The sequence below is a fragment of the Sphingomonas sp. genome (assembly GCF_039594485.1).
In the GTDB taxonomy this organism is placed as follows: Bacteria; Pseudomonadota; Alphaproteobacteria; order Sphingomonadales; family Sphingomonadaceae; genus Sphingomonas.
Window position 1 is genome coordinate 1 of record NZ_JBCNNI010000011.1, and the last position, 110019, is coordinate 110019.

The window sequence follows — 110019 nt, forward strand, 5'->3', positions numbered from 1 at the left end:
GCCGCCCACGCGACACCCGCGCTGGGCTGGTTCAGACGTTTCCAGAGGCGTCCGGGCCAGGCGAAGAACTGGACGATGTGGAGTTTGCCGGCCTTCGTGCTGTTGCGCTTCCGCCCCGACCCGACTTCCGCCACGGGCCTTCGGGCCCGCGACCCGGACTGGTTTCGGCATATGGGCCGAAACGTCCCCTGAACAGGAGCTCACTTGGCCACTTCCCCCCAATCGCCGCGTCCGTCCGATCCCGAAGAGGTGGAGGCGCTGCATCGCCTGATCCTCGCTTCGCTCGACGACGACCAGGCGGTGGAGACGATTTCGATCCCGCTGGCGGGCAAGTCGTCGATCGCAGATTTCATGGTGATCGCCAGCGGTCGTTCGACCCGGCAGGTCGCCTCCATGGCAATGAAGCTCGCCGAGAAGATCAAGGCCGAGTTCGGCCGTTCGGTGCGGGTCGAAGGCCTGCCGACCGCCGACTGGGTGCTGATCGACGCGAATGACGTCATCGTCCACCTGTTCCGGCCGGAGGTGCGAACCTTCTACAATCTGGAGCGCATGTGGGCGTTCGGCGACGCGCCGACTCCGCCCGCGAGCCCCGCCGACCGCAACCTCTGACACCCTGAGGGGTCGCCCGTGCTGCTGCATATCGTCGCGCGCGGGCGAATCGGCCGTTCGCCGGAAGCCGAACTGGTCGATCGCTATATCAGGCGGATCGGCTGGCCGACCAAGCTGACCGAACTGCCCGACACCGGCGGCAGGGTTCCTCCGCTGGAGGGACAGGTGCGCCTGGTCCTCATGGACGAGAAGGGGGAGAATCTCTCCTCGATGGATTTCGCCAGACGGCTCGAACGCTGGCGTGACGATGGCGTGCGTGAATGCCGCTTCATGATCGGTGCGGCCGACGGGTTCGAGGATGCCGATCGCGCGCGCGCCGATCTGCTCATCTCCTATGGCCGCGCGACATGGCCGCACATGATGGCGCGCGCGATGCTGGCGGAACAATTGTTCCGCGCGACCAGCATCCTGGCCAATCACCCCTATCACCGCGAGGGATGAGCGGGATGGCCCGGCGGCGACGTTGGGGCGCGGCGCTGGCGGGGCTGGCGCTGCTGGGCACGACCGATGTCGTCACCGACCAGCGCCGCCTGGCCGATGCCCGCGCCGGCGCGGCGGCGGCGCAGAAGCGCGCGGCGGCGCTGGATGCCCAGGCGGGTGCCGAGCGGGGTGCCGCGGCGATCGCCCAGGCCAGGGAGCGCGCCATGGCGGCCCGTGTCGCGGCGGCCGAGGCGGAGGTCGCGGAGGCGCGGGCGCGCCTCGCGTTGGTGGCGGGATTGCTGGTCCGGCAGCAGGCGCGGCTGGCCCGGGCGCAGGCGCCGCTCGCGCATCTGCTGGCGGCGATGCAGTCCATGGCGGCGCGTCCTACCATCGCGGCGGTGGCGCAGCCGGGATCGGTCGCCGATCTGGCGCATGTCCGGGCGGTATTCGGCACCATCGCCCCCGTCATCGCCCAGCGTTCGGCGGCCGTCCGTACCGAATTGGCGCGGACCCGGCGGATGCGCGCACAGCAGGCGCTGGCGGCACGAGCGCTGTCCGCGACCATGGCCAGGCTGGAGAGCGAACGTCGCGCGCTGGCCGCGCTGGAGGCGGCGCATCGCGGCCGGGCCGAGGTGCTGGGTCAGGTGGCGGTCGACGAGTCCAACCGGGCGCTGGCGCTGGGCGAGGCGGCGCGTGATATCGTGGACCGCATGGCCGAGCGGGGCGAGGCGAAGGTGACGGCGGGCGACCTGATCGCGCTGCCCGGCCCGGTCGCCCGCCCCCTTGCGCCGGGGGTGATCGGTCCGGCGATCGCGGCGGGCACCTATCGCCTGCCCGTCAAGGGGCGGGTCGCGGGGGGCTTTGGCGAGATTTCGGATGCGGGCGTGCGCGCGCGCGGCATCACCCTGACGACGGCGGCGCGTGCCGTGGTCGTTGCTCCGGCGGGGGGCGAGGTGCGCTATGCCGCGCGGTTCCGGGGCTATGGCGGGATCGTCATCGTCAATCACGGCGCGGGCTGGACCAGCCTGATCACCGGCCTGGGCGGAATCGCCGTTCGCCCGGGCCAGCGGGTAGAGGCGGGGGCGGTGCTGGGCCAGGCCGGGCGTGGCGCGAACGGCGTGGAACCCCGCGTGACGGTGGAATTGCGTCGTGACGGGCGACCGATGGATATCGCCGCGATCGCGGGATGAAGGCGGGGTGGTGCCAACCGACGGGGCGTCGCCCGGATCGCCTCCGGCCGTTTTCCCCGCCCACCGCTCAGCCCCCGTTCAGCACGGTTGCGCTTTGATTGCGTCCGGCTTCCCGCTACACAGGCGGCTATCCTTTCTGGTCCAGGACCCTCGATGCCCAGCTCGTTCTTGGGACGTTCGCTTCCGAAACGTCCGCTTCTGACTGCTACTGCGATTGTCGGTGCGCTGGCGATGGTGCCGATCACGACCTCCGCGATGGCGGCGGTGGACAGTTCCACCGTTCGTCAGTTCGACCGTTTCCTCGACGTCTATAACCGGATCAAGGCCGATTATGTCGACAAGGTCGATGACGACACGCTGATCAAGGGGGCGATCCAGGGTATGCTGGCCGCGCTCGACCCGCATAGCAGCTATGTCGACGCGCTCGACTTCGACAATCTGAAGATCCAGACCGAAGGCAATTATGGTGGCCTGGGCCTGACCGTGTCGATGGAGGATGGCGCGATCAAGGTCATCGCGCCGCAGGAGGATACGCCGGCGGGCCGCGCTGGGGTGAAGTCGGGCGACTATATCACCCATATCGACGGCAAGCTGATCTACGGCCAGTCGCTGGACGAGGCGATCGGCCAGATGCGGGGCAAGCCGGGCACCAAGATCAACCTGACCATCGTGCGTCCCGGCCGCGACAAGCCGATCGAACTGACCCTGACCCGCGAGGTCATCGTCCAGCGCCCGGTGAAGTGGGAAGTGAGGGGCGATGTCGGCTATATCAACATCAACACCTTCTCGGAGAATACCGGCGCGGACACGCGCGCGGCGATCATGGCGATCGACAAGGCGCTGGGCCACCGGCCGCTCGGCTATGTTGTCGATCTGCGCGACAATGGCGGTGGCCTGCTGACCCAGGCGATCGCGGTTAGCGACGCCTTCCTCGACCATGGCGAGATCGTGTCGCAGCGCGGGCGCGAGAAGAACGATATCGAACGCTACTATGCGAAGCCAGGCGACGACGCGCATGGCCTGCCGGTGATCGTCCTGACCAATTCGGGCACGGCGTCGGCGTCGGAGATAGTCGCGGGCGCGCTCCAGGATCATCACCGCGCGCTGGTGATGGGCGAGCGCAGCTTCGGCAAGGGATCGGTGCAGACGCTGCTGCCGCTCGGGCCGGAGACGGCGCTGCGCCTGACCACCGCGCGCTACTACACTCCCTCGGGCCGCTCGGTGCAGGAGGGCGGGATCGAGCCCGATATCAAGGTGCCGGAGATTTCCGACCCCGATTACAAGACGCGCCCCGTCTTCCGCGAGGCCGATCTGCGTCGCCACCTGATCAATGAGGTGAAGGCCGACAACGCCATCCTCGAAGAGGATACCAAGCCCGATCCGCGCTTCGCGATGACGCCCGAGGCGCTGAAGAAACAGGGGATCGAGGATTTCCAGCTCTATTACGCGCTGAAGACCATTGCGCGCCTGGGCGGCCCTGCCCAGATCGCCGCCGCTACCAAGCCGCCGGTGAAGTAAGATGACCACAGCGCGCACCCGCAACGAATGCATGGCGAACTGGATCGCCTTCCTGCTGCCCGCTGCGCTGTTGGCGGGTGCCTGGGGCAGCCAGTTGATCGGCGGCCTTTACCCGTGCGAGATGTGCCATTGGCAGCGCTGGCCGCATTATGCCGCGCTGGTGCCCGCCTTCGCCGCCTTCTTCGTCGGCCAGCGCAGCATCCGGGGATCGCTTGTCATCCTTGCGGCGTTGTTGATTGCGGTGTCGGGGGCGATCGGTGTCGCGCATGCCGGGGTCGAATATGGCTGGTGGCAGGGCTTCACCGCCTGCACCTCGACGGTGAACCTGGACGGGTTGAGCTCGGCCGACCGGCTGAATGCGATCATGCATGCGCCGGTCATCCGCTGCGACGTGGCGCAATGGACCTTTGCCGGGATTTCGCTGGCCGGGTTCAACGCGATCCTGTCGCTTGGCGGTGCCGTGACGATCCTGGTGTTGATGAGGAAGGCGCGATGAGCCAGCTCCGCTGGATGCCGGGCGACCGGCGGGAACCGATGAAGGCGATGGTCCGGGTGGACCAGGCCGGGGAATATGGCGCGACCCGCATCTATGCCGGGCAGCTCGCGGTGCTGGGCGACCGGCATCCCTTTTCGCGCGCCATCCATCACATGGCCGAGCAGGAAGAGCGCCACCGCGCCTTTTTCGACCGGATGATCGCGGAGCGCCGCGTGCGGCCGACGCTGCTCCAGCCCTTCTGGGACAAGGCGGGCTTCGCGCTGGGCGCGATCACCGCGGCGATCAGCCCCAAGGCGGCGATGGCCTGCACCGCGGCGGTCGAAACCGAGATCGACAAACATTATCAGGCGCAGCTCGACCAGCTGGGCGACAGCGACCTCGAATTGTCGGAGGCGATCGCCGATTTCCAGGCCGAGGAGCTGGAGCATCGCGATCACGCCCTTGGCGCCGGTGCGGAGGAGGCGATCGCCTATCCGATGCTGTATGGAATGATCCGTCTGGGCTGCAAGGTCGCGATCGCCGCGGCCAAGCGGGTCTGACGCGCGGATCGACGGGAGAGAGAGGATGATCGATCGGACATGGCGCGCGGCGATACTGGCGGGTCTTGGCGTCGTGGCGGCGGCAGGCCCGGCGCTGGCGCAGCAGGTGGCCGCCCCCGGCGCGATCAGGGTCAAGCCGCCCGAGGCCCCCGGCGAGGTGTCACGCAACGCGCCGATCAACGGCGTGTTGACCCTGTTCGGCAATGAACGCTGCCCCACCGACAATAACGGCAACGAGATCGTCGTGTGCGTGCGTCGCGGTGCCGAGGAACAGTTCCGCGTCCCCAAGGAACTGCGCGAATTGCAGGTGACGCCGCAGAATGAGAGCTGGGCGGCGCGCGCGACCGGGACGCTCAACGAGGGCACCGGCGTCAACAGCATCGGCAGCTGCTCGGCGGTCGGCGCGGGCGGTGCCACCGGCTGCTTCGCCCAGCGTGCTCGCGAGAACCGAGCGATCAACGCCGACCGGCGGCGGCAGGAGGCAGCGGGCGACCGCTGACCCCGGTCCCCGATCCGGCCGTGCCCGCCCTTCGACGTCGCACGGCGCGAGCGAAGGGCGGGGCGGGGCGGGGCGCGCCGTTTTCACGTCAGTCCATCAGTCTCAACCCATGTCCCGCCCCGTCTTGGTCATGCCGCCACGGCCACTTGGCGCGGCGCGGTCGCGATGCGGTCCATTGCCACGTCGCGGGCGGCATGGTGCGGCACCGTGCCGTCGCGGGCCGCGCGGGCCAGAACCTCTTCCATGCGGAAACCGACGGCCATGACGCGGCGACGGACCTCGGCCGCCTTCCAGCCCAGATATTCGCCGGCGACATTGATGATCCCGCCCGCATTGACCAGGAAATCGGGGGCGTAGAGCACATCGCGCTCGGCCAGCCGCTCGGCCATATCCTCGGTCGCGAGCTGGTTGTTTGCCGCGCCGCACACCACCGATGCGCGCAGGCCGCGCACCGTGTCCGCGTCGAGTACGGCCCCCAGCGCGCAGGGGGCCAGCACATCGGCACGCGCCGACAGTAGCGCCCGCCCGCTCATCACCATCGCGCCGAACCGGTCGGCGGCGCGCGCCGCGATCTCGCTGCGCGGTTCTGCCACGATCAGGCGGGCGCCCATGCCGTGCAGCAATTCGCACAGCGCATAGCCGACATGGCCGAGCCCCTGCACCGCGACGGTGACGTCGGACAGTTCGGCGCCCAGCCGGTGCCGAACCGCGACGCGCATCGCCTGAACGACGCCCAGCGCGGTCCAGGGCGAGGGATCGCCTCCCGGCCCCCGGCCCCGCGCGGGCAACCCCGCGACATGATGCGTCTCGCCCGCGACGACCTCCATATCGGCGACACAGGTGCCGACATCCTCGGCGGTGACATAGCGGCCGTTCAGTTCGCGGACCGCCCGGCCCAGGCTGCGGAACAGGGCGGTGCGGTCGAACGGGCCGTCGGGCAGGCGGATCACCGCCTTGCCGCCGCCCAGCGGCAGGTCGGCCAGGGCGTTCTTCAACGCCATGCCTTCCGCCAGCCGCAGCGCGTCGACCGTCGCGGCCTGATCATCGGCATAGCGCCACAGCCGGCATCCCCCCGCCGCCGGTCCGAGTGCGGTCGAGTGAAGCGCGATCACCCCGCGCGCGCCGCTGTTCGGGTCGTGAAAGGGAACGACTTCCTCGGGCGGAAGGGCGCGGCGGTCGTGATGCTTGGGCATGGATGGACTTCCCTGAAATGGCTGACCGCAGATTAGCCGCTTCAGGGAAGGGAAACTGACCGCATTTCATGGACAAACAACAGAATTTGGGTTGAAACGACCTGGTATTGCCGAATATTCGGTGTTTCATGCCGGAAGAACTGGATATCTGGGAGCGTCGGATCCTCGCCTTGCTCCAGGAGGATGCGAGCCTGTCGACCGCCGCGATCGCCGAGGCGGTGGGGCTGTCCGCCTCGCCCTGCTGGCGGCGGATCGACCGGCTGGAGCGTGACGGGATCATCAAGCGGCGGGTGGCGCTGGTCGACAGGACCAAGGTGGGCCTCAAGGCGCAGATCTTTGCGCAGGTGAAGCTGAACGCCCATGGTCGCGCCAATCTGGACGAGTTCACCGCCGCGATTCGGGAACTGCCCGAAGTGATGGAATGCTATGTGCTGATGGGATCGGTCGACTTCCTGCTCCGCATTGTCGCCGCCGATATCGAATCCTATGAACGGCTGTTCTTCGAGCGATTGTCCAATCTGCCGGGGGTTCAGGAAATCAACTCGACCGTCGCGCTGTCGGAGATCAAGTCGACCACCTGCCTGCCGATCCTGCCCGGATAGCGCGTAAACAGACGGAAGGGGCCCCCGGCGCTCTTGCCGTGATGGCGAACCGTAACGAGGAGAGCATCGATGACCTGCGATCGGGAACTGGGGCCCGTTCGGATCGGCCTGTTCCTGCTGATCTGGTTCTCGACCGCATGGTTCGGATCATGGGAGTTCAATCCCAACAACGCGACGCGACTCTTCGCCGCGATCCGCATGGTCGAGGACGGGACGGCGACCATCGACCCCTTCGCACCGCTGACCATCGACAAGGCGCGGTTCGGTGCCCATGCCTATCTGGACAAGGCACCGGGCATGACCCTGATGGCGATCCCGGCGGTGGCGGCGGTGGATGGGGTGACCGGGGACCGGGCGGATCGCCACGCCCTGACGACCCTCGATCCGGGGTTCGTCGACTATCTGCGGTTGCGTACCCGGGTTGCCGCAGCGGCGGGCCCGGCGCTGCTGACTGCGATCGCGGCGCTGTTGCTGTTCGACCTTGGCACGGCATTGACGGGGCGGGCGGGGGCGGGCCTGTTCGCGGCGCTCGGCTATGCCCTGGGCACGCCGATCTGGGGCTATTCCACCACGCTGCTCGGCCATGCGACGGTGGCGGCGCTGTTCGTCATCGCGACGGCCGGGGTGGCGCGCGGTGGTGCGCGTGGGCTGGCCGTGGCGGGGCTCGCGCTCGGCTGGGCGGTGGTGGTCGAATATCAGGCGGTGCTGGCGGGATCGCTGATCGGACTGTGGGCGGCATGGCGGCACCGGCATGCACCACGCGCGTTGTGGCCGTTGATCGCGGCGGGGATCATCGGGCTGATGCCGCTGCTCGCCTATAATCTCTTTGCCTTCGGGACGCCGTTTCGGATCGGCTATTCGGGGGTGGTCGGGTTCGAGGGGATGAATCAGGGGCTGTTCGGCCTGACCCTTCCCAAAGCGGCGGTGCTGCGCGAAATCCTGATCGGGCCGACACGCGGGTTGATCTGGGTCGCGCCCATCATGCTGCTCGCCCCGATCGGGCTGTGGCGGCTGGCCGAGGAACGGGAGACGCGCGGGCTGGCGCTGACCGCCGTCGGGGTCGTGCTGGTCGCGCTGCTGGTCAATGCGGCCTATGTCTATTGGGACGGCGGGAACGCCACCGGGCCGCGCCATGCCATGCCGCTGGCAGGCATGGCAGCGTTGGGGCTGGCGCCGGTCTGGGCAATGGCGCGGTCGCTCTGGTGGCGCAGCGGACTGGCGCTGCTCCTGATCGGCTCGATTGCGATCAACCTGACCATCGCGTCGGCCGAAATCTTCGCGCCGCCCACCTATCGCTGGGCCTGGTGGCAGGCGGTGATCCAGCAGCGCTTCCGCATCGGCGACCTGCGCACCATCCCCTCCGAATGGTGGGGATGGACGACATGGGACGGCCTGTTCCTATGGGCCGCGGTCGCGATCCCGCTGGCCCTATGGCTGGTTCAGCGGCTGTGGCGCTTGAGCCCGCGCACCCGGTGCCAGATATAGAGGCCGATCAGCACGACCAGCACCACACCGATCACCAGGTCGGCACGGTGGAAGAATGCCTTTACGCGCGGGTCCGAATCCCACTTCTCGCCCAGTTCGCGCCCGATGATCGCCAGCACCAGGCAGAAGGGCCAACTGCCGATGAAGGTATAGAGGTGGAAGGGGACGAGCTTCATCCGCGCGACGCCGGCCGGAAAGGCGATGAAGGTACGGATGATCGGCAGCAGCCGCCCGATCAGCACCGCAATCGGGCCATAGCGCGCGAAGAAGCGGTCGGCCGCGTCCAACTCGCCCGGCCCGATCAGCAGATATTTGCCCCAGCGCTCGGCAACGGGCCGCCCGCCGCGCTTGCCGATTTCATAGGCGACGATCGAGCCCAGATTGCAGCCCAGCGCGCCCGCCGTCGCGGCGAGGTACAGGTTGAAATGGCCGGTCGACACCAGATAGCCAGCGAACGGCATGATGATCTCTGACGGGAGCGGAATGCAGGCGCTTTCGATCGCCATCAGCAGCATGACGCCCAGATAGCCGCCGGTGGAGATGACCCAGATGGCAAAGCTCGCCAGCGCGGAAAGAATATGTTCGACCATGGGCCCAGCGACTTGCGCGATCCCCGCACGGGGGTCAATCGGAACCGCATGAGGGGCCGACCGGTTTGGGACGGCATGACGATGCTGACCCTGAATGACGGACGCGGCCTGCCCCGATTGGGGCTCGGCACTTACCAAATCCCGGATTCGCAGGTCGCGCTGGTGGTGCGTCGCGGGCTCGATACCGGATACCGGCTGGTCGATACCGCCGCCATCTATGGCAATGAGCGCGGGGCAGGCGACGGCATTCGCGACGCCGACGTCTTCCTGACCACCAAGCTGTGGAACGATCGTCATCGTGACGCGGCGGCGGCGCTGGACGAGAGCCTTGCGCTGCTCGGCGTCGAGGCGGTCGACCTGTACCTGATCCACTGGCCGGTGCCCGCCGAAGACGCCTATGTCGAGGCGTGGCAGAGCCTGATCGGCTTACGCGAAGCGGGCAAGGCCCGGTCGATCGGCGTGTCGAACTTCCTGCCCGAACATCTCGACCGGATCATCGCGGCGACGGGCGTGGTGCCCGCGGTCAACCAGATCGAACTCCATCCGCGTTTCCAGCAGCGCGAGGCGCGGGCCTATCACGAAGCCCGGGGCATCGTGACGCAAAGCTGGAGCCCGCTGGGGCGGGGCGGCGCGTTGCTCACCCTGCCGGAGATCGTGCGGATCGCGGACAGGCATGGCCGCTCGGCGGCGCAGGTGGTGCTGGCCTGGCATCTCGCGCATGGCCTGTCGGTGATCCCCAAGGCCGCGGATGCAGCGCATATGGTGGACAATTTCGCGGCGACCGGGTTGACGCTGGATGACGAGGATATGGCGGCGATCGACGCACTGGATGATCCGCAGGGGCGGATCGGGCCGGACCCTCGGGAGATGTAAGGCACCTGCACGGTGTCTCGGCCCTTCGATAAAGGCGCGATCCCGTTAGCGAAGGGCTTGCCCGGCCAGCTTCAGCTCTTCCACGAAACGCGCATATTCGACCTTCTTTGCCTCGGGATCGGGCAGGCGCAGCAGATAGCTGGGATGCACGGTGATGAAGGCGGTGCCGCCATCGGGCAGCGTCAGCGCCTTGCCCCGCTCACGTCCGATGGCCATGACCTTGCCGAACAGCGACCGTGCCGCCGTCGCGCCCAGTGCGATCGTTACCTGTGGCTGGATCAGCAGGCGTTCCTGCGCGACCCACCAGCGGCATGCCTGGATTTCGCCCGCATTGGGTGAACTGTGGATGCGCCGCTTGCCGCGCGGTTCGAATTTGAAATGCTTGACCGCGTTGGTGACATAGGTCCGCGCGCGGTCGATCCCGGCCTCGGCCACGGCGCGGTCGAACACCTGTCCGGCCGGGCCGACAAAGGGATGGCCCGCCAGATCCTCCTGGTCGCCGGGCTGCTCGCCGACGAACATCAGTGCCGCGTCGACCGGGCCCTTGCCGAACACCGTCTGCGTCGCGGGCGCGTAGAGCGGGCAGCGGGTGCAGCCCATTGCTTCGTCCCGCAACGCAGCCCAGGCCGCCTGCGCATTGCGGCCACGCCCCGCGCGCATGTCCGCCCTGGCGGTATCGATCATGCCCGTCTCCCGCGCTTGCGCGCCCGCGATCAATTGCGGGACCAACGCGGTTTCCGGCATGTTTTTCCAGTATTTGCGCGGCATCTCCTTCAGCATCGCGCCGATCTTCATGCGGGCGGGGTTGAAGATGCTGGCATAATAGGTCTTCCACACCGCCTCGGTCGGGTCGCCCTCGGGCGCGTCCGCCTTGGTCGCGCCGGGGCCTTCGTTCAGCGTCTGGCCGTCCCAGTGGAGCGAGACCTCTGGCGTCAGGATCGACCAGCGCATCGTGGTGAAGCGGTTGACGAAGAACGCTGCATTGGCGCGGACGATGTGATGTTCGGGCTCGAACCACGCGACATAGCGCGGACCGTCGGCATCCTCGGTCTCGCGAAAGCGGAGAAAGGCGCGCATCTTGTGAGTGTCGCGCCGCACCGCCTTGGCCAATCGGTCGAGGCGGCGGACCAGCGGATCGGCCTGATCCTCGATCAGCCGGGGTTGCCGCCGCAGCCGATCGAGCGCGGTATGGAGCAGCGCGAAACGCTCGGGATCGTTGGCCAGGACGACGCTGCGCGCGAGGTCGAGAAAATTGCGCGAGACGGTGAAGCGCGGCGCATTGCCGGGAATGGCTTCGTCCGCGACCGCGCCGAACAGGTCGGCAGGTTGGTCGCCGACCTGCCAGACGACCTGGTCTGGCGGCACGCTGTCGGCGATCAGCCCGCGTGCCGCCTCGCGCCAGACATCGAAATCGTCGGGGGCGGAGAGGGTGATGATCCGCATTGCCCCTCATTCCTCCCCTGCAAGGGAAGGACGCCGTTCGACGTCAACCGGGTCCAGACTCAATCGCGTTCGTCCCCGCCGGGCGGGTTGGCCTTGGCCTCCTTGGCCTCGATCGGCTTGCGCTCTTCATAGATGTCGGCGAGCTTTTCCTCGGTCGCGTCGTCCAGCTCCTTCTCGGCGGCCGGGAACATCTCTTCCTCTTCCTCATCAATATGATGCTCATAGCGATGACGCATGTGGAAGAACTTCGATTCCCATTCGTCGGACGCGAAATCGAGGTCCATCATCTCGCCCAGCAGATCGTCGATTTCCTTGTGTTCGGACACCGAATGGCGGGCGTCGTCGCGCAGCTCGGGCTCTCCGAGCATGGTGGCGTAGAGCGATTCCTCCTCGGCGGCGGCGTGGCTCTGCACCTCGATGCGGAACGTCTCGAACAGCTTCTTGCGCTTGGCGCTGTCGCCCTTGAGTTCGGCGAGTTCCTTCAGCATCACGCGCTGCTTGTCGTGATCGCGCTTCAGATCGGCATAGATGTCGGCGGTGGCCATGATGCGTTCTCCTTCGCGGAGCCAAACGGCGAAGCCCGACGGGCGTTTCACCCGCGAATCACTCTCACTCAGGCGAAGAGTTCGAGCTGCCTGCCCTGCGGCTTGACCAGCGGTTTCAGGTCCGCCCGCTCGGCCAGCGCGACCGGCCGCCAATCCTCTGCGATCAGAAAGGGGCGCAGCTTGGTGATCGAGACGGTCAGCCGCCCGACATCCACCAGCCGCAGCTTGCGCCATTTGCGCGAGGCGATGATCCGGTCCACCGCCTTCACGCCGAGACCCGGCACGCGGAGCAGCATCTCGCGGGGGGCGCGGTTCACATCGACCGGGAAATGCTGGCGGAATTTCAGCGCCCAGGCCAGCTTGGGATCGATGTCGAGCGGCAGCATGCCCGTCGCCTCATCGGCCGCCGCCGCGACCTCGCGCGGTTGATAGTCGTAGAAGCGCATCAACCAGTCGGACTGGTAGAGCCGATGTTCGCGCATCAGCGGCGGGCGTTGCAACGGCAAGACGGCAGACGCATCGGGGATCGGGCTGAACGCCGAATAATAAACGCGGCGCAGCGCGAAGCGGTCATAGAGCGTCGCTGCGCGTCCGACGATGTCGCGGTCGGTCGCGGCGTCCGCGCCGACGATCATCTGGGTCGACTGCCCGGCGGGCGCGAAGCCGGGGGCGGACTTGTACCGCTTGGCCGCGTCCTGCCGATCGTCGATCGCGGTCTTCACATCGGCCATGGCGCCTTCGATCCGGGCCGAATCCTTCTCCGGCGCAAGGCGCTTCAGACCGCCGACGGTGGGCAGTTCGACGTTGATCGACACCCGGTCGGCATGAACGCCGGCCAGCCGGACCAGCGCGGGATCGGCATCGGGGATCGTCTTCAGATGGATATAGCCGCGAAAGCCATGATCCTCGCGCAGGGACCGCGCGACCTCGACGATCTGCTCCATCGTATAGTCGGACGATCGGATGATGCCCGAGGAGAGGAACAGCCCCTCGATATAATTGCGCCGGTAAAAGGCGAGGGTCAGGTTCACCACTTCCTGCGCGGTAAAGCGCGCACGGCGGACATTGGAGGATTTGCGGTTGATGCAATAATGGCAGTCGAAGATGCAGCTATTGGTCAGCAGGATCTTCAACAGCGAGATGCAGCGCCCGTCGGGCGCATAAGCGTGGCAGATGCCCATCCCCTCGGTCGAACCGATGCCCTTGCCGTCGCGGCTGTCGCGCTTGGCCGTGCCCGACGACGCGCAGGATGCGTCATATTTGGCGGCGTCCGCCAGGATCGCCAGCTTCTCACGGGTGTCGAGTTGCGCCATGTGTTCGATATATGTTCGCATTCCCGGCCGGGCAAGCGGAACTCCCGCCGGTCATGGGCCGTACAGCCTCTTCGGTTTATTCGATGGGCGATTTCGAAGGGAGACGGATGATGCGCAGGTTGACGGCCGCCCTGATATTGACCGCGATAAGTGGTCCGGCGATCGCGAGTGACGTGTCGAGCAAGGCGAAGACCGCCGATTACGAATTCAGCTATGGCTATCCCGCCGCCGCGACGCGGATCGCGGGACTGAAGAACTGGCTCGACGCCGATCGTGCCCGGCTCCAGGCCAAGACCGCGCGCGATGGCGCAGCGGCGCGGCGCGAGGCGCGCAAGGCCGGTTATCCCTATCGTCGTTATTCCTTCGACAAGAGCTGGAAGCTCGTGACGCAAACGCCGCGCTTCCTGAGCCTGTCGGGCGACAGTTACGACTATACTGGTGGCGCGCACGGCTCGCCCGCCTCCTATGGGCTGGTCTGGGACAAGCGGGCGGCGCGGCGGCTGGAGCCGAAATCGGTCTTCGGATCGGGGGCCGCGCTCCAGGCGGCCGTGCGCACCGATTATTGCGCGCGCCTCCGGGCCGAGCAGCGGCGGCGCAATCAGGGCAGCGTCTCGTCGATGAACGTCTGTCCGCCGGTCAAGGACCTGACCCTGTTGCTGGGGTCGAGCAACGGCCGCGCAATCGATCGGATCGGCCTGATCGCCGATCCTTATGTCGCAGGCTCCTATGCCGAGGGGGCGTATGAGGTGACGTTGCCGGTTACCCGGTCGATCATCGCGGCCGTGAAGCCCGAATATCGCGGAGCATTTGCCGCGCGGCGGTAACCGGCAGGCCTTTATCCCTGGCGTCGCCCACGTCCCTTGGTCATCGGATCGGGCTTCCTGGGCGGCACCCAGCCGGCCGGGCGTTCGGGACGGGACTGGCTGGTGCCCAGCCCCATTGCGCCGGGTTGCTGGCGGGTCAGGCCGCTGGTGTCGACATCGGCATCCTCCGCCCCGCCGCGCAGCAGATTGATCCGATCGCGCAGGGCGCGTGCCTCCTCGAAATCGAGGCGTTCGGCGGCCGCTTCCATCTGGCGGCGCAGCTCTTCGATGGTCGGTCCGGTCATGGCTGTCCGAACGCCTCAGGCCGCGATGCGTGCCGCCTCGGTTTCCGCGATCCAGCCGCCGCCCAGGATCCGATCGCCGTCATACAGCACCGCCGCCTGGCCGGGCGAGACGCCATATTCGGGCGCGTCGAAGACCAGTCGGTCGCCGACCATCCGCGCCGGGACCGGCCTGGCCATCGAGCGGACCTTGGCGAAGAGCGGGCCGTCGAGCGGGCCCAATATGTTCATGGCGGTGAGCCGCGCCGCCTCGACCGCCAGCGCGGTGCGCGGGCCGACGACGACGCGCTGCGTCTCGGGTTCCAGCCGGACGACATAGAGCGGCTCGGGGCTGCCGCCGATCTCCAGCCCGCGCCGCTGGCCGACCGTGTAATGGATCAGGCCGCGATGCTCGCCCAGCTTGGCGCCGGACAGGTCGACGATGTCGCCGCGCGTCTCGGCCTCGGGGCGCAGCTTGCGGACCAGTCCGGCATAGTCGCCATCGGGCACGAAGCAGATATCCTGGCTGTCGGGCTTGGCCGCGACGCTCAGGGACAGTTCGGCGGCTATCTCACGCACCCGCGACTTGGGCAGGGCGCCGAGCGGGAAGCGCAGGAAATCGAGCTGCGCCTGGGTCGTGGCGAACAGGAAATAGCTCTGGTCGCGCGCCGGATCGGCCCCGCGATGCAGTTCCGCACCGGCCGCCCCCTCGACCCGGCGGACATAATGGCCGGTCGCCAGGCAATCGGCGCCCAGATCGCGGGCGAGCGTCAGCAGGTCGGTGAATTTCGGGCCCATATTGCACTGGACGCAAGGGATCGGGGTGCGTCCCGCCAGATATTCGTCGGCGAAGCGATCCACCACCTGGGTTCGGAAACTGTCTTCGTGATCAAAGACATAATGTGCGATGCCCAGCCGGTCGCACACCGCGCGCGCGTCGCGAATGTCGCGCCCCGCACAGCAAGCCCCCGCGCGGCCCACCGCCTCGCCATGGTCGTAAAGCTGGAGCGTGACGCCGATCGTCTCGGCCCCCGTGGCATGGGCGAGCGCGGCCACGACCGAACTGTCGACGCCACCCGACATCGCCACCACGATCCGCCGCGCCCGGGGATCGCCCCCAAGCTGAAAATCCACCATCTGCTCCATGGGCTGTCCCATACGCTTTTCCGATGGAGCATGCAAAGAATGCGCCGTGACGACCCCCGCAGGGATGACGCCGGGATGAAAAAAAGGCGGAATGCTTTCCTGCCTTTACCCGGCTTTCATACCCAGTGGTTAGCAAGAGGGCTGATCAACAGAACGGATCACGCTTTTGGACCTTAGCTTTACCCGGTTCGAACGGGAAACCGAACTGACCGTGTTGCCGCCCGATCTGGCGGTGCTAATGGTCGGGGCGACAGCGCGACAGGCGGCGAGCCGGACCGCGGCGGTACAGGCGGGTTTCGCCCGTGCGCCTGTCGATCCGGTGCTGTTCGCGCCGCTGGACGGGGCGTTCAACGGCCAGGTGGCACGGGCTCTGACGCTGTGGAGCAGGATTGAATGATGCGTTAACCTTCCGGTTTTAGGCGATGTTCAAGGGCCGGTGTTACAAAGGTCCTTGAAGACGAAATGTAGACGGACATGGGGTGGGGAGCCCCGACGAGGTTGCATAATGATCGAAAACCAGAAAATCCGCCCCGCAAAGGTAATCGGGCCACTCGGCGAACCGCTGACGCTCGAAAGCCTGCCGCCGCCCAGCACGACCCGCTGGGTCGTCCGCCGCAAGGCGGAGGTGGTCGCGGCCGTCAATGGCGGCCTTTTGTCGGTGGACGAGGTGTGCGACCGCTATGGCCTGACCGTCGAGGAATTCGCGGGGTGGCAGCGCGCCATCGATCGCTCCGGCATGCCCGGCCTGCGCGTCACCCGCATCCAGCATTATCGCTCGCTCTATGAGCGCCAGCAGAAATACTGACCGATTAAATCGTTGACACAGTCAACGCTTCATCGAATCGACGGTACGGGGACGGAACAATAATCACCATTCGCACGTCTTGCCCTACGTGTCCCGCTCGCGGGCCCAACGGAGGGAAAGACAATGGGTATTATCCTGTGGCTTATCATCGGTGGTGTCATTGGCTGGCTGGCCAGCATCATCATGCGTACTGATGCCCAGCAGGGCATCTTCCTGAACATCATCGTCGGTATCATCGGCGCGTTCATCGGCGGTCTGATCTTTGCCGGCGGCTCGATCAACAATGCCGGTCTGTCGCTCTATTCGTTCCTCGTTTCGCTGCTGGGCGCCGTCGTCCTGCTCGCGATCGTGAACCTCGTTCGTCGCGGTCGGGTGCGCTAAGCATCCACTGCCACAGAGCGGACCAAAAAGGGCCGTCCGGGCGACCGGGCGGCCCTTTTTTCATGTTCCGGGTATGGTCAGGCATTGGGTCCTAGCCTGATGCCCGAGGCGACGGGTTTGCCCCCATGCCGGTCCGGCGATGGGGGCGGGGGCGTCAGTTCAACAGGAAGCGGACCGAAACATTGACCGTCACGTCTCGCTCGCCGGGGGCGATGCTGGTCTTGGGCGCGGCGTCGCGGGCCATCGCCTGGAGCATCATCGGCCGTTCCGGTCCGCCGGCATCCTGGCCATTCTCGGTGATCGATACGATCCGCGCGACGCGCATGCCCGCCGCCTTGGCATAGAGCTCGGCGCGGGCTCGGGCGCGTCGTACCGCGTCGGTCCGCGCCTCATCGAGCGCGGCATCGGGATTGTCGATCGACAGATTGGGGCCGTCGATCTGGTTCGCGCCCTGTGCCACCAGCGCGTCGAGCACCGTGCCCGACCTGGCGATGTCGCGGAAGCGGATGCTCAACGTGTTCGTCGCCTGATAGCCGGTGATCGTCGGCGGCACATTGTCGCCATAGCGATATTGCGGTTGCAACTGCACGGTCGCGGTCTGGATGTCGCGGTCCGCGACCCCGGCGCGCTTCACCGCCGCCAGTACGCGGGCCATGCGCTGCGCATTGTCCGACAGGGCGGCGGCGGCGGTCGCACCCTGGCTGACCACGCCCGCCCGGATCGTGGCGAGGTCGGGTACGCGGGTCGTGCGCCCCTCGGCCGAGACGTCGAGGACGGTACCTGCCGCAGGGACCAGCGGCTCGACCGTGGTCGGGGCGGGCAGGGCCTGGGCCAGTGCCGCGCCCGGCAGAATCGCGGGCACCACCATGGCGGCCAACATGAACTTTCTCATCATCATCTCCCTTGTGATGTTGTCGGGGCTTTGCAGTCTCGCGGCAGAACGCGCGATGAACGCGCCAGACCGAAGCCCGGCGTCAACGCATGGCCGTCATCTTGGAGCCGCCATGATCGAGATTAGGGAAAGAGTCTTGAGTGGTGTGCTATGTTCCTATAACACGGTGGCGAACAGCGCCTCCTGCGCGGAATCATGCGCACGATGGATGCGGACTGGGGATCGATGACGGACATGGATTACGAGACGGGGGCGATCGGTAGCGGCCGGCAACTGGGGCTGGAGGGGCCGAAGACCACCGGGCGGGGGCGCTGGATCGGCATCGTCGTGGTGGTCCTGGTGCTGGCGCTAACGGGATGGTGGATGTTCGGCCCGAAGAAGCATGACGATTCGGCCGCAGCCGGATCGGCGTCGCAGGTGCCCAACATCACCGTCGTCGTGCCGGGGCAGCAGGCGGTCAGCCGCGTGATCTCCGCCACCGGCACGCTGGCCGCGCGTCGCGAGATGCCCGTCGGCGTCGCGGGCGAGGGCGGCATGATCACCCGCGTCCTGGTCGAACCGGGCCAGTGGGTCCGCGCGGGACAGGTGCTGGCGACCGTCGACCGCTCGGTCCAGACGCAGACCGCCTCCGCTCTGTCGGCCCAGGTCGCCGTCGCCCAGTCTGACCAGCAGATCGCGCAGGCCGAACTCGACCGTGCGCAGCAGCTTGTCGATCGCGGTTTCATCTCCAAGGCCGATCTCCAGCGGCGGGCGGCGACCCGGGATGCCGCCGCCGCCCGCGTCCGCGCGGCGCAGGCGACCTATAAGGAAGCGCAGGCGCGCAACGGTCGCCTGGATATCCGCGCGCCCGCCGAGGGCCTGATCCTGACCCGCGCCGCCGAGCCGGGGCAGATCGTCAGTTCGGGGTCCGGCGTCCTGTTCCGCATGGCGATGGGCGGCCAGATGGAGCTGCGCGCCCAACTCGCCGAGACCGATCTAGTCGGCCTCGCCGTCGGGGCGCCCGCCACGGTCACGCCGGTCGGCGGCGACAAGAGCTTCAAGGGCGAGGTGTGGCAGGTGTCGCCGGTCATCGATCCCCAGACTCGCCAGGGCGTGGCGCGCATCGCGCTGGCCTATGACCCGGCGCTGCGTCCGGGCGGTTTCGCGTCGGCGACGATTCGCGGCGGTGCGGGCCGTGCGCCGGTCCTGCCGGACTCGGCGATCCAGAGCGACGACAAGGGCAGCTTCGTCTACATCGTCGGCGCCGACAACAAGGTGGCGCGCCGCGACATCAAGATCGGGCAGGTGTCCGACGACGGCGTGACCATCGCCTCGGGCCTGACCGGGACGGAGCGGGTGGTGCGCTCGGCGGGTGGCTTCCTGGCGGTGGGCCAGGCGGTCCACCCGATCCTCGAGGGCCGGGAGGCCAAGTGACATGAGTTTCCGCAACATCTCGGCCTGGGCGATTCGGAACCCCGTTCCGCCGATCGTGCTGTTCGTCGCGCTGACGCTGGCTGGGATCGTCAGCTTCATGCGGATGGACGTGAACAACGACCCCGATATCGACTTCCCGATCGTCGTCGTCCTCGTCAACCAGCCGGGTGCGGCCCCGACCGAACTGGAGACCCAGGTCACCCAGCGGGTCGAGGCGGCGTTGCGGAACCTCCAGGGCGTCGATCAGATCACCTCGACCGTGACCGAGGGGCAGTCGCAGACCCTGGTCCAGCTCGACATCGGCACGCCGATCGACCGCGCGGTCAGCGACGCGCGGGACGCGATCACCCAGATCCGCTCGATGCTGCCCGACGGAATCCTCGAGCCGCAGGTGATCCGCATCGATTCAACCGATAACGACCTGGCCAGCTATTCGGCGATCGCGTCCAACATGACGCCGGAGCAGTTGAGCTGGTACATAGACAACAATGTCACCAAGGAGCTGTTGTCGGTTCCCGGGCTCTCCAAGGTCATCCGCAACGGCGGCGTGACGCGCGAGATCCGCGTCATCCTCGATCCGCTGAAGTTGCAGGCGCAGGGCCTGACCGCCAGCGAGGTCAATGCCCAGCTTCGCATGACCAACCTCAACGCCGCCGGTGGCCGCGCCGAGATCGCGGGCACCGAGCAGGCGGTCCGCGTGCTGGGCAATGCGCGCAACGCCTATGACCTCGGCCAGACCCAGATCAATGTGCGCGGCGGGCGCACCGTGCGACTGGCCGACATCGCCACCGTCCGCGACCTTTATGCCGAACAGCGTTCGCAGGCGGCGGTCGACGGGCGACAGGTCATCAGCTTCGATTTCCAGCGGGCCAAGGGCGCCTCGGACGTCAGCGTCTATAACGGCGCGGTCGCCAAGCTGAAGGAGCTGGAAAAGCGCAACCCGGAGGTGAAGTTCGTCCTCCGCTCGAACAGCGTGAAATATACCGAGGCGCAATATGAGAGCGCCATCCACGCGATGATCGAGGGCGCGGTACTGGCCGTCATCGTCGTCTTCCTCTTCCTGCGCGACTGGCGCGCGACGGTGATATCGGCGCTGGCCATCCCGCTGTCGGCGATCCCCGCCTTCTGGTTCATGGATCTGCTGGGTTTCACGCTGAACCAGATGACCCTGCTCGCGCTCAGCCTGGTGGCGGGCGTGCTGGTCGATGACGCGATCGTGGAGATCGAGAATATCGTCCGCCACATGCGCATGGGCAAATCCGCCTATCAGGCGTCGATCGACGCGGCGGACGAGATCGGCCTGGCGGTGCTCGCCACCACCATGGCGATCGTCGCGGTGTTCCTGCCGGTCGCCCTCATGCCGGGCGTGCCGGGCCAGTATTTCAAGAATTTCGGCCTGACCGTCGTCGTCTCGGTGCTGATGAGCCTGGCGGTGGCACGCATGATCACGCCGATGATCGCGGCCTATTTCCTGAAGTCGGCGGGCCATGCCAGCCACGGCGAAGGGTGGCTGATGGACGCCTATATGGCGACGCTGCGCTGGTCGCTGCGCTATGACCGGCCGGCCGACGGGGTGCGGCGGGGGGGGGGCCGTCGCATCCTGGGTCGGTTCCGCGACCATCGCCTGTGGGTGATCGGCATCGGCTTCGGCGCCTTTATGCTGACCGTCGCGATGTTCGCGATCATTCCCAAGACCTTCCAGCCGCCGCAGGACAATGACCAGGCGGTCGCCAAGATCGAGATGGTGCCCGGCACCACGCTGGCCCAGACCGATCAGGTCGTCCGCCGCGTCGCCGCGTTCCTGAAGAAACAGCCCGATGTCGAATCGGTCTATTCGCGCACCAGCGTTGGCAATGGCCGGGTGGTCGCGACGCTGAAGGAGGATCGCTCGATGAAGAGCACCGACTTCGAACGCTCGCTGGCGGGCCAGTTGGCGGCGATTCCCGATGCGCGCGTGTCGTTCCAGTCGCAGTTCGGCTGGGGATCGAGCGGGCGCGACCTGACCATCACGCTGGGCGGCGACGACCCCGCGGTGCTGCGCCGGACCGCGAACCAGATCGTCGAGCAGATGGGGACGATCCCCGGCCTCGTCGCACCGCGCATCGTCGGCAATCTCGACCGGCCGGAAATCGTGATCCGCCCGCGCCTCGACCTCGCGGCCAATCTGGGCGTGACGACGCAGGCGCTGTCGAGCGCGATCCGCATCGCGACTTTGGGCGATATCGACCAGAATTCGGCGCGCTTCTCGCTGTCGGATCGTCAGGTGCCGATCCGCGTCGCGCTGGACCAGAATGCCCGCGCGCGGCTGTCGACCATCCAGAACCTGCCGGTGCAGACCCAGACCGGCGGCTCGGTGCCGCTGAGCGTCGTCGCCGATATCGGCCTGGGCGCGGGGCCGACGCAGATCGACCGTGTGAACCAGCGGCGGCAGGTGACGGTCGGCGCCGACCTGGCCAAGGGCCTGATCAGCGGCGACGCGATGAAGAAGGTCCACGACCTGCCGGTCATGAAGAACCTGCCCATGGGGGTCAGCGAGATGGTGCTGGGCCAGGCCAAGATGCAGGCGGAGATGATGAAGAACTTCTTCACCGCGATCATCTCGGCGGTCTTCCTGGTCTTCGCGGTGCTGGTGCTGCTCTATCGCCGCTTCCTGCCGCCCTTCGTCAACATGGCCTCGCTACTCCTGGCACCGCTGGGCGGATTGCTGGCGCTGTATTTCAGCGGCAACCCGCTGTCGCTGCCGGTCTATATCGGGTTGCTGATGCTTCTGGGCATCGTCGCCAAGAACTCGATCCTGCTGATCGACTTCGCGTTGGAGGAGATCGCCAAGGGCGTGCCGATCCGCGATGCGGTGCTCGATGCGGGCCACAAGCGTGCCCAGCCGATCGTGATGACCACGGTCGCGATGGTCGCGGGCATGGTCCCGACCGCGCTGTCGCTGGGCGGCGACGGATCGTGGCGCAGCCCGATGGGCGTGACGGTGATCGGCGGCCTGGCGCTGTCGACCATCCTGACCCTGCTGATCGTGCCCGCGGCGTTCAGCCTAGCGGTCGGCATCGAGCGCTGGATCGGTCCGCGCCTCGGCCGGCGCCTGCTGACCTACACGCCCGGCGACGAACGGGGGGCGGGGCCAGTGATCGAGGGGCCAGCGGGCGGCCCCGCGCTGCCCCCCGCGCCGGGAAAGCTGGGTTACGATCCGGCGGAGTGAGGGGCGTCCTTCACGGGCCTGGCGCCCGATTTCGTTACGCTCGGGAAAGATTCCTCTTGAACAAAGCCGCGGCTCGCGAATTGTCATGAATGATGGAAGTGACCGCGCGACCGGGGGGTAGCCAGCCCGTTCCGCCCGCCCTGCGCAAGATGCGGGTCGTGGCGACGGGACTGCTGCTGTGCATGGCGGCCCTGTTTCTCGTCGCCCGCGCGGCCCAGCCGATCCACCCCGCCTGGGGCTTCGTCCGCGCCTTTGCCGAGGCGGCGATGGTCGGCGGACTGGCCGACTGGTTCGCGGTCACGGCTCTGTTCCGCCACCCTCTGGGCCTGCCCATCCCGCATACCGCGATCGTGCCGCGCAACAAGGACCGGATCGGCGAGACGCTGGCCAGTTTCCTGCGCGCCAACTTCCTGATTCCACGCGTCGTCGCACGCCGGATGGTTCGGCTCGACGTGGCGGGGGCGGCGGGGCGCTGGCTGGCGCAACCGCCGCAGGAGGGCGGGCGCATCCGGCGCGGCGCGTCACGCCTGTTCGCCGAGATGCTGACTGCCTTCGACCCGCAGCGGCTGGGCGGGATGGTCAAGGCGGGCATCGGATCACGGCTGCGCGCGACCGAGGTGTCGCCGATCCTGGGCCAGCTCCTGAAGGCGACGATCGCCGAGGGACGGCATCTGCCCCTCATGGATGCGGTGCTGCGCTGGGCGGCGAAGGCGCTGGAGGCGAATGAACCCATCGTCCGTGCGATGGTGCATGAGCGGGCCGGGGCGATCCTGCGCTGGACCGGACTGGACGAGACGCTCGCCGACAAGCTGATCGACGGGCTGCACAAGCTGCTCCACGATGTCGCGGAGGATCGTGAGCATCCGCTGCGCCTGAAGATCGAGGAAGGGCTCGATCGCCTGGCCTGGGACCTGCAACACGACCGCCGCACCCGTGCGAGGGTGGAGGCAATGAAGGACGAGTTGATCGCCAATCCGGCGATGCAGCGCTGGCTCGACGGCCTATGGGAGCAGGCGCGCGAGGCGCTGCTCCGGCTGGCGCGCGACCCGGAGGCGGTGACCGCCGGGCGGCTGGGCGACACGCTGCGCCACCTGGGCCAGACATTGCAGGGCGATCCCCGGCTGGCGGCGACGATCAATCGGTTCGTCCGCCGGGCGGCGGTGGGAATTGCGGCCGATTATGGCGACGGCATCGTCCGGCTGGTGTCGGAAACGGTGCGCGGCTGGGATGCCCAGACCGTGACGTCGCGGCTGGAAAACGCGGTCGGCCGCGATCTTCAATATATCCGCATCAACGGAACGCTGGTCGGCGGCAGCGTCGGCCTGATCCTTCACATGGTGGACAGGCTGCTTTGAAAACGTCACGACCTGGTATAATTAATCTCCGGGCACGATTCGTCGTTGGAACGAAGCGCCTTGTCGATGCCCCCGCTTTCCCCCAAAGAGGCAGGTGATGAACGCCAAGGCCGATTATCAGCACGACCCGGCGGACGGTGGCGCCCTGCGTTTCACCGGCAGTCTGTCGCTGGCGACGCTGGGCGACCTGCCCGAGCGGCTGGACCGCGAGGATGGGGCCGTCCGACGCCTCGACCTGTCGCAGGTGGAACGGATCGACACGGTCGGCGCCTGGCTGATCCACCGTTTTGCCGCCCGCAACGATGCGCGGATCGAAGGGCTGAACGACGATCAGCGCCACCTGATCGACAAGGTGGTCGAGGCGGATCAGCCGGTGGCGATGCGGCCTGCGGGCGTCAGCCCCTTTGCGCGGGTGGCTGGCGAGGTGGGCGACGCGGTGGTCGCGGCGTTCCAGACGCTCTACGGCCTGCTGGGCTTCATGGGGGCGACGACGCTGGCGGCGCTGGCGGTGATTCGCCATCCACGCCGTTTCCGCTTCAATGCGGTGGTGCATGAGTTCGAGACGGTCGGCGTCACCGCGCTGGCGATCGTCGGGCTGATGAGCTTTCTGATCGGCATCGTCATCGCGCAACAGGGCGCGGTCCAGCTTCGCCAGTTCGGCGCGGAGGTGTTCACGATCAACCTCGTCGGCCGGTTGACGCTGCGCGAACTGGGCGTGCTGATGACCGCGATCATGGTCGCGGGGCGGTCGGGCTCGGCCTTCGCGGCGCAGCTCGGCACGATGAAGCTGACCGAGGAGATCGATGCGATGCGCGTCATCGGCGTTTCGCCGATGGAGGCGCTGGTGCTGCCCCGCACGCTGGCGGCGGTGACGCTGATGCCGCTGCTGGGTTTCTATTCCTCGCTGATCGCGATGATCGGCGGATGTTTCCTGGCCGCGGTGTCGCTGGGCATCCCGCCCGTCACCTTCATCGCGCGCATCCGCGAGGTGGTGCCGATCACCGACCTGTATGTCGGCCTGATCAAGGCCCCCGTGTTCGGCGCGATCATCGCGATCGCGGGCTGTTTCCAGGGGATGCAGGTCAAGTCCGACGCCGAGCAGGTCGGCCTGCGCACCACGGCGGCGGTGGTGCAGGCGATCTTCCTCGTTATCGTGCTCGACGCGTTCTTCGCGGTCTTCTTCACCTGGATCGGATGGGATTGATGGCCGAGCAGGACGATATCCTCATCCGGGTCCGGGGCCTGCGCAACAGCTTCGGCGAGCAGGTCATTCACGACGGGCTCGACCTGGACGTGCGCAAGGGCGAGATACTGGGCGTGGTCGGCGGCTCGGGCACCGGCAAGTCGGTGCTGATGCGCACGATCATCGGCCTCCAGACCCCCGATGAGGGCGACATCACCGTGTTCGGCCAGCCGACCATCGGCCGCGACGCAACCGAGGCGGTCGATGTGCGCAAGCGCTGGGGCGTGCTGTTCCAGGGCGGGGCGTTGTTCTCGACGCTGACCGTCGCCGAGAATGTCGCGGTCCCTTTGCGCGAATTCTACCGCGAGCTGCCCCCGGCGCTGATGGACGAGATCGCCTCCTACAAGGTGGTGATGACTGGCCTTCCCGCCGATGCGGGGCCCAAATACCCGGCCGAGCTGTCGGGCGGCATGAAGAAGCGCGCAGGGCTTGCCCGCGCGCTGGCGCTGGACCCGGAGCTTCTGTTCCTCGACGAACCGACTGCGGGCCTCGATCCGATCGGTGCTGCGGCCTTTGATCAGCTTATCGCGTCGCTCCAGAAGACATTGGGGCTGACCGTTTTCCTGATCACCCACGACCTCGACACGCTCTATGCCATTTGCGACCGGGTGGCGGTGCTGGCGGACAAGAAGGTGATCGCGGTCGGCACGATCGACGAACTGATCGCGCTCGATCATCCGTGGATCGAGGAATATTTCAAGGGGCCACGCGGCCGTGCCGCCATCGCCGCCAAGGACGAGGTCGCCGATGTCCGGCCCCGTTCGACCGACACGGAGGCGGCGCGCCACCCCACCGAAGTCGAAGCCCATTCCACCGGCCAGCATTCGCAGGGGAATGCGGCCGATGCCCATGCGAGAGGCGAAGCAGGGACACGCTGATGGAAACCCGTTCGAACCACGTCCTAGTCGGCTCTGTCGTGCTGATCCTGCTCGCAGTGCTGGCCATCTTCACCGTCTGGATCGCCCGGCTGGGCGGCACGTCGGAGAAGGAATATGACATCTTCTTCCGCCAGTCGGTGGACGGCCTGGCGAAGGGCTCGGCGGTCACCTATTCGGGCGTGCCGTCGGGACAGGTGAAGGAAATCGCGCTGTGGCGCCCCGATCCGCAGTTCGTGCGGGTGCGCGTCGCGGTCAACGACCAGACGCCGATCCTTCAGGGCACGACCGCATCGATCTCGGCCAGCTTCACCGGCACCAGCACCATCTCGCTGGACGGCGCACGCAAGGGCGCGCCGCCGATCGCCTGCCCGACGCCCGAGAACCGGACCGTCTGCCCCTATGACGTGCCGGTCATCCCGACCAAGCAGGGCGGCATCGGCGCGATCCTGAATTCCGCGCCGCAGTTGCTGGAGCGGCTGTCGACGCTGACCGAGCGGCTGACCGGCCTGCTGTCCGACCGCAACCAGGCGTCGATCGCGGGCATCCTCGACAACACCAACCGCCTGACCGACGCGCTGGCCGATCGCGGGCCGGAGATCGCCGCGACGCTGGCGCAGACCCGCGTGGCGATCCAGCAGGCGGGTGACGCGGCCCAGTCGATCGGGCAGTTGGCGGCGACGACGAACGGCCTGCTGGCCGAGGATGTGAAGCCGACCATGGCCAATCTGAACAAGGCGATCGCCTCGGCCCAGAAGAGCGCCGACACGCTGAACTCGGCGATCGGCGATGCGCGGCCGGGCCTGCAGACCTTCTCCAAGCAGACCGTGCCGGAGGTGGATCGTCTGGTGCGTGACCTGCGCGTGATGACCCAGTCGCTGTCGGCGGTCGCCGAAAAGGTCGACCAGCAGGGGGCCGGGTCGCTGATCGGGCAGCAGAAGCTGCCGGACTATAAGGGCAAGTGAGGAAGCCGATGAGGACCGTCATGAAGACTCCGCTGATCGTTCTGATGGCTTCGCTTCCGCTGGCGGGCTGCATCAGCTTCGGCGCGAAGCCGCCGCCCTCGTTGCTGACCTTGCAGGCGCAGTCGGCGCCGGTGGTGGGCCAGACGCAGGATTCGGGGCGTGGCAAGTCGATCACCATCCAGGTGCCGACCGTGCCGCAGGAACTGGCGACGGCCCGCGTGCCCGTGCAGGAGAATGCGACCAGCATCGCCTATGTGAAGGATGCGCAATGGGCCGAGCCGCCGTCGCGGCTGTTCGCGCGGCTGATGGCGGACACGCTGACCGCGCGGGCGGGGCGTGTCGTGCTGTCGGCGCGTGAATCGGTGACCGATCCGGGCGACCGGCTGGGCGGCGAACTGCGCCAGTTCGGCCTGGATGCGACCCGGCGCGATGCGGTGGTCCTGTATGACGCGGCATTGATCCGCGACGGCCAGACCGTCGTCGAGAAGCGCCGTTTCGAGGCGCGGGTGCCGGTCGGCAAGATCGACAGCCAGAGCGTCGGGCCCGCGCTCAACCAGGCGGCAAACCAGGTGGCGCAGCAGGTGTCGGACTGGGTGGGGCGGTAAGTCCTTAGAATTCCTCCCCTGCAAGGGGCGATCGCGGACGGCGATGCCCCTTTCTCGGGTCTGCTGCTCGCCATCTCCTCTGGCAGGGGGGAGCAGCCCGGCGGCTTCACGGGGAGGATCCCCGCGTCTTCCTGTGACGGCAATTTCCTTTGTTCGTCACAATTTGCGACATAAACGGACTGGACGTGACCGCGACCGCCGGGCAGGTTCGCGGCCATGAAGCCTCGCGCCCGCGTCCTTCTTCTGGCCTCAGCCGCCCTGTCCGGCTGTACGGTCGGTCCCGATTATCATCCCGCCGCGCCGCGGACGCTGGGAGTGCCCGACACATGGTCGGTGCCCGCCGTCAATGCGCAGGCGCAGGATCTCGGCCGCTGGTGGCGATCGTTCAACGATCCGCTGCTGGCCGAACTGGTCGAGCAGGCGGTGGTCGCCAATACGGACGTCGTGCAGGCGGTCGCCCGGCTGCGCCAGGCGCGCGAAAGCCTGGTCCAGAGCCGTTCCTCGCTGCTCCCGACCGTCTCCGGCTCGACCGGCTATCAGCGCAACGAGAATCTGCGCGGCGGCGGGCGCAGCTTTACCCTGCCCGACGGCACGGTGGTCGATACCGGCGGTGGCGGCGGCAGCAACAGCTACACCGTCGGCCTGTCGGCCAGCTATCAGCTCGGCCTGTTCGGCGAACTGCGTCGCACCGTCGAGGCGACGCGCGCGACCTATGAAGGGGCCGGGTTCACCTATGCCGCCACGCTGCTGACGGTCGAGAGCGAGCTGGCGCGCAACTATGTGCTCGCGCGGGCCTATCAGGCGCAGCTCGCCAATGCGCGGGCCAGCCTGGCGTTGCAGGACGATAATCTGGAGATTGCGGGCTTCCGGGTGCGCGCCGGCCTTGTCTCCTCGCTCGATGCCGAACAGGCGCGGGGGCAGCGTGCGCAGACCGCCGCAACCATCCCCACGATCGAGCAGCAATATAATGCCGCCGTGTCGCGCCTGGGCGTGCTGACCGCCCAGGCTCCCGGCGCGCTCAAGGCCCGGCTGGAGGTGGTCCGGCCGATCCCGCAGGGCCCCGCCGTGATCGGGGTCGGCATCCCGGCGGACATATTGCGCCGCCGCCCGGACGTACGCGCGGCCGAGCGCAACCTTGCCGCCGCGACCGCGCGGATCGGGGTGGCGCAGGCAGCCCTCTATCCCGCGCTTGCGATGTCCGGGAATATCAACACCGCGGCGACCAGTCTCGGGTCGCTCGGCGACGCGATCACCGGCAGCCTGTTCGCCGGGCTGACCCAGGCGATCTTCAACGGCGGCCGCCTGCGCAGCCAGGTCCGCAACGCACAGGCCCTCGCCGAGCAGAATTATGCCGCTTATCAGGGCACCGTGCTGACCGCGCTGGAGGATGTCGAGAACGCCATCGTCGCGCTCAACACCGCGCGCGAGCGGGAACGGCAATTCGCGATCCAGCTCGACGCCGCCCGCAACTCGGCCCTGCTGGCGCGCAGCCAGTATCGGTCGGGCCTGACCGATTTCACCACCCTGTCGCAGCAGGAGGCGGCGCTGCTCTCGGCGGAGAATGGACTGGTTCAGGCCCGCTCCGACGCGGCGACCGCGCAAGTGTCGCTATTCGCCGCGCTCGGCGGCGGATGGGACGCGAACACCATTCCCGAAGCGCCGCCGCGCGCCCCCCAAACCCCGGACAACCGCTGATGGCCGATCAGACTCTCGACGATTTCCTGGGCGTAAAGCCGCAGCCCCGCTGGCGCAAATGGGGGCAATGGGGCGTCGTCGTCCTGGGCGTCGTGCTGCTGGCGGTGCTGCTGAAAAGCTGTCTGGGCGGTTCGGACCGGACGGGCTATGCGACGGTTCCGGTCACCCGCGGCAACCTGACCGTCACCGTCTCGGCGACCGGCAAACTGGCCCCGACCAATCAGGTGACGGTCGGCTCGCAGCTTTCGGGCCTCGTGACCAAGGTCGTCGTCGATGTGAACGACCGGGTGAAGGCGGGCGAGGCGCTCGCGCTGATCGACCCCGAACAGATCGATGACCAGATCCGTGCGGCGCAGGCGACGTTGACCGCCAATCAGGCGCAGGTCGCGCAGGCGCAGGCGACCGTTTCCGAGGCCCAGGCGCAGCTTCGTCGACTGGAAGAGGTCTATAAGCTGTCGAACGGACGCGTGCCGTCGGGAACCGAGCTTCAGACCGGGCGTGCCAATGCCCAGCGCGCGGTCGCGGCGCTACGGGTGGCGGAGGCCAATGTCGCCGCCGCCCGCGCGCAGCTCGCCCAGTCGCAGACCCAGCGGCAACGCGCGATCATCCGCTCGCCCGTCTCGGGCGTGGTGCTGGCGCGGCAGGTCGATCCCGGCCAGACGGTCGCGGCGTCGTTCAACACGCCGACCCTGTTCGTCATCGCCGAAGACCTGACCAAGATGAAGCTGGAGGTCGCCATCGACGAGGCCGATGTCGGCGAGGTGAAGGTGGGGCAGAAGGCCGACTTCACCGTCGACGCCTTTCCCGGACGGACCTTCCCGGCGACAATCACGCGGGTCGATCTGGGCTCGAACCTGACGGTCAGCGCGGCGACCTCCTCCTCGTCCTCGACGGCCAGCAGCACATCGACCACGGGGCAGGTGGTCAGCTACGCCGCTGACCTGACGGTCGCCAATCCCGACCTGCAACTGCGCCCCGGCATGACTGCGACGGCGGACATCGTGACCTCGGCCAAGCAGAACGTCATGCTGATCCCCAATTCGGCTTTGCGCTTCCAGCCGTCGGACGGTGCGGGGCAGGGTGGCGGCGGCATCGCCGGATCGCTGACCTTCCGTCCGCGCCGTGATCGCGCGGCACGCACCGCGACCGTACAGCGCGGCGCGACCCAGACGGTCTATGTGAAGGGCAGCGACGGCAAGCCGCAGCCGATCCAGATCGTGACCGGCGACACCAACGGATCGATGACCGAAGTGCTGTCGGGCGGGCTGAAACCGGGCATGGAGGTGATCACCGCCCAGTTGTCGGGCGACCAGAGCGCCGCGCGCGAGCCAGGCCAGCGCCGTCAGGGCCGACAGGGCGGCGGGGGTGGTGGTGGCCGCTGACGCCCCCCTCATCCGCCTGCGCGACGTCACCAAGGTCTATGGCAGCGGCGCGACCCAGTTCCAGGCCCTGAAGGGCGTCGATCTGGACATCGCGGCGGGCGATTTCGTGGCGGTGATGGGGCCATCGGGATCGGGCAAGTCGACGACGATGAACATATTGGGCTGCCTCGACGTGCCGAGCGGCGGCAGCTTCCTGTTCCGCGGCCATCATGTCGAGACGCTCGACCGCGACCAGCGGGCGATGCTCCGGCGGCGCTATCTCGGCTTCGTGTTCCAGGGGTTCAACCTGCTGTCGCGCACCACCGCGCTGGAGAATGTCGAGCTGCCCCTGGTCTATCGGGGCGAGGACAAGAAGACGCGGCGCGAACTCGGCATGGCCGCGCTGGAGAAGGTCGGGCTCGACCAATGGTGGGACCACACCCCTGCCGAGTTGTCGGGCGGACAGCAGCAGCGTGTCGCGATCGCGCGCGCCATCGTCACCAGCCCCGACGTGCTGCTCGCCGACGAGCCGACCGGAAATCTCGATTCCGAACGCTCGGTGGAGATCATGGAGCTTCTCACCGGGCTCAACCAGGACAGCGGCATCACCGTGTTGATGGTCACGCATGAACCGGACATGGCGGCGTTCGCGCGCACCGTCATCCATTTCAAGGACGGGCTGGTCGAGCGGATCGAGGCGCAGCATCGGCCCGGCGTCGTGCCGGAAATGGATGGGCACTGATGTTCGGGACCACGCTTCTTCTCGCGATCCGGTCGATCCGGCGGCATCTGCTCCGCTCCTTCCTGACGACACTCGGCATCGTGATCGGCGTCGGCGCGGTCGTGACCATGGTGACATTGGGCAAGGCGACCACGGCGGCGGTGCAGCAGTCGATCTCATCACTGGGCACCAACATCCTCCAGGTTCGCCCCGGCCAGGGGTTCGGGCGGGGCGGTGGCGGTCCGCGTCCGCCCGACTTCAAGCCGGAGGATGTCGAGGCGATCGCCGACCAGATCGCCGGCGTGACGGCGGTCGCGCCCCAGGCGCAGACGACCGCCACCGCCATCTATGAGGGCGCGAACTGGTCGACCACCGTGACCGGCACGACGCTCGGCTATTTCACCGTGCAGCCCTGGCCGCTGGCCTCGGGGCGGCTCTGGACCCCGGCGGAGCAGGGGGCGGGCAAGGCGGTGTGCATCATTGGCAATACCGTGCGGAAGAACCTGTTCCCCAGCACCGACGCGGTCGGCAAGCGGTTCCGCATCGGCGCGATCAGTTGCGACGTGATCGGCGTGCTGACCACGCGCGGGCAGGGCGGGTTCGGCGACCAGGACGATGTGGTCCTCATGCCGATCAAGGCGGTCCAGCGCCGCTTCACTGGCAGCCGCGATATCCGCCTGATGCTGGTCGGCGTCGACCAGGCCTATTCGACGGCGGCGGTGCAGGCTTCGCTCACCGATCTCCTGCGCGAACGACGCAACATCTCGGGCGGCAAGGAAGATGATTTCAACGTTTTCGACACCAAGCAGATCAGCGACACGCTGACCAGCACGACGACGATGCTGACCCGGATCGTCGCGGCGGTTGCGGCGATCAGTCTGGTGGTCGGCGGCATCGGCATCATGAACATCATGCTGGTGTCCGTTACCGAACGGACGCGCGAGATCGGGATCCGCCTGGCGATCGGGGCGGTCGCACGCGAGGTATTGATGCAATTCCTGGTCGAGGCGGTGGTGCTGTCCTGCCTGGGCGGGATCGTCGGCCTGATCCTGGCGCAGGCGATCATCGCGGTGCTGGTGCCGGTGATGCAGGTGCCATGGACGTTCGATCCACAGATCAACATCGTCGCCTTTGCGATTTCGGCGGTGATCGGGGTGGTGTTCGGCTATTTCCCCGCGCGGCGTGCGGCGGCGCTCAATCCGATCGATGCGCTACGCCACGAGTGATCCGCTCGGGCGCGTGGACGAGCTGGCGTAGCCTTTCCAGATCCTCCGGCGTGTCGATGTCGATCAGCTCGGCGGGGGCGGTGACGACATGGCGTCCGCCGGCGACCAGCTTACGGCCGCCCTCGTCGCCCTCCAGCTTCAACAGGTCGTCGAACCGGCCCGCGCCGAAGACGCCCGGCGGGGTCGGATGCTCGCCATTGCTCGACACGACGACCGCGTCCGGTCCGTCAAAGGCGTCGAACAGGCGATAGATATGCGCTGCGGTCACGCGCGGCATGTCGGCCAGCGCGATCAGGATCGCCTTGGGCGCGGTCTTGATCGCCTCCCGGATGCCGAGATGCAGCGAGAAGGACATGCCCCGCGCGACATCGTCATTGTGGATCACACGGTAGCCGCGCGAGGCGAAGTCGAGTTGGCAGCCATCGGTCACGACGATCCGGTCGGCAAAGGGAATGCTCTCCAGCGCGGTGGTGACATGGAAGCCTACTGGCTTGCCGAGAAATTCGGCCTCCAGCTTGTTCTCCAGTCCGAAGCGGCTCGATTGTCCCGCCGCGAGCAGGACCAGAACCACATCCTCAGCGTCGATCATGAAAGGCTCCTATCATCGCCGCCGCGATCGACAGCGCGATCTCCGACGGGCCGATCGCGCCGATATCGAGGCCGACAGGGCCATCGATCCGGTCGATCGTTGACAAGGAAACGCCCATCGCCGCCAGACGCTCCCGCCGCGCGGCATGGCTGCGCCGACTCCCCAGCGCGCCGACATAGGCGGTGGGATGGGCGAGCGCAGCGACCAGGGCCGGGTCGTCGATCTTGGTATCGTGGCTCAGCGTCACCACGGCGGTCGCGGGGCCGGGGGCATAGGCGGCGACCGCCTCGTCGGGCCAGCGATCGTCCAGCGTCACGCCGGGAAAGCGTTCCGGCGTGAGGAAGCGCGCGCGCGGGTCGATCACCACCGTCTCGATGCCCAGCGTCTGCGCAAGCTGTGCCAGGCTCTGCGCGATCTGCACCGCGCCCACGATCAGCAAGCGGCGTGGCGGGTCATAGCGGTTGGCGAAGACTTCGCCCGTCTCGATCGGGCGAAGGTCCGCCTTGCCGGTGGCGAGGTCGGTGGTGACGGTCAGCGAGCGGCCCTGTTCCCGAGCGTCGGCGATCCGGTCGAACAGTTCGGGATCGAAGCCGTCCGCCGACACCGGCTGGACCATCACGGCAATCTCGCCGCCGCAGGGCAAACCGACTTCCCAGGCGGAGGCATCCGCCACGCCGTAGCGCTTTACCTGGAACGGCGCGCCCGCGATCACCTCTGCGGCGGTGTGGAGGATGTCATTCTCGACGCAGCCGCCCGAGACCGATCCCTCGAACCGGCCATCGGCATGGACCAGCATGTGGCTGCCGCGCGGACGTGGTGCCGACCCCCAGGTCGACACCACCGTCGCAATCGCCATCGGCGCACCGCGCCATTCGCGCGCGGCGGCCAGAACCCGTTCATTGTCGCTCATCAAAGCGCCGGCAGGTGCTCGAGGAGCTTGTCGAGCGTCACCGGCATCTCGCGCACCCGGATGCCGGTGGCGTTGTAGATGGCGTTGACCACGGCCGGGGCCGCGCCCGAGATGCCGAGTTCGCCGATGCCCTTGGCGTGGATCGGATTGGCATGGATGTCCCGCTCGTCGAGGAAATGGACTTCCATCTGGGGGACGTCGGCGTTCACCGGCACATGATACTCGGCCAGATCATGATTCACCAGCTTGCCGGTGCGCGGGTCGTGGATCAGTTCCTCGGTCAGCGCGGTGCCGATGCCGAAGGTCATGCCGCCCAGGCATTGCGAGCGCGCCGTCTTGGCGTTGAGCACCCGTCCCGCCGCGAACACGCCCAGCATCCGCCGCACCCGCACTTCGCCGGTGACGACATTGACGCCGACTTCGGCGAAATGCGCACCGTAACTCGCTTGGCTGAACTGCTTCTCCTGCTGGCCCGGCTTGATCTCGCCGATCGCGGACAGGCCGTCCTTGCCGACCAATTCGGTTAGCGGCACCGAGCGATTGTCGCCGATCGCCATGCCGTCCTTCAGCGTCAGGCCGTCCGCTTTGACGCCCATCGCCTTGGCCAGCTTCTCGCGCACCCGCTCGGCCGCGAGGTACACGGCGGACCCGGCCGATGCCGCACCCCAGGATCCGCCCGACCCGGCGGCGGGGGGATCGTTGGTGTCGCCCAGCGCCATCGTCACCCGCTCGACCGGCAGGCCCAGGATCTCGGCGGCGATCTGTGCCATGATCGTATAGCTGCCCGTGCCGATATCGGTCATCGCCGAGGATACCGTCGCACTGCCGTCAGGGTGGAGTTCCACCTTGGCGGCGGACTGCTGCAACTGGTTGGAGCGACAGGCAGCGGCGACGCCCATGCCGATCAGCCAGTCGCCCTCGCGCCGCTGGCCTGCCGCCTGCCGCTTGTCCCAGCCGAAATGCTTCGCGCCCTCCTCCAGCGAACGGGTCAGGTTGCGCGATGAATAGGGGACGTTCAGTTCGGGATCCTGCTCGGGATCGTTGACCTTGCGAAGGTCGATCGGATCCATGCCGATCGCCTCGGCCAGTTCGTCCATGGCGCATTCCAGGCCGACCATGCCGACCGCCTCGCCCGGCGCGCGCATCGAGCCCGAAAGCAGCAAGTTCAGCCGCGCCACGTCATGGTTGATCCGCCGATTCTCGCCCGCATAGAGGAAATGCGTGCCGATCCCGACGGGCTCGAAGAAATCCTCCTCCGGCAGGTTGGCGGTGATCGCTTCATGCCCCAGCGCCACGATCCGCCCGCCCGCTTCGGCCCCCAGCCGCATCCGCTGTTCGGTGTTGGAGCGGCGGACGGTCGCGTCGAACACCTGCTGGCGCAGCATCACTGCCTTGACCGGACGGTTCAGTCGCTTGGCGGCGATGGCGGCGGCGACGCTTTCGGGGGCGATGCCCAGCTTCGCGCCGAAGCCGCCGCCGATATAGCGTGAGATGATCCGCACTTTGGACTGCGACACGCCCAGCGCCTTGGCGAGCTGCTGCGCGTCGGAGGTCGGCATCTGATAGGCGCCGTACAGCGTCAGCGCGCCCTCTTCCCACACCGCGATCGAGGCATGGGGCTCCATCGCCGCCGCATTCTGGCTGGGGGTGGTATAGGTGACGTCGATCCTGACCGCGGCATTGTCGAACGCCTTGTCGAAATCGCCCTGGTCGTAATGGCCCTTGATCAGGCCATCGGGGGCGGGTTCCGCCTGATCCTTGTTCGCTTCGTAATCGAACACCCCGTCGAGCGGTTCATATTCGACCTTCAGCCGCTTGGCGGCGTCGCGCGCGACCTCGAAGCTCTCAGCGATGACGATCGCGATGATCTCGCCGAAATAGTCGACGGTGCGGACGCCCTGGGTCGGGGCCTCGGTCTCGCCGCCCTGCTGCGGGTTGCGGATGAAGCTGGCATAGTCGGTGATGACGTCGATCACGCCGGGGATGCTCTTCACCGCATCGGCGTCGATCGCCTTGACCTTGGCATGGCCCGTGGTCGCGCCGACCAGCACGCCGTGCGCGATATTCTCGATGGCATATTCCGCGGCATAGGTGGCGGTGCCCGTCACCTTTTTCGGCCCGTCCACCCGGTCGAGCGGTTTGGAAATCACCCCTTGCACGCCCGTATCGAGCAGGCTGTCGGGATGCGGCTGATCCATGGTCAGCGAATGCGTGTCGTCCTTGCCGAAGCCGAACATGGGATCAGCCCTCCTGAGTCAGTTCGCGGAGCGTCGCGATCAGCGTGCGGCGCGTGAGCGGAATCTTGAAGTCGTTCGAGCCATGGCCCCTGGCGTCGGCCAGCAGCGCATCGGCGGCGGCGTTGAAGGCCACGTCGGTCGGTGCCTGCCCGACCAGTGCGGCTTCCACCGCCTCGTCGCGCCACGGCATCGGACCGAGGCCGCCGAACGCCAGCCGGGCCGAGGCAATCTTGCCGCCCTCGACCGCGACGATCCCGGCGACCGACACCAGCGCAAAGGCATAGGAGGCGCGGTCGCGCACCTTGCGATAGGCCTGTCGCCCCTTGGGGGCGGGGGGCAGTTCGACATGGGTGATGAGTTCGCCCGGCTCCAGGACATTCTCGATCTCGGGCGTGCTGCCCGGCAGGCGGTAGAAGTCGCCGATCGCGATGCGGCGGCGGTCGCCATCGGGCTTCCGGGTGATGATCACCGCGTCCAGCGCACGCATCGCGACGGCCATGTCGCTGGGGTGGGTGGCGATGCACTGGTCCGAGGTGCCGAGGATGGCGAGGATGCGGTTCTCGCCGCCGATCGCCGAACATCCGCTGCCCGGCTCGCGTTTGTTGCAGGCGCAAGCGGGGTCGTAGAAATAATAGCAACGCGTCCGCTGGAGCAGATTGCCGCCGGTCGAGGCCTTGTTGCGCAACTGTCCCGAGGCGCCCGCGAGCAGCGCGCGCGACAGGACGGGATAATGCGCGATCACGCGGGGATCGGCGGCGAGATCGCTATTGGGCACCAGCGCGCCGATGGTCAGGCCACCATCCTCGCGGTCCTCGATCTCGCCGAGATCCAGGCGGCTGATGTCGATCAGCGTGTCGGGCGTCTCCACCTGCAATTTCATCAGGTCGAGCAGATTGGTGCCGCCCGCGATGAAGCGCGCCCCCGGCACCGCGCCGTCGCGGGTGGCGGTCGAAATCGAGTCGGCGCGGGCATAGTCGAAGAGCTTCATGCCGCGACCTCCCGACCCACATCTTCATTGGGATTGCGGTTGCCTTGCCCGGCCACCTCGCGGATCGCGTCGACGATGTTGGGATAGGCGGCGCAGCGGCACAAATTGCCGCTCATCCGTTCGGAAATCTCCGCCTCGGTCAGCGCGGCATGGCCGAGATCCTCGGTGACATGGCTGGGCCAGCCCTTCGCCACCTCGGCCAGCATCCCGACCGCCGAGCAGATCTGCCCGGGCGTGCAATAGCCGCACTGGAACCCGTCATGCCGCACGAACGCATCCTGCATCGGATGGAGGTTGCCCGGCTGGCCGAGCCCCTCGATGGTGGTGACCTCGTCATCCTGATGCATGACGGCGAGCGTCAGGCAGCTATTGATCCGCCGCCCGTTGACCAGCATCGTGCATGCGCCACACTGGCCATGGTCACAGCCTTTCTTGGAACCCGTCAGCCCCAGATGTTCGCGACACAGATCGAGCAGCGAGGTGCGGACATCGACCTCGATGTCATGCGATTGACCATTGATTGTGAAATGCATCGCGCCATCCCCTTGGGATTACAGTTGGATGAACAAACGCCATGATTTCCTTGCGTTTCCCGTTGCGAACCACTCTCATTGCCGCGTCGCTCATGATCGGGCAGGGTGAGGCGATGTCCGCCGGTCCGTCGAAACCGCTCTCGCCCCCGATCGTCATCGCCCATCGCGGCGCGAGCGGAGAGCGGCCCGAACACACACTCGCCGCCTATGACCTTGCGATCCGCGAGGGGGCGGACGTGATCGAGCCCGATCTCGTGCCGACGAGGGACGGGCATCTGGTCGCCCGGCACGAGAATGAGATTTCCGGCACGACCGATGTGGCGTCGCACCCCGAATTCGCCGACCGCAAGACGACGAAGACGATCGACGGGCAGAGCGAAACCGGCTGGTTCACCGAGGATTTCACGCTGGCGGAGTTGAAGACGCTGCGCGCCCGCGAACGCCTGCCGCAATTTCGTTCGACCGCCTATGACGGGCAATTCCAGATTCCGACGCTGGAAGAGATCATCGCCCTGGCCAAGGAACGGTCGAAGGAACTGGGGCGGACGATTGCCATCTATCCCGAAACCAAACACCCCACCTATTTCGCCGCGATCGGCAAGGGCACCGATGCGCCGCTCGTCGCCGCGCTGGACAAGGCGGGGTGGAAGACCGCCGATGCGCCGGTCTTCATCCAGTCGTTCGAGGTGGATAACCTGAAGCATCTGAAGACCATGACCGGCATCCGCCTGATTCAGCTCGTCGCGGGCGAGGGCGGTCCGGCGGACGGTGCCGCGCCCAGCTATGCCGCGATGATGACGCCCCAGGGGCTGAAACAGGTTGCGACCTATGCCTGGGGCATCGGGCCGGACAAGGCGATGCTGTGGAGCGGCGATGCCCCCACGACTCTGGTGGCGGATGCGCACGCGGCGGGGCTGCGCGTCCATCCCTGGACCTATCGCGCGGAGAATAAATTCGTGCGGCCCACGTTCCGCCGGGGCACCGATCCCAAGGCGCATGGCGATGTCGCGGGCGAGATCGCGGCCGCGCTGGGCCAGGGCATCGACGGATTCTTCACTGATTTTCCGCAAATCGGCGTAGAAACGCGCAACGCCGCGCTGCGCGCTCGCTGAAAGACCCTGTAACCATGCGTAAACTCGTCCTGACCCTCGCCGCCCTGACCATGCCGCTCGCCACCGGAGGCTGTGTGAAGACGGTCACCAGCGTCGTGAAGGCGCCGTTCCAGGCGGCGGGGCAAGTGGTCGACTGGACGACGACCAGCCAGGACGAGGCCGATCGCAATTACGGCCGCAAGATGCGCAAGAAGGAAGCGCGCGAGGGCCGCGAGCGGCGCGAATATGAAAAACAGTGCCGCAAGCATCCCGACCAGTGCCAGCAAGATCAGCAGGGCCAACCCGGCCAGCAAGGCTATGACGGCTATCGCGCCGCCAATGACTGATCGGTGACGGGTGGCCATCCCGCCAGGATGGCCGCCACCGCCGCCAGCACCTGCGGCCGGTGCTGCACCCACAAATGGCTGGAGCGGACTTCGATCGCCGGAGTCGCCTCGTCGCGACAGATGATCCCGGCGACCAGTCCGTCGCTGCGGCTCCAGATCGCGGCGGAGGGGCAGGGGAGCGGCCCCGCGATCGCCGCCGAACGCGCGATCACGCTGGGGTCGTCGATCCGCTCGCCGGTCAGCCGTTCGAAGGCGCGCCAGACATTGGTCGCGCGCGGCGGTCCCGCATAGGGCGAGGAGATGGTGACGACGCCCGCGATCAGATCGGGCCGCGTCTGCGCCACCATCCGCGCCATGATCCCGCCCAGGCTGATGCCGATCAGCGTGACGGGGCCACCATCCGTCGCCAGCGACTCGATCCGGGCGATCAGTCGTCCGGCGTCCGGCCCGACGCTGCGCACCCCCAGATTGCGGCCCAGGCCCCAGCCATGCGCGCGATAGCCCTTGGTCGCGAGATAGCGGCGAAGCACGACGTTCGACCGATCCGTATTGAACAGGCCGGGCAGCACCATCACCGTCCGCCCGTCTCCCGGTGGGGCGGCGGCCAGTTCGGCGCGGTGTCGCCACCAGGTCGCCCCCATCCACAAGGCCCGGGGCAGTTCGGCGGCGCAGAGTGCTTTGGAGGGCGGTGGGATCACAGCCATGGCATCACCGTCCAGGGAAAGGGTGTCCACCACCCCATTCGCAACCCCGCCGCCGCCAGCGCATCCCCGGTCCAGCCATTGCAGGTGTACAGCGCGCTGTACCGCCCCTTCGCCTCGTAAAAGGCATCATAGACGTCATAGCCGGGATAATGCGGCCCGCCTCGCCGCCAACTGGCCTGGATGAAGGCCACCATGCGGCGATAGGCTTCGGGTGACAGGCGGACCATGCGGACATCATTGCCGTTCGCGCGGGGCAGCGGGAGGTGATCGACATGGATCATCGTCCGCTCGCTGCCCAGCGCGGCGTGAAGGATCGTCCCCGCCCGGACATCGCGCCAGTGCGGCGTCTCGCGGAAGAAGCCCGCCTCGCCCCAGCCGATGGCGAGATAGGGAAAGCCCGCATAGCGCGGATCGCGCAGATCCTCCGGCCGCGCCCAGTCGCGCCAGTCCACCCCGGCGGCCTGTTTGGGCACGATGATCGCGGTATGGACCGCACTCGATTCGATGAAGATGGTGACGGCATCCGGTCCGGCGGCTGGCGCCGCGATGGTCGCGCGGGGGATCGCGCCGAACATCGAGCCCGTCGCGAAATAGCAGAGCAGCAGCAGCGCGAAGGACGCCAGCACGCCTCTTGCAACGCTGCCCACGCGTCGCCACGATGTGGTTTCATTTGTCACCATCTTCATGATAGGCTCCGCGAATGGCACAGGATACCCATGTTCTCGCGGCTCCGCCCGAAGGGGCCGGTGCCGACTGGACCATCCCGCAGGGGTGGGAGCATTATACCGCGCAAGATCATGCGACCTGGGATACGCTGTTCGCGCGTCAATCCAAGCTGCTGCCGGGTCGTGCGTCGGAGGCGTATCTGCGCGGCCTCGACGTGCTGAAGCTGTCGCGGCCCGGTATTCCCGATTTCAAGGAACTGTCGCAGCGCCTGATGAAACTGACCGGGTGGCAGGTGGTCGCGGTGCCGGGGCTGGTGCCCGACAACGTCTTCTTCGACCATATGGCCAATCGCCGCTTCGTCGCGGGCAATTTCATCCGGCGGCCGGACCAGCTCGACTATCTTCAGGAGCCGGACGTCTTTCACGACGTGTTCGGCCATGTGCCGATGCTCGCCGATCCCGTGTTCGCCGATTATCTCGCCGCCTATGGCCGGGGCGGTCAGCGGGCGCTGGGGATGGATGCGCTCAAATATCTCGGGCGGCTCTATTGGTACACGGTCGAATTCGGGCTGGTGCGCGAGGGCGGCGGCCTCCGCATCTATGGCGCGGGCATCGTGTCGAGCTATTCCGAAAGCCGTTTCGCGCTGGAGGATCCGAGCCCCAACCGGATCGGTTTCGACCTCGCCCGGGTCATGCGGACCGAGTATCGGATCGACGATTTCCAGCAAAATTATTTCGTCATCCCCAGTTACGAGGAACTGCTCCAGATCACGCTGGAGACGGACTTCGCGCCGCTTTACGCGCAGATCAAGGCGTTGCCCGATATCCCGGTGGCGGAGATCGTCACGGGGGATGAGGTGGTGACGCATGGGACGCAGGACCATGCCCGTGCAAAGGCGGTTTCCTAGGCATCGTCGCGCCGGCGCGGGCCGGGGCCTTTCTCGACGATCGGAAAGGAGCCGCCAGGGCTTCCAGTCTTGGACGGGATGATGGCGATCGGGGAACCTTCGCCCCCGCTCCCGGTTCGCTGCGTCATGCACGACCTGCCCAATAATGCGGTGAACTATCCGCTGCTCGCCCGCCCCCACATCCAGCTTTACGGCACGGTGGATGAGGTGATGTATGCCGGCTTCAAGGACCAGCTCGACGCCGCACCCGCCGAGGGGCCGCTGGTGGTGTCGATCACGACTCTGGGCGGCGATCCAGAAATGGCGCGCGCGATGGGCGACTCGATCCGGCTGCTGCGCGACTATACGGGGCGCGACACGCTGTTCCTTGGCAAGGTCGCGGTCTATTCGGCCGGGGCGACCCTGATGTCCGCCTTTCCCGTCGAGCATCGTTTCCTGACCCGCGGCACGCGCCTGATGCTGCACGAACGGCAGATGAGCGGCAGCATCGACCTGTCCGGCCCGCTGACCAACCTGCCCGTGGTGCTGAAGGCCAAGCTGAACGAGATCGAGCAGTCCGTGCGGATCCAGGAAGAGGGGTTCCGGGCCATCGTCAACGGCTCGAAGGTGACGTTCGAGACGCTTCGGGAAAAGGCGCGCAGCAACTGGTATATCGATGCCGAGGAGGCGCGCGAGCTGGGCCTCGTGCTTGATGTGATCTGAAGCCACGCCTAAATCGGTCAAGACATTTGCGACAAGCGCCCCTGTCATGTATCGGCGGGGGCGATCCTTTGCCGACATGCCTGTCGGCCCATCCAGCGGGTTTGTGACCATGGCCGAATTTGCCCTGCCGAAGAACAGCGTCATCAAGAAGGGCGAAACGCACAGCGCGACCACCTCGGGCCGCATCAAGAAGTTCAAGGTCTATCGCTACGATCCCGACTCGGGCCAGAACCCGCGTTACGACACGTTCGAGGTCGATCTGGACGAATGTGGCCCGATGGTGCTCGACGCGCTGATCAAGATGAAGGCCGAGCAGGACAGTTCGTTGACCTTCCGCCGTTCGTGCCGTGAAGGCATTTGCGGATCGTGCGCGATGAACATCGACGGCCGCAACGGCCTGGCCTGCACCACCGCGATCGAGGATGTGAAGGGCGAGGTCCGCATCACCCCGCTGCCGCACATGGACGTGGTCAAGGACCTGGTGCCCGACTTCACCCATTTCTATGCGCAATATGCGTCGATCAAGCCGTGGCTCCAGACCGTGTCGCCCGCGCCTTCGGGCAAGGAGCGGCTCCAGTCGCCGGACGACCGCGCGAAGCTCGACGGGCTGTACGAGTGCATCCTGTGTGCCTGCTGCTCGACCTCGTGCCCCAGCTATTGGTGGAATTCGGACAAGTTCCTCGGCCCGGCGATCCTGCTCCAGGCCTATCGCTGGCTGGCCGACAGCCGCGACGAGATGACCGGCGAGCGTCTGGACGAACTGGAAGATCCGTTCCGCCTGTATCGTTGCCACACGATCATGAACTGCGCGAATGTCTGCCCCAAGGGTCTGAACCCGGCCAAGGCGATCGCCGAGATCAAGAAGATGGAAGCCGAGCGGATCATCTGATTCGATCGGTTTCGATGGAAACGGGAAGGGGGTCGGAAACGGCCCCCTTTCTGTTTCTGCTCCGATCGTCAGGGCCGTCTCACCCCTCCGGCGCTTACGCGCCTCCTTCCCTCTTGCCATGGGAGAAGGAAGGGTGAGGGGGGATAGGGGTTGACGCGCGGCAGGGCAGGGCAGACATCGACGCCACAATGCCCGACATCCTCAACGCCTATCGCCGCCTGATCGAAGCCGGAGAGCTTCGCCCCGATCCCGAACAGGCCGCCGCCGCCGCCCGACTCGCGCAGCTGGCGATCGAACTCGAAACGCCGCGAAAGACCGGCTTTCTCGCGCGGCTGACCGGCAAGGGTGCGCCGTCCCCCAAGGGCGTCTATCTCTGGGGCGATGTCGGGCGCGGCAAGTCGATGCTGATGGACCTGTTCTTCGACCATGTCGCGGTCGAGGCCAAGCGCCGGGTCCATTTCGCCGAGTTCATGCTGGAGGTTCACGCCCGCATCGCCACCGAGCGCGCCAAGCAGGCGGGCGAGCCGATCGCCCCGGTCGCCGCCGCGCTGGCCGAGGAGACCCGGCTGCTGGCGTTCGACGAGATGATGGTCACCAACAGCCCCGATGCGATGATCCTGTCGCGGCTGTTCACCGCCTTGATCGAGGCGGGGGTGACGATCGTCACCACCTCCAACCGTCCGCCCAGGGACCTCTACAAGAACGGGCTCAATCGTGAGCATTTCCTGCCCTTCATCGCGCTGATCGAGGAACGGCTGGACGTGCTGGCGCTCAACGGCCCCACCGATTACCGGCGCGATCGGCTGGGGCGGCTCGATACTTGGCTGGTGCCCAATGGGCCCAAGGCGACGATGACGCTGTCGGCGGCGTTCTTCCGCCTGACCGACTATCCGGTCGAGGATGCCGCGCATGTGCCGAGCGAGGATTTGAAGGTCGGTGGCCGGGTGCTGCACGTTCCCAAGGCGCTGAAGGGCGTGGCGGTCTTCTCGTTCAAGCGGCTGTGCGGCGAGGCGCGCGGGGCGGCGGACTATCTGGCGATCGCGCGGCGCTTCCACACCGTCATTCTGGTCGGCATTCCCAAGCTGGGGCCCGAGAACCGCAACGAGGCGGCGCGCTTCGTCCAGCTGATCGACGCACTCTACGAACACAAGGTCAAGCTGCTCGCCGCAGCCGACGCCCAGCCTGCCGAACTCTATGAAACGGGGGACGGTCGGTTCGAGTTCGAACGGACGATCAGCCGCCTCGAAGAGATGCGCTCCGAGGAGTATTTGGCCCAGGGCCATGGCTCGGATGAAGGGCAGATCACGCATTAATGCACTTGCGAACTATTATCGTTTAAAATCTTAAACTCTATGGATTAACGGTTGCCCCGACGCCGCAATAGGCGTAGGCCGCGTGACCAATCACGCACGTCCACTACGGAGTAGGATTGGAATGGCTCGCAAGAAGATCGCGCTGATCGGTGCCGGTAATATCGGCGGCACGTTGGCGCACCTCGCCGCGCTCAAGGGGCTGGGCGATATCGTCCTGTTCGACGTCGTCGAGGGTGTGCCCCAGGGCAAGGCGCTCGACCTGTCGCAGTGCGGCCCGGTCGAAGGCTTCGACGCGAACATCAAGGGCTCCAACGATTACGCCGACATCGCGGGCGCCGATGTCATCATCGTGACCGCCGGTGTCGCGCGCAAGCCCGGCATGAGCCGCGACGACCTGCTCGGCATCAACCTGAAGGTGATGAAGGCGGTCGGCGAGGGCATCAAGAACAACGCCCCCGACGCATTCGTCATCTGCATCACCAACCCGCTCGACGCGATGGTGTGGGCGCTGCGCGAATTCTCGGGGCTTCCCGCGAACAAGGTCGTCGGCATGGCCGGCGTGCTCGACTCGGCGCGCTTCAGCCACTTCCTCGCCGAGGAATTCGGCGTGTCGGTGAAGGACGTGAACACCTTCGTGCTCGGCGGTCATGGCGACACCATGGTCCCGGTCCTGGAATATTCGACCGTCAGCGGCATCCCGGTCAGCGACCTGATCGAAATGGGCTTTTCGACCAAGGAAAAGGTCGACGAGATCGTCAAGCGCACCCGTGGCGGCGGCGGCGAGATCGTCGCGCTGCTGAAGACCGGCTCGGCTTTCTATGCGCCCGCCACCAGCGGCATCGCGATGGCCGAGGCGTATCTCTACGACCAGAAGCGCATACTGCCCGCCGCGGCGCACCTGTCGGGTGAATATGGCATCGACAACCTCTATGTCGGCGTGCCCGTCGTGATCGGCGCCGGCGGCGTCGAGAAGGTCGTCGAGGTCAATCTGTCGGACGAGGCGAAGGCCAACCTTCAGGTTTCGGTCGACGCGGTCAAGGAACTGCTCGTCGCCTGCAAGGGCATCGACGAGAGCCTCGCGTAATTTGAAGGAATGACACCGCCCCGGCGAAGGCCGGGGCCCAGTTGGGTTGGCCATGGTGATCGAAGCGCAAGCCTTCGTCTACATCATGGCCAGCGGTCGGAACGGGACGATCTATATCGGCTCAACGACCAATCTGCCGCGGCGCGTATGGGAACATCGCAATGACGTGGTGGCTGGGTTTACGCGGGATAACCGCTGTCATCGGCTCGTATGGTACGAGGTGCATGGCAGTTGGGAAGCGGCGCGGCAACGCGAACTGCGGATGAAGAATTGGAAGCGGCTTTGGAAGCTGCGGGAGATCGAAGGGCTCAATCCCGATTGGGACGACCTCTATGATCGCATCGCACTGCCATAATCGTATCGCAACTGGGCCCCGGCCTTCGCCGGGGCGGACAAGGACGGAACCGACGGATGAGCATCCTCGTCAACAAGAACACCAAGGTCATCACCCAGGGCATGACGGGTGAAACCGGCACGTTCCATACCCAGCAGGCGCTGGCCTATGGCACGCAGATGGTCGGCGGCGTGACGCCGGGCAAGGGCGGCACCGAGCATATCGGCCTGCCGGTCTTCAACACCGTCGCCGAAGCCAAGTCGAAGACGGGCGCCGATGCGTCGGTCATCTATGTGCCGCCGCCCTTCGCGGCCGACTCGATCCTGGAAGCGATCGACGCCGAGATTCCGCTGATCGTCGCGATCACCGAGGGCATTCCGGTGCTCGACATGGTGAAGGTGAAGCGCGCCCTGTCGGGTTCGAAGTCGCGCCTGATCGGTCCGAACTGCCCGGGCGTGCTGACGCCGGGCGAGTGCAAGATCGGCATCATGCCGGGTTCGATCTTCAAGAAGGGCTCGGTCGGCGTCGTGTCGCGCTCGGGAACCCTGACCTATGAAGCGGTGTTCCAGACCTCGAATGCGGGCCTGGGCCAGACGACCGCGGTCGGCATCGGCGGCGACCCCGTCAACGGCACCAACTTCATCGACGTGCTGGAGCTGTTCCTGGCGGACGACGAAACCCAGTCGATCATCATGATCGGCGAGATCGGTGGTTCGGCCGAGGAAGAAGCCGCGCAGTTCCTGCGCGACGAGGCCAAGCGCGGCCGTTCGAAGCCGATGGCCGGTTTCATCGCGGGTCGCACCGCGCCTCCGGGGCGTCGCATGGGCCATGCCGGTGCGATCGTGTCGGGCGGCCAGGGCGGCGCCGAGGACAAGATCGCGGCGATGGAAGCGGCCGGGATCAAGGTCGCGGCTTCGCCGTCGGAACTCGGCTCGACCCTGTTGTCGGTGCTGAACAAGTAAGGCGTATCGCGTCACCCCGGCACACCCGCCGGGGTCCGTGGCGGCAGGCGGGCCGCTCGCGGCTGCGGACCCCAGGCGGATGTGCCGGGGTGGCGATCATGAAGAAGACGAGCGGTCGAGGAAGCGTCTCATGGGCTACGAAGGCCAGGATTTCAGCGATATCGCGGCGGGCGTCAGCCCTGCCTTCATCGAAACGCTCTATGCCAAATATCAGGCCGACTCCGCGTCGGTCGACGCGGGCTGGCGGACCTTTTTCGACGGTCTGGAGCAGGGCGTGGGCGCACCGAGCTGGCAGAACAAGCGCTGGCCGCTGACCTCGACCGACGATCTGACGGCGGGCCTCGACCCAACCCAGATGGAACCGGCCCCGAAGCCCGCCAAGGGTGGCAAGCCCGCTCCGACGGCTGCGGCGGCAGCCCCCTCGACCGCCGACATCGTCAAGGCGGCGGGCGACGCGATCCGCGCGCAGATGCTGATCCGCACCTATCGGGTGCGCGGCCATCTGGCTGCGAACCTTGACCCGCTGGGCCTGTCGGGCCTGCGTGAGCTTCCCGAGGATCTGAAGACCGAATATCACGGCTTCACCGACGCCGATATCGACCGCAAGGTGTATCTCGGCGGCACGATGGGCTTCGAATGGGCGACCATTCGCGAGCTCGTGGAGACGCTGCGCAAGAATTACTGCGGCAATGTCGGCCTGGAATATATGCACATCGCGGATGTGGAGGAGCGCCGCTTCCTCCAGGACCGGATGGAAGGCCAGGACAAGGCGATCGAGTTCACCGTCGATGGCAAGAAGGCCATCCTGAACAAGGTCATCGAGGCCGAGCAGTGGGAAAAGTTTCTCGGCAAGAAATATGTCGGCACCAAGCGCTTCGGCCTGGATGGTGGCGAGTCGATGATCCCCGCGCTCGAATCGGTCATCAAGTACGGTGGCCAGATGGGCGTGCGCGAGATCGTGTTCGGCATGGCGCATCGCGGCCGCCTGAACGTGCTGGCCAACGTCATGGCCAAGCCGCTGCGCGTGATCTTCCACGAATTCGCCGGTGGCTCGGCCAACCCCGATGACATCGGCGGTTCGGGCGACGTGAAGTATCACCTCGGCACCTCGACCGACCGCGAGTTCGATGGCCACAAGGTCCATATGTCGCTGGTCGCCAACCCCTCGCACCTCGAGGCGGTGAACCCGGTCGTGCTGGGCAAGACCCGCGCGATCCAGACGATCGCGGGCGACCTGACCGATCACTCGGCCTCGGTGCCGGTGCTGATCCATGGTGACGCCGCATTCGCGGGCCAGGGCATCGTGTGGGAGTGCCTTGGCTTCTCCGGCATCCGTGGCTATAACACCGGCGGCTGCGTCCACTTCATCATCAACAACCAGGTGGGCTTCACCACCTCGCCGCAGTTCGCGCGCTCCTCGCCCTATCCGTCGGACGTGGCCAAGGGCGTCCAGGCGCCGGTCTTCCACGTCAATGGCGACGATCCCGAGGCGGTGACCTTCGCCACCAAGATGGCGATCGAGTTCCGCCAGAAGTTCCACCGCGACATCGTGATCGACATGTGGTGCTATCGCCGCTTCGGCCACAATGAGGGCGACGAGCCGGGCTTCACCCAGCCGCTGATGTACAACAAGATCCGCTCGCACCCCGGTGTCAGCGAAATCTACTCGAAGCGCCTTGTGTCCGAGGGCGTGGTGGACCAGGCCTGGGTCGACGAGAACATCAAGCAGTACACCACCCGCTGCGAAGGCGAGTTCGAGGCGGGCCAGAGCTACAAGCCCAACAAGGCCGACTGGTTCGCCGGTCGCTGGTCGGGCCTGTCCGCGCCCAAGGAAACCGATCAGGGGCGCCGCAATGTGGAGACCGGCCTCGACAAGAAGCTGTTCGATGCGATCGGCCGCACGCTGACCACGATCCCCGAAGGGTTGCAGGTCCACAAGACGCTCAACCGCGTGCTCGACGCCAAGCGCCAGATGTTCACGACCGGCGAGAATTTCGACTGGGCGACCGGCGAGGCGCTGGCCTTCGGTTCGCTGCTGTCGGAAGGTTACGGCGTCCGCCTGTCGGGTCAGGATTCGGGTCGCGGTACGTTCTCGCAGCGTCACGCGGTCTGGGTCGACCAGACCGACGAGCATAAATATGTGCCGCTCAAGACCGTCGAGCATGGCAGCTTCGAGGTGCTGGACAGCCCGCTGTCCGAATATGGCGTGCTCGGCTTCGAGTATGGCTATGCGCTCGCCGATCCGAAGACTTTGGTGCTGTGGGAGGCGCAGTTCGGCGACTTCGTCAACGGCGCGCAGATCATGATCGACCAGTTCATCACGAGCGGAGAGTCCAAGTGGCTGCGCGCCAATGGCCTGGTGATGCTGCTGCCGCATGGCTATGAAGGGCAGGGGCCGGAGCACTCCTCCGCGCGTCCCGAGCGCTTCCTCCAGTCCTGCGCGGGCGACAATATCCAGGTTGCGAACTGCACCACCCCGGCCAACTATTTCCACCTGTTGCGCCGCCAGATGCATCGCAATTTCCGCAAGCCCCTGATCATCTTCACGCCCAAGTCGCTGCTGCGTCACAAGCTGGCGGTGTCGAAGGCCGAGGATTTCCAGGGCGACAGCCACTTCCGCCGTCTGCTCTCGGACACCAACGGCGCTGCGGACGCGGAAACCACGCGCCTGGTCCTGTGCACCGGCAAGGTCGCATACGACCTGATCGAGGCCCGCGACGCGGCTGGCGACACCACGACGCAGATCGTGCGCGTCGAGCAACTCTATCCGTTCCCGAGCGATGCGCTGGCCAAGCGGATCGCGCGGATGCCCAACCTCCAGGACGTGGTCTGGGCACAGGAAGAGCCGAAGAACAACGGCTACTGGTTCTTCGTCGAGCCGCTGATCGAGGAGTCGCTGGCGGAGGCCGGTGCGAGCGTGAAGCGTGCGCGTTACGCGGGGCGTGCGGCGGCGGCGTCGCCCGCCACCGGCCTGATGAAGCGCCACACCGCCGAGCAGGGCGCGCTGGTCGCCGATGCGCTGGGCCACAATGTCCGCGAGGAAATCCGCCGGACGCGCGCCGAGGGCAGCAACACCACCGCCAAGCCGACCACGGCGGCGGCGGACTGAAACCTATCGAGTTCCCCGGTTCGCGACCGAGCCGGGGAGGGATGAAAATCTGGCGCGGGCGCTTTGCCCGCCCGCGTAAGAGCCCCGGTCGAGAGGCCGGGCGGAGGAAATGGAAATGGCGACTGAAGTTCTGGTCCCGGTACTGGGCGAATCGATCTCAGAGGCGACGCTGGGCGAATGGCTGAAGCAGCCGGGTGACGCGGTGGCGGTCGACGAGCCGATCGCGAGCCTGGAGACCGACAAGGTCTCGGTCGAGGTGCCCTCGCCGGTGGCGGGTGTCATGGGCGAACATGCCGTCAAGGTCGGCGACACCGTACAGGTCGGTGCGCTGCTCGCGACCGTCGATGCGGGTGGTTCGGCTCCGGCCAAGACCGAAGCGGCTGCTCCGGCCGTGACCGCAGCCCCGGCGGCTGCTCCTGCGCCTGCCGCTGACGAGTCGAGCGACTCGCCCGCCGCGCTGTCGCCGTCGGTGCGTCGTGCGGTCCTGGAGCATGGCCTCGACCCCGCGACCATCAAGGGCACCGGCAAGGACGGCCGCATCACCAAGGAAGATGTCGCCGCCGCCGCCGCAAGCAAGTCGAGCGCCCCGGCTCCGGCGGCTGCGCCCGCCGCGGCTGCCCCGGCCGGTTCGGCGCGCAAGGAAGAGCGCGTGAAGATGACGCGCCTGCGTCAGACGATCGCCAAGCGCCTGAAGGAAGCGCAGAACACCGCCGCGATGCTGACGACGTTCAACGACGTCGACATGACCGCGGTGATCGAGGCGCGCGCCAAGTATAAGGACCTGTTTGAGAAGAAGCATGGCGTCCGCCTGGGCTTCATGGGTTTCTTCGTGAAGGCCGCGACGATGGCGCTGAAGGACATTCCTTCGGTCAACGCCTCGATTGAGGGCGATGAGATCGTCTATCACGACTATGCCGATATCTCGGTCGCCGTCTCGGCCCCGAATGGCCTGGTCGTGCCGGTGATCCGCGACGCGCAGGACCTGACGGTCGCGGGCATCGAGAAGACGATCGGCGACTTCGGCAAGCGCGCCAAGGACGGCACGTTGAAGATGGAGGAGATGAAGGGCGGTACCTTCACCATCTCGAACGGCGGCGTGTTCGGTTCGCTGATGTCGACCCCGATCATCAACCCGCCGCAGTCGGCAGTGCTGGGCCTCCACCGTATCGAGGAGCGTCCGGTCGTCGTGGACGGTCAGATCGTGATCCGCCCGATGATGTACCTGGCACTGTCCTATGACCACCGCATCATCGACGGCCGCGAGGCGGTGACCTTCCTCGTCGCGCTGAAGAATGCGATCCAGGATCCGACCCGCATCCTGATCGACCTCTGATCGTTTCGTGACCTATACGGGCCCTCGCAACTGCGAGGGTCCGTCCGTACTGTGTAGAGGCGGGTGCGCCCGCAGGCTGGACCCCGAACGCCGGGGAACGGGAGAGACAAATGGCTGAGTATGACTATGACGTCCTGGTGATCGGCGCCGGCCCCGGCGGCTATGTCGCGGCGATCCGCGCGGCGCAGCTGGGCCTGAAGACCGCGTGCGCCGAATCGCGCGAGACGCTGGGCGGCACCTGCCTCAATGTCGGCTGCATCCCGTCCAAGGCGCTGCTCCACGCCTCCGAACTGTTCGAGGAAGCGAGCCACGGCACCTTCGCCAAGTTCGGTGTCGAGATCGCGGGCGCGACGCTCAACCTCGACCAGATGCACGCCGAAAAGGCCAAGGCGGTCGGCGAGCTGACCGGCGGCATCGAATATCTGTTCAAGAAGAACAAGGTCACCTGGCTGAAGGGCAAGGCGGCGTTCCAGGACGCGAGCACCGTCAAGGTCGGCGACCAGACCGTCACCGCGCGCGACATCGTGATCGCGACCGGATCGGTCGTCACGCCGCTGCCCGGCGTCGAGATCGACCAGAAGGTCGTGGTCGACTCGACCGGCGCGCTGGCGCTCCCCAAGGTGCCCGAGCATCTGGTCGTCATCGGCGGCGGCGTGATCGGGCTGGAGCTGGGCTCGGTCTGGCGGCGTCTGGGTGCCAAGGTGACCGTGGTCGAATATCTCGACCAGATTCTGCCGGGCTTCGACGGCGAGGTCCGCAAGGAATCGGCCAAGCTGTTCAAGAAGCAGGGCATGGAGCTGAAGACCTCGACCAAGGTGACCGGCGTCACTGTCGAGGGCGACCGCGCGACCGTGACGGTCGAACCGGCGGCGGGCGGTGCGGCGGAAACGCTGTCGGCCGATGCCGTGCTGGTCGCGATCGGCCGCAAGCCCAATATCGACGGCCTCAATCTGGACGCTGCCGGCGTGAAGCTGACCGAGCGCGGTCAGGTCGCCATCGATCATGACTTCGCGACCAATGTCGATGGCATCTGGGCGATCGGCGACGTGGCGCCCGGCCTGATGCTCGCGCACAAGGCCGAGGACGAAGGCGTCGCGGTGGCCGAGAACATCGCCGGCCAGACCGGCATCGTGAACCACGATGTCATCCCCAGCGTCGTCTACACCATGCCCGAGATCGCCGGTGTCGGTCTGTCGGAAGAAGCCGCCAAGCAGAAGGGCGAGGTCAAGGTCGGCAAATTCCCGTTCATGGCGAACAGCCGCGCCAAGACCAACCGCGACACCGACGGCTTCGTGAAGGTCATCGCCGACGCCAAGACCGACCGCGTGCTCGGCGTGTGGATCATCTCCAGCCTGGCGGGCACGATGATCGCGCAGGCCGCGCAGGCGATGGAGTTCGGCGCGACGTCGGAAGACATCGCCTATACCTGCCACGCGCACCCGACCCATTCGGAAGCGTTGAAGGAAGCCGCCATGGCGGTGCAGGGCAAGCCGATCCACATCTGATCGGCTGTCACCGGACGGACGAAGGGGGCGGGCATCGCGGGATGCTCGCCCCTTTTGCTATCGAGCGAAGCGCAAGATCGGTCGAGCAACGATCGTCCTGTCGAGGCGAAGGGCGAGCGGATCGAACGCGGCACCATCCCGGGCGGGCACCACTGCGCGGTTCTGCGGGTCGTGGGGCATAGCCATGACCTGGAGCCGGCGGCGATCCATCTCTGTCGCGATTGGCTATCCGCCAGCGGCGAGGAGGCGCGCGACTTGCCCCTTTATTGCCAGCACCTTTCGCTTTCCCCCCGACTTGCCCGCGCACGAAGCGGTCCTGGACCTGTTCCTGCCGCTCAAATGAAAAAGGGCGGCGTGCGCCTGTCGCGCCGCCGCCCCTCGTCTGTCCGCCCGGTGGCCCAGGCTGGGCATTTACACCTCGTCGCTACGGTCCCCGGCATTGGCCAGTTCGTCACCCATGATCCGGGTGACGTGCAGCACATTGGTCGATCCCGGCGTGCGGAAGGGGACGCCCGCCATCAGCACGACCTGGTTGCCGGCCTCGGCGATGCCGTGGCGTAGCGCCATGCGCTTGGACTTGGCGACCATCTCCTCGAAGGATTCGACGTCGCGGGTGTGGACCGCATGGCAGCCCCAGAGCAGGCCCAGGCGGCGCGCCGTCTCCAACTGCGGGGTCAGGACCAGAATCGGCACGGAGGGGCGCTCACGCGCGATTCGGCGGGCGGTCGATCCGCTTGAGGTGAAGCAGATGATCGCCTTGGACGACACGGTGTTGGTGATCCGCGCCGCCGCTCCGGCGAGCGCGTCGGCGGTGGTCGGGTCGGGGGTCATCGCGGTGAAATGGACGCGCTCGCCGTGACCGGGGTCGCTTTCCACCGACACGCCGATGGCATTCATCATCGCGACCGATTCGACCGGCCAGGCGCCCGCCGCCGACTCGGCCGACAGCATGATCGCGTCGGCGCCGTCATAGATGGCGGTCGCCACGTCCGACACCTCGGCCCGGGTGGGCGAGGGGCTCTGGATCATCGATTCGAGCATCTGGGTCGCGACCACGACCGGGCGGCCCATGCGGCGCGACACCTCGACGATCCGCTTCTGGAGCGGCGGCACCGCCTGGGGCGGCAGTTCGACACCCAGGTCGCCGCGCGCGACCATCACGCCGTCGCACTGCTCGACGATCTCTTCCAGCCGGTCGATCGCCTGCGGCTTCTCGATCTTGGCGAGGAGCGCGGCGCGCCCCTTGATGAGGCCGCGTGCCTCCATCAGATCCTCGGGTCGCTGCACGAAGGACAACGCGATCCAGTCCACGCCCTGCTCGACCGCGAAGGCCAGGTCCGAACGGTCCTTCTCGGTCAGCGCCGCCATGGGCAGCACCACGTCGGGGACGTTCAACCCCTTGTTGTTGGACAGCGCACCACCGACCTCGACCAGCGTGGTGATGCTCTGATCGTCATGGAAGGCGACGCGCAGCACCAGCTTGCCGTCATCGAGCAACAGGCGCGCGCCAGGCTCGATCGCGGCGAAGATTTCCTTGTGCGGCAGTTCGACGCGGGTGGCGTCGCCCGGCGTCGGATCGCGATCGAGGATGAAGGTGCTGCCGGTTTCCAGCATCACCTTGCCCTCGGCGAACTTGCCGACCCGCAACTTCGGGCCCTGAAGATCGGCGAGAATCGTGGTCGGGCGGCCGAACCGCTCCTCCAGCGCCCGGATCGCCTTGATGAGCGGGATCTTGGACTGCTGGTCGCCATGGCTCATATTGATTCGGAAGGCGTCGGCGCCAGCCTGAAACAGGGTGGCGATCGTCTCGGGATCGCTGCTGGCCGGGCCAAGCGTGGCGAGGACGCGGACTTTGCGTGAACGCGGTGGGAGGGCCTGGGTCATCTTACATCCTGCTTCTTTGCGGCCTGTGTCCTAAAGCCTAATGCGTTACGATCAACCTAGGAGCGATGAATATGGCCGATACCGTGGATGCATTGAATGCAATCGATGACAAGGCGGCCGCGGCGGCCTTCCGTCGGCTGGTGCTGCATCTGCGCCACCGGACCGATGCGCAGAATGTCGATTTGATGGGGCTGGCGGGCTTTTGCCGCAACTGCCTGTCCGACTGGGTGGGCGAGGCGGCGGGCGTCGACAAGGCGACCGCGCGCGAGGCGATCTATGGCATGCCCTATGATGCGTGGAAGGCGCAGCATCAGGGCGAGGCGACGCCAGAGCAACTGGTCCGCATGGCCGAAAGCGTGAAGAAGAACCGATAACAGCCCGCTTGAGCCCGGCCTCGTTAGCGCCTAGACCCGCCCCCGATCCCGACATCCGCGCCGGACCGACCTTGCCTTAGGCGAGGGACGTGTCGTGGCGGCGGGTTCATTGGGGCGGACAGGATTTCACAAGGGTTAGAAGAATGGCGGACGAGAATTTCGACAGCAGCGGCAATGTGACGGCCGACGAGCTGCGCCTGCTGATCGAGCGGGCCGAGCGGCTGGAAGAAGAGAAGAAGGGTATTTCGGACGACATCAAGGATGTCTTCGCCGAAGCCAAGGCACGCGGCTATGACCCCAAGGCGATCAAGAAGATCATGCAGATCCGCAAGAAGAAGCGCGAGGAATATCAGGAAGAGGAAGCCATCCTCGAAGTGTATATGAAGGCGCTGGGCATGATCTGATCCCGGTTTCGGGTTCTGGCATGCGAAGGGCGGCGGGGCTTGTGGCTCCGTCGCCTTTTTTTGTTTGGGGTGGGCGGTGGAGGTGTTCCCCTCACCCCATCTCCGCCGCCTGGGTCGTCCAGCCCAGCCGGGGAATCGTGATCGAGCGCTTGCCCGTCAGGTCCGTGCGGCACACGAACAGGTCGCGGCTCTCGATATAGGCGATCAGTCGCTTCACCCGGCCCAGCGAACTGGTGCCGTAGGTCTCGGCGATCTTGGTATCCGGCGGGCAGGGCAGGCCCTCCCGCGCCGCACGCGCGACCAGCAGGAACGCCCCCAGCATGTCGTCGGGCAGCATCGCCGCCAGTGCCAGCGCCTCCTGCCAGTCGGGATCGTTGACGTCGAAAATCCCCGCCCGCGCACAGGACAGCCGCCGGGCAAAGCCGTTCAGGTCGAGCGGCGGCCGCGCCAGCCCCGCCATCCGGCACCGCACCTGGAAATCCTGGAAGAGGACCGAGGCGGGGCGGAAGGTCGATTCGGGGTCCTCGACGATCGCGCGGAGGACCTGTTCGTAGATCGCCTCGACCTCGGCCTCGTCCATTTCGGGGGCGGGCGGGGCGGCGGTGGTCGGCAAGGGCGGACGGCCTAGATCGGCCATCAGTTCCTCGGCGGGCACCCGGCGCGGGCGCGGGTCGAAGGTCATCGGCAGGGTCGGGGCTTCCTCGACCGGCGCGAAGAGCAGCTCCTGCAGGTCCGGCGGAGGCGCGTCGGGCAGGGGGGTCAGCTTGGGGCTGCCCGACCGCGCCGAGGTCTCGACCGCGCCGATCTTCACCGTGATCGGCCGCCGCGACACCGCCGGGCCCAGCGCCAGGAAGGTGCCGCGCGCCAGGTCGCGAATCGAGTCGGCCTGCCGCCGCTCCATGCCCAGCAGATCGGCGGCACGCGCCATGTCGATGTCGAGGAAGGTGCGGCCCATCAGGAAGTTGGACGCCTCCGCCGCCACGTTCTTTGCCAGCTTGGCGAGCCGCTGGGTGGCGATCACCCCCGCCAGCCCGCGCTTGCGCCCGCGACACATCAGGTTGGTCATCGCCGACAGCGAGGCGCGACGGACTTCCTCGGACACTTCGCCGCCCGTCGTGGGGGCGAACAACTGTGCTTCGTCCACCACGACCAGCGCGGGATACCAATGCTCGCGCGGAGCATCGAACAGTGCGTTGAGGAAGGTCGCGGCGCAGCGCATCTGCCCCTCGATCTCCAGCCCCTCGAGACTCAGCACCACCGAGGCGCGGTGTTCGCGGATCCGCGTGGCGAACCGCCCGACCTCACGCTCGGCATAGTCGCCCGCCTCGATCACGACATGGCCATACGCCTTGGACAGGGTGACGAAATCGCCTTCGGGGTCGATCACCACCTGTTGCACCTGGCCTGCCGATTTCTCCAGCAACCGGCGCAGCAGATGCGACTTTCCCGACCCCGAATTGCCCTGCACGAGCAGGCGGGTCGCCAGAAGCTCTTCAAGATCGATCGGCACCGACGAGCCACGCTCATCGGTTCCCATATCCACGCGTACCGTCATGACTCTGGCGTTTGGCCGATCAACGCCCCAAGGAGCAAGGCATTTGATTCTTCCATTGGAGCCCCTTGCCCATGGCCCTGTCGACTGCCGCCGAAATCGCCCGCCGGACGCTCGGCAAACCTGCGCATGAACTGGACGAGGAAGAGACGCAGGTCATCGCCGATATCGAGTCGGGCCAGCTCAGCGCGCGCGATGCGGCCGATGTCGCGGACGAAACCTCGACCCGGGGCGAGCGGCTGGCCGACCGCGTCGCGGCGGTCGGCGGCTCCTGGGGCTTCATCATCACCTTCTCGGTGATCCTGCTGGGCTGGATGCTGCTCAACTCGGACGTGCTCAGCCATTTCGGGCTGGCCTTCGACCCTTATCCCTATATCTTCCTGAACCTGATGCTCTCGACGCTCGCGGCGATTCAGGCGCCCGTCATCATGATGAGCCAGAACCGGCAGTCGGCGAAGGACCGGCTGGCCGCCAGCCTCGACTATCGCACCAATTTGCGGGCCGAGATCGACATACTTCGGCTGCATCACAAGCTGGACAATGTGGTGGTCGAACGGCTCGACGCGCTGGAGGCGAAGATCGACGGGTTGGCAAAGGCCCTTTCGCGGTCGTAGAGAGCGCGATCATCTCAAGAGGCACCGATGGCAGGCCACAGCAAATTCAAGAACATCATGCACCGCAAGGGCGCGCAGGATAAGAAGCGCTCGGCGGCATTTTCCAAGCTCTCCCGCGAAATCACCGTCGCGGCCAAGATGGGCACGCCCGACCCGGACATGAATCCGCGCCTGCGCGCCGCCGTCAACGCGGCCAAGGCGGCGTCGATGCCCAAGGACAATATCGCGCGCGCGATCGACAAGGCCTCGCGAGGCGACGGGGAGAATTACGAGGAAATCCGCTATGAGGGCTTTGGCCCCGGCGGCGTCAGCCTCATCATCGAGGCGCTGACCGACAATCGCAACCGCACCGCGACCAATGTGCGCACCGCGGTGTCGAAGAATGGCGGCAACCTCGGCACCGCCGGTTCGGTCAGCCATGGCTTCGACCGGATGGGCCTGATCAACTATCCCGCCAGCGCGGGCGATGCCGAGAAGGTGTTCGAGGCGGCGCTGGAAGCCGGTGCCGAGGACGTGACCTCGTCGGAGGACGGGCACGAGATCTGGACCGCGCAGGCCGATCTGCACGAAGTCGCCAAGGCGCTGGAGCCCGTGCTGGGCGAGGCGGAAGGCGCCAAGCTGGCCTGGCGTCCGCAGACCATGGTCGCGGTCGACGAAGCCGCGGCGGCGACGCTCTTCAAGCTGATCGACACGCTGGACGATGACGACGACGTCCAGACCGTCTGGGGCAATTACGAAGTCTCCGACGAGGTGATGGAAAAGCTCGCCTGATCCCAAATCCTCCCCAGGCCATGCCTGGGGAGGGGGACCGTCGGGCTTGGCCCGGTGGAAGGGGGGGGCGAGCAATGTCGCCAGGATCCCCTTCGAAAGACGCGAAATGACTCTTCCCCCTGCCATCATCCTCGGCCTTGATCCCGGCCTCGGCACCACCGGCTGGGGGGTGATCGCGGCGGAGGGCAACCGGCTGCGCCACGTCGCCAACGGCCAGATCAAGACCGAGCCGTCGATGGTCCTGCCGCGTCGCCTCGCGAACCTGCATGCCGCGCTCTACGACGTGATCCGCCAGCAGCAGCCCGATGGCGCGGCGGTCGAAGAGGTGCTGGGCAACAGCAACGCCCAGTCGACGCTGAAACTGGGCCAGGCGCGCGGCATCGTCCTGCTGGCGGCGGCGCAGGCGGGGCTCGTCGTCGGTGAATATCATCCCAGCATCGTCAAGAAGGCGACGGTCGGTACCGGCGGTGCGGACAAGAAACAGGTGCAGGCGATGGTCGGCCACCTGCTTCCCGGCGTGAAGCTGGCGGGACCGGATGCGGCCGACGCGCTGGCGGTGGCGATCACCCATGCGCACCATCTGGCGAGCGCGCGCGCGATGGCGCGGCGGGCTTCGGCGATTTAGGGATTGTCGTTTCACGCGACGCTGGGGAGGGGCGTGACGAAACCCCCGTTTTGTTCTAACCCGTCGCCATGATCGCGCATCTCAAGGGACGTTTGGACTCCACCGGCATCGACCATGCGGTGATCGATGTCGGTGGCGTGGGTTATCTGGTCGGTGCGTCGGCGCGCACCCTGTCCGCCATCGGGCCGGTCGGGGAGGCGGCGATGCTGCATACCGAGATGCTGGTGTCCGAGGATTCGATCCGGCTGGTCGGCTTTGCGAGCGCGGACGAGCGCGACTGGTTCCGGCTGCTGACCGGCGTGCAGGGTGTGGGGTCGCGGGTGGCGCTGGCGATCCTGTCGGCGCTGGAGCCCGCCGACCTGATGCGCGCGATCGCCAGCGGCGACAAGGCCATGGTCGCCCGCGCGAACGGCGTCGGACCGAAGCTGGCCCAGCGGATCGTCATGGAATTGAAGGACAAGGTCGGCGGCATCGTGCTGGCCCCCGGATCGGGCGGCGGCGTGGCGGCGCCCGTCGGGGCGGCTGCGGATGCGGTGTCGGCGCTGCTCAACCTGGGCTTCCGCCCGGCCGAGGCGAGCGCGGCGGTGGCGGCGGCGGAAGAGGAACTGGGGGCGAACGCATCGCTCGATGCGCTGGTTCGGCTCGCATTGCGCAAGGCGGCGAAATAGCGCGCACCGGGCGGCGCGTCGTCGAGGCCTGGGGGGGAGGGGCCCTAACCCAGCAATCCCGGCACCGGCCGCCCCGCGAAATGCGCCTCCAGATTGGCGACGACCATCTCCGCCATCGCGGTCCGCCCCTCGCGGGTGGCGCTGCCCTGATGCGGGGCGAGCACGACATGGTTCATCCGGCGCAGCGCGTAAGGCACGTCGGGCTCTTCGGCGAACACGTCCAGCCCCGCGCCCGCGATCCGATGGGCCTCCAGCGCGGCGATCAGCGCATCCTCATCGACCAGGCTGCCCCGCGCGATGTTGACCAGAACACCCTCCGATCCCAGCCGGTCCAGTATATCCGCATTCACCAGCCCACGCGTCTCGGCCCCGCCCGGCGCGGCGAGGAACAGCACGTCGCATTCCTCCGCCAGCCTCGCCAGATCGGGGACAAAGCGCCAGCCCACCGGCTTGGGCGCTCGCGCGGTGTACAGAATCTCCCCGCCAAATGGTTCGGCCCGTCGCGCGATCGCCTGCCCGATCCGACCGAGCCCGAAAATCCCGATGCGCCGCCCGCTCGCCCGGCGACCCAGCGGCACGGTCCAGTTGCCCATCCGCATCGCCCGGTCGTTCGCGGCCACGCGCCGCTCGACCGCCAGCCACAGGGCGATCGCCTGATCGGCGACATCATCGGTCAGGATGTCGGGGGTGATCGCAATGCGGATGCCGCGCGCGGCGACGGCGTCGCGGTCGATCCCGTCATGGCCGACACCGTGCACCGCGATGATCTCCAACTCGGGCAGCCGGTCGAGCAGCGCGGCATCGACCGTCATCATCCCCCCGCCGACGATCGCGCGGGTGGTCGGCGGCGGTGTGTCCCGGTGCAGCGTGAATCGTTGGGCGAGCGCGATATCCAGCGCGGGGGGAATGGCGGTGGCCAGAAAGACATCGTGCGACATATACGCCCTATTACCGCGATTTTTCCTCCGAGTCCGCTACCCCGGTTAACATCGCGCGCGGGGCGGCTGTCCCTGGCACGCATCCGCTGCTATGTTCGCGCAATGTTCGCCCGTATCACCCCGAACCCGAAACTCGACAGCCGCCTCGCCCAGCCGCTAGGGCTCGTCGCGTGACCGACCAAGACCGCCTTTTGTCCGCCAGCCGCCGCCCCGAGGATGTGGATGCCGCGCTTCGTCCCAAGAGCCTGGACGAATTTGTCGGGCAGCAGGCGGCGCGCGACAATCTGCGCGTCTTCATCCAGGCGGCGCGCGGGCGCGGCGATGCGCTGGACCATGTGCTGTTCTTCGGCCCGCCGGGGCTGGGCAAGACGACGCTGGCGCAGATCATCGCGCGCGAAATGGGGGTGGGCTTTCGCGCGACCTCCGGCCCGGTCATCGCCAAGTCGGGCGACCTGGCCGCGCTGCTGACCAATTTGGAGGACGGCGACGTCCTGTTCATCGACGAGATCCACCGCCTGCAACCGGCGGTCGAGGAAGTCCTGTACCCGGCGATGGAGGACCGCGTCCTCGACCTGATGATCGGCGAGGGGCCGTCCGCCCGGTCGGTGCGGATCGACCTGCCGCGCTTCACGCTGGTCGGCGCGACGACGCGGCAGGGGTTGCTGACCACGCCGCTTCGCGATCGCTTCGGCATTCCGGTGCGCCTGCAATTCTACACGGTCGAGGAACTGACCCGCGTGGTGACGCGCGCCGCGCGCCTGCTCGACCTGCCCATTGCCGAGGACGGCGCGATCGAGGTGGCGCGGCGTTCGCGCGGCACGCCGCGTATCGCCGGGCGGTTGTTGCGCCGCGTGCGCGACTTCGCCAGCGTGGCGGGGCATGAGATCGTGAACGCCGCCGCCGCCGACCAGGCGCTCAACCGGCTGGAGGTCGATGCGCTGGGCCTGGACGCGATGGACCGGCGCTATCTGACGATGATCGCGGACGTCTATCGTGGTGGCCCTGTGGGCGTGGAAACGCTCGCCGCGGGCCTTTCCGAGCCGCGCGACACGATCGAGGAGGTGATCGAGCCCTATCTGATCCAGCTCGGCCTGCTCGCCCGCACCGCGCGGGGGCGGATCCTGAACGGGGGCGGGTGGAAGCATCTGGGGCTGAATCCGCCGGCGGGCTCGCAGGACGGGCTGTTCGACGGATAGGCGCGGCGTGCCCCATGAGCCGTCCTGCCCGAGCGAAGGATGGGCATCGCGACCATGCGAGGCATAGTATTATCCCTATAATACACTTGAACCGCCGCGCCATCCCCTCCACACTAGGGCCAAGGCATTTGGAGACTATGGAATGGCCACGACCGTCGAGACTGTGACCGGGGAAAAGGGGCTGACTCTGACGCCGCCCGATCCCGTGCCCACGGTCGCGCCCGCCCAGGCCGCCGGGCTGGTTCCCGTCGACGACAAGACGCGGACGCAACTTGAGCAGAAGGTCGACGGCTTCGTCGCCGAACTGATCGCGCAGGACGTCAACAGCCCCGAATTCGGCCGCCGCGTCGATGCGATCACCGCGATGGGCCAGAAGGAAATCCGCGAGGCCGCCAGCCAGTCCAACCGCTTCCTCGATCGCCCGGTCAAGGCGATGGACGGCGAGACGGGCGTGGGCAAGGACCTGACCGAGCTGCGCCGTGTGGTCGAAAGCCTCGATCCCGGCAAGCAGGGCAATCTGTCCGCGCCGCGCAAGTTGCTGGGCATCATCCCCTTCGGCAACAAGATGCGCGACTATTTCGACGGCTATCGCTCGTCGCAGACGCATATCGCCGCGATCCTGAAGAGCCTGTCCTCGGGCCGCGACGAACTGCTGATGGACAATGCCGCGATCGATACCGAGCGGGCGAACCTCTGGACCGCGATGGGGCGGCTGGAGCAGATGATCCATCTGTCCAAGACGATGGACGCCAAGCTGGAGGATACGGCGAACGAGCTGGATCACACCGATCCCGCCAAGGCCAAGGCGATCCGCGAGACCGCGCTCTTCTACACCCGCCAGCGGACGCAGGACCTGCTGACCCAGATGGCGGTCACGGTGCAGGGCTATCTGGCGCTCGATCTGGTCAAGAAGAACAATGTCGAGCTGGTGAAGGGCGTCGACCGCGCCTCCACCACCACCGTCTCGGCGCTGCGCACCGCCGTCACCGTCGCGCAGGCGCTGGCGAACCAGAAACTGGTGCTCGACCAGATCACCGCGCTCAACACCACCACCGCCAACATCATCGATTCGACCGGCAAGCTGCTCCGCAGCCAGACCGCGCAGATTCACGAACAGGCGGCCGCATCGACCATCCCGCTGGAGACGCTGCAACGCGCCTTCCAGAATATCTACGACACGATGGATGCGATCGACACCTTCAAGCTGAAGGCGCTGGATTCGATGAAGACCACGGTCACGACGCTGGGCAACGAGGTCGAGAAGTCGAAGGGCTATATCGCCCGTGCCGAGGGGGCGCAGAATCCGCAACTGACGAACGCGGCCTCCTCTTCGTCGTTCAAGCTGGAGGCATTGTAAGCCAGTGAGCACCCCCCGCTCGAACGAGGTCGATGCCCAGATCGAGCGTGCGCGCGAAGTGATGGCGCGCATCTCGCAGGATTATCGCGGGACCGCGCAACAGACGGTCAAGCGGGTCCGCCGACGGGCTCGCTCGGCGTTGCAGCGCGTGATCCTGATCGCCATCGCCAATGCCGTCATCCTGATCGCGGCGATGGTGACGGGCCTGATCCTGCCGGGCGGGATCGGCATTTTCGGCGCGCTGGCGGCGATGATGCTGATGATCGCGGTGACATTGGCCATTGCACTGGCCCCGGCCGCGCGTGCACCCAGTCCTGCCAAGCTGGCGCAGGTGGATATCAAGGCGCTGCCCGCGCAGACCGAACGCTGGCTGGAGGCGCAGCGCCCGCTGCTGCCCGCGCCCGCTGTGCAACTGGTCGACCGGATCGGCCAGCGGCTCGACACGCTGTCGCCGCAGCTTGCCGGCGTCGACAACGACACCGCCGAAGCGATGGAGGTCCGTCGCCTGATCGGCGAGCAGCTCCCCGCTTTCCTGCGCGACTATGAACGCGTGCCCGAACCGCTACGCCGGGTCGAGCGCAACGGCCGGACGCCCGACGCGCAGCTGGTCGATGGCCTCAAGCTGATCGAACAGGAGATCGGCGACATGACCCAGCGTCTGGCGCAAGCCGATCTCGACAGCCTGTCGACGCGCGGGCGCTTCCTGGAAATGAAATATCGCGAGGAAAAGGCGGATTGATCCGTCATCCCGGCACAGGTCGGGATGCTCGATCGCCGAAATAGTCGCTGAGGGCCACGGCTTCTGCCATGCCCAGAAATGAAAAGAGGCTGCCGGGGCGTCATCGCGACGACCCGGCAACCCCTAAACATGGTCAGCGGCCGGAGAGCTCCAGCCCGGGAGACCATGCGGGCCTCAGAACATCAGGCACGGCCGTTGATTGGGGGAGGATACCCCCCGCACCGCGCCTATCGATGTCAGAAGCCAGTCCCCCGAACGAACTGAACCGACCCCATTGCTGAACCATGAGACATCGGATCACCTCCTTTCGCTAGTGGATAGCCAACGCGCCCTTTCAAAGTGCGCAAATGCAATGTGCGTAGTCATCGCGCGATAAACAAGACTTGTAATGCAATCGACTTTGGCCGAACATCTTGCGCCCGCCGGATCGGCCCGGTCCGGCATTTCCGATCAGCCCCGACAATCCTCGATCACCCGTCCGATCTCGGCATAGGCGGGGATGACGAGTGGCACCTGGCCGGTCTGCTCCATGGTGAAGCGCCCTCGGCTGAACGCCATCGCGTCGAGCAGCGGGTCGGCGGCGGGCAGCAGCATCTCCGCCCCCGTGGCAACCGCGCGGGCGGTCAGGTTGCGTGTCGTGCTGGAGGTCCGAATCGTCACCGTGCCCGCGGCCGAGGCTGGACGATCGAGATGGATCTGGCGCAGGCGAGGATCGCAACGCAGCGACAGCCGGGTCGCGTCCACCGTGCCGAAGACCGCGACCGAGCCCTGTGCGGTTCGCTGATAACGCCAGTCGCCCGGCGTCAGCGGCCAGTCGCGCCAGTCCGCCCCCGTCACCGGGCGCGGCGCGGGCGGGGCGGGGCGATGGACCTGGCGTGGCACGGACGGCGGCGCTTCGGGACGCGGCGTGGCGGGAATACAGCCCGACAGAGCAAGAGCACCGATCATGGCCGGAGCAAGGGAAGCAAGGGACGGTCGACGCATCACCCTAAGCCTATGGGGAAGGGGGGCTTCCGGCTCAACCCCGTGGTGCGACGGGGCGTGCCGATGCAGCGGGCATCGGAACCGCATCTCGGCCTGACGGGTTCATCTGACCAAATGGAGGTTAAGCATGGCCGATCACGATACGCCGACCCTGATCCTGGTTCAGTCCAATGTTTCGGGCCATTTGAAGCTGGAGAGCCGCGATGGCGACGCGATCGGCGGCGTCCATGCCTTCATGGTGCATAAGCGTTCGGGCCGCGTTACCCATGCGGTGCTGGCGCTGGGCGGATTCCTGGGCATGGGCAAGAGCTTCTATCCCGTGCCGTTCAGCCTGCTTCAGTTCGATCCAGTCGGGGATCAATATGTCATCACCGTCGATCGTCGCCTGCTGGAGGGCGGGCCGAGCTGGGCCAACAATGCGCCGGTCTTCGATCAGGCTTATGCCGACCGGGTCGCGGGTTATTATGGCGTGACGACGGAGAATCTCGACCTCGGCTGACGCCCGTCATCCCGTCCCGGCGCAGGCCGGAATCTCTGGCGGCTCAAACCCCTGTGTCGCCAAAGGCCCCAGCCTTCGCTGGGGCCGCGTCTCGGGCGGGAAAGGGCTGCTCCTCAGTTCGCCTTGCGTCCGCTCGCGAACTTTTTACTCTTCCCGAACCGCGTCTTGCGCGTGCCCGGCTTGCCCTCGTTGGAGCGGCCCATGATCGGGGCCTTCTGCTCATGCACGGGCAGGCCGAGTTCCTCATTTTCCAGCTGCCGGATCTCGTCGCGCAACCGGCCCGCTTCCTCGAATTCGAGATCGGCGGCGGCCTTGCGCATCTTCTTTTCGAGTTCCTCGATATAGGCGCGCAAGTTATGGCCGACCATGTGCGGACGGGCTTCGTCGATCGGCACCGTCACCTGATCGCCCGATGCAACATGGGCGATGATGTCGCCGATCTGGCGGCGGATCGTCTGCGGTGTGATGCCGTGTTCGGTGTTATACGCCATCTGCTTCTCGCGACGCCGTGACGTCTCCGACATGGCGCGTTCCATCGATCCGGTGATCCGGTCTGCATAGAGGATCACCCGGCCATCGACGTTGCGCGCCGCGCGCCCGATCGTCTGGATCAGCGAGGTCTCGGAGCGCAGAAAGCCCTCCTTGTCCGCGTCGAGGATCGCGACCAGCCCGCATTCGGGAATATCCAACCCCTCGCGCAGCAGGTTGATGCCGATCAGCACGTCATAGACGCCCAGCCGCAGGTCGCGGATCAGTTCGATACGCTCCAGCGTCTCGACGTCGGAGTGCATGTAGCGGACCTTGATCCCTGCCTCGTGCATATATTCGGTCAAATCCTCCGCCATCCGCTTGGTCAGCGTGGTGACGAGGGTGCGATAGCCGAGTTCGGTCGTCTTGCGCGCCTCGATGATCAGGTCCTGGACTTGTTCCTCGACCGGCTTGATCTCGACCGGCGGATCGATCAGCCCCGTCGGGCGGATGACCTGTTCGACGAAGACGCCGCCGGTCTGCTCCATTTCCCAATTGCCGGGGGTGGCCGAGACGCTGACCGTCTGCGGGCGCATCGCGTCCCATTCGTTGAAGCGCAGCGGCCGGTTATCGATCGCGGAGGGCAGGCGGAAGCCGTACTCGGCCAGCGTGATCTTGCGCCGATGATCGCCGCGCGACATGCCGTTGATCTGGCCGATCGTGACATGGCTCTCGTCGACGAACAGCACCGCATTCTCGGGGAGATACTCGAACAGGGTGGGCGGCGGCTCGCCGGGCAGGCGGCCGGTCAGGAAGCGGCTATAATTCTCGATGCCGTTGCAACTGCCGGTGGCGGCGATCATCTCCAAGTCGAAATTGGTGCGCTGCTCCAACCGCTGGCGTTCCAGCAATTTGCCCTCCGCCTCCAGCTCCTTCAGCCGCTCGGTCAGCTCGAACTTGATCGCCTCGACCGCCTGTTTCATCGTCGGGCCGGGGGTCACATAGTGGCTGTTGGCGTAGATGCGCACCGAGTTGAGGCTGGCGACTTTCTTGCCGGTCAGCGGATCGAACTCGACAATCTCCTCGATCTCGTCGCCGAAGAAGGACACGCGCCACGCCGAATCCTCATAGTGCGACGGGAAGATTTCCAGATTGTCGCCCTTCACCCGGAAATTACCGCGCATGAAGGCGGCGTCGTTGCGCTTGTACTGGAGCGCGACGAGCTTGCGGATGATCTCGCGCTGGTCGACGCTCTGACCCTTTTTCAGGTCGAAGATCATCGCCGAATAGGTTTCGACCGACCCGATACCGTAGAGGCAGGATACCGAGGCGACGATGATGACGTCGTCCCGCTCCAGCAGCGCACGCGTCGCCGAATGGCGCATCCGGTCGATCGACTCGTTGATCGAGCTTTCCTTCTCAATATATGTGTCCGACCGGGGCACATAGGCCTCGGGCTGGTAATAGTCGTAATAGCTGACGAAATATTCGACCGCGTTGTTGGGGAAGAAGCTCTTGAACTCCCCGTACAACTGCGCGGCAAGAATCTTGTTGGGCGCGAGGATCAGCGCGGGCCGCTGCAATTCCTCGATGACCTTGGCCATGGTGAAGGTCTTGCCCGATCCGGTGACGCCCAGCAGCACCTGGTCCTTGTCGCCCGCGCGCGCCGCCGCGGTCAGTTCGCGGATCGCGGCGGGCTGATCGCCGCTGGCGGTGTAATCCGTGACCAGTTCGAAGCGCTTGCCCCCTTCGGCCTTTTCGGGCCGCGACGGGCGGTGGGGGACGAAGCTGACCCCGGTTTCGGGCTCGTCTAGGGTGGTGCGGATCTGAATCGCCATGGGGATGAATATGGGTATCTGTTCCCGTTTCGTCACCCGTCGATCTGGGTTAGCATCGCGGAAAAACAGCAAAAGGGGAATTCATGCGCCACGTCATCGCCATCGCCCTGTTGTCGGCTTCGCTGCTGTCCGCCACGCCCGCGCTTGCCGAGCCGGATTATGCCGCCGCCGTGAAGGCGGATTACGACCGCGACCTGGGGCGCTTGTGGGACTGGTTCCACCGCAACCCCGAGCTGTCCTTCCGCGAGGTGAAGACCAGCGCGCGCATGGCCGCCGAACTGCGCGCGGTGCCGGGCATGGTCGTGACCGAGAAGGTCGGCGGGACCGGCGTGGTCGGGGTGCTGAAGAACGGGCCGGGGCCGGTCGTCCTGCTGCGCGCCGACATGGATGGCCTGCCGGTCGAGGAGAAGTCGGGGCTCGCCAATGCCTCGACCGTGCGGCAGGTGGGTGTGGACGGCGTGGAGGCGCCGGTGATGCATGCCTGTGGCCATGACACGCACATCACCGCGATGGTGGCGACTGCGCGTCGGCTGGCGGCGCTCAAGGATCGTTGGCGGGGTACGGTGGTCTTCATCGTCCAGCCCGCCGAGGAGCGCGTCGGGGGCGCCAAGGCGATGGTGGCGGACGGGCTCTATAGCCGTTTCCCCAAGCCCGATTACGCCGTCGCCTTCCATGTCGATGCCGAGCGCGCGGCGGGCACGGTGTCGGCGTCGGAGGGCATTCAATATTCCTCCTCCGATTCGGTCGACATCACCGTGCCGGGGATCGGCGCGCATGGGGCGAGCCCGCATATGGGCAAGGACCCGGTCTATATGGCATCGCAACTGGTCGTCGCGCTCCAGGGGCTGATCAGCCGCGAGCAGCAGCCGCTGAAGCCCGGCGTCATCACGGTCGGCTCCTTCCATGCGGGGCTCAAGCACAACATCATCTCGGACGAGGCGAAGCTGCAGGTGACGGTGCGCGCCAATGACGAGGTGGAGCGTGCGCGGTTGCTCGCGGGGATCGAGCGGGTCGCGCGCGGCATCGGCGAATTGAACGGGATGCCCGAGGACAAGATGCCGGTGGTGACGGTGACGGAAGGAACGCCGACCACGATCAACGACGCCGCGCTGGCCAAAAGGCTGAACGCGGTGATGGCGGCGACCTTCGGCGCCGATCATGTCACGCCCTTCGAGCAGAAGGGGATGGGCGCGGAGGATTTCGCCTATCTGGTCCAGCCGGACAGCGGCGTGCGCGGCTATTATCTGTCGGTCGGCGGCACGCCTGCCGAAGCGCTGGCGGCGGCGAAGGCGGGCGGACCGGCCATCGCCTCGCACCACTCCCCCCAGTTCAAGATCGCGCCCGAGCCGTCGATCGTGACCGGGGCGGTGGCGACGACGGCGGCGATCCTCGACCTGCTCAAACCGGGGGCGGTGGCGGCGCTGTGAGGGCACGGGCGTCGACGGCTGCACGACGAGGATAATAAGAGGTCGATCCAGACCCTGGCCCCTCCCCTTCAGGGGAGGGGTTGGGGTGGGGCTTCTCCACAGGCTCCACGGTTCGCGGCAACGCCCTACCCCTGAAGGGGAGGGGGGAAGTTACGGTCAAATCGCTTTAGCGCAGCGCCCGAACCCGTGGTGTATTCAGGCATTTGCGCATCTCCTCATCGCTGGTCTGCCGGGGAAGCGCGACGACGGGGGGCGGAGGTTCAACGACGGGTCCGATCGTCACCGGCTCGCCCAAGCCGACCGCGGAGAATCGTGCGCCGGGCCGCGACGCCCCTGACCAAGAGCACCGCATCGCCGCATCCAGCAGCTTGGGTGGCGTATCATACGCCTCATAGGACAGGCGGAAGGTGCCCCAGTGGATGGGGATCGCGGTCGACGCGCCCAGTCGCTCGAAAATCTGCGCGGCTTGCGGCGGCCCGACATGGCTCCCCGCCGCCATCTGGCCGGGCACGAAACGGAACGCGCCGATCGGCAGCAGGGCGAGGCGGACTGGCCCCAGCTTCGCGGCTTCCTCGGGCCAGCGGCCATCTCCCATCCCGGTATCGCCCGCGAAGAAGATATTGCCACCGGGCAGCTTCACCACGAAGCTGGACCACAAGGCCCGGTTGCGGTCGGCGAACCAGCGGCTGCCCCAATGATGGTTGCGGGTTACGACCACCGACACGCCCGGCCGGATGATCCTCTCGCGCCCCCAGTCGAGCGCGGTGGCGGGCACGCCGACCTGTCCGATCACGCTGTCATTGCCCAGGCTGGTGACCACCAGCGGCCGGTCGCGCCGCCACAAGCTTTTCAGCGTCTGCTGATCGAGATGATCATAATGATTGTGGCTGATCAGGATCAGGTCGATCCGGGGCAGGTCGTCAAACGCCACGCCGGGCTTCGCCACCCGCTTGGGACCGAAGCCGAACGGCCCGGCGCGCTCGGCATAGATGGGGTCGGTCAGGATGTTGAGCCCCTGGGTCTGCACCAGCACGGTCGCATGGCCGATCCAGGTCGCGACCATGCGCTGCCCCTCGACCCGCGCCTCGGGCCGGGTCTGGCGGACGGCCACCGTCTCGGGCCAGGCCGGGCGGCCGTCATCACCGGTCAATTGCCGCCAGAGGAAGCCGCCCCGGCTGCCCCGCATCGGCATGCGCAGCGTGTCGGCGTCGCCGTCCGGGTTGAAGAAGCGCGCGCCATCATAATGGCCGCTCTCCGGTCCCTCATAATAGAGCCGGTCGAGATAATGCGGCACGATCGTCGCGGCGAGGCCGATCAGGATGAGGATCAGCGCCAGTCCCTTGGCGATCCGGCGCAGGGCGCTCATGCCCCTCCCGCTCATGCCCCTCCCACTCATGCCCCTCCCACTCATGCCCCTCCCACTCATGCCATGGTGAGTCCGCCGTCGACCCGATATTCGGAGCCGGTGACATAGGCGGCATCGTCGGACAGCAGGAAACAGGCAACGCCCGCGACATCCTCCGGCCTGCCCAGACGACCGAGCGGCACCGCTTTCGACACCTTGGCCTTATAGTCGCCGAGTTCGGCGTCGCTCATCCCGCCGCGTGTGTGGAACCGGGTTTCGGTCGCGCCGGGGGCGACGACGTTGACGCGAATCCCGCGCGGCGCGAACTGGGTGGCGAGGCTGCGTGCGGCCTGTCGCACGGCGGATTTGCTGGCGGCATAGACCAGCGCATCGGCGCGACCGCCGCCGACCGTGCCCGATCCGATCAGCAGGAACGCGGACCCGTCCTTCATCAACGGACCCAGCGCCTGCGCCTGGAGCAGCGGCGCACGGACATTCAGGTCGAAATGTTCGTCGAACGCGCCCGCATCGATCGCGTCCAGCGTGGCGAAGCGGCCGATCCCGGCATTGAGGAAGGCGCCGTCCAGCCCCTTTGGCGCGAAGTCGCGTACCGCGTCGACCAGCAGCCCGGTCGCGGCGGGATCGGCGGCGTCATGGGTGAGGATCGTCGCGCCGGGCAGGGCTTTGGTCGCCTCGGCGATATGGTCGGGGCTGCGGCCCGTGACGAGCACGCGCCCACCCTCGGCGATCAGGCGCGCCGCGGTGGCCAGGCCGATCCCGGAGCTGCCGCCGGTGACGAGGAAGGACCGGTCGGTGAAACGCATCGCGGAAACTCCTGAAATCAAAGGCCATGTCGCGCAACGCGCGCCTGCCAGAGCATAAGGAGCGGAACGACGCCCAGTTCCATCGCGAGCCCCAGCCGATGCCCCATCGACGGTGCGCCGACCATCGCCCAGGACAGCGCCCGTGCTGCGCCGCCCGCGATCACCAGCGCGCCGAGCAGCCGGAACCGCGCGCCCTTGCGCTCTATTCCGGGAATGCAGGTCGCAAAGGCCAGCCCCAGTCCCAGGAAAATGCCCGAGACATAGCGGAACTGGCTGTCCAGGTCGGTGGGAATGGAGGGCGCATGGCCCAGCCAGCCCGGCCCGGCCGCGACGCTGATCCCCCCGATCGACAGAGGCACCAGGCAGGCGATGGCGACGACCAGTTGCAGCGCCCGGCGCTCGACCGGAATGCCGGTCAATCCAGGATTTCCTTGCGGACATGGATCGCGCGCAGCGAGATGCGCACCTCGATCATGAAGGCGACCAGGCACAGGATCAGCAGGGTCACCGCCACGATGAAGGCCAGCGCGATCCAGGTGCCGATATGGAATTTGCCGAGATTGGCGATGAACAGCACCGCGATGACGATGCAGGCCATGACCGCGCTCGACACCGCCAGGAACAGCGCGGCGTTGATGATCGACATGCGCCGGTCGAGCAGCCGCAGTTCCCATTTGTGGCGCATCCGCTCGGGGCCGTCATCGATCTTGTGGATCATCATCTCCAGCCCGCGTGCGCGGTCGATGACCCGCGCCAGCCGCCCGGCCAGCACGTTCAGCAACTGCCCGATCGCCGCGAGCATGAAGACGGGCGCCAGCGACAATTGGATGGTCTGGGCGATGGTGGTGACGGCGGGCAATGTGGGCATGGTGCCGAAATGGTGGCCTGTCGGGTCGCGCCGGGCAAGCGGGAAGTGCGGCCAGGCGCGAGGCTGTGCGCGCATCGGGTCCGGGCCGAACCCCCTTCGACGATGATGTCGGCTTCCCGCTTGCTGGGCCGATAGGGCTTATGCCTTGGCCAGCATCTTCTCGGCGCTGGTCTTCACGAATTCGCCGATGGGGCCGGCCATCATCGACAGCATCATCGGAATGGCGACCGTCCCGCTGATCGCGCGGTCGGCGATGTTCATATCGGCCTTCACCGTCTGTCCCATGGCGATGATGGTCAGCATCAGCCGGTCGTCGGCGGGCCATTCGGACGTGACCTGTCCGCCGCCGGGAATCTTGGCTTCCAGCTTGGGCAGGCCCTGTTCGATGCGGCGGCGTGCCTCGGCATGACCCAGTTCATGGGGGATGTCGAAATTGACCGATGCCATGATATTGATCCTGATTGTCCGGCGAACGGGTGGGAGTGACGGCGATTGACGTTTGCGTCAAGCGGCGCAGGGACGGTTACTTATCCAGATATGGCGTCGTGCGACGAAAGGAACGGGCACGGGAATCGAACCCGCATATTCAGCTTGGTAGGCTGCTGCACTCGCAATGGGGGATTTTTGGAGCGGGTAAAGCGAACTGGCCACCAGAGTACAATCCCGTCGCGGCATCGCCTTCCGGGCGCAAGTCCATGGCGTCGGCCTGCGGGAGGCTCCCGCCAGTGGCTAGGTTGATGATCGAGGCCAATCGCCCTTCCACTTCGATAAGCACCCCACGGCCGCCCGGCGCGGGGGTTAGAATGATTCGGTCTATCAGTGCGCGAAGCGCGGGGATCGTCGCTTCCTTGGCGGCCGGGTCTTTCAGTGCGGTGTGCAGCTGCTCGACCTCGCGGCGATAGTCCGCCGCGACGGTCGGGTGCAGCGCGATCACCGGCAGGGCCTCGACCGCTGCTAGGGCCGCTCGGGCGGCGGCTCCGTCCTGTCGCGCCTGCGAAAGCGCGTCTTTCACTTCCGAGAACTCGCCCGCGCCGTTCGCGATGGCGCTGACCAAGCGGGCCACCTTCCGGTCGGCTTCCTCGATTGCGCGTTGAAAGCGGGCGGTGTCGCGACGGTTTTCGGTGGCACGGCGGGCATATTCGTCGTGATATTCCTTTACGAATATGGCGACGATTTCCGGGTCCAACAGCTTGGACTTGAGCCCGGCCAAGACGCGATCCTCATAGCGCTTGGTCGATATGGTCGCGGTGTTGCTGCACCCCAAATCGAACCGATTGGTTTTGCATCCCCACCGTTCGCCGCTGACCACATTCCACGACCCGCCACAAACGCCGCACTTGCCCAGCCCCGACAGCATCCGCTTTTTCCTTACGCGGCTATGGAGCGGCTTGGCCGCCGTGTGGTCGAATCGGCTTCGGGTGGCATCCCAATCCTCTTGCGCGATAATGCGGAGGTGGGGAACCTCTTCGGTGATCCACTCGGAGGCGGGGTTGACGCGGATTGCGACCTTGCGCGTGGCCGGGTTGACCACCTTACTGGTGCGATTGTGTATCAGGCGGCCGATATAGAGTTCGTTCCGAAGGATGCCGTTGCCGCGCGGGCCGTCGCCGTTGATCGTGGACATGCGCCAGATGTTGCCGCGTGGGCCGGGGATGCCTTCGCTGTTCAATATGCCCGAAATCGCCCTGGCGCTCTGTCCCTCGACAAACAGGCGAAAGATACGGCGGACGACTTCGGCCTGTTCCGGGTCGATTTCGCGCAGGCCCCGCACGGGGCGGCCGCTGGCGTCGATCCGGTTGGCGGTGCGATAGCCATAGGCCAGCCCGGCCGGGGAGCGGCCGGACGCGATCGTCCCTTTCTGGCCGCGCTTGATTTTCGCGCCCAGCTCCTTGCGGAACTGCGCATCCATGAGCCCTTTGAAGGTGCCCGAAATGTCGTTCACCTCGCCGTCCGACAGCGTGAACAGTCGGGCGCGAGCGAAATTCAACCGTTCCCGAATGGCGAAGCTGTCGCCTTGGTGGCGGGCGATGCGGTCGGTGGATTCGGCGAGTACCTGGTCGATGCCGCCAGCCTCGACCCGCGCCAGCATGGCCGCCAGTCCGGGGCGCTGGGCTTCGGTGATCCCGGCCGCGCCGCTGATCGCGTAATCGGTGAAAATGTCGAGGATGGTCCAGCCTTCGCGCTCGCATCGTTCGCGACAGACGGCAATCTGATCCTCGATCGAGCGGCTATTTTGAAGGTGGCTGGAGAACCGGGCGTATATGACGGTCCGCACTGTCGTTGTTCCTCTGTCGCGCCCGTTCAATGTCGCGGGCGGCGGCCTGTCTGGCGAGTGCTTTGACGAACTCGACTAGGGCCGGATCGTGATCCTTCCCCGAATCGCGAGTAATGCGCGAAGGGGCGTTCATATTGGCTCAAATCCATGCTGGATGCGAAGGGCCGTAAAGCTGATCGCGTCCATCACGCCGCCTCCCGATCGCGCTGGGCGGTATGACGGACATAGGCCGCTGCGATCCAGATATGCGGCATCGATCCGGGCATGACGGGCTCGAAATGCCATGCCAGCGCCACCGCGCAGGCGGCCATGTCCTGATCGGGGCCGGTCGCGGCGGCCTTGGCCACGGCGCGCAGGTCGATCAGGATTTCCGACCAGCTGGCCCCGTAGACACGCGGCCAGTCGATCGGCTCGATGACTTCGGCCAGGCGCTCCGCGTCCCGCCAGATGGCGACGATCGCGGTCATGACACGCTCTCGCTGGCGGGCGGCGTCGGGCGTCATGCGGCGCTTGGCAATCGAGGTCGGATCGCGTTCGCGACGGCTGGCCAGCAACTGCTGGGCCGCCTGCGCTAGCTGCGACCATTGATCGCGCAGGCGCGGGGCGTAGAGGACGCGGCGCGTTTCGCGGTCGCGAAGGACCGCTTGCCAATGGCGGCGATCGGCGGTGTCCGGCTGGGCATCGGACAAGAGGCTGAAGCCGATCATGAGCCGCCCTTGCCTTTGGGGAATGGCGGCTCGGGGAGATTGATGGCTTCTAAGACCGCTGCGATCCGTTCATCCAATACGATGATATTCGTAGCATAGAGGCGGCCCGATCCCTCTTGGGCGCGCTGTATGGCGTCGCAAGCAGCGGATACCAGCCCATCAGCTGCGGCCTCAATTTGCATCGCCCGGTCGACCCATCCTTGTGGGACTGATCGAAATTTTGCGGATCGCAGGCATTCGGTCGGATTGCCGAAGTGTCGCCACGCCGCTTTAGGGTCAGTGAAATGGGCATTGCAGTGGAAGCAGCGCCAGCCGGGCGGCGTAGGGTCGCCGACATAGCTGGTGCGGCCTTCTGAGGCGAGCCAAGAGACGCCCCCGACTGCAAAGGCCGGAGTGCTGCGATAGCTCATGCTGCGCCTCCTTCGTGCTGCTGAGGGCGCAGCAGGGGCAGTAGGCGATCCAACGACGCCATGGGGAAGATCAGCAGATTGGCGTCCTTGCTAAGGAGGACGTTCTGCACATCCTGCACGAAATCGAGCGCGGCGCAGGCCAATTCGGTGGGCTCGACCGGCGCTACTTCATCGGTCGTGAGGTCTGAAACCTCATCCCATGTCATGGCGGCATAGCCGCGCCCGTCATCCCAAAGGACGCCGATCCCGCCGCATTCATGACAGCCGCTGCCCGGCTGGCATCGAAAAAGCGGGTCATAGGGATAATCTGTGGTCGAAACGTACCCGTCCGTGCTTTCCTGACAGCCGGTGCACGGTTTCCAGAACCCGCCTTCCTCCATCAATTCGTTGATACGGTGATAGGTGTAAGCGTGGTCCAGCGCGGGAGAGACATGGGCCAGCCGGTGGCGCGCCAGCATCTGCAACCCGCCGTCGCTGTCCGGCATGTCATAGGCCATGTGGCGGGCGTAGGTGGCCGGATGCCCGGCCGAAATCAGACCCGTGTAAAGGGCGTCGCGATCGGCGGGCAGGATATCCACGGGTGCGAAGGGATTGGGGGATGGCACCCATTCGGGTTCTTCCACTCCTTTGACCGCGTGGATATCGGCCATGGCCTTCAGGACCATGGGGCGCAGCGTGCGCCAGATGCCATCGGCGGCCGCCAGATGGTGGACCGGCGGCTGATCGCGGGCGTCATGGATCGCCATGTACGTGCCGCTGGCGTTGCCCAGGGCCGTCGAGGCGGCCGAGAGGCTGACGGCCAGCTTGGCGGCGGGCGTGTCGGCCAAGCTCATATTGCGCTTGATCGCGGCAGACACGTCCTCTCCGCATTTGCGGGCGATATCGCGGGTGATGTGATCAGGTTGGGCCATATCAGCGCGACCCCCGTTCGACGCGGCATTCATCTGTCACGTCGAGCATCCATGCGCGGTGGTAGCCGTGGTCTTTCGCCCAGGCGGAAAAGGTGGCGTTCAGGCGGTCGATCAGGTCGCGGACATGATCTTCGGTCCACCATGTCGGGCCGCTTTCGCCGTCCTCGCCCAGATTCTGGCCGTTCCTGTCGTCGAAGGCCGTGGCGATCGCGCCGTCTTCCGCCGCCATGGCGGGGGTGAAGATGGACAGGTCATGCTCCATCGGCTTGCCGATGGCGGTCCAGAAGGCTTCGTCGGTCTTTGCCTGCGCGGCCATGATGGCATCGCTCCGGCTGGCGTGCGGACCGTACCATGTCTCGGCATCCTCCAGATTGGCGGCCAAGCTGTAGTAGAAGGTCGGCTGTTTCACGGTGACGCCCAGGGCCAGCGACAGCTTGCCGGTCGGGCGGTCGGTCGCGGCGGACAGCGGAAAGCCGCCTTCGGGTATCGGCTCCAGTCCGACGGCCGCGCGTGCCTCCTGAACGGGGATCGCCTTAGAATTGGGTCTGGGCCATCCCCACAGTATTGCGTGAATATCTTGACAAAGGATCAAGCAGCGCTGCCCGGCCCCTGGTAGGATATCGCAGTAGCGATCATCGATCAGATAATCGGTGCCGTCTTCAGTGGGGCGGAGCAAATCCCCGTAATTGAAGATGGAATCGATTTCGAGAATGCGCGTGCAGCCGTAGTGCTTCGCGAAACGATGCGCGTGGAGCGTCTTGCCTGTGCGGCCGGGGCCGTAAATGACGATCGTCATCAGAACCTGCCCCCCGCATAGAGGGCGCAGGCGACGCAGAAGATGACCCATGCCGCAAAGGCGGCGATGACGCCGAGCAAGGCGGGGCTAGGCTGATCGTCGCGGGGCGGGCGGGCGATCGGTTGGATTGCAGGACGTGCGGGCGGGGTCGCCGTGTGATGGCGGCGGATGATCGCGGGCAGCGCTTCAGGTGCGGCGCGCCAGCGTTGGACGCGACCGGATAGGTCGGCAGGGTGGTGATGCACGATGGCCTCCATTGCCGCTCTGTGCGGCATAGCCATCATGTGCGATTATCGCATTATCAATGTCAATCCAGAAACTGCGATTATCGCATATATTGACGCCGATCGGATTTTGTTCCTACAATGTTCCAGTTCAGGTGACGCGTTTGGGAGGACGTCAGGTGAGTCTGTTCTATCGGGTAAGCGTGTTTGGTGTTCCTAAGGGCCCTTGGCGGGCGACGGTGCCAGCAGTCCGCCGCGATGCCATAGAAGCGGGCGTGGGTGGCTTTGATGAAGATCACAGGTTCTTTTTGGACGGTGTCGCGAATATAGAAACCGTCCATGAGAATGAACTTATCCGTTCCGGCGCGGTATATCCCGGATCGTATAGGAAAAAACCCGGCCAAGAATTGTTATTGGTTCACCACCGAGCATGATGTCCTTGTGTTCATCATTGGATGAACAAGGGACCAGTCGTGCCGGATCGGCTTGAAATTCTTTGAATGTGGTCCGGCCGTCTTCAGTCTGTACGACGTATCGGCGACCGGGCCATAAAGCTTTATCGTCTGGATCAATAATAAGCGTGGTTCCGTCTGGAACGATCAAGTCCATGGAGTCGCCTTTGACCGTCAAGGCGTAGGCATGTGGCGGCGTTTCTGGATCGGAAACGGGAATCCACCGTCCTGCGCGCTGCTCAGCCTCAGTAGGACGGCCTGCGGGAACTTCACCTAAGAGCCGTATTCTACGAAGTCCCGGTTCAGACGCGGATGCGGTGGCAAATTCGCGTATGATCGCGGCCATCTCACTGGCTTTGAAATTGCGTGTGCCACCCAGCGCCTTGCCCAAATAATTCGAGTTCATGCCTATCGCCTCAGCAAGGTCGGCGATGGACATGTTTCGCGACGCAAGTTCGGCGCGGATTTGTTGGGGCGTCAACATCCCAAGACCATTCCGACGAACTGCGATAGTCGCAACTTCGATAATCGCATATTCCTATTGCGCTTCGAATGCGAATATCGCATCACGTTCGCATGACGACCGTATCGGACCGCATCATCGACGCGCTTGGCGGCACGACTGCCGTTAGCCGCAAGGCTGAAACGCCGCTGTCGACTGTCCATAGCTGGCGGAAGAACGGTATCCCGACTTCGCGCCTTGCCCATCTCAAGCTGATCGCGGCCGCTGAAGGCGTTCCGATCGACTGGGAGACGGGTGAACGGGCGGATCATGACGCAACCGATACGGTCGCTGTGGCCATGGCGTCATCCAATATGTCGCGCCAGATTATCGGACAGGTGCCAGCATGAGCGGGGCGGCGATTCCGCACGATGCGCGCATCGTGGTCATCGGAGCCGACCTGTCGAGCGTCACCGATCTGTCGGCGGAAATCGTGGCGGGCCGGGTGAGTGTGCGAGAGGTGCCGGGTAGCTGTTCAATCGCTGTCCGGCGCGTCGAGTTTCCGCGACGCAGCGGCGAAACCGGCCGCCAGTTCGGCCACCTGCGTAGCGTTGAACTCTACCGCAAGCGGTGCACCGTGGACGGTCAGAACCAGCCGGGCAAAGCGCTCGCCGTCGATCACATGGCCGCCCGACAATTCGAGGGCTTCCACTGGGAATATACAGGTTTCACGGCCCACCAAATCGGCAGTGACGGAGAGGATGCGGGCGGCGGCGGTGGCGGCGGCAGCGGGTTTCAGGAGAAACCCGTGGGCCTCGCCATCGACGGTTTCATGGATGGCTACCTTGCCATCCATGGCCATGACGCGCGGCGCGCCACCGATCAGCTGAACCAGCATGATTCGTCCTTTCCTGAAAGTGGCGAGCATGACGCCTGAGCGCCTGGCCCTCAAGCGCGCGACGGATGCGATGATTTCCGGCGTTGGCGGGCAGGTGAAGGCCGCCGGCTTCACGCGTGTCGGGCAATCGACGCTCAGCACCTATGCCTCGCCGAACCATCGTGAAGCGTTCGTGCCGATCGATATCGTCGCCGATCTGGAGCCGCTGGCGCGGGACCGGGAGGGCTTCCCGCACGTCACTCAGGCGCTGTGCGCGGTGATGGGTGGGGTGTTCGTGCCGCTGCCGGAGGCTCCGGCTTCTGTCGCGGACATGCTGACCATGATGGGGCGCCTGTCGAAGGAGGCCAGCGACGTGACGCAGACGATCTGCGGCGCGCTGGCCGATGGGCGGGTCGATCGCGTCGAAAAGACCAACATCCGGCGGGAGGTCCGCCAATTGCTGGAAATCGCGGTCGCGCTGGACGCGATCGTCGCCAACGTTTCAACCGAGGGATATCGCTGATGAAGATTTCGCTTCCGGCCGTGGTGCCGAACGAGGGCGCGCGTCGCCTTGCCTATTATCTGACCACCGACAAGCCACAGGAACTGGCGCGGTTCGCGCGCAAGATCGAAGCGAGCGAATCGACCGTCGAGCGGCTGATCCGCGGTGAAATCCGCCCCGGCGAGGAACTGGCGCGCGCCATCTATCTGGCGACCGGCGGTGCGGTCTGGTCACGCTTCTGGTCCTGCCAGCCCGAAGGCGGCTGGTTCGACCGACCCATTTCCCGCGTCGCAGCCTGAGCGGGCGAGGGGCAGGGGATCATGGGGGGGCTTGTTGCCCATTCCGGGATAGCGACGCTGGCGGCGTCGGAGGCCGCGCTTCGCGCCTGGGCCTTCGAAGCCCAGCCGGGCGCGCGCGTGGTGTTCGCGACCGGGCAGGAACCCCCGCGTGACCAGCCGGTGTGGACGGCGGCGCGGAGGCTGGTGGATATGGGGTTGATCCGCACCTTCCATCCCCGTCGGGCGGATGGGAAGGGCTTTGATTACGTCGCCCAGCGCCTGCCCAGCCCTGTCGCCATCCATGACAATGCCAGTCGGGAGGCGCGGGTGTTCGCCGAAATCGAGCGTTGCCTTTCGATCGGCGAGCCGCTGCCCACCGACCGGCAATTGGCGCTGCGGTGTGGCCTGCGCCACGCCGACGAAGCGAGCTACGCCCTGCGCAAGTTGCGGGCGCGCACGGCCGGGGATCGGCGGATCGCCATCATCAATCACGGGCCGACCGAGCATCGGCAGGCGATCGTCCTGTCCACCGGCCGGATGACCATCAGGAAGGGCTTTTGATGGCGCGGATGGCGCAGACGCTTCGGCGCGATTTCGCGCTGTATCGCGCCCATATGGAGGTCGCGCGCGATCCAGACGAACGCGAGGCCGATCGGCAGCGCGCGCGGGAGCGGGCGGCCAAGGCGCGCGGGCGTGTCGAACGCGGTATCGCGCTTATCGAGGCGGCGGGGCTGTGAGCGAGCGCGCTTATCTTCGCAAAGAGGTGATCGGCAACGCGACCCTGTATCTGGGGGATTGCCGGGACGTGCTTCCGGGGTGCGGCCGATGCGACCTGATCCTGACCGACCCGCCCTATGGCATCGGTCAGGACAAGGGCATGGGCGGCGGTGGCACCGATTCGTCAGGTCGCTGGAAGCGCCAGTCCAAGGTCTATGATGGCGATTGGGACGCCGAGCGGCCGGATGCGGACTTGCTCCACATTGTCCTTCACGCTGCGCCCGCCGCGATCATCTGGGGCGGCAATTACCTCAGCGATCTGCTGCCGCAGGGCGGCCGCTGGCTGTTTTGGGACAAGCTGAACGGGATGCCGTCTTACTCCGATGGGGAGATGGCATGGACCAGCCTGCCCGGTGTCTCGGTGAAGGCGTTGAAGCGGTGCAATAACGGCATGGCCGCGCTGCGGGACGGGCCACGATGTCATCCGACGCAGAAGCCCGTGGATGTCATGATGTGGTGCCTGTCCTTTGCGCCTGAGGCCGTACAGGTCTGTGACCCCTTTGTGGGCAGTGGCTCTACTGGCGTCGCGGCGGCCCTTTGCGGGCGGTCCTTTGTTGGCATCGAGCAAGACGCCGCCTATTTCGACATTGCTTGTCAGCGCATTGCCGATGCCCAGCGGCAAGGGCGGTTGCTGTGAAGGGTCCATCGTCCTTCCTCTGCCCTGTCCATGGCTGCGGGCTGACGCGGCGCAAGTGGCAGGCGGTGTGCGATCGCTGCTGGCCGTTGCTGCCCGGCGATTATCGGGCGGCGATCCTTTCGACGCGATCCAGTGGCGCGAAGCATCTGGAGGCGCGCGCGTCGATCGCGGCGGCAGAGTGGCTGAATGTCCATTCGCCCTGGGCGGTGGCCGCGCGGCGGGTGGGCGATGATCCGCCCTGATCGGGGGCTACGCTCCGCCATCCTTTCCGACGATCGGGCGCGGCCCGGATCGTCCTGTAATCTGATTGTTCCGGGGGATAGCCTGTGACTTCGCAAAAACCGCTTAGCCCGATGGGGCAGGCGGCGCTTCATTATGCGCGCCTTGGCTGGCCTGTTTTCCCCTGTAGCCCGCGCGATAAGCAGCCGCTGCTACCGAGGGACAAGGACGCCCAGGGCAATCCGATCCCAAAATCAGGGGGCGTGAGCAAGGCCACCACCGACGAAGCGAAAATCCGCCAGTGGTGGACCCGATGGCCGCACGCGATGATCGGCGTTGCAGTTGGCAAAGCGGGGCTGCTGCTGATCGATTTCGATCCCGGCACATATGATGTTGTCGACCGGGCTACGAAGGAAGTCACGGGGCAAGTAACGTGGACGCTGGAGGGGCTGAAAGACGAACTGGCCTCGCGGATGGACGGCGAGTACTTGCCGGATACGCTCGTGTCCGTGACGCGATCCGACGGCGAGCATCATTGGTTTCGTATGCCCGAGGGCGATCCCATCGGGAATGCTACGAGCTTGCCCGATCATATCGATGTGCGAGGGCTTGGAGGGTACGTCATCGCGCCGCCCAGCCATTTCGATGGCGACGGTGTTGAGATACCGGGCGATTATCGATGGCTGATCGATCTGGATATCAGTCGGATTGCCGCCTGCCCTGCGGCGCTGGTCGAAATCCTGCGTGCTGGCAAGGCAAAGCCGGTTCGGCCGAAAGGTAATATCGCGGGTCCGACTGTCGTCCGGGATGGGCCGGTTAACCAGGCACTTCGTGAGGATGCTGCGATCCGTAAATATGTGCTGGCGGCGCTTGACGGCGAATTGAGCGAGGTCCGGCGCGCGGGCACGGGAAAGCGCAATGAGCGACTGTTCGAGGCGGCGTTGAAGCTGTCGTCGCTGGTGGCGGCCGGGGCGCTCGATGCGACGATGGCGCGGGCCTCGCTGGAATCGGCGGCGCGGGACAATCCCGGCCGCGATGATGAGGCCCAGCTGCAAGCCACGATCAACTCCGGCTGGTCAGCCGGAAGCGATAGCCCTCGCGATCTCAGCGAGATCGCGGCCGCTGCACGAGAGAGAGCGAACCGCCGTTCCAACGCTCCACCCTCCCGCCGCGCCGTGCGCGACCCCGCCCCGGCTTCGGGGGGAGGGGCCGGACAAGACCGATCCTTCCGGGTCGGAAGGGAGGAAATCACCGGCCCCGACCTGGGCCGGGAAGGGCGGGAACGGGTGCTGCGCCTGGCCGAGGCGTGGCTGGGCCGCGCCGTCGAGCGATGCGCGCCCGTCGAGCAGGAGATCCGGCGGCTTGCCTTCGGAATCGGGCGGCGCGTGGCGGCCGGGCTGTTGTGCGAGGATCTGGCGCTGGCAGCGCTGGCGACCGTCTATGAGGGGCGGCCGGATGCCGAGGTGCTGGGCAGTGGGGTCGCGCGAGCGGTGGCGGACGGATGGGCCAAGGGGTTCGCCGTCGAACCGATGCTGACCGGGCTGGCCTGTGCGGGGTATCCCATGACGGATTTCGGGATCGCCGAGCGCTTCCGTGATCGGTGGGGGGCGGATTTCCGCTATACCACCGCCAAGGGCTGGTTGGGCTGGGACGGGCGGCGCTGGCGCGTGCTGGACCAGGACGAAAAGACGCCACCGGCCGAGGTGATCGCGGCGGTGTTCGACACGATCCGCGCGATTCAGGATGAATCGCGGATGGTGCGGGATACCGGCGTGCCTGTCGATCTGGAGGCGGAGGGCGATGCGGCGGCCGAGCGCGATGCGGTGGCGCTGGACGGTTGGATATTGGTGGGCCGCACCATGCGGCTTCGATCCTCGCTGATCGCCGAATGGGGGCGCAAGGCCGAGACGGTCGACAAACCCGCATCGGTCGCCAAGCTGGCGCGGCGGTGGTTGACGGTGCCGATCGATGCGTTCGATCACGATGCGTTCGCCGTCAATGTGCAGAACGGCACGTTGCGGTTCCGGCGAGAGGACGCGCCCGACGGGACGGTTCGGGCCGTGGTGGAGCTGGGCGATCATCGGCGGGAGGATTTGCTGACCAAGCTGTCTCCGGTCGCCTATGATCCCGATGCGACATGCCCGCTGTACGACGCGAGTTTCGAATGGGCGCAACCCGATGCCGAGATGCGGCGATACCTGCACCAGCTGGGCGGCTATTCGCTGACCGGCGATGCCAGCGAGCAAAAGCTCTGGTTCTGGTGGGGGCGCGGCCGGAACGGCAAGGGCGTCACGCTGGAAAGCTGGACCCATGTCGCCGGTGACTATGCCGATACGATTCCGATCGGGTCTTTCCTTGACCAGGGCCTGAAGAAACGCGGGGATGCGGCCTCGCCCGATCTCGCCAAGCTGGGCGGCGTGCGGATGCTGCGCGCGTCGGAGCCGGGGAAGAACGAGACGCTCGACTCCGGGCTGATCAAGCTGGTGACGGGCGGGGAGCCGCTGGCGGTGCGTATGCTGCATCGCGGGTTCTTCAACCTGATCCCGAAGTTCAAGCTGATCATCATCGGGAACAGCAAGTTCAATGTGCCCGATACCGATGACGGGATCTGGTCGCGCCTGAAGCTGATTCCGTGGCTGCGCAATATCGAGATACCGGAGCCGGGCATTCCGTGGCCAAAGAAAGACCCGCATCTGGTCCACAAGATCACGTCCAGGGAGGCATCCGGCGTCCTGAATCGATTGGTGCAGGGGTTGCTGGATTACATGGCGCATGGGCTTGTCGAGCCCGCCAGTGTCACGCAGGCGACCGAGGCCTATCGGGATCAGAGCGACCCGATCGCGCGGTTCCTGCGGCTTTGTACCGAGGCCGACCCGGCCAGTCGGGTGCAGTCGTCCAAGCTGCATGAGGTCTTTGTGGCGTGGGCCAAGGCGGCCGGTGAGCGCGAATGGTCCAACAAGGGCTTTTCGAACGCCATGTCCGATAAGGGCTATCAAAAGAAGGCGTCGGATGGGATGCAGTGGCTGGGACTGAAGCTGGTCAAACAGGTGGAGGACTTTGTCGATATCAACGGCAAGGTGCTGAAACTGGAGGACCGCGACGATGATGTCCCGCCTTCGACAGGCCAGCCACCGCCCGCCGCTGCGTCCGCGCCGCCCGAGGATGATGATGGCGATGCGCTTTAGTCGACACTGATCCTTCCGGTTGGAAGGGTGCCGGAACCTTCACCGGAAGGTAAAAAGGGCGGATTTCTGCGCCTTTGGAAGGGTTGGAAGGATTTCTGAACATTTTGTCGTAGGGTGCGGGCATATGCGCGCATGTGCGGGCACGATGAAATATCACGATTATCCTTCCTATCCTTCCAATCCTTCCGGTTGAGAATAAAAAGATAGGAAAACCAATGGCATACGATTTCAGCAATGCCGGAAGGGTTGAGAGCGAGGGTTCCGGGGCCGGAAGGTTCCTGACCTTCGAGGCGGTGGAGGCCCGTTTGGTGGACGCGGTGCGGCTTTGCTGGCGGATGCCGGGCGGCCATTGGCCGTTCGCCAGCGACGGGCCGTGGCATCTGATCCAGAAGGATTGGTGGGACTGGGACGCGCGAGATGAAAAGCCGATCCCGCGCGATCCACTGAGCCGGTTGGAGATGGAGGAGCGGGACGAGGCGGTGGCGTGGCTGCGCCTGATCCCGGACGATCGGGATCGGCGGCTGGTGGTGCTGGCGGTGACGCAGCTGGCCAAGGGCGGCGATCGGGCGCGGGTGTCGTGGGTGAAGCTGCTGCGGCCCATTGGCAAGACGCACGGGGCCGATGGGCTGCGGATGCGGTACGGGCGGGTGCTGGGGGCGCTGACGGTGCGTATCAACGCTGTGCGGGGCTGAAATGGCGGTTTTCCGCGACCGGACATGTCAACCCGGTTTAGGGCCGGACATGAAAATATCGCTGTTCGTTTCCGGGCCTCTGTGAGGGTATTTCTCGATATGTTGGTGACGGGCCTTTGACGGCGCGGCTTCCACTTCTCCCCTTAGCCTCAGGGCGGCGCGGCTTCGGCCTCGCCGCCCTTTCTGTTGGTGGTGCATGGTCAAACTGACAGGACTGAAACCGCGCCTCAACGGGTTGCGGTCGCGGATCGGTCGGGACACGCCCGCAACGCGGGTTGAGCGGGACCGGGAGCGGGACGCCCAGCCGTGGCGGCGCTGGTACAAGACGGCGCGGTGGCAGCGCCTGCGCATGGTCATCCTCGCACGCGATCTGTTCACCTGCCAATGGCCGGGGTGCGGTCGCGTCGAGCCTGACACGTCGCAGCTGGTCGCGGATCACCGCGAACCGCACCGTGGCGACGAGGCCATGTTCTGGGATCAGGACAACCTGTGGTGCCTCTGCAAGCCCTGCCACGACAGCGCGAAGCAACGGCAAGAGCATCGCGCCCGCTGACAGGTGGGGGTGGGGTCAATCTCTGGGATGGCCCGCCCCCTAGACCGCAACCGCTCTCATTCGGAGATTTTTTTCTCGTGGCCGAAGATTTGGAGGTCGACCTGTTTGGCGATCCCGTCCAGTTGGACAGGGAAGCCCGTGGACGGCCTGAGCATCGCCGGACCAAAGAGAACTCCAATAAGGTCCTTTTGGCGTTTGCGCGGGGCCTGAGCGAAAAAGAGGCCGCAACCGCGATCGGGGTTTCCGTGCCTACGTTGCGCAAACATTATTTTTCCGAGTGCGCGAAACGGAAGGATGCCCGGCTTCGCATGGAAATGACGCAGTTGGCGCGGCTGAACGACGCAGCGGCCGAGGGCAACGTCACGGCGGAAAAGGAATTGTTCAAGCGGCTGGACAAGGGCCATCTTGAACAGGTGGCCGATCGGGTCGCCAACCGAGGTACGAACGGCGCGCCGCCTAAAGCCGCCAAGCCTGGGAAAAAGGCCGCCGCCCAACAGAAGGCGGCGCAAGTCCGTGGGAAGTACGCGCCCCCGCCGCCTCCGAGGCTTATCAACTGATGGCTTTGGAGTGGTCGACCGCCTGCCCGGATTGGGAAAGGCGGATCGTCGCAGGGGAATCGCTCATTGCGATGGATCCTTTGTTTCCAGATCAGGCGGAAGCCGCACTGGAGATTTTCAAGGGCCTGCGCATCGTGGACGTTCCCGGCCAGCCGACCTTTGGCGAGGCCTGCGAGCAATTCGTGTTTGATTTCGTCGCCGCAATCTTCGGGGCCTATGATGAGGAGGCGGGCAAGCGACTGATCTGGGAGTTCATGCTCCTGATCAGCAAGAAGAACGCCAAGTCGACCATTGCGGCCGGGATCATGGTCACGGCGCTTATCCGCAATTGGCGTCATTCGGCCGAATTGCTGGTGTTAGCCCCGACCAAGGAAGTCGCGGACAATGTCTTCACCCCGGCGGCCGGTATGGTTCGTGCCGATCCCGAATTGCTCGAAATCCTTTACCCGGTCGATCACGAGCGGAAAATTCGGCATCTTGTAAACAAGTCCGAACTGAAGGTGGTGTCGGCCGATGCGGGCGTAGTCAGCGGCAAAAAGGCCGCGTTCGTACTGGTCGAAGAATTATGGCAGTTCGGGAAACAGGCAAGTGCATCCGCCATGCTTATGGAGGCCACAGGCGGGCAGGTTTCCCGGCGCGAAGGCTTTACGGTCTACCTGTCGACGCATAGCGATGAATTGCCGCGCGGCGTTTTCAAGGATCGCCTCGATCAGTTCCGCGGAGTCCGGGATGGGACGATCGTCAATAAGCGAAAGTTGGGGATGCTCTATGAGTGGCCTCAAGCGATGCTGGACGCGGAAGCCTATCTCGACCCTGACAATTTCTACATCACCAACCCGAATATCGGCCGGTCGGTTGATATTGAGTACATTGAAGAGAAGTTGGCAGAGGCCCGCGCGGGCGCGCCGGGGGATTTACAGAAGTTCCTGGCCAAGCACCTGAATGTCGAAATCGGCACCCGCCTTGCGCGGGATCGGTGGACCGGCGCGGATTTCTGGGACGCGGCGGCCGATACGGCGCTGACGCTAGATGAACTGATCCGGCGTTGCGAAGTCATCGTGGCCGGGATCGATGGCGGCGGCCTTGATGACCTTTTGGGGCTGTGCCTGATCGGCCGGGAAAAAGGCTCCAAGCGCTGGTTGGTCTGGTGCCGCGCCTGGGCCTGGTCCGTGGTCTGGAAGCGTCGAGCCGATATCGCGACCATGCTCAACCAGCTGGTCGATGAAGGTTCCCTGTTCCGTTGTGAAATGCCGGATGAAGCGGTGATCGATCTGGAAGCCGACGATGACGGCGACCATGAACTGACCGAGGATGTGCGCGGTGTCGTGGAGGTGCTGTGTACGGTGCGTGACGCCGGGCTGTTCCCGGAAACCGGCGCGATCGGGCTGGACCCGGTGGGCGTGTCGGCCATCGTAGACGAACTGGTCGCGAGGGACTTCGACCCCGACAATCAGCTGCGGTCGATCGGACAGGGCTACAAACTGAGCGCTGCCATCAAGGGCGCGGCCCGGAAGGTCGCGGCCCGGACCCTGCGCCATGAGGGCAAGGAACTGATGCGGTGGTGCGTCGGCAACGCGAAAATGGAGCCGCGTGGCGCAAGCGCGGTGGCCATCGTGAAGGCCACACCCAGCGCCAAAATCGATCCGCTGGCGGCGATGTTCAACGCCGTGATGCTGATGACCGAGAACCCGGCAGCGGCCGGTTCATACGAATATACGGGGATTTGAGCATGGGATTTATCGATCGCGCCCGGAACGCGGCGCGCGCGTTCCGGGCCGATGCGCCCCACGCCGCCCCGGCCGCGCCGATGCCTCCGGCGCAACGCGGTTGGGCCATCCGTGGCGATGCTGGGCAGGCGGGGCCGATCGCAGGTGCTGATGGGCTGAACGACCCCAAGGGCATGACTGTGCTCAACCTGTTGGGTGGTAGCCGTTCGGGTGCCCCCATGGGTGAGGCGCGGGCCATGACGGTCCCTGCGGTGCTACGCGCGCTGGAGGTGTTGTGCGGCCTCTACGCCATGACGCCCGTTCATTATTACCGGAACACGCCGGAGGGCAAAGAGCGGGTCGACGATGCGCCGCAAGCCCGGATGTTGTCGACCAGCGCCAACGCCGTTCAGCCCGCCTATCTGCTGAAAGAGCTGATGATGGGCGATTTGCTGATGCGCGGTCGCTTCGGGGCCTTCATCCACCGTGACGAACTTTACCGCCCCAATGCTCTTAGCCGCTTGGTGCCGGACGGGATCGCGCCGGTTCAGCATTGGGACCGGCAGGACGGGCTGGAGATGTTCTATGACGCGCAGCTGCCCGATGGGTCGCGCGATCGCCTGACCCGCAATGACATTTGGTTCGTACCGGGGTTCAGCCGGGACGGGCTGGTCGGCATCGATCGCTTGAAGCTGTTGGGCAACACGTTCGAATCCGCCGCGTCGACCAGCGAGTTTGCCCGGCGCTTTTGGGAGAACAACGCTCAGCCGTCGACCATTCTGACCACCAAGGCCAAGATTGACCGGCCGGGCAAAGAGGCGATCCGATCCGACTGGCAGCAGCGCTTTGCGGGTCCGCAGAACGCCGGTTCTGTCGCGGTGCTGGATCAGGAAATGGACGCCAAATTTTTGGCGCACGACAACAAGGCATCGCAATTTATCGAGTCGCGGGGCTTTGGTGTTCTGGAGGTGGCGCGGGCATTCGGTGTTGCGCCCCATGTCCTATTCGAACTGAGCCGGGCCACCTTTTCGAATATCGAGCATCAAAGCCTAGAATTGTATCTGTATTCGATGCTTGCGCACTTCGAACGCGGCGCGGCGCATATGACCCATCAATTCGCGGATGAGGGTCATTTCTTCGAGTTCATGCCCGAGGCCATGCTGAAGGGCGATATCCTGACCCGGTATCAGGCCTACGCCGTCGCGATCGACAAGGGGATCATGAACCCCAACACCGTCCGGCGGAAAGAGAACTTGAACGACCGGCCCGGCGGTGACGAATACCGCGTCGGTTCCGGTTCGCAGATTGAAGGGCAGCCCCCTGCCCAGCCACCACGGCCGCCAGCGCCGCCCCTACAGTCCGAGGAAGACGAATGAACCAGCATGTCCTGGCCGCGATCCGGTCGGAGCCGTGGGCGATCGTGCCCGCCTATCTTGACGCGATCGAGGCAATTGCCCTTCGCATGATGGATCACCCGTCGCTAATCGCGGTGGAGCGGGACGGGCATGAGGCGAGGTTCGCGGATGCGACGGCCCGAATGGGCGAGCGGGCACCGGGAACGCGCACGGCCGCCCTTCGTGATGGCGTCGGCATCGTGCCCATGTTCGGGCCAGTCTTCCCCCGTGCCGGGGGGCTGGCCACGTCAGGTGCGACGACGCTCGACGCCGTGGCGGCCGATCTGCGCGCGCTGGAGGCATCGCCGGAAGTCCGTAACGTGCTGGTGACGGTCGATAGCCCCGGTGGGGCCGTGTCTGGCGTTCATGACTTTGCGCGCTTCATCGCCAATTTTTCCAAGCCGCTGGCGGTGCATGTGTCGGGGCAATGCTGTTCGGCCGTCTACTGGATCGCCAGTCAGGCGTCGGGCGGGATCAGTCTTGATCCAACCGGCGTGGTTGGGTCGATCGGCGTTTGCATGTCCACTTCCTATCAGGAAGGGCCGGACATGTCGGGCCGTCGTTCGATCGACATCACCAGCACCAACGCCCCGAACAAGCGCCCGGACCTTTCCACCGAGGAAGGCCGGGCCGCCATGCGCACGACGCTGGACGCGATCGAGGCCGTTTTCATCAGCACCGTGGCCAAGGGTCGCGGTGTCTCTGAAGCTACCGTCCGGGCCGATTTCGGCAAGGGCGGCACCCTGACCGGGAAGGACGCCAAGGCGGCCGGGATGGTCGACCGCGTGGAGGCCGATGGCCTCGACGGGGCGATCCGACGGCTTGCCCGAACCGCCCCTCCGGCAGCGCCCCGGCGGGCCGCCGCGGCGAACCACCTGGCCTTGGCGCAAGCGCGCGCCGGGCTGTAATCCACCAAGGAGAATGACGATGCGCATTACCGCGCTACGGGCAAGTCTGGCGGCCGAAGTCCAGTCGATGGAAGCGATCCTCGACGCGGCCGCGAACGATAACAACCGCGACCTGACGGCAGAGGAACAGGGCGCGTTCGACAAGCATAAGGCGGAAGCTGATCGCCTTCAGGTGGCGGTCGGCCGCGAAGAATCGATGCTGGCACTGAAGGCGTCGGCCGCCAAGCCTATCGATATCGGCGGTGCTGGCGGAGCGGGTGCGGGCGGTCGCGTTCCGGCGGCCGTGCAGGAAAAGCTGGAACCCGGCGTCATGGTCGGCCGGATCGCACTCTCGCTGGCTGCGACCGGAGGCAATGACCAGCGGGCCATGGCGAACCATGCGCAGCAGACGTTCGGTGATCAAACCGGCCAGATTGTTGCCAACATGGAACAGTCGACCAACACCAAGGGCGGCTATCTGGTCGACACCGACTATAGCCGCGACTTCATCGACCTGCTGCGGCCGCGTGTTGTCATTCGCAATCTAGGCGCTCGGTCCGTGCCGATGCCGGATGGCAACCTGACCATGCGCAAGAAGACGGCGGGCACGCAGGCCGGGTATGTCGGTGAACGTGTTCCGGCGCCGACCACCGACATGCAGGTCGGCAACCTGAACATGACCGCCAAGAAGCTGATGGCGCTGGTGCCGATCACGAATCAGCTGATCCGCCGCGCCAGCTATGGTGTGGACCAGATGGTTCGTGACGATCTGCTCGACAGCGCGGCGGTCAAGGAAGACCAGCAGTTCCTGCGCGGTGCGGGAAGCTCGGTTGCACCAACCGGCGTCCGCAATCTGGTTGCAGCCGGTAACGTCCTCGCGATGACCGCCAACACCAACCTCGTGACCGTTTCGTCGGACCTGGGGCGGATGACGCTGGCGGTAAAGAACGCCAATGTCCCCATGATCAGCTGCGGCTGGGTCATGAGTCCGCGTGTCCGGGAGTTCCTGGCCAACCTGCGCGATGGCAACGGCAATTTGGTCTATCCGTCGATCGAGGCGAACGGCACGCTCAAGGGCTACAAGATCGCCGAGACGACGTCGGTGCCTGACAATCTGGGCGCGGGCGGCAACGAGTCGGAACTGTACTTTGGCGACTGGTCGCAATTCCTGATCGGCGACACCTATCAGGTCGCCTTGGCGGCGTCGGACACGGCCGCCTATGACGATGGCGGCACGATCCGGGCAGCGTTCTCGAACGACGAAACGGTCATCCGCCTGATCGAAGAGCATGACACGCAGCTGCGCTACGATCGCGCAGCTGCGGTCCTGACGGGCGTGACCTGGGCACCGTAAGCCCGGCGATCAATCTCCCACCATCTCAGGCGGGTCCGCGTGTCGGGTCCGCCTTTTCCATTTCTGGAGGCCATCATGGCGGTCAAGTTTCTCGAAACCACTCAGGTGGGCACCATTTACAATCAGGATGAGGTCGCGGCCTTCGACGCGGAAACCGAGGCGGAATTGATCAAAGCCGAGGTTGCGGAGGCTGTCGAGGCTCCGAAGGGTAAGGGCGGTTCGACCGCTGCCCAAGCCTGATCCAGCGCGGGCAGAGGACACGACATGGCGGAAATCGTCTCGCTGGCCACTGCCCGCGAATGGCTGAAGGTCGATGACGAAATCAGCGACGATCTGCTGAAGTCGCTGATTGCGACTGCAATCCAGTTCATTGCAGATTTCATGCAGCGGCCACTGGTCGGGGATGGGGGGTGGCCGGAAGGTCAGCTGCCCGCTCCGGTCGTGCATGGCATTCGGGTCGCGCTGGTCGACCTGTACAACAATCCGGAAAACCCGTTTTCCAGCACAACGGCACTGACCCATCTGGTCGGCCCCCATTGCCGCCCGAGCTTCGGCTGATGGGCGGCTATGACAAGCGGCCGGAGTTTCGGCCGAACAAGCGCGCGCGGCTGGAGCGGCCTAAGGCAAAGGCTTCCTTTTCGGGGGCGGGTCAGGGAACGTGGGAGGCCGTGACACCGGGCAATATATGGGCCGAGGTCCGCGACCCTCTGCCCAGCCGTGGCGAGGGGCTGGCGGATGGACAGCCCGCCGCCAAGCGGCCCGCGCGGATCCGTATCCGCTATCGCGCGGGGACCGATGCCAAGATGCGGTTCGTGATCGACGGTCGCATCCTCCAGATCGTCGGCGGACCCGCCGAAATCGGGCGGCGATACCTGCTGGAGTTCACCGTGGAGGAATACAGCCCGGCCGGGAACCCTGCCTAACGTGGCCAAGGTCACGGGGCGCGATGCGGTCAAGCGCTATATGGCCGCGATCCCCGACTATTGCCGGACCAAGCTGCTGCCCGGTGCGGCGCGGGCCGGGGCAAAGGTCATCGCCGACGAGGCGCGGGATCGGTGCGAGTCGGACCGCGTGGCCGCCGCGATCGTCGTGAAAGCCCGGCCGGTTACGGACGACACGATCCGCGTCGTCGTGACGGTCAAGCGAGGCTTCACTTATTCGCTGGGCACCTGGCTGGAATACGGCACATCGCCGCACTTCATCGCCGCGCTGGGCGGCGTCGGGGCGCGACGGCTGAACACCCGGCTCCGCGATGCCAAGGGCAAGCTGTCGCTAGTTATCGGCGGCCAGCCGGTGGGGCCAGAGGTCTTTCATACCGGATCGCGTGCCTTTCCATTCCTGCGCCCGGCGCTGGACGTGAAGGAGGGCGAGGCAATCCGCGCGGCCCAAAATTTCATCAACACCCGCCTGGCCCGCAAGGGGATCGGGCCGGACGACATGGACGATGATCTATGACCGATCAGCCTATCCCGGACGTGATCGACGGGGCGACGATCATGGGGGCCGTCCTGTGCGGCTATGCTCCGTTGATCCAGCTTGTCCCTGTCGAGAGTATCAAGGGCGGTCGGTTGCCGGAGGGCCAGCCGCTGCCGGCCATTCTAGTCCGCACGGTCAGCAGCACGGGGCCGCAGATGCTGAGGCGCGAAGGGACGCGGCGCTGCATCGACCGGATTTCGGTCGCGGTGCGCGCCGCCACCTGGGCCGAGCAGCGCGCCATCATTCGTCAGGTGCGCGAAGCCGGGGCCGATCGGGTCGGCCCGATCGGGGGCGGATCCAGCGTGACCATTCTGCTGTCGGGGCTTGGTCCCGACGTGGATGGTCCCGGCAACACCTACGAGCAGACCCAAGATTTCCGCGTCAGTTACGACGCCTTCACAGGAGCATGACCATGCCGAATAAGAAGAAAGCCTTCATCGTCCGCGATTTCACCGACGCGGGGCTTGAGCAGAATTTCACCGCCAGCGTCGCGGGCGAGCCCGACACCATGCCGGAAATCGATGCGGGTGTTTTTGCCAATTACGCGGCCGCAGGCCTCGTTCGACTGGCGACCGAGGCAGACCAGAGCCCGCCCCAGCCCGAAGCCGCCGACGCGGCCTGATCCCTTCCGCCGTTGAAACAGGAGTAGCAACACGATGACTTCGCAGACTGCGGCGGGCACCACGCTCGCCATTTCCGCCGCTGCGCCTTCCACTCAGGACAAGGCGGGGTTCGCCGCGCTGTCGTTTCTGGTGGTTGGGCAGACCGAGAAGCTGGGCACTTTCGGGACCAGTTTCGCCAAGGTTGAGTTCCAGCCGCTCAAGGGTGGCAAGCAGAAGTACAAGGGGTCGCCCGACTACGGCGCGCTTCAGCCGACGATGGCGCTCGATAGCGCCGATGCCGGTCAAGCACTGATGCAGACGGCTGGCGACGACGAAAGTCAGAAGCTGTATTCTTTCGCCGTCACCTATCAAGACGGTGCGATGCGCTATTTTCAGGGTCGCGTTTTCGGGATGCCGGAAACGGCAGACGGTGCGGACACGATGCTGACCGCTGCCCCGGCTCTCGAAATCTGCACCAAGCCGGTCAAGGTTCCGGCTCCCTCTTCTTAACGCCTTCCGGCCCCGCCGGTTCATGAGCATCGGCCTGCCCCGCGTTGCGCGGGACGGGGCGGGTCGGTGCATCCCGCGCAATCCCGCCGCAAAGAGGTTTCCAATGCTCGACATCACCACTCAGGCGGTCGCCAATACCGCCCCGTTGCACCTGAAGGACGCCAGCGGCAACCTGCTCTATTACAAGGGGCAGCCTGTCCGCATCCACCTCTACGGTCCGGCCTCGCCGCAATATGCCCGGATCGAGGAACGTCAGACGCAGCGCGCGCTGAAGCGGGCGCAGGACAATGACGGCAAGCCTTCGGCCATGTCCAGCGATCAGCGTCGCGAAACGACGGCCGAAGATTACGCCGCAGTGACCGCCTCGTTTGAGAATTTCGCCTATCCTCCCGCTGGCAAGGCGTCGGGCGAGGACTTGTACCGTGCCACCTATTCCGACCCGGCGCTGGGCTTCATCGTCAACCAGATTACGCGGTTCCTGGCTGACTGGGGAAACTTCAAGCCCGCGTCGGCGACGGCCTGACGCTCTACGTTCGGCAAATGGCGTGGCTGGCCGCCACGCCAAAGCCCCCCGAGGGGTCCAGACGGGCCGAGCGGTGGGAGAAGGCCCCGGCCACCACAAAACGCAGCCGGGCCGAGACGATGGGGAAAAAGGCGGCGGAGAGCGCCATGCCGCCCAACCCCATGCCCCATGTGATCGAACGATTCATCGAAATGGGGATGGTGGAGGCGGCGGGCATGGGAACCGTGCCGCTTGGCTGGCAGACCATCGCCGCGTGGTCCCAGATGACGGGGGTGCGGCTCTGCCCGTGGGAGGCCCGGACGATCCGCCGTCTTTCCGTCGAGTATCTGGCGGAAGGGCGGCGGGCCGAAGCCGAAACCTGTCCGCCCCCGTGGAAAGCGCCGGTCAGTCAGGCCGACGTTGATGCGGAACGGGCGGCGCTTGAACGCCTGCTGGGGTAAGCTGTGGCAGCGCTTCGCGGAACGGACGGGCGGAGGCAAGTTGTTCGTCCGTCAGTTCCGGGGTGTCTGATACGGCGTCCATGTCGGCATCGGTGAAAGGTTTCGTCACTATGATGATCCCCAATCTGCGGTGCCGCTCATGGCGGAAGGACACTCGCTAGGATAGTGTCCTCCCGTTAGCAGGGAGGGAGTTATGAAGGTCGCGATTCTTGCAATGCAGTTATTGGCTTTGGCTTCGGCCTCGCCACAAAAAAAGCCTAGCTCAGTAGCTCTAAAGCCTTTTGAATTTAGAGGTTTCGTTGCTGGACAAGAAATGACGCCGGAGCAAGCGGCAACCTGTCATAAGTCAGGGATGACCACATTTTGCGGACCTGATGATGATCGTGTTGCAGGCGTAAGAGTTCTAAGCTCATACGTTTCTGCGGAAAATAATAGGATGGTGCGAATTGGAATTTCAGCAGACCCTATCTATTTTGGAATAATTACAGACGCGTTTAAGAAAAAATACGGGCCTCCGTGTTTGTCATCTGTAGAAAAATGGGTCAGTCAGACTGGTATTAAAAGGCAAAACCCAGTTTTTACATGGTGCTTCAAGACAGGAAAACTAAAAGCAAAAATGTACGGATCAACATTAGACGTATCCGAAATCGATTATGCAGATGTTTCAGAAGCGCCGATGAAAAAGCCTGAGCCTAAGATTGATTTTTAACATTGGTCGGGTGCGATGTTAGCGTAATGATAGTTCAAGTAATCTGCGGATCGCTTCCGGGCGCGACATGGTCTGGTCCGGTTGCATCCCGATCCATGTATCCAAGCGGGATAGTTGATCGGGAGTGAGGGTCAGGTGGATGGATGCCGCATTGGTTCGCGGTCGCCCTCTTTTTCCCGTACGGACTATTGCATTATCCATTATTTTTCCGTACCTAAAAATCGAGCCGGATGAAAGAGGCAACTTTCACCCGGCTCTGACCCATCGCACGGAGGTATCCCGATGCAACGAGCTGATCGCGCGCATAGCGCCACGGGTGACCATGCGTCACCCGATAATGTGACCCGAACTATCATACGGATTGAGCTGCAGCAGGCGCATATGTCGCGGGTGCTGGGGATGGCGGATCAATCCCATTTCGATATTTCCGCGATACGTACGCTGTTGCTGGCAGCCACGGAGGCCGTCGAGGCGCTGGAGGCAGAAGACGATCGGAATATCACGCCCGTCTATGTCCGGTATCGGGCGGCCCATATGAACGCGCTGCTGGGGATGCTGGATACGTATCTCGACCGGATCGATGACGGCGTGCACGCGACGCTCAATGTCCTTCGCGACAATATCCAGAGGGTGGCGGCATGACGGCGGTCGCTCCCATGGCGTTCGCCTATGAGGGCGCGCCGATCCGCATCGTCATGCGCGAGGATGACCCCTATTGGGTTGCCAGCGATCTGGCGGCGGTGCTGGGCTATCGCTCTGCGGGCGATATGACCCGGATGCTGGACGACGATCAAAAGGGTACGCACTTGGTGCGTACCCCTGGCGGTGATCAGAATATGACCATCGTTTCCGAGGGCGGCATGTACCGCTGTATCTTCGGATCGAAGCGGCCGGAGGCTAAGGCGTTCCGCCGCTGGGTCGAAAACGTCCTGTTGCCGACGCTTCGGCGGACTGGGCGCTTCGTCATGGACGGCGTGGCCGATATCGAGCCCAGCCGCACCCCGGAAATGCCCGACGAGTATGAGGCCATTCGTACCAAGCTGGCCTTGGCCAAAGAGGCGCGGCTGGTGTTCGGCATGAGGGCGGCACGGGAGGCTTGGCGGACGCTGGGGCTGTTGCCGGCCGTCACGGATCGGATCGCGGAGCCGGAGCAATTCGGGTTCGCACCCGCCGCGATGACCGAGTTGACCCGGCACGTTCTGGACTGGATGGAGGCGCGCTGTTCCGCCGCCCCCGGCCACCGGGAAATGTCGCAGCGGCTGTACGACGATTATCTGCGCTGGTCGAAGGATCACGGATTGACTTCGGCGGAAACGCTGGGGTTCATCGCCTTCGGTAAGGCGCTGACCGCCTGCGCGATCGGCGTCACCAAAGGCGTAGACGGCCGTCGGGCGCGGATAGGATTAAAGCTGGCGGCCTGACCGTCGCCATTTCGATTTTCACCAAGGGGCTGCCCGTCCGGGCGGCCCCTTTTTCTATGGGGCGTAGCGAATGGACAATTTCGAGAATGCTGCGCTTGGCGTCGGTTTCGATATCGATACGGGCGGTTCTTTCGAGGCGCTGGCGCGGCTGGATACGGCGATCGATCGCGCGACTGCCAACGCGATCGAAGAGTTCAACCGGGTTGAACGCGCGTCCGCGTCGATGCTGAACCTTAACGGGGCGCAGACCGCTTTGCGGACCTTTGCCGCCGAGTCGTCGCAGGCTGCGCGTGCCGCGCAGCGTGAATATAATTCCGTGGAGAAGGCGGGTGAGCGTCTGGTTGCCCAGATTGAGCGCCAGAATGGAGCGTTCGGAAAGACTCGCGAAGAAATGCGGCTCGCCAAAGTCGAGGCGGCGGCCTTGCGCGCCGAGCAACAGGGCCTGACCGAACTGGCGGGCCGGTTGCGTGCGGCAGAATCCGAATTGGCAGGCAAGGAACTTGCGGCGGCCCGCCGGGCGCGTTTCGAGGCCGAGGCACTGGCGGAAGCGCGCGCGGAGGCGGAAGCGAAGGCCGCGACCGAGGCGGCGCGGGAGCGGGCGCAGGCTGAGGCGGCGCTGATTGTCCAACTGCGGGAGCGTTCGCAGCTGCAAGGCCTGCTGGAGCGAAATTTCGGCATGAACCAGCCGCGCGCGACCGATGCCGGGGCCACCTATAGCGCATTGGCGGCGCGTGCGGCCGAGGAAGAGGCGCAGGCTCTGCGGTCGGCCACCCATGCGCACCAGATGTTCGAAGCGCGGGTCAAGGCCGGGGTGACGGCCCTGCGCGAGCATGAGGCCGCCGAAATCGCCGCAACGCGCGAACATGAAATGATGGCGTCGGCGGCCGAGCGCCTGCGCGCGTCGATCGATCCGGCCTATGCCGCGCAACAGCGGTTCAACAAGGAAATCGGGGATGCGCGCAAGCTGATTTCGGCGGGTGCGATCGGGCTGGACGAATATGCCGCCAAGTTGCGCATGGAACAGGCGCTGTTGGACCGGGTGACGGGCGCGCATGAGGAAATGACCGACGCGCAGCGCCTGACCGCCTATGAAACGTTGAACCTGACGCGCAATCTGGCCGACGTGGGTGTCACCGCCTCGATGGGCATGGATCCGTTCATGATCCTCGTTCAGCAAGGGCCGCAAATCTGGGACGTGTTCCAACAGATTGAGGCGCGGGGCGGCAGCGCGGCCGCTTCGATGCGGCAGCTGGGGCAGGACGCGCTGGAATATGTCGTCAACGGCTTTTCCAAGTTGCAGCCCTATCTGACCCCGACCAACATTCTGTTGGCGGCTGCGGCCGTCGCAGCCGTCGCGGCGGGCCGTGCGCTGGGCGAGTATGGCGAGGCCATGAAGCGGCTGGAGGGAGTGGCGTCGGGGCTTGGTCGCACGTCCGGTCAGACGGCCATGCAGCTAGAGACGTTCGCCGAGGCGGCCGCGTCGGCGGGGAACCGCTCGCTTTCGGCGACCCGCGATAGCGTCGCGGCCTTCGCGTCGGCGGGGATCGAAAGCGGCCAGACCATCACCCTGTTGGCGGCCAATGTCGAAAAATATGCCAAGCTGACTGGGCAGGACGCGCCCGCCGCGCAGGCAGCTTTGGCCGAAGCCATGTCGGACCCGGCCCGCGCGGCCGACAGCTTCACGCAACAGATGGGGCTGCTGACCGGCGCGCAATATGAGCATATTCGCGCCCTGGCCGCGCAGGGGGACGGCGAAAAGGCAGCCTCCGACCTGACCCGCATTCTGACCGCCGATCTGGCCGCCAACAGCCATGAGGCCACCGGGCTTTCGCATGTCATGGATATGCTGGGCGATGCCGTGTCCGGTGTCGCGGTCATGTTCGGCAGGCTGGATCAGCGGATCAAGAATGCGGGCGCATCCTATGACGCCTGGTTACGGAAGAATGTCGGGGGCTGGGCTGTCGATCTGATCGGCACCGGCAACACCCTGCCCAAGGGGCCGAACGTGGCAGCGGGCCGCAATCAGGATCAGATTGCCGCGTTGAATGCGTCACAGTCGCTCAACACCAGCGGCATGAAGCAATTCAACGATCTGATTGCCCAGCAGCGTATCCTGCAAAAGGGGCTGGCCGATACCACCGGCCTGACGGCCGCCCAGATTGGTGCCCTGCGCCATGACTATGCGGCCGTCACCGACACGATCGTCGCCAACCGGAATGCGTCGGGCCAATGGATCACGACGCAGGAACGCGCCCACATGATCGCGCAGGCGCAGGCTCGCCTGGGCGCGGCGCGTAACCAGTCGGAAAAGGCAGCGGCGCAGCAACAGTTGACCCGCCTGCAACTGGGCAATCAGGTACTGACCCAGCAGGAGCGCGAGACACAGGCGCAGGACGCTTATTCGCGTGTTGCGGAGCGCTATCACCGAACGAAGAATGACCACGCGGCCCAGCTGGTCCGCGATGCACAGGCCGTCGAGGCGCAAATCCGCAACCTGTATGCGCTGGCGGATGCCTATGGCGTTTCCGGGTCCGCCGCACTGATCGCGGAGGCGCAAGTCCGAGCGGAAAGCCATGCCATCCGCCAGCGCGGCGACATCGAGGCGGCCGTCAATCGCCAGATTGCGGTGTCGATCGCGCAACGGGTGTCGGACGGTGCGAAGGCGATCCAGTCGATGGACGATCAGTCACGCATCCAGACCGAGGTGAATGCGGCGGTGGCGGAAGGCCTGATCCCCGCCGCGCGCGCAAACGAGATGTTGCGCGAGCGTATGGCCGAATTGCCGCTGCTGGCCGCCTTGGAAGCCGCGCAACTGCGTGGGCTGACCAAGGAGGCGGAAGGGGCTCAAAGGGCGTTGGACAAGCTACACGAATCGCAGGCGAGTGGCCGGGCGGCCGGGATCGGCGCGCGCTTCGCGGCGGCGGATGAAGCGGCCGATCGCCGGCTGGCGGAATTGGAAAAAGAGCGCGAATTGATCGGGGCGACCGATGCCGCACGGGTGAGGGCGTTGGCGACATTGAAGGCCATGCAGGACCTGCCCGCCAGTGACTTCAAGGAAAAGTACGCGGACGATTATGTCGCCAAGCAAGTCCAGATTGCCGAAAATCAGCAACAGCTTCAGCTGCTGACCAACGCCTACAATGACAGCTTGAAGTATCAGGCGGACCTGTTCGACGCCATTGCCGCGAATGTCCAGAATGCCGGGCATGGCATGGCCGAAGCCTTTGGCGAGGCCGGGCGCGCGCTGGGCGATATGGCGACGGTCTTTGCCGGGCACCTGTCGGATCGCCAACGGCTGAACGATTGGCAAAAGCGGGAATTGCGCGAGGCCAGCCAAATCACGGTTGCGGAGGTCCGGGCACGTAAGGAGCGGGAGATTTCCGCACTGTACGCGGCCCGTTCCAGCACCATGCAAATCGCCATGTACGGCGATTTGGCGGCGTCGGCGCGCGGGTTCTTTGCCGATGGATCGACTGGCTATGAGGCGATGGCGGCGGCCGAAAAGGCGTTCCGTGCTGTGCAGTTCGCCATGTCCGTCCGCGCCATCGCGCAGGATGCCATCGAGACGGGCAGCGCCATCGCGAAGAGCGGGGCGCGGGCGGCTGCCCATGCCGTCGAGGCCGTGGCCAAGGCGATTGCGGGCCTGCCGTTCCCGCTCAATATCGCGGCCGGAGCCGCCACGGCGGCTGTGCTGGCCTCGATCGGGCTGTCAGTGGCGGGGGCGTTCGGCAAGGGTGGTGGCGATCTGCCCAAGGCCAATAGCGGCACCGGGACCGTGCTGGGCGATGCGGCGGCCAAGTCGGAAAGCCTGAAGCGCTCGCTCGATGCGCTGAAGGAAGTCGATACCGTCACCTCCGTCTATGCGCGCGACATGGCGGCGTCGCTGCGGTCGATCGACAACCAGATTGGCGGGCTGGCGAGTGTCGTGGTGCGCGCGGGCAATATCAATGCTTCGGCGGGCGTCACCGAGGGCTATCAGCCCAATGCGCTGGGCAAGGCGCTGGGGCTCGGTCCCACGCTGCTGGCAAGCGGGGCGGCGTCGCTGGTGCTCGGACCACTGGGGCTGGCGGTCGGGCCGCTCCTGTCCAAGATTCCCGTCATCGGCGATATCCTGGGCGGGATCAGCAGCGTCATGAAATCGCTGTTCGGCTCCACGGCGACGGTTGTCGGTAATGGTCTGTTCGGCCGGGCGCAGTCGCTGGGCGGTGTCCTGTCGTCCGGGTTCGACGCCGATTATTATTCGGATATCGAGAAGAAGAAGCGCTTTCTCGGCATCACGACGGGCAAGTCCTATTCGACGCAATATGCGGCGGCCGATAGCGGTCTGGAAAACCAGTTCACGCTGATCCTGCGCGCGTTCAATGACGCGATCGTCGCGGCGGCCGGACCGCTGGGGGTGGCGACCGGCGATATCCAGACTCGCCTGAACAGCTTCGTGGTCGATATCGGCAAGATCGATCTGAAGGGCCTGACCGGCACGCAAATTCAGGAAAAGCTGACCGCCGTTTTCGGCGCGGCGGCTGATCGGATGGCGGATACCGCCTTCCCCGGTTTCCAGCGGTTCGCGAAGGTCGGGGAGGGGGCGTTCGAAACGCTGGTCCGGGTCGCGTCGACGGTGGAAGCCGCCACGACCGCGCTCGACGCGCTGGGCGGTGCCGCACAGGCGCTGGGCGTTGACGCGAAAATGGGGCTGGTATCGCAGTTCGAGAGCGCCAGCGCCTTCACCAGCGCCACGGATGCCTATTTCCAGGCCTATTACAGCAAGGCCGAGCAGTCGGCGGCCAAGACCGCCCAGCTGGGCAAGGTGTTCGATAGCCTGGGGCTGACCATGCCCGCCAGCCTGTCGGCGTTCCGATCGCTGGTGGAGGCGCAGAACCTGTCCACGGCGGCCGGGCAAGCGACCTATGCGACGCTGATCAAGCTCGCCCCGGCGTTCGCCGATCTGCAATCGGCGATGGAGGGGGCCAAGAGCGCGGCCGATATCGCCAGCGAGCGTGCCGATCTGGAGCGCAAATTGCTGGAGGTGAATGGCGATACCGCCGCCATCCGCGCGCTGGATCTGGCCAAGCTGGATACGAGCAACCGGGCCCTGCGGATGCAAATCTGGGCCATTCAGGACGCGCAGGAAGCGGCCAAGGCGGCCGATGAGCTTCGAAAGGCGTGGTCCGATGTGGGCGACGGCATCATGGATGAGGTCAAGCGCATCCGGGGCCTGACCGATACCGGGACGGGCGGCGGCTTCGTATCGCTGATGGGGCAATTCAACGCCGCGAATGCAGCCGCGCGGGGCGGCGATCAGGATGCGGCCAAGACGCTGCCCAGCCTGTCGCAAGCGCTGCTGACGGCGGCCGGGAATGCCGCCACCAGTCGGCAGGAGCTTGACCGCATCCGCGCCCAGACCGCCGCGCAGCTGGAGGCGACCTGGGCGGCCATTCAGGGGCGCAGCACCGCGTCCGTCACGGGGGGCGCAGGTACGGCATCGGGCATGGCGGCGATCGATTATGCCCAGAGCGTCCAGCAAGGCACGGCCACGCCCGCCAATGACGATCTGATCGCCGAATTGCGGGGCCTGCGCGATGAAGTCGAGCAACTGCGCAAGGAGAATGTGGCCGGTCACGCGGCGACCGCCGGGAATACGGGGGCGGCGCGCAAGATTTTGGAGAATGTCACCGCCCCGAATGGTGGTCAGGCGGTCAGCGTGGCGGGGGCGGCGTGATGGAGGTCATCACCGCATCGGGTGAGCGTATCGCGCTGGGCACCGTGGAAACGGGCGCGAGCGTAGGAATCATCGATTTCAGCCGTCGCGTGACCGACGATTTCGGGGTCACGACGGTCGTGCAGCGCGGTTTCTCCCGCCGCCTGTCGGTGCGCCTGGGTGTGCCGTTCGAATCGGCGTCCGCGCTTCAGCAGCGTCTGGCCGATCTGCGATCGACGGCCGCGCGGTGGGTCGCGGATGATCGCTTCGCGTGGCTGAGCCCCAATGGCTTTTACAAGGATTTCGATATCGACTTGGCGGTCCCGCCGCTCAGCTTCTGCACGCTGACGGTCGAAGGGCTGGCGGAAAGCGAAGCGGGGGCGGACACGGGTGGCGATCCGGCACCGGATGGCGAATCGACCTTGCGGCTGTTGCAGCCCTTCGCCGTCACCGATGCGACGCTGATCGCGTCGGACGTGCCGGAGAATGACGCGCCCGCCTGGGCGGCCGGGACCGGCTATGTCGTCGGGGCAAGAGTGCTGCGCCAGCACCGGGTGTACGAGGCCGTGATCGCCAATGCGGGGGAAGACCCGGCGGCGGGCGGATCGGAATGGCTGGATATCGGTCCGTCCAATCGCTGGGCGGCCTTTGACCAGGCGCTTGGCACTGCCACGACCGCGCCGGGTCAAATCGGCGTCACGATCGAAATCCAGGGCCTTCAGGCGGTCGCCCTGCTGGACGTGATCGCCGCTTCCGTTCGGGTGGAGGCGGATGGCTATGATCGGACGCAGGCGGTGGCGGGTGGCACCGTCACCTTTCTTGATCTGGGGGAGAAGCGCCGGGTCAAGGTGACGATCGCGGGGCCGGGCGACGTGTCCGTGGGTACGATGCTGATAGGCAAGTTGGTGGGGCTGGGGCTGACCGAGGCCAGCCCGACGGCCGGAATCACCGATTTCAGCCGAAAGGACGTGGACGACTTCGGCGAGGTGACGATCGTCAAGCGCGGGTGGGCCAAGCGGATGGCCGCCAAGGCCCTGATCCGCACGGACGCGCTGGATCTGGTCGCCAATCGTATCGCCGCGGTGCGGGCGACCCCGGCGCTTTGGATCGGCAAAGACGGAATGGATATCCTGACCGTCTATGGCTTCTTCAAGGATTTCGGCATCGAGGCCGGGGCGGATGTTTCGAAGCTGTCACTGTCGATCGAGGGGCTGAGCGCGGCGGTCAAGGCCGCGCCGATCGTCAATTGGGAGGATGTGGGCGACCCCAAGGGAACCAAGCCGACCGATCACGCGGACAAGACCGGCGATAATGTCGCAAGGGATACTGCGGCCGTTGGCGGCACGCCTTCCCAGACGGTCAATGCCCAGCTTGCCCAGATTGAGCCGATCACGACGGACGTGTCGGCGATCAAGGAAGTCCAGGCGGGTCACGCACAGGAACTGGCCGCGCTGGACGAGGCGCGGCTCGACATGGAGGCGATCCAGCGGCAGGCCGCGCGGGATGCGGGGCGCATAAGCGAGGCGACCTTGCGCCTGTTGGTCGAGGCGGACCGGACGCGGACCGTCATGCGGGATGCGGGGATCGTGGTCGATCCCGTGACCGGCATCGTGCGCATTTACGCCATCGACCAGCTGGTGGACCGGACGGCCAAGGCCGAAGTCACGCTGGACGCGCAGAAGGCGCTGATCACGTCGAAGGCGTCGACGGATTACGTCAACGAGCAAATCGCGCTGGCCGTGCTGAACCCCGAACAGGCAGCGCAGCTTGAGCCGATCATTGCGCGACTGGCGTCGGCCGAGCAGTCGATCGACGGCCTGAATGCCACGATCCAGCAAAAGGCCGACCTGATCACCCTGACCCAAGTCGGTGGGCGCGTGTCGACCGTCGAGCAGTCCCTCGACGCCGTGGAAGGCCTCGTACAGACCAAGGCGTCACAGACGCAGGTCGATGCGCTGGGGGCGACTCTGACCGCCGTGGAGCAGCAGCTAGGCGCGATCGGCGACACCATCGGGCTGTCGGTCACGGTGCGACAGGCGCGCATGGTCGCGGACAAGGCGGCCGAAGGCGCGCTGCGCGCGCTGCTGGCGGGGGATGACGCCAATCAGCGGCAGATTGTCCAGGTCGCGCAGGCACGGCAGGAGCTTACCACGCGCATGGACGCGGGCCTGCTGACCGAGGCGACCTATCGCCTGGCGCTGGCCGTCGAAGTGGCGGCGGTCCGCGCGCTGACGGTCGCAGAGACCACGGCCCGCATCGCCGGGGATGAGGTGTCGGCGCAGTCGATCGCGGCGCTGGGCGTCACGACGGATGCGCAATCGGCCGCCATCGGGCGGCTGGATCAGGCCCTGATCACCGCAAAGGGCGGCGTGGCGGGCACACAGACCACCATTCGCCAGATGGCGAGGCGGGACGCGACAGCCGACGAGGCGTCCCTTCGTGCCCTGATCGCGGGGGATGATGCCGATCAGCGTCGGCAGGCGCAGATGGTGCAAATCCAGACGCAGCTGACCACGACGATGATCGCCAATGAGCAAGCATCGGCCGTGGCGCGGCAAGCCCTGCTCGCCCGGATGGAGAGGGCAGACTCCGCCGCGCTAGACCTGACAAAGGTCGTAGCGGCCCTCGACCGATCGACCGCCTCCCGGCTTCAGGCGCTGGACGCGCAATTCGCGGCGCAGGCGGCCGATATCGTCGCAACCGTGGCCCGGATCGCACGGGAAGAAAAGGCGCGCGCCGATGCGGTATCGGCCGAGGCCGAGGCGCGCCAGACCCTGGCGGCACAGGTCAATGACCCGGTGTCCGGGCTGCCTGCGACACGGGGCGATGTCGCATCGCTCAAGCAAGTCGTCGCCGACGGTGACAGCACTAATGCCCGCGCGATTGTCCAAGTCGGGGCGCGTGTCGATGGCGTCGACGGGTGGATCAATGACACGGGCGTCCGCATCGAGCAGGGCTTGGTCGCTGTGGCGGATCGCACCGGCAAGCTGGAGGGGGTGGCGACCCTCGCCATCGATATCAATGGCAATGTCGTCGGCTGGAAATTGATCGGTTCGGCGGCCGGGCCGGGCAGTCTCAATTTGATCAACACCGACCTGAAGATGGGAACGGGCCGCGTCGTCTTTAACACGGGGACGTTCATGAAGGTGCAGGGTGTCGGCTTCGGCGTCGCTGGCGACCTGATCGAGTGGTATGGCCCCACCATGGCCATCGCCCAGTGCAGCCGGGCCAATGCTATCGAGTATCGTACGACGACCGGCGACGCCTATTATGGCGGCAGTCTGTCGGCTGGCACGCTTCGCAATCCGGGGCAGTCGAGCAGCCTGGCGAGCGATGCCGTCGCGGAGGTGCCCAGCTTCGGATCGAACGGCAAGCCAGTCAAATACATCGCCAGCTGGTCCTATTATGCCGAATGGACCCGCACCTATCAGGCCACGAACGACGGCCTTTCGGCTTTCGATCAGGACCGCGCCGCCTTCGATGCGGCGAGCAGCGACGGCGGTTACACCTATTTCGGCTCCAAGACCGAAGAGCGCACGGCGTCCACGATCACGCTTAGCCGGTCTTTTGGGTCATCCTATGAAGCGCTTTCGGACAAGAGCTTCACCACCGAGCAGCTGACCTTCCGTGGTCTTCGGCCGATCCCCGGCGCGAATGAGGTCGGCAATGCCACCTTCACCGCCACGATCGGCGGGGGCTTCACCGTACTCGATCCCGTCCAGTCCACTGCCAATCGCGCGCTGCGCCTGTCTCTCTCTCGGGGCTTCACGCTCTCGGAGGGGGCTTCTCAGCGCCTGTCCATCGTCGCCATCGAGGAGTAAAATATGTCTTGGTATCGCGCAGGCTCCGTCACGGTCGCCAACGGCTCGAGTGTCGTCACGGGTGCGGGGACGGATTTCGTCTCCAATATCTTCGGCGGCGATGCATTCATCGGCCCGGACGGGCGCAGCTATGAAATCTCGCAAATCGTGTCGGCCACCGAATTGCGGCTCGTGACCACCTATCAGGCGGCGAGCGGTGGTGGGCAGGCCTATGCCATCCAGCCGACGCAGAGCTATGTCCGCGACCTTGCCCTTCAGGCAGGGGGGCTGCTGAATACCTTCGCGGCGATGCGCGATGGCGTGGGGCAAGGCAATTTCCCCGATGGCAGCGCGGCGGCTCCCGCTATCCGCTTCACTGCCGACCAGGACACCGGGCTATGGCGTGTCGGCGACAATCGCTTTGGACTCGTGACGGGCGGCGCGCTGCGGGCGCTGATGGACCAATCCGGTAATCTCGGGCTCGGTACGGCCGGTGCGACTGAAGCGACCGGTCGACTTCATATCCAGACGGCGGCCGACGTGTCCAATGGGCTCGTCACCGTGGCGAGCAGTCTGAACGGCGTCGCCGGGCTCGGCTCCGGCTGGCGCTGGCTGTGGGGCGCGTATACCCTCGGCCCGACGATCCGCACCTGCCATGGGGGCGACGGATCGAATGCCGGACTTGCCTTCAGCCGCTTGCAGCAGGGCCAGGAGGTCGAAGCAATGCGACTCGATCGGCTCGGTAATGTCGGCATTGGCACGACTGCTCCAGCCCAAAAGCTGCATATCTATGCCGGTGCGATATTCAACCAGACCCAGGCCGGCGCGGCCTATTTCTATGGCGGCAATGCGGATGGGCAAGCGGGTTCCCGTTACTCGTATATGTCGCTTGCCTCTGCAACGGTGGCGTGGGGCAGGGTCAGCGACGACCTGGGCACGATCACCGAATATGGCCGCTTCGACCAGAGCGGAAACTTTCTGCCTGGGTCGGACAATGCGCGTTCGCTCGGCACCGGCGGGATGCGGTTCTCGGTTGTTTATGCGGGCAGCGGCTCCATCAACACGTCCGATGCACGGGCAAAGCAGCAGATTGGCGAGGTGCCGGACGATTGGCTGGACGCTTGGGGCGATGTCCAGTGGGTGCGCTACAAGTTCAACGATGCCGTCCAGGCGAAGGGGGATGAGGCGCGGTGGCATCTTGGCCTGATCGCGCAGCAGGTGCGCGATGCTTTTGCCGCGCATGGACTGGACGCGCTGACGCTGGGCTTGCTCTGCCACGATGAATGGGCGGCGATACCGGCAATCCCGGCGGTCGAAGAGGAGCGCGACGAAGCTGGTGAGATCATCACGCCCGCATCGCCCGCCCAGCCCGGCCATGAGGAGGGAGAACGGTGGGGCCTGCGCTATGACGAATGTCAGGCGGTCGAAGCAGCCTATCAGCGGCGTCGTATCGCGCGCCTGGAGGAGATGGTCGCGGCATTGAGTGAGCAGCATGGCTGATCCCCCACCTTCCGCGCCCGGCTGGAAAGACTGGATACCCGTCCTGTCCTTCGCGGTGGTCATCGCCGGGGCGCTGATCGCGGGCGGCGGCTATATCAGTCAGCTGCGGGACAATACGCGGCGGCTCGACGCGCTGGAGCAGCGGGTCGAATTGTTGCGATCGATCGATACGCGGACGGCGCGGATCGAAGCGAAATTGGAGGTGCTGGTCCCGGACAAGGAGCATCGGCCATGATCGACGGCGGAATAGTCATGATCGTCGTCGGCTGGCTGATCACGGTCTTTCCTCCCGTCGAGCGGCTGGTGTCCGGGCGACGGGCCAGCGCCCGGCCCGTTGCGATCGGCATCGTCCTGCGGGACGCCTATCCGCCGCCCGCTTCCTCTCCCTCTCTTACCGATCTGGTCGCGGTGGCGGATGCCGCCTTGGAGCAAGACGCCCTGTCGCGCGGCGTGCGCGGCATCAGCGATGCCTTTGACCAAGCCTGACCGCTGACGGCCGGTCGCCGTCAAAACCTCCATATCGGAGATATCCCATGAAATTGATTACGAACTGGCGCCAGTCGTGGCGCTGGTGGTCCGTGCGCGTGTCCGCGTTCGGGGCGGCCATCTTCGCATTCCTGCTGGCCGCGCCGGATCAGGTGCAAGCCATCTGGCAGGCCCTGCCGCCCGATGTGCAGACGCTGATCCCCAATGCCAAGGAAATCGGCCTGTTCCTGACCGTCGCCGTCGCGGTGGTGCGTATCATCCGACAGAAAGGGCCGGGCGATGAAGCGGGGCGCTAAGACCGCGATCGGCGCAGCCATCGCGGCGGCCGTGGCGGTGGCTTTGCCCATCGCCCTGCCGCTGACCGATGCGTCGGAGGGCTTGAGGCTCAATGCCTATCAAGACCCCGCGCGAATCTGGACCATCTGCAACGGCCGCACGACGAATGTGAAGCCCGGCGATACGGCCACGCGGGAACGGTGCCGGGAGTGGCTGCACAGTGAGCTTGCCGAGCATATGACGGCGGCCGCGCAGGCCACGCCGCGATTGGTCGAAAATCCGGCCGCTTTGGCGGCGGCTGGCGACTTTCATTACAATGCCGGACCTGGCTGGTGGGGCAAGTCGCCGATGGCGGCGCATTTCGCGGCCGGGCGCTGGGCCGAGGGCTGCAAGGCCTTTATCGGCTATATCGTGATGGCACGGGTGCCCAAGCCGATCGCGGGCGCGCGGTGCACCAAGGGCGCGGCGGGCAAGCTGTATTGTGAATTGCCCGGCCTCGTGACCCGTCGCCAGCGCGAAGCGCGGATGTGCCAGACGGGGCGCTGGCAATGAGCGGCCGCCTGATCGCGATCGGGCTGGCGATCGCGGCCGTCGTGGCCGCGCTGATCGCCGTCTATCTGACCGGCGCGCGGTCCGGGTCCGATCGCGTCACCGCGAAAGCCGCGCGAAGCCATGCGGCCAGCGTGGCCGAGGCGCGCACGGACGAGCGTCGCGCGGCGGCCAGTACCGCGACGATCGCCGCGCGGACCGCGCGGGCCGATGCCCTGACCGACCGATATGTCCGCCAGAAAATAGAGGATCTGCGCCATGCGATTTCCGATATCCCGCCCGCTGTCGGCGGCGATGCTTTGCCTGCCGCTCCTGTCGAGCGGATGCGT

At 66.0% G+C, this 110019-nt stretch carries 117 protein-coding genes and 2 pseudogenes (1 of these 119 only partly in view); 86 read left to right on the plus strand and 33 right to left on the minus strand.

The genetic code is table 11. The features are described from left to right. From ABDV78_RS06975 to ABDV78_RS07010, 8 genes and pseudogenes are all read left to right on the plus strand, one after another. Positions 1–192: pseudogene (locus tag ABDV78_RS06975) on the plus strand (nicotinic acid mononucleotide adenylyltransferase); the annotation flags it as partial. 12 nt (positions 193–204) lie between these two features. Next, the gene (rsfS, locus tag ABDV78_RS06980) at positions 205–609 is read left to right on the plus strand and encodes a ribosome silencing factor (RefSeq protein WP_343526644.1); all 405 of its coding nucleotides are present in this window, start codon (positions 205–207) and stop codon (positions 607–609) included. 18 nt (positions 610–627) lie between these two features. Beyond that, entirely contained in the window at positions 628–1050 is a 423-nt protein-coding gene (locus tag ABDV78_RS06985) for a 23S rRNA (pseudouridine(1915)-N(3))-methyltransferase RlmH (protein WP_343526645.1), read from the plus strand. Beyond that, complete coding sequence (locus tag ABDV78_RS06990; protein WP_343526646.1) at positions 1047–2219, plus strand: peptidoglycan DD-metalloendopeptidase family protein; 1173 nt, start codon at positions 1047–1049, stop codon at positions 2217–2219. The genes ABDV78_RS06985 and ABDV78_RS06990 overlap by 4 nt, the downstream gene beginning before the upstream one ends. 231 nt (positions 2220–2450) lie before the next feature. Continuing rightward, entirely contained in the window at positions 2451–3737 is a 1287-nt protein-coding gene (locus ABDV78_RS06995; RefSeq protein WP_343526647.1) for a S41 family peptidase, read from the plus strand. A 1-nt stretch (position 3738) separates the two neighbouring features. Next, entirely contained in the window at positions 3739–4233 is a 495-nt protein-coding gene (locus ABDV78_RS07000) for a disulfide bond formation protein B (RefSeq protein WP_343526648.1), read from the plus strand. Beyond that, on the plus strand, positions 4230–4772 hold the full coding sequence (locus tag ABDV78_RS07005; RefSeq protein ID WP_343526649.1) for a demethoxyubiquinone hydroxylase family protein: 543 nt from the start codon (positions 4230–4232) through the stop codon (positions 4770–4772). The genes ABDV78_RS07000 and ABDV78_RS07005 overlap by 4 nt, the downstream gene beginning before the upstream one ends. Before the next feature lie 25 nt (positions 4773–4797). Continuing rightward, positions 4798–5271: a hypothetical protein gene (locus ABDV78_RS07010; RefSeq protein WP_343526650.1), complete on the plus strand. Its 474-nt coding sequence runs from the start codon at positions 4798–4800 to the stop codon at positions 5269–5271. Positions 5272–5399: 128 nt separating this feature from the next. Here ABDV78_RS07010 and ABDV78_RS07015 read toward each other — a convergent pair whose 3' ends face one another. Then, on the minus strand, positions 5400–6464 hold the full coding sequence (locus ABDV78_RS07015) for a Glu/Leu/Phe/Val dehydrogenase dimerization domain-containing protein (RefSeq protein WP_343526651.1): 1065 nt from the start codon (positions 6462–6464) through the stop codon (positions 5400–5402). 128 nt (positions 6465–6592) lie between these two features. On the opposite strand from ABDV78_RS07015, the gene ABDV78_RS07020 reads away from it, so the two are divergent. Together ABDV78_RS07020 and ABDV78_RS07025 are read left to right on the plus strand one after the other, a co-directional pair. Beyond that, complete coding sequence (locus ABDV78_RS07020) at positions 6593–7066, plus strand: Lrp/AsnC family transcriptional regulator (RefSeq protein WP_343526652.1); 474 nt, start codon at positions 6593–6595, stop codon at positions 7064–7066. Positions 7067–7135: 69 nt separating this feature from the next. Beyond that, the gene (locus ABDV78_RS07025) at positions 7136–8551 is read left to right on the plus strand and encodes a hypothetical protein (RefSeq protein ID WP_343526653.1); all 1416 of its coding nucleotides are present in this window, start codon (positions 7136–7138) and stop codon (positions 8549–8551) included. On the opposite strand, the gene ABDV78_RS07030 is transcribed toward ABDV78_RS07025, so the two are convergent. Next, positions 8506–9141 (minus strand): DedA family protein, encoded by a 636-nt coding sequence (locus ABDV78_RS07030; protein WP_343526654.1) that lies wholly within the window; start codon positions 9139–9141, stop codon positions 8506–8508. The genes ABDV78_RS07025 and ABDV78_RS07030 overlap by 46 nt on opposite strands. Positions 9142–9216: 75 nt before the next feature. Here ABDV78_RS07030 and ABDV78_RS07035 point away from each other — a divergent pair, with 75 nt between their 5' ends. Next, complete coding sequence (locus tag ABDV78_RS07035) at positions 9217–10014, plus strand: aldo/keto reductase (protein ID WP_343526655.1); 798 nt, start codon at positions 9217–9219, stop codon at positions 10012–10014. Positions 10015–10059: 45 nt separating this feature from the next. Here the strand turns inward: ABDV78_RS07035 and ABDV78_RS07040 are convergent, their stop codons facing one another. From ABDV78_RS07040 to ABDV78_RS07050, 3 genes are all read right to left on the minus strand, one after another. Next, the gene (locus tag ABDV78_RS07040; RefSeq protein WP_343526656.1) at positions 10060–11457 is read right to left on the minus strand and encodes a UdgX family uracil-DNA binding protein; all 1398 of its coding nucleotides are present in this window, start codon (positions 11455–11457) and stop codon (positions 10060–10062) included. Between the two features lie 59 nt (positions 11458–11516). Next, complete coding sequence (locus ABDV78_RS07045) at positions 11517–12002, minus strand: hemerythrin domain-containing protein (protein WP_343526657.1); 486 nt, start codon at positions 12000–12002, stop codon at positions 11517–11519. Positions 12003–12070: 68 nt separating this feature from the next. Continuing rightward, positions 12071–13315: a putative DNA modification/repair radical SAM protein gene (locus tag ABDV78_RS07050; protein ID WP_343526775.1), complete on the minus strand. Its 1245-nt coding sequence runs from the start codon at positions 13313–13315 to the stop codon at positions 12071–12073. Between the two features lie 107 nt (positions 13316–13422). Here ABDV78_RS07050 and ABDV78_RS07055 point away from each other — a divergent pair, with 107 nt between their 5' ends. After that, on the plus strand, positions 13423–14139 hold the full coding sequence (locus ABDV78_RS07055; RefSeq protein WP_343526658.1) for a DUF4163 domain-containing protein: 717 nt from the start codon (positions 13423–13425) through the stop codon (positions 14137–14139). 11 nt (positions 14140–14150) lie between these two features. Here the strand turns inward: ABDV78_RS07055 and ABDV78_RS07060 are convergent, their stop codons facing one another. Continuing rightward, the gene (locus ABDV78_RS07060) at positions 14151–14423 is read right to left on the minus strand and encodes a UvrB/UvrC motif-containing protein (RefSeq protein ID WP_343526659.1); all 273 of its coding nucleotides are present in this window, start codon (positions 14421–14423) and stop codon (positions 14151–14153) included. A 15-nt stretch (positions 14424–14438) separates the two neighbouring features. Then, complete coding sequence (gene mnmA, locus ABDV78_RS07065; protein ID WP_343526660.1) at positions 14439–15536, minus strand: tRNA 2-thiouridine(34) synthase MnmA; 1098 nt, start codon at positions 15534–15536, stop codon at positions 14439–14441. Between the two features lie 175 nt (positions 15537–15711). Here mnmA and ABDV78_RS07070 point away from each other — a divergent pair, with 175 nt between their 5' ends. From ABDV78_RS07070 to ABDV78_RS07080, 3 genes are all read left to right on the plus strand, one after another. Beyond that, positions 15712–15942: a hypothetical protein gene (locus ABDV78_RS07070; RefSeq protein WP_343526661.1), complete on the plus strand. Its 231-nt coding sequence runs from the start codon at positions 15712–15714 to the stop codon at positions 15940–15942. Positions 15943–16050: 108 nt separating this feature from the next. Beyond that, positions 16051–16350: a DUF1153 domain-containing protein gene (locus tag ABDV78_RS07075; RefSeq protein WP_267434254.1), complete on the plus strand. Its 300-nt coding sequence runs from the start codon at positions 16051–16053 to the stop codon at positions 16348–16350. 123 nt (positions 16351–16473) lie between these two features. Further along, positions 16474–16731 (plus strand): GlsB/YeaQ/YmgE family stress response membrane protein, encoded by a 258-nt coding sequence (locus ABDV78_RS07080; protein ID WP_343526662.1) that lies wholly within the window; start codon positions 16474–16476, stop codon positions 16729–16731. A 154-nt stretch (positions 16732–16885) separates the two neighbouring features. Here ABDV78_RS07080 and ABDV78_RS07085 read toward each other — a convergent pair whose 3' ends face one another. Then, entirely contained in the window at positions 16886–17611 is a 726-nt protein-coding gene (locus ABDV78_RS07085; RefSeq protein ID WP_343526663.1) for an SIMPL domain-containing protein, read from the minus strand. Between the two features lie 246 nt (positions 17612–17857). Here ABDV78_RS07085 and ABDV78_RS07090 point away from each other — a divergent pair, with 246 nt between their 5' ends. The 11 genes from ABDV78_RS07090 to ABDV78_RS07140 all read left to right on the plus strand — a co-directional run bounded on the left by ABDV78_RS07090 (position 17858) and on the right by ABDV78_RS07140 (position 32290). Continuing rightward, positions 17858–19036 carry an efflux RND transporter periplasmic adaptor subunit gene (locus ABDV78_RS07090; RefSeq protein WP_343526776.1) on the plus strand — a complete coding sequence of 393 codons (1179 nt, stop codon included), beginning with the start codon at positions 17858–17860 and terminating at the stop codon, positions 19034–19036. A gap of 1 nt (position 19037) precedes the next feature. Further along, positions 19038–22244, plus strand: coding sequence for an efflux RND transporter permease subunit (locus tag ABDV78_RS07095; RefSeq protein ID WP_343526665.1), 3207 nt, complete (start codon positions 19038–19040; stop codon positions 22242–22244). A 92-nt stretch (positions 22245–22336) separates the two neighbouring features. After that, positions 22337–23599 carry a DUF445 domain-containing protein gene (locus ABDV78_RS07100; protein ID WP_343526777.1) on the plus strand — a complete coding sequence of 421 codons (1263 nt, stop codon included), beginning with the start codon at positions 22337–22339 and terminating at the stop codon, positions 23597–23599. A 97-nt stretch (positions 23600–23696) separates the two neighbouring features. Continuing rightward, a complete protein-coding gene (locus ABDV78_RS07105; RefSeq protein WP_343526666.1) occupies positions 23697–24803 on the plus strand; it encodes an ABC transporter permease in 1107 nt (368 codons plus the stop codon). After that, complete coding sequence (locus ABDV78_RS07110; RefSeq protein WP_343526667.1) at positions 24803–25720, plus strand: ABC transporter ATP-binding protein; 918 nt, start codon at positions 24803–24805, stop codon at positions 25718–25720. The genes ABDV78_RS07105 and ABDV78_RS07110 overlap by 1 nt, the downstream gene beginning before the upstream one ends. Further along, positions 25720–26682 carry an MlaD family protein gene (locus ABDV78_RS07115; protein WP_343526668.1) on the plus strand — a complete coding sequence of 321 codons (963 nt, stop codon included), beginning with the start codon at positions 25720–25722 and terminating at the stop codon, positions 26680–26682. The genes ABDV78_RS07110 and ABDV78_RS07115 overlap by 1 nt, the downstream gene beginning before the upstream one ends. Positions 26683–26702: 20 nt before the next feature. Next, complete coding sequence (locus tag ABDV78_RS07120; protein ID WP_343526669.1) at positions 26703–27287, plus strand: ABC-type transport auxiliary lipoprotein family protein; 585 nt, start codon at positions 26703–26705, stop codon at positions 27285–27287. Between the two features lie 216 nt (positions 27288–27503). Continuing rightward, positions 27504–28982 (plus strand): efflux transporter outer membrane subunit, encoded by a 1479-nt coding sequence (locus tag ABDV78_RS07125; RefSeq protein WP_343526670.1) that lies wholly within the window; start codon positions 27504–27506, stop codon positions 28980–28982. Continuing rightward, entirely contained in the window at positions 28982–30364 is a 1383-nt protein-coding gene (locus tag ABDV78_RS07130; protein ID WP_343526671.1) for an efflux RND transporter periplasmic adaptor subunit, read from the plus strand. Before ABDV78_RS07125 ends, ABDV78_RS07130 begins: the two co-directional genes overlap by 1 nt. Continuing rightward, the gene (locus tag ABDV78_RS07135; protein WP_343526672.1) at positions 30354–31085 is read left to right on the plus strand and encodes an ABC transporter ATP-binding protein; all 732 of its coding nucleotides are present in this window, start codon (positions 30354–30356) and stop codon (positions 31083–31085) included. The genes ABDV78_RS07130 and ABDV78_RS07135 overlap by 11 nt, the downstream gene beginning before the upstream one ends. Beyond that, positions 31085–32290: an ABC transporter permease gene (locus tag ABDV78_RS07140; protein ID WP_343526673.1), complete on the plus strand. Its 1206-nt coding sequence runs from the start codon at positions 31085–31087 to the stop codon at positions 32288–32290. Before ABDV78_RS07135 ends, ABDV78_RS07140 begins: the two co-directional genes overlap by 1 nt. Here ABDV78_RS07140 and ABDV78_RS07145 read toward each other — a convergent pair. The 5 genes from ABDV78_RS07145 to ABDV78_RS07165 are packed head-to-tail and all read right to left on the minus strand — an operon-like array spanning position 32259 to position 37547. Further along, positions 32259–32879 (minus strand): nucleotidyltransferase family protein, encoded by a 621-nt coding sequence (locus ABDV78_RS07145; protein WP_343526674.1) that lies wholly within the window; start codon positions 32877–32879, stop codon positions 32259–32261. The two genes, ABDV78_RS07140 and ABDV78_RS07145, sit on opposite strands and share 32 nt — an antisense overlap. Next, positions 32866–33789: an XdhC family protein gene (locus tag ABDV78_RS07150; RefSeq protein WP_343526675.1), complete on the minus strand. Its 924-nt coding sequence runs from the start codon at positions 33787–33789 to the stop codon at positions 32866–32868. The genes ABDV78_RS07145 and ABDV78_RS07150 overlap by 14 nt, the downstream gene beginning before the upstream one ends. Continuing rightward, positions 33789–36026, minus strand: coding sequence for a xanthine dehydrogenase family protein molybdopterin-binding subunit (locus ABDV78_RS07155; RefSeq protein WP_343526677.1), 2238 nt, complete (start codon positions 36024–36026; stop codon positions 33789–33791). The genes ABDV78_RS07150 and ABDV78_RS07155 overlap by 1 nt, the downstream gene beginning before the upstream one ends. Before the next feature lie 4 nt (positions 36027–36030). Continuing rightward, positions 36031–37014, minus strand: coding sequence for a xanthine dehydrogenase family protein subunit M (locus tag ABDV78_RS07160; RefSeq protein ID WP_343526679.1), 984 nt, complete (start codon positions 37012–37014; stop codon positions 36031–36033). Next, on the minus strand, positions 37011–37547 hold the full coding sequence (locus ABDV78_RS07165; RefSeq protein WP_343526680.1) for a 2Fe-2S iron-sulfur cluster-binding protein: 537 nt from the start codon (positions 37545–37547) through the stop codon (positions 37011–37013). Before ABDV78_RS07165 ends, ABDV78_RS07160 begins: the two co-directional genes overlap by 4 nt. Before the next feature lie 113 nt (positions 37548–37660). Between ABDV78_RS07165 and ABDV78_RS07170 the strand changes: the two genes are divergently transcribed. Together ABDV78_RS07170 and ABDV78_RS07175 are read left to right on the plus strand one after the other, a co-directional pair. Then, the gene (locus tag ABDV78_RS07170; protein ID WP_343526778.1) at positions 37661–38659 is read left to right on the plus strand and encodes a glycerophosphodiester phosphodiesterase; all 999 of its coding nucleotides are present in this window, start codon (positions 37661–37663) and stop codon (positions 38657–38659) included. Positions 38660–38673: 14 nt separating this feature from the next. After that, the gene (locus ABDV78_RS07175) at positions 38674–38985 is read left to right on the plus strand and encodes a hypothetical protein (protein WP_343526681.1); all 312 of its coding nucleotides are present in this window, start codon (positions 38674–38676) and stop codon (positions 38983–38985) included. Here the strand turns inward: ABDV78_RS07175 and ABDV78_RS07180 are convergent. Next, positions 38964–39689, minus strand: a complete 726-nt coding sequence (locus tag ABDV78_RS07180; protein ID WP_343526682.1) for an alpha/beta fold hydrolase — start codon at positions 39687–39689, stop codon at positions 38964–38966. The genes ABDV78_RS07175 and ABDV78_RS07180 overlap by 22 nt on opposite strands. Then, a complete protein-coding gene (locus ABDV78_RS07185) occupies positions 39680–40375 on the minus strand; it encodes a TIGR02117 family protein (protein ID WP_343526683.1) in 696 nt (231 codons plus the stop codon). Before ABDV78_RS07185 ends, ABDV78_RS07180 begins: the two co-directional genes overlap by 10 nt. A 14-nt stretch (positions 40376–40389) precedes the next feature. On the opposite strand from ABDV78_RS07185, the gene phhA reads away from it, so the two are divergent. The 11 genes and pseudogenes from phhA to ABDV78_RS07240 form a co-directional block, all read left to right on the plus strand. Continuing rightward, positions 40390–41262: a phenylalanine 4-monooxygenase gene (gene phhA, locus ABDV78_RS07190; protein ID WP_343526684.1), complete on the plus strand. Its 873-nt coding sequence runs from the start codon at positions 40390–40392 to the stop codon at positions 41260–41262. Between the two features lie 126 nt (positions 41263–41388). Then, the gene (locus ABDV78_RS07195; RefSeq protein WP_343526685.1) at positions 41389–41964 is read left to right on the plus strand and encodes an ATP-dependent Clp protease proteolytic subunit; all 576 of its coding nucleotides are present in this window, start codon (positions 41389–41391) and stop codon (positions 41962–41964) included. Positions 41965–42073: 109 nt separating this feature from the next. Further along, positions 42074–42853: a succinate dehydrogenase iron-sulfur subunit gene (locus ABDV78_RS07200; RefSeq protein ID WP_343526686.1), complete on the plus strand. Its 780-nt coding sequence runs from the start codon at positions 42074–42076 to the stop codon at positions 42851–42853. 188 nt (positions 42854–43041) lie between these two features. Beyond that, positions 43042–44166 (plus strand): cell division protein ZapE, encoded by a 1125-nt coding sequence (zapE, locus tag ABDV78_RS07205; RefSeq protein WP_343526687.1) that lies wholly within the window; start codon positions 43042–43044, stop codon positions 44164–44166. Between the two features lie 121 nt (positions 44167–44287). After that, on the plus strand, positions 44288–45250 hold the full coding sequence (mdh, locus tag ABDV78_RS07210) for a malate dehydrogenase (RefSeq protein WP_343526688.1): 963 nt from the start codon (positions 44288–44290) through the stop codon (positions 45248–45250). Between the two features lie 52 nt (positions 45251–45302). After that, positions 45303–45605 carry a GIY-YIG nuclease family protein gene (locus ABDV78_RS07215; protein WP_343526779.1) on the plus strand — a complete coding sequence of 101 codons (303 nt, stop codon included), beginning with the start codon at positions 45303–45305 and terminating at the stop codon, positions 45603–45605. A 56-nt stretch (positions 45606–45661) separates the two neighbouring features. Next, on the plus strand, positions 45662–46546 hold the full coding sequence (sucD, locus tag ABDV78_RS07220; protein ID WP_042484035.1) for a succinate--CoA ligase subunit alpha: 885 nt from the start codon (positions 45662–45664) through the stop codon (positions 46544–46546). Positions 46547–46676: 130 nt separating this feature from the next. Next, positions 46677–49655 carry a 2-oxoglutarate dehydrogenase E1 component gene (locus ABDV78_RS07225; protein WP_343526689.1) on the plus strand — a complete coding sequence of 993 codons (2979 nt, stop codon included), beginning with the start codon at positions 46677–46679 and terminating at the stop codon, positions 49653–49655. Positions 49656–49770: 115 nt separating this feature from the next. Continuing rightward, positions 49771–50988, plus strand: a complete 1218-nt coding sequence (gene odhB / locus ABDV78_RS07230) for a 2-oxoglutarate dehydrogenase complex dihydrolipoyllysine-residue succinyltransferase (protein ID WP_343526690.1) — start codon at positions 49771–49773, stop codon at positions 50986–50988. Between the two features lie 110 nt (positions 50989–51098). After that, complete coding sequence (gene lpdA, locus ABDV78_RS07235) at positions 51099–52493, plus strand: dihydrolipoyl dehydrogenase (protein ID WP_343526691.1); 1395 nt, start codon at positions 51099–51101, stop codon at positions 52491–52493. 54 nt (positions 52494–52547) lie between these two features. Continuing rightward, positions 52548–52715, plus strand: a pseudogene (locus tag ABDV78_RS07240) (hypothetical protein); the annotation flags it as partial. A 189-nt stretch (positions 52716–52904) separates the two neighbouring features. Here ABDV78_RS07240 and pyk read toward each other — a convergent pair. Then, complete coding sequence (pyk, locus tag ABDV78_RS07245) at positions 52905–54377, minus strand: pyruvate kinase (RefSeq protein ID WP_343526692.1); 1473 nt, start codon at positions 54375–54377, stop codon at positions 52905–52907. A gap of 71 nt (positions 54378–54448) precedes the next feature. Between pyk and ABDV78_RS07250 the strand changes: the two genes are divergently transcribed. Both ABDV78_RS07250 and ABDV78_RS07255 read left to right on the plus strand, forming a co-directional pair. Further along, positions 54449–54751, plus strand: coding sequence for a DUF1244 domain-containing protein (locus ABDV78_RS07250; RefSeq protein ID WP_343526693.1), 303 nt, complete (start codon positions 54449–54451; stop codon positions 54749–54751). A 143-nt stretch (positions 54752–54894) separates the two neighbouring features. After that, on the plus strand, positions 54895–55155 hold the full coding sequence (locus ABDV78_RS07255) for a DUF2312 domain-containing protein (RefSeq protein ID WP_058746354.1): 261 nt from the start codon (positions 54895–54897) through the stop codon (positions 55153–55155). Between the two features lie 91 nt (positions 55156–55246). Here the strand turns inward: ABDV78_RS07255 and ABDV78_RS07260 are convergent, their stop codons facing one another. After that, positions 55247–56710: an ATP-binding protein gene (locus tag ABDV78_RS07260; RefSeq protein WP_343526694.1), complete on the minus strand. Its 1464-nt coding sequence runs from the start codon at positions 56708–56710 to the stop codon at positions 55247–55249. 71 nt (positions 56711–56781) lie between these two features. Between ABDV78_RS07260 and ABDV78_RS07265 the strand changes: the two genes are divergently transcribed. The 4 genes from ABDV78_RS07265 to ruvA all read left to right on the plus strand — a co-directional run bounded on the left by ABDV78_RS07265 (position 56782) and on the right by ruvA (position 59385). After that, positions 56782–57321, plus strand: coding sequence for a DUF1003 domain-containing protein (locus ABDV78_RS07265; RefSeq protein ID WP_343526696.1), 540 nt, complete (start codon positions 56782–56784; stop codon positions 57319–57321). Positions 57322–57348: 27 nt separating this feature from the next. Further along, the gene (locus ABDV78_RS07270) at positions 57349–58092 is read left to right on the plus strand and encodes a YebC/PmpR family DNA-binding transcriptional regulator (RefSeq protein ID WP_007407072.1); all 744 of its coding nucleotides are present in this window, start codon (positions 57349–57351) and stop codon (positions 58090–58092) included. Between the two features lie 106 nt (positions 58093–58198). After that, complete coding sequence (gene ruvC / locus ABDV78_RS07275) at positions 58199–58717, plus strand: crossover junction endodeoxyribonuclease RuvC (protein WP_343526698.1); 519 nt, start codon at positions 58199–58201, stop codon at positions 58715–58717. A gap of 68 nt (positions 58718–58785) precedes the next feature. After that, positions 58786–59385, plus strand: a complete 600-nt coding sequence (gene ruvA, locus ABDV78_RS07280; RefSeq protein ID WP_343526700.1) for a Holliday junction branch migration protein RuvA — start codon at positions 58786–58788, stop codon at positions 59383–59385. 44 nt (positions 59386–59429) lie between these two features. Here ruvA and ABDV78_RS07285 read toward each other — a convergent pair whose 3' ends face one another. Continuing rightward, positions 59430–60323: a 2-hydroxyacid dehydrogenase gene (locus ABDV78_RS07285; RefSeq protein WP_343526701.1), complete on the minus strand. Its 894-nt coding sequence runs from the start codon at positions 60321–60323 to the stop codon at positions 59430–59432. Positions 60324–60493: 170 nt separating this feature from the next. Between ABDV78_RS07285 and ruvB the strand changes: the two genes are divergently transcribed. The 3 genes from ruvB to ABDV78_RS07300 all read left to right on the plus strand — a co-directional run bounded on the left by ruvB (position 60494) and on the right by ABDV78_RS07300 (position 63615). Beyond that, positions 60494–61519: a Holliday junction branch migration DNA helicase RuvB gene (gene ruvB / locus ABDV78_RS07290; RefSeq protein ID WP_343526702.1), complete on the plus strand. Its 1026-nt coding sequence runs from the start codon at positions 60494–60496 to the stop codon at positions 61517–61519. A gap of 142 nt (positions 61520–61661) precedes the next feature. Further along, on the plus strand, positions 61662–62876 hold the full coding sequence (locus ABDV78_RS07295; RefSeq protein ID WP_343526703.1) for a toxic anion resistance protein: 1215 nt from the start codon (positions 61662–61664) through the stop codon (positions 62874–62876). A gap of 4 nt (positions 62877–62880) precedes the next feature. Beyond that, positions 62881–63615 carry a hypothetical protein gene (locus ABDV78_RS07300; RefSeq protein ID WP_343526704.1) on the plus strand — a complete coding sequence of 245 codons (735 nt, stop codon included), beginning with the start codon at positions 62881–62883 and terminating at the stop codon, positions 63613–63615. A 450-nt stretch (positions 63616–64065) separates the two neighbouring features. Here the strand turns inward: ABDV78_RS07300 and ABDV78_RS07305 are convergent, their stop codons facing one another. Then, positions 64066–64563 (minus strand): hypothetical protein, encoded by a 498-nt coding sequence (locus tag ABDV78_RS07305; RefSeq protein WP_343526705.1) that lies wholly within the window; start codon positions 64561–64563, stop codon positions 64066–64068. A 163-nt stretch (positions 64564–64726) separates the two neighbouring features. Here ABDV78_RS07305 and ABDV78_RS07310 point away from each other — a divergent pair, with 163 nt between their 5' ends. Beyond that, entirely contained in the window at positions 64727–65098 is a 372-nt protein-coding gene (locus ABDV78_RS07310) for a PRC-barrel domain-containing protein (RefSeq protein ID WP_343526706.1), read from the plus strand. 113 nt (positions 65099–65211) lie between these two features. Here ABDV78_RS07310 and uvrB read toward each other — a convergent pair whose 3' ends face one another. Continuing rightward, a complete protein-coding gene (gene uvrB, locus ABDV78_RS07315) occupies positions 65212–67404 on the minus strand; it encodes an excinuclease ABC subunit UvrB (protein ID WP_343526707.1) in 2193 nt (730 codons plus the stop codon). 83 nt (positions 67405–67487) lie between these two features. Between uvrB and ABDV78_RS07320 the strand changes: the two genes are divergently transcribed. Further along, positions 67488–68831, plus strand: a complete 1344-nt coding sequence (locus ABDV78_RS07320; protein ID WP_343526708.1) for an amidohydrolase — start codon at positions 67488–67490, stop codon at positions 68829–68831. Positions 68832–68997: 166 nt separating this feature from the next. Here ABDV78_RS07320 and ABDV78_RS07325 read toward each other — a convergent pair whose 3' ends face one another. The 9 genes from ABDV78_RS07325 to ABDV78_RS07365 form a co-directional block, all read right to left on the minus strand. Continuing rightward, on the minus strand, positions 68998–70197 hold the full coding sequence (locus tag ABDV78_RS07325; RefSeq protein WP_343526709.1) for an MBL fold metallo-hydrolase: 1200 nt from the start codon (positions 70195–70197) through the stop codon (positions 68998–69000). 56 nt (positions 70198–70253) lie between these two features. Further along, positions 70254–71000 carry an SDR family oxidoreductase gene (locus ABDV78_RS07330; RefSeq protein WP_343526710.1) on the minus strand — a complete coding sequence of 249 codons (747 nt, stop codon included), beginning with the start codon at positions 70998–71000 and terminating at the stop codon, positions 70254–70256. A gap of 17 nt (positions 71001–71017) precedes the next feature. Then, complete coding sequence (locus ABDV78_RS07335) at positions 71018–71419, minus strand: DUF4345 domain-containing protein (protein ID WP_343526711.1); 402 nt, start codon at positions 71417–71419, stop codon at positions 71018–71020. Further along, entirely contained in the window at positions 71416–71868 is a 453-nt protein-coding gene (locus tag ABDV78_RS07340; protein ID WP_343526780.1) for a DUF2721 domain-containing protein, read from the minus strand. Before ABDV78_RS07340 ends, ABDV78_RS07335 begins: the two co-directional genes overlap by 4 nt. A gap of 138 nt (positions 71869–72006) precedes the next feature. After that, positions 72007–72315, minus strand: a complete 309-nt coding sequence (locus ABDV78_RS07345) for a polyhydroxyalkanoic acid system family protein (RefSeq protein WP_267434056.1) — start codon at positions 72313–72315, stop codon at positions 72007–72009. Between the two features lie 139 nt (positions 72316–72454). Next, complete coding sequence (locus ABDV78_RS07350; RefSeq protein WP_343526712.1) at positions 72455–74173, minus strand: recombinase family protein; 1719 nt, start codon at positions 74171–74173, stop codon at positions 72455–72457. A gap of 155 nt (positions 74174–74328) precedes the next feature. Beyond that, positions 74329–74850: a hypothetical protein gene (locus ABDV78_RS07355; protein ID WP_343526713.1), complete on the minus strand. Its 522-nt coding sequence runs from the start codon at positions 74848–74850 to the stop codon at positions 74329–74331. Next, a complete protein-coding gene (locus tag ABDV78_RS07360; RefSeq protein ID WP_343526714.1) occupies positions 74847–75260 on the minus strand; it encodes a hypothetical protein in 414 nt (137 codons plus the stop codon). Before ABDV78_RS07360 ends, ABDV78_RS07355 begins: the two co-directional genes overlap by 4 nt. After that, on the minus strand, positions 75257–76006 hold the full coding sequence (locus tag ABDV78_RS07365) for a hypothetical protein (protein WP_343526715.1): 750 nt from the start codon (positions 76004–76006) through the stop codon (positions 75257–75259). Before ABDV78_RS07365 ends, ABDV78_RS07360 begins: the two co-directional genes overlap by 4 nt. Between ABDV78_RS07365 and ABDV78_RS07370 the strand changes: the two genes are divergently transcribed. Then, positions 76005–76157, plus strand: coding sequence for a hypothetical protein (locus ABDV78_RS07370; RefSeq protein WP_343526716.1), 153 nt, complete (start codon positions 76005–76007; stop codon positions 76155–76157). The genes ABDV78_RS07365 and ABDV78_RS07370 overlap by 2 nt on opposite strands. Before the next feature lie 15 nt (positions 76158–76172). Here the strand turns inward: ABDV78_RS07370 and ABDV78_RS07375 are convergent, their stop codons facing one another. From ABDV78_RS07375 to ABDV78_RS07385, 3 genes are all read right to left on the minus strand, one after another. Continuing rightward, positions 76173–76967: an ATP-binding protein gene (locus ABDV78_RS07375; protein WP_343526717.1), complete on the minus strand. Its 795-nt coding sequence runs from the start codon at positions 76965–76967 to the stop codon at positions 76173–76175. Next, complete coding sequence (locus ABDV78_RS07380; RefSeq protein ID WP_343526718.1) at positions 76967–77212, minus strand: hypothetical protein; 246 nt, start codon at positions 77210–77212, stop codon at positions 76967–76969. Before ABDV78_RS07380 ends, ABDV78_RS07375 begins: the two co-directional genes overlap by 1 nt. 330 nt (positions 77213–77542) lie before the next feature. Beyond that, positions 77543–78127, minus strand: coding sequence for a LexA family transcriptional regulator (locus ABDV78_RS07385; protein WP_343526719.1), 585 nt, complete (start codon positions 78125–78127; stop codon positions 77543–77545). Positions 78128–78219: 92 nt separating this feature from the next. Here ABDV78_RS07385 and ABDV78_RS07390 point away from each other — a divergent pair, with 92 nt between their 5' ends. Next, positions 78220–78495: a hypothetical protein gene (locus ABDV78_RS07390; protein ID WP_343526720.1), complete on the plus strand. Its 276-nt coding sequence runs from the start codon at positions 78220–78222 to the stop codon at positions 78493–78495. Between the two features lie 125 nt (positions 78496–78620). On the opposite strand, the gene ABDV78_RS07395 is transcribed toward ABDV78_RS07390, so the two are convergent. After that, positions 78621–78983, minus strand: coding sequence for a hypothetical protein (locus ABDV78_RS07395; protein ID WP_343526721.1), 363 nt, complete (start codon positions 78981–78983; stop codon positions 78621–78623). Here ABDV78_RS07395 and ABDV78_RS07400 point away from each other — a divergent pair. The 34 genes from ABDV78_RS07400 to ABDV78_RS07565 all read left to right on the plus strand — a co-directional run. Continuing rightward, positions 78982–79485, plus strand: a complete 504-nt coding sequence (locus tag ABDV78_RS07400) for a phage regulatory CII family protein (RefSeq protein ID WP_343526722.1) — start codon at positions 78982–78984, stop codon at positions 79483–79485. The genes ABDV78_RS07395 and ABDV78_RS07400 overlap by 2 nt on opposite strands. After that, a complete protein-coding gene (locus tag ABDV78_RS07405; RefSeq protein ID WP_343526724.1) occupies positions 79485–79763 on the plus strand; it encodes a hypothetical protein in 279 nt (92 codons plus the stop codon). The genes ABDV78_RS07400 and ABDV78_RS07405 overlap by 1 nt, the downstream gene beginning before the upstream one ends. A gap of 21 nt (positions 79764–79784) precedes the next feature. Next, a complete protein-coding gene (locus ABDV78_RS07410) occupies positions 79785–80303 on the plus strand; it encodes a hypothetical protein (protein WP_343526725.1) in 519 nt (172 codons plus the stop codon). Between the two features lie 8 nt (positions 80304–80311). Next, the gene (locus tag ABDV78_RS07415; RefSeq protein WP_343526726.1) at positions 80312–80479 is read left to right on the plus strand and encodes a hypothetical protein; all 168 of its coding nucleotides are present in this window, start codon (positions 80312–80314) and stop codon (positions 80477–80479) included. Next, complete coding sequence (locus tag ABDV78_RS07420) at positions 80476–81156, plus strand: DNA methyltransferase (RefSeq protein WP_343526728.1); 681 nt, start codon at positions 80476–80478, stop codon at positions 81154–81156. The genes ABDV78_RS07415 and ABDV78_RS07420 overlap by 4 nt, the downstream gene beginning before the upstream one ends. Next, positions 81153–81398: a hypothetical protein gene (locus ABDV78_RS07425; RefSeq protein ID WP_343526729.1), complete on the plus strand. Its 246-nt coding sequence runs from the start codon at positions 81153–81155 to the stop codon at positions 81396–81398. Before ABDV78_RS07420 ends, ABDV78_RS07425 begins: the two co-directional genes overlap by 4 nt. 111 nt (positions 81399–81509) lie before the next feature. Further along, positions 81510–84560: a phage/plasmid primase, P4 family gene (locus ABDV78_RS07430; protein ID WP_343526781.1), complete on the plus strand. Its 3051-nt coding sequence runs from the start codon at positions 81510–81512 to the stop codon at positions 84558–84560. Positions 84561–84775: 215 nt separating this feature from the next. Continuing rightward, on the plus strand, positions 84776–85252 hold the full coding sequence (locus tag ABDV78_RS07435; RefSeq protein WP_343526730.1) for a hypothetical protein: 477 nt from the start codon (positions 84776–84778) through the stop codon (positions 85250–85252). 196 nt (positions 85253–85448) lie between these two features. After that, a complete protein-coding gene (locus ABDV78_RS07440) occupies positions 85449–85805 on the plus strand; it encodes an HNH endonuclease signature motif containing protein (protein ID WP_343526731.1) in 357 nt (118 codons plus the stop codon). A gap of 77 nt (positions 85806–85882) precedes the next feature. Next, the gene (locus tag ABDV78_RS07445; protein ID WP_343526732.1) at positions 85883–86362 is read left to right on the plus strand and encodes a hypothetical protein; all 480 of its coding nucleotides are present in this window, start codon (positions 85883–85885) and stop codon (positions 86360–86362) included. Beyond that, on the plus strand, positions 86362–88089 hold the full coding sequence (locus ABDV78_RS07450; protein ID WP_343526733.1) for a terminase TerL endonuclease subunit: 1728 nt from the start codon (positions 86362–86364) through the stop codon (positions 88087–88089). Before ABDV78_RS07445 ends, ABDV78_RS07450 begins: the two co-directional genes overlap by 1 nt. A gap of 236 nt (positions 88090–88325) precedes the next feature. Then, positions 88326–89444, plus strand: a complete 1119-nt coding sequence (locus ABDV78_RS07455; protein ID WP_343526782.1) for a phage portal protein — start codon at positions 88326–88328, stop codon at positions 89442–89444. Continuing rightward, a complete protein-coding gene (locus tag ABDV78_RS07460; RefSeq protein WP_343526734.1) occupies positions 89441–90370 on the plus strand; it encodes a S49 family peptidase in 930 nt (309 codons plus the stop codon). Before ABDV78_RS07455 ends, ABDV78_RS07460 begins: the two co-directional genes overlap by 4 nt. 13 nt (positions 90371–90383) lie before the next feature. Further along, positions 90384–91703: a phage major capsid protein gene (locus ABDV78_RS07465; protein WP_343526735.1), complete on the plus strand. Its 1320-nt coding sequence runs from the start codon at positions 90384–90386 to the stop codon at positions 91701–91703. A 75-nt stretch (positions 91704–91778) separates the two neighbouring features. After that, the gene (locus tag ABDV78_RS07470) at positions 91779–91943 is read left to right on the plus strand and encodes a hypothetical protein (RefSeq protein WP_343526736.1); all 165 of its coding nucleotides are present in this window, start codon (positions 91779–91781) and stop codon (positions 91941–91943) included. Positions 91944–91967: 24 nt separating this feature from the next. Continuing rightward, on the plus strand, positions 91968–92261 hold the full coding sequence (locus ABDV78_RS07475; protein WP_343526737.1) for a head-tail connector protein: 294 nt from the start codon (positions 91968–91970) through the stop codon (positions 92259–92261). Continuing rightward, positions 92261–92626 (plus strand): phage head closure protein, encoded by a 366-nt coding sequence (locus ABDV78_RS07480; RefSeq protein WP_343526738.1) that lies wholly within the window; start codon positions 92261–92263, stop codon positions 92624–92626. The genes ABDV78_RS07475 and ABDV78_RS07480 overlap by 1 nt, the downstream gene beginning before the upstream one ends. Position 92627: 1 nt before the next feature. Beyond that, positions 92628–93158 (plus strand): HK97 gp10 family phage protein, encoded by a 531-nt coding sequence (locus tag ABDV78_RS07485; protein WP_343526739.1) that lies wholly within the window; start codon positions 92628–92630, stop codon positions 93156–93158. Further along, the gene (locus ABDV78_RS07490; protein WP_343526741.1) at positions 93155–93589 is read left to right on the plus strand and encodes a hypothetical protein; all 435 of its coding nucleotides are present in this window, start codon (positions 93155–93157) and stop codon (positions 93587–93589) included. The genes ABDV78_RS07485 and ABDV78_RS07490 overlap by 4 nt, the downstream gene beginning before the upstream one ends. Beyond that, positions 93586–93801 carry a hypothetical protein gene (locus tag ABDV78_RS07495; protein ID WP_343526742.1) on the plus strand — a complete coding sequence of 72 codons (216 nt, stop codon included), beginning with the start codon at positions 93586–93588 and terminating at the stop codon, positions 93799–93801. Before ABDV78_RS07490 ends, ABDV78_RS07495 begins: the two co-directional genes overlap by 4 nt. A gap of 34 nt (positions 93802–93835) precedes the next feature. After that, the gene (locus tag ABDV78_RS07500; RefSeq protein WP_343526743.1) at positions 93836–94291 is read left to right on the plus strand and encodes a hypothetical protein; all 456 of its coding nucleotides are present in this window, start codon (positions 93836–93838) and stop codon (positions 94289–94291) included. A gap of 103 nt (positions 94292–94394) precedes the next feature. Continuing rightward, entirely contained in the window at positions 94395–94814 is a 420-nt protein-coding gene (locus ABDV78_RS07505) for a hypothetical protein (RefSeq protein ID WP_343526744.1), read from the plus strand. A 17-nt stretch (positions 94815–94831) separates the two neighbouring features. Next, complete coding sequence (locus tag ABDV78_RS07510) at positions 94832–95254, plus strand: hypothetical protein (RefSeq protein WP_343526745.1); 423 nt, start codon at positions 94832–94834, stop codon at positions 95252–95254. A gap of 193 nt (positions 95255–95447) precedes the next feature. Continuing rightward, on the plus strand, positions 95448–95963 hold the full coding sequence (locus ABDV78_RS07515; RefSeq protein ID WP_343526746.1) for a hypothetical protein: 516 nt from the start codon (positions 95448–95450) through the stop codon (positions 95961–95963). Between the two features lie 444 nt (positions 95964–96407). Continuing rightward, the gene (locus tag ABDV78_RS07520; RefSeq protein ID WP_343526747.1) at positions 96408–96605 is read left to right on the plus strand and encodes a hypothetical protein; all 198 of its coding nucleotides are present in this window, start codon (positions 96408–96410) and stop codon (positions 96603–96605) included. Continuing rightward, positions 96602–97384 carry a Bro-N domain-containing protein gene (locus ABDV78_RS07525; RefSeq protein ID WP_343526748.1) on the plus strand — a complete coding sequence of 261 codons (783 nt, stop codon included), beginning with the start codon at positions 96602–96604 and terminating at the stop codon, positions 97382–97384. The genes ABDV78_RS07520 and ABDV78_RS07525 overlap by 4 nt, the downstream gene beginning before the upstream one ends. A 70-nt stretch (positions 97385–97454) precedes the next feature. After that, positions 97455–103100, plus strand: a complete 5646-nt coding sequence (locus ABDV78_RS07530; protein WP_343526749.1) for a phage tail length tape measure family protein — start codon at positions 97455–97457, stop codon at positions 103098–103100. Next, positions 103097–106900 carry a hypothetical protein gene (locus ABDV78_RS07535; protein ID WP_343526750.1) on the plus strand — a complete coding sequence of 1268 codons (3804 nt, stop codon included), beginning with the start codon at positions 103097–103099 and terminating at the stop codon, positions 106898–106900. The genes ABDV78_RS07530 and ABDV78_RS07535 overlap by 4 nt, the downstream gene beginning before the upstream one ends. A gap of 3 nt (positions 106901–106903) precedes the next feature. Then, the gene (locus ABDV78_RS07540) at positions 106904–108379 is read left to right on the plus strand and encodes a tail fiber domain-containing protein (RefSeq protein WP_343526751.1); all 1476 of its coding nucleotides are present in this window, start codon (positions 106904–106906) and stop codon (positions 108377–108379) included. Next, complete coding sequence (locus ABDV78_RS07545; protein WP_343526752.1) at positions 108372–108614, plus strand: hypothetical protein; 243 nt, start codon at positions 108372–108374, stop codon at positions 108612–108614. Before ABDV78_RS07540 ends, ABDV78_RS07545 begins: the two co-directional genes overlap by 8 nt. Next, complete coding sequence (locus ABDV78_RS07550; protein ID WP_343526753.1) at positions 108611–108865, plus strand: hypothetical protein; 255 nt, start codon at positions 108611–108613, stop codon at positions 108863–108865. Before ABDV78_RS07545 ends, ABDV78_RS07550 begins: the two co-directional genes overlap by 4 nt. Positions 108866–108912: 47 nt before the next feature. Beyond that, positions 108913–109161: a hypothetical protein gene (locus tag ABDV78_RS07555; protein ID WP_343526754.1), complete on the plus strand. Its 249-nt coding sequence runs from the start codon at positions 108913–108915 to the stop codon at positions 109159–109161. After that, positions 109145–109693, plus strand: a complete 549-nt coding sequence (locus ABDV78_RS07560; protein ID WP_343526755.1) for a glycoside hydrolase family protein — start codon at positions 109145–109147, stop codon at positions 109691–109693. Before ABDV78_RS07555 ends, ABDV78_RS07560 begins: the two co-directional genes overlap by 17 nt. Then, positions 109690–110019 carry the 5' portion of a hypothetical protein gene (locus tag ABDV78_RS07565; RefSeq protein WP_343526756.1) on the plus strand. It continues 66 nt past the right edge of the window, so 330 of the gene's 396 nt are visible here — the first part of the coding sequence; its start codon is at positions 109690–109692; its stop codon lies beyond the right edge, outside the window. Before ABDV78_RS07560 ends, ABDV78_RS07565 begins: the two co-directional genes overlap by 4 nt.

What these genes read in the sequence shown, in the direction of transcription:
- ABDV78_RS06990 (WP_343526646.1), top strand. Translation starts at nt 1,047, where the DNA reads ATGAGCGGGATGGCCCGGCGGCGACGTTGGGGCGCGGCGCTGGCGGGG.
- ABDV78_RS06995 (WP_343526647.1), top strand. Translation starts at nt 2,451, where the DNA reads ATGGTGCCGATCACGACCTCCGCGATGGCGGCGGTGGACAGTTCCACC.
- ABDV78_RS07000 (WP_343526648.1), top strand. Translation starts at nt 3,739, where the DNA reads ATGACCACAGCGCGCACCCGCAACGAATGCATGGCGAACTGGATCGCC.
- ABDV78_RS07005 (WP_343526649.1), top strand. Translation starts at nt 4,230, where the DNA reads ATGAGCCAGCTCCGCTGGATGCCGGGCGACCGGCGGGAACCGATGAAG.
- ABDV78_RS07010 (WP_343526650.1), top strand. Translation starts at nt 4,798, where the DNA reads ATGATCGATCGGACATGGCGCGCGGCGATACTGGCGGGTCTTGGCGTC.
- ABDV78_RS07015 (WP_343526651.1), bottom strand. Translation starts at nt 6,464, where the DNA reads ATGCCCAAGCATCACGACCGCCGCGCCCTTCCGCCCGAGGAAGTCGTT.
- ABDV78_RS07020 (WP_343526652.1), top strand. Translation starts at nt 6,593, where the DNA reads ATGCCGGAAGAACTGGATATCTGGGAGCGTCGGATCCTCGCCTTGCTC.
- ABDV78_RS07025 (WP_343526653.1), top strand. Translation starts at nt 7,136, where the DNA reads ATGACCTGCGATCGGGAACTGGGGCCCGTTCGGATCGGCCTGTTCCTG.
- ABDV78_RS07030 (WP_343526654.1), bottom strand. Translation starts at nt 9,141, where the DNA reads ATGGTCGAACATATTCTTTCCGCGCTGGCGAGCTTTGCCATCTGGGTC.
- ABDV78_RS07035 (WP_343526655.1), top strand. Translation starts at nt 9,217, where the DNA reads ATGACGATGCTGACCCTGAATGACGGACGCGGCCTGCCCCGATTGGGG.
- ABDV78_RS07040 (WP_343526656.1), bottom strand. Translation starts at nt 11,457, where the DNA reads ATGCGGATCATCACCCTCTCCGCCCCCGACGATTTCGATGTCTGGCGC.
- ABDV78_RS07045 (WP_343526657.1), bottom strand. Translation starts at nt 12,002, where the DNA reads ATGGCCACCGCCGACATCTATGCCGATCTGAAGCGCGATCACGACAAG.
- ABDV78_RS07050 (WP_343526775.1), bottom strand. Translation starts at nt 13,315, where the DNA reads ATGGCGCAACTCGACACCCGTGAGAAGCTGGCGATCCTGGCGGACGCC.
- ABDV78_RS07055 (WP_343526658.1), top strand. Translation starts at nt 13,423, where the DNA reads ATGATGCGCAGGTTGACGGCCGCCCTGATATTGACCGCGATAAGTGGT.
- ABDV78_RS07060 (WP_343526659.1), bottom strand. Translation starts at nt 14,423, where the DNA reads ATGACCGGACCGACCATCGAAGAGCTGCGCCGCCAGATGGAAGCGGCC.
- mnmA (WP_343526660.1), bottom strand. Translation starts at nt 15,536, where the DNA reads ATGGTGGATTTTCAGCTTGGGGGCGATCCCCGGGCGCGGCGGATCGTG.
- ABDV78_RS07075 (WP_267434254.1), top strand. Translation starts at nt 16,051, where the DNA reads ATGATCGAAAACCAGAAAATCCGCCCCGCAAAGGTAATCGGGCCACTC.
- ABDV78_RS07080 (WP_343526662.1), top strand. Translation starts at nt 16,474, where the DNA reads ATGGGTATTATCCTGTGGCTTATCATCGGTGGTGTCATTGGCTGGCTG.
- ABDV78_RS07085 (WP_343526663.1), bottom strand. Translation starts at nt 17,611, where the DNA reads ATGTTGGCCGCCATGGTGGTGCCCGCGATTCTGCCGGGCGCGGCACTG.
- ABDV78_RS07090 (WP_343526776.1), top strand. Translation starts at nt 17,858, where the DNA reads ATGGATTACGAGACGGGGGCGATCGGTAGCGGCCGGCAACTGGGGCTG.
- ABDV78_RS07095 (WP_343526665.1), top strand. Translation starts at nt 19,038, where the DNA reads ATGAGTTTCCGCAACATCTCGGCCTGGGCGATTCGGAACCCCGTTCCG.
- ABDV78_RS07100 (WP_343526777.1), top strand. Translation starts at nt 22,337, where the DNA reads ATGGAAGTGACCGCGCGACCGGGGGGTAGCCAGCCCGTTCCGCCCGCC.
- ABDV78_RS07105 (WP_343526666.1), top strand. Translation starts at nt 23,697, where the DNA reads ATGAACGCCAAGGCCGATTATCAGCACGACCCGGCGGACGGTGGCGCC.
- ABDV78_RS07110 (WP_343526667.1), top strand. Translation starts at nt 24,803, where the DNA reads ATGGCCGAGCAGGACGATATCCTCATCCGGGTCCGGGGCCTGCGCAAC.
- ABDV78_RS07115 (WP_343526668.1), top strand. Translation starts at nt 25,720, where the DNA reads ATGGAAACCCGTTCGAACCACGTCCTAGTCGGCTCTGTCGTGCTGATC.
- ABDV78_RS07120 (WP_343526669.1), top strand. Translation starts at nt 26,703, where the DNA reads ATGAAGACTCCGCTGATCGTTCTGATGGCTTCGCTTCCGCTGGCGGGC.
- ABDV78_RS07125 (WP_343526670.1), top strand. Translation starts at nt 27,504, where the DNA reads ATGAAGCCTCGCGCCCGCGTCCTTCTTCTGGCCTCAGCCGCCCTGTCC.
- ABDV78_RS07130 (WP_343526671.1), top strand. Translation starts at nt 28,982, where the DNA reads ATGGCCGATCAGACTCTCGACGATTTCCTGGGCGTAAAGCCGCAGCCC.
- ABDV78_RS07140 (WP_343526673.1), top strand. Translation starts at nt 31,085, where the DNA reads ATGTTCGGGACCACGCTTCTTCTCGCGATCCGGTCGATCCGGCGGCAT.
- ABDV78_RS07145 (WP_343526674.1), bottom strand. Translation starts at nt 32,879, where the DNA reads ATGATCGACGCTGAGGATGTGGTTCTGGTCCTGCTCGCGGCGGGACAA.
- ABDV78_RS07150 (WP_343526675.1), bottom strand. Translation starts at nt 33,789, where the DNA reads ATGAGCGACAATGAACGGGTTCTGGCCGCCGCGCGCGAATGGCGCGGT.
- ABDV78_RS07155 (WP_343526677.1), bottom strand. Translation starts at nt 36,026, where the DNA reads ATGTTCGGCTTCGGCAAGGACGACACGCATTCGCTGACCATGGATCAG.
- ABDV78_RS07160 (WP_343526679.1), bottom strand. Translation starts at nt 37,014, where the DNA reads ATGAAGCTCTTCGACTATGCCCGCGCCGACTCGATTTCGACCGCCACC.
- ABDV78_RS07165 (WP_343526680.1), bottom strand. Translation starts at nt 37,547, where the DNA reads ATGCATTTCACAATCAATGGTCAATCGCATGACATCGAGGTCGATGTC.
- ABDV78_RS07170 (WP_343526778.1), top strand. Translation starts at nt 37,661, where the DNA reads ATGTCCGCCGGTCCGTCGAAACCGCTCTCGCCCCCGATCGTCATCGCC.
- ABDV78_RS07175 (WP_343526681.1), top strand. Translation starts at nt 38,674, where the DNA reads ATGCGTAAACTCGTCCTGACCCTCGCCGCCCTGACCATGCCGCTCGCC.
- ABDV78_RS07180 (WP_343526682.1), bottom strand. Translation starts at nt 39,689, where the DNA reads ATGGCTGTGATCCCACCGCCCTCCAAAGCACTCTGCGCCGCCGAACTG.
- ABDV78_RS07185 (WP_343526683.1), bottom strand. Translation starts at nt 40,375, where the DNA reads ATGAAGATGGTGACAAATGAAACCACATCGTGGCGACGCGTGGGCAGC.
- phhA (WP_343526684.1), top strand. Translation starts at nt 40,390, where the DNA reads ATGGCACAGGATACCCATGTTCTCGCGGCTCCGCCCGAAGGGGCCGGT.
- ABDV78_RS07195 (WP_343526685.1), top strand. Translation starts at nt 41,389, where the DNA reads ATGCACGACCTGCCCAATAATGCGGTGAACTATCCGCTGCTCGCCCGC.
- ABDV78_RS07200 (WP_343526686.1), top strand. Translation starts at nt 42,074, where the DNA reads ATGGCCGAATTTGCCCTGCCGAAGAACAGCGTCATCAAGAAGGGCGAA.
- zapE (WP_343526687.1), top strand. Translation starts at nt 43,042, where the DNA reads ATGCCCGACATCCTCAACGCCTATCGCCGCCTGATCGAAGCCGGAGAG.
- mdh (WP_343526688.1), top strand. Translation starts at nt 44,288, where the DNA reads ATGGCTCGCAAGAAGATCGCGCTGATCGGTGCCGGTAATATCGGCGGC.
- ABDV78_RS07215 (WP_343526779.1), top strand. Translation starts at nt 45,303, where the DNA reads ATGGTGATCGAAGCGCAAGCCTTCGTCTACATCATGGCCAGCGGTCGG.
- sucD (WP_042484035.1), top strand. Translation starts at nt 45,662, where the DNA reads ATGAGCATCCTCGTCAACAAGAACACCAAGGTCATCACCCAGGGCATG.
- ABDV78_RS07225 (WP_343526689.1), top strand. Translation starts at nt 46,677, where the DNA reads ATGGGCTACGAAGGCCAGGATTTCAGCGATATCGCGGCGGGCGTCAGC.
- odhB (WP_343526690.1), top strand. Translation starts at nt 49,771, where the DNA reads ATGGCGACTGAAGTTCTGGTCCCGGTACTGGGCGAATCGATCTCAGAG.
- lpdA (WP_343526691.1), top strand. Translation starts at nt 51,099, where the DNA reads ATGGCTGAGTATGACTATGACGTCCTGGTGATCGGCGCCGGCCCCGGC.
- pyk (WP_343526692.1), bottom strand. Translation starts at nt 54,377, where the DNA reads ATGACCCAGGCCCTCCCACCGCGTTCACGCAAAGTCCGCGTCCTCGCC.
- ABDV78_RS07250 (WP_343526693.1), top strand. Translation starts at nt 54,449, where the DNA reads ATGGCCGATACCGTGGATGCATTGAATGCAATCGATGACAAGGCGGCC.
- ABDV78_RS07255 (WP_058746354.1), top strand. Translation starts at nt 54,895, where the DNA reads ATGGCGGACGAGAATTTCGACAGCAGCGGCAATGTGACGGCCGACGAG.
- ABDV78_RS07260 (WP_343526694.1), bottom strand. Translation starts at nt 56,710, where the DNA reads ATGACGGTACGCGTGGATATGGGAACCGATGAGCGTGGCTCGTCGGTG.
- ABDV78_RS07265 (WP_343526696.1), top strand. Translation starts at nt 56,782, where the DNA reads ATGGCCCTGTCGACTGCCGCCGAAATCGCCCGCCGGACGCTCGGCAAA.
- ABDV78_RS07270 (WP_007407072.1), top strand. Translation starts at nt 57,349, where the DNA reads ATGGCAGGCCACAGCAAATTCAAGAACATCATGCACCGCAAGGGCGCG.
- ruvC (WP_343526698.1), top strand. Translation starts at nt 58,199, where the DNA reads ATGACTCTTCCCCCTGCCATCATCCTCGGCCTTGATCCCGGCCTCGGC.
- ruvA (WP_343526700.1), top strand. Translation starts at nt 58,786, where the DNA reads ATGATCGCGCATCTCAAGGGACGTTTGGACTCCACCGGCATCGACCAT.
- ABDV78_RS07285 (WP_343526701.1), bottom strand. Translation starts at nt 60,323, where the DNA reads ATGTCGCACGATGTCTTTCTGGCCACCGCCATTCCCCCCGCGCTGGAT.
- ABDV78_RS07295 (WP_343526703.1), top strand. Translation starts at nt 61,662, where the DNA reads ATGGCCACGACCGTCGAGACTGTGACCGGGGAAAAGGGGCTGACTCTG.
- ABDV78_RS07305 (WP_343526705.1), bottom strand. Translation starts at nt 64,563, where the DNA reads ATGATCGGTGCTCTTGCTCTGTCGGGCTGTATTCCCGCCACGCCGCGT.
- ABDV78_RS07310 (WP_343526706.1), top strand. Translation starts at nt 64,727, where the DNA reads ATGGCCGATCACGATACGCCGACCCTGATCCTGGTTCAGTCCAATGTT.
- uvrB (WP_343526707.1), bottom strand. Translation starts at nt 67,404, where the DNA reads ATGGCGATTCAGATCCGCACCACCCTAGACGAGCCCGAAACCGGGGTC.
- ABDV78_RS07320 (WP_343526708.1), top strand. Translation starts at nt 67,488, where the DNA reads ATGCGCCACGTCATCGCCATCGCCCTGTTGTCGGCTTCGCTGCTGTCC.
- ABDV78_RS07325 (WP_343526709.1), bottom strand. Translation starts at nt 70,197, where the DNA reads ATGAGCGCCCTGCGCCGGATCGCCAAGGGACTGGCGCTGATCCTCATC.
- ABDV78_RS07330 (WP_343526710.1), bottom strand. Translation starts at nt 71,000, where the DNA reads ATGCGTTTCACCGACCGGTCCTTCCTCGTCACCGGCGGCAGCTCCGGG.
- ABDV78_RS07340 (WP_343526780.1), bottom strand. Translation starts at nt 71,868, where the DNA reads ATGCCCACATTGCCCGCCGTCACCACCATCGCCCAGACCATCCAATTG.
- ABDV78_RS07345 (WP_267434056.1), bottom strand. Translation starts at nt 72,315, where the DNA reads ATGGCATCGGTCAATTTCGACATCCCCCATGAACTGGGTCATGCCGAG.
- ABDV78_RS07355 (WP_343526713.1), bottom strand. Translation starts at nt 74,850, where the DNA reads ATGATCGGCTTCAGCCTCTTGTCCGATGCCCAGCCGGACACCGCCGAT.
- ABDV78_RS07360 (WP_343526714.1), bottom strand. Translation starts at nt 75,260, where the DNA reads ATGAGCTATCGCAGCACTCCGGCCTTTGCAGTCGGGGGCGTCTCTTGG.
- ABDV78_RS07370 (WP_343526716.1), top strand. Translation starts at nt 76,005, where the DNA reads ATGTACGTGCCGCTGGCGTTGCCCAGGGCCGTCGAGGCGGCCGAGAGG.
- ABDV78_RS07365 (WP_343526715.1), bottom strand. Translation starts at nt 76,006, where the DNA reads ATGGCGATCCATGACGCCCGCGATCAGCCGCCGGTCCACCATCTGGCG.
- ABDV78_RS07375 (WP_343526717.1), bottom strand. Translation starts at nt 76,967, where the DNA reads ATGACGATCGTCATTTACGGCCCCGGCCGCACAGGCAAGACGCTCCAC.
- ABDV78_RS07385 (WP_343526719.1), bottom strand. Translation starts at nt 78,127, where the DNA reads ATGTTGACGCCCCAACAAATCCGCGCCGAACTTGCGTCGCGAAACATG.
- ABDV78_RS07390 (WP_343526720.1), top strand. Translation starts at nt 78,220, where the DNA reads ATGACGACCGTATCGGACCGCATCATCGACGCGCTTGGCGGCACGACT.
- ABDV78_RS07400 (WP_343526722.1), top strand. Translation starts at nt 78,982, where the DNA reads ATGATTCGTCCTTTCCTGAAAGTGGCGAGCATGACGCCTGAGCGCCTG.
- ABDV78_RS07395 (WP_343526721.1), bottom strand. Translation starts at nt 78,983, where the DNA reads ATGCTGGTTCAGCTGATCGGTGGCGCGCCGCGCGTCATGGCCATGGAT.
- ABDV78_RS07405 (WP_343526724.1), top strand. Translation starts at nt 79,485, where the DNA reads ATGAAGATTTCGCTTCCGGCCGTGGTGCCGAACGAGGGCGCGCGTCGC.
- ABDV78_RS07410 (WP_343526725.1), top strand. Translation starts at nt 79,785, where the DNA reads ATGGGGGGGCTTGTTGCCCATTCCGGGATAGCGACGCTGGCGGCGTCG.
- ABDV78_RS07415 (WP_343526726.1), top strand. Translation starts at nt 80,312, where the DNA reads ATGGCGCAGACGCTTCGGCGCGATTTCGCGCTGTATCGCGCCCATATG.
- ABDV78_RS07430 (WP_343526781.1), top strand. Translation starts at nt 81,510, where the DNA reads ATGGGGCAGGCGGCGCTTCATTATGCGCGCCTTGGCTGGCCTGTTTTC.
- ABDV78_RS07435 (WP_343526730.1), top strand. Translation starts at nt 84,776, where the DNA reads ATGGCATACGATTTCAGCAATGCCGGAAGGGTTGAGAGCGAGGGTTCC.
- ABDV78_RS07440 (WP_343526731.1), top strand. Translation starts at nt 85,449, where the DNA reads ATGGTCAAACTGACAGGACTGAAACCGCGCCTCAACGGGTTGCGGTCG.
- ABDV78_RS07450 (WP_343526733.1), top strand. Translation starts at nt 86,362, where the DNA reads ATGGCTTTGGAGTGGTCGACCGCCTGCCCGGATTGGGAAAGGCGGATC.
- ABDV78_RS07455 (WP_343526782.1), top strand. Translation starts at nt 88,326, where the DNA reads ATGACGGTCCCTGCGGTGCTACGCGCGCTGGAGGTGTTGTGCGGCCTC.
- ABDV78_RS07460 (WP_343526734.1), top strand. Translation starts at nt 89,441, where the DNA reads ATGAACCAGCATGTCCTGGCCGCGATCCGGTCGGAGCCGTGGGCGATC.
- ABDV78_RS07465 (WP_343526735.1), top strand. Translation starts at nt 90,384, where the DNA reads ATGACGATGCGCATTACCGCGCTACGGGCAAGTCTGGCGGCCGAAGTC.
- ABDV78_RS07470 (WP_343526736.1), top strand. Translation starts at nt 91,779, where the DNA reads ATGGCGGTCAAGTTTCTCGAAACCACTCAGGTGGGCACCATTTACAAT.
- ABDV78_RS07475 (WP_343526737.1), top strand. Translation starts at nt 91,968, where the DNA reads ATGGCGGAAATCGTCTCGCTGGCCACTGCCCGCGAATGGCTGAAGGTC.
- ABDV78_RS07480 (WP_343526738.1), top strand. Translation starts at nt 92,261, where the DNA reads ATGGGCGGCTATGACAAGCGGCCGGAGTTTCGGCCGAACAAGCGCGCG.
- ABDV78_RS07490 (WP_343526741.1), top strand. Translation starts at nt 93,155, where the DNA reads ATGACCGATCAGCCTATCCCGGACGTGATCGACGGGGCGACGATCATG.
- ABDV78_RS07495 (WP_343526742.1), top strand. Translation starts at nt 93,586, where the DNA reads ATGACCATGCCGAATAAGAAGAAAGCCTTCATCGTCCGCGATTTCACC.
- ABDV78_RS07500 (WP_343526743.1), top strand. Translation starts at nt 93,836, where the DNA reads ATGACTTCGCAGACTGCGGCGGGCACCACGCTCGCCATTTCCGCCGCT.
- ABDV78_RS07505 (WP_343526744.1), top strand. Translation starts at nt 94,395, where the DNA reads ATGCTCGACATCACCACTCAGGCGGTCGCCAATACCGCCCCGTTGCAC.
- ABDV78_RS07510 (WP_343526745.1), top strand. Translation starts at nt 94,832, where the DNA reads ATGGCGTGGCTGGCCGCCACGCCAAAGCCCCCCGAGGGGTCCAGACGG.
- ABDV78_RS07515 (WP_343526746.1), top strand. Translation starts at nt 95,448, where the DNA reads ATGAAGGTCGCGATTCTTGCAATGCAGTTATTGGCTTTGGCTTCGGCC.
- ABDV78_RS07525 (WP_343526748.1), top strand. Translation starts at nt 96,602, where the DNA reads ATGACGGCGGTCGCTCCCATGGCGTTCGCCTATGAGGGCGCGCCGATC.
- ABDV78_RS07530 (WP_343526749.1), top strand. Translation starts at nt 97,455, where the DNA reads ATGGACAATTTCGAGAATGCTGCGCTTGGCGTCGGTTTCGATATCGAT.
- ABDV78_RS07540 (WP_343526751.1), top strand. Translation starts at nt 106,904, where the DNA reads ATGTCTTGGTATCGCGCAGGCTCCGTCACGGTCGCCAACGGCTCGAGT.
- ABDV78_RS07545 (WP_343526752.1), top strand. Translation starts at nt 108,372, where the DNA reads ATGGCTGATCCCCCACCTTCCGCGCCCGGCTGGAAAGACTGGATACCC.
- ABDV78_RS07550 (WP_343526753.1), top strand. Translation starts at nt 108,611, where the DNA reads ATGATCGACGGCGGAATAGTCATGATCGTCGTCGGCTGGCTGATCACG.
- ABDV78_RS07555 (WP_343526754.1), top strand. Translation starts at nt 108,913, where the DNA reads ATGAAATTGATTACGAACTGGCGCCAGTCGTGGCGCTGGTGGTCCGTG.
- ABDV78_RS07560 (WP_343526755.1), top strand. Translation starts at nt 109,145, where the DNA reads ATGAAGCGGGGCGCTAAGACCGCGATCGGCGCAGCCATCGCGGCGGCC.